Genomic DNA, 115,343 nt, shown 5'->3' with positions numbered 1-115,343 from the left:
GGATTAATGGTGCCAAATGACCAAGACGAAGCGGACCCCGGCGGGCGAAGCCCTGACCGGCCTCATCCTCGACCTGTTCCGCGCCAACAGCCTGCTTCTGACCGCTGGCGATCGGCTGGTGACGTCGCTCGGCCTCACCAGTGCGCGCTGGCAGATCCTGGGGGCGATCGCCGACGCCGAGCGCCCGGAGCCGGTCGCCTGGCTCGCCCGCAATCTCGGCGCCAATCGCCAGAACGTGCAGCGCATCGTCAACGACCTCGCGCGGGATGGTCTCGTCGTGTTCGAGACCAACCCGCATCACCGCCGGGCGCAGCTCGTGGTGCTCACCGACAAGGGCAGGCAGATCTACGATGCCGCCGGCCGGTTGCAGGTCCCCTGGGTCAACGGCCTTGCGGATGGATTGTCGGTCAGGGATATCGACGTGGCCCATCGCGTCGTGACCGCACTGCGAGCCGGTCTGAAAGACGCCGGTGAAGCGAACGAATAAGCAAGCGAGGCGCCGGGGGACACGAGGCGTACATCGTGTGAGCCCATTTCGGACTCAAATCCGCCGCCGACTCAATCGATGTATCCAAATGCGGTTGGAGGCATGTCCTGAGTTGGGGAATTTGCCATGAGTGATGAAGATTTAATGCGTCATAAGAGACAGAAGCTGATTTCCACTGCCGAAGATGTCGTGCGTGACGAGTCTTTCGAACTCTTGTCGCAGCAGCTCTGCGAAGGCGCTAGCTTTTCGGACGATGAATCCCCGTCGAACGACGTTTTTTTGCTTCTTGAGGAGAATGCGCGGCTTCGTGCGCTTGCCATCAGCCTTTCCAGCCTGGTCGGAGACCTCTCCGAACGGGAGTGGAGCAATGCGCTCGCATCGGCCGATCGTGCCACGCTCAATCGCCTGAGGTCGTGTCGGGCGTAACGATAGAGAGAGCGACGAGGTGAAGCGGAGCGTCACGCCACGCGCCTGACCGCGTTCAGTCGCTCGATCGTGTGGCCGACCTCGGCTGCCGGGCACGGCCTGCCGAAATAATAGCCCTGGACCGCGGTGCAGCCGCATTCGCGGACGAAGTCGAGCTGCTCGATCGTCTCGACGCCCTCCGCCGTGGTCTCGACGCCGAGCACGGAGCCGAGGCTCGCGATGGTGCGAACGATTGCGACGCTCTCCGGGCTTTCGCCGAGCGTGCCGACGAAGGAACGGTCGATCTTGATGCGGTCGAACGGAAATTTGCGCAAATAGCTCAGCGAGGAATAGCCGACGCCGAAATCGTCGAGGCTGACGCGCACGCCAAGAGCGCGGAGCTGGTGCAGGATCTCGATTGTCGCCTCGCTGTCGTCGAGCAGCGCGGTCTCGGTGACCTCGAGCTCGAGCCGCCGTGGCGGCAGGCCGGCTTCCGCAAGCGCGCTCGTGACCATCGCCACCAGTCCGCGCGAGCGGAACTGCACCGGCGACAAATTGACCGCGACGGTGACATCGGGCCAGGACGCCGCGGTCGCACAGGCCGTGCGCAGCACCCATTCGCCGATCGGGACGATCAGCCCGTTCTCCTCCGCGAGAGGAATGAATTCGGCCGGCGAGACCAAGCCGCGCGAGGGGTGTTTCCAGCGCAGCAGCGCCTCGAAACCGGTGAGCTCGGTGGTGTCGAGCCGCACCTGCGGCTGGAACACGAGGTGAAATTCGCGTGCCTCAAGCGCGCCACGCAGATCGTGCTCCAGCGCGTGCCGGCCGCGCGCCTGTTCCTCCATCTCGGGCTCGAACAGCTGGTAGGCGCCGCGCCCCTTGGCCTTGGCCTGGTACAGCGCAAGGTCGGCGCATTTCATCAGCTCGTCGGCATCGAGCCCGTGATCGGGCGCGATCGCGATGCCGACGGAAACGCCGACATGGATCGACTGGCTTTCCAGCGGCGGCGGGTGGCCGATGATCTCGACCAGGCGGCGGGCGAGCCGTTCCGCCGATTGCGGCTGCGGTCCGCGCTGGAGAACGGCGAACTCGTCGCCGCCGAGGCGGGCGACGGTGTCATGCTCGCCGACATTCTCCTTGAGCCGTGACGCGACCCAGCGCAGAAGCCGATCGCCGGCGGCGTGGCCGAGGCGGTCGTTGACCGTCTTGAAATTATCGAGGTCGAAGCACAGCACGGCCATCGCACCGCCGGCGATCGCGACCTGGTTCAGTCCCTCGCCCATTTTCTCGCGGAACAGCGTGCGGTTGGGCAGGTCGGTGAGTGAATCGTGCTGCGCCATGTGCGCCACGCGGGCCTGGGCCTTGTGGCGCTCGGTGACGTCCTCATAGGTGACGACCCAGCCGCCGTGCTCCATCCGCTTGTGATTGAGCTTGATGATGCGGCCGTCGTTCAGGTGGCGGTGCAGCGTGTGTTCGCCCTCGCGCAGCCTCTCGACATAGTCGGCATAGATCCTCGCGGCGGTCGTGTTCGGATGGATGCCGAGGTCGCAGCTATGTTCCATGATCTCGCGCATCGAGACGCCGGGTTTCACGACATCGGGCGACAGCCCATACATCTCGATGTAGCGGCGATTGCAGACGATGACGCGCAGGCTCGCATCGAGCATGCACAGGCCCTGGCTCATGTTGTTCAGCGCCGCGTCGAAGCGGCGGTATTGCTCGCTCAGCTCTTCGATCGCGCGCTCGCGGTCGGTGATGTCCTCGTAGGTGGCGACGAAGCCGCCCTCGGGCAGCGCGCAGTAGCGCACCGAGATCACGGTGTCGTTCGACATGCGCCGGCGCATCGGCGAGGAATCGTGGTTCGCGATCCTCGCGCTGGCGGCTTCCAGCAACTGTTGCGGACTGTATTCGGAAGTGAACGCCCCGTTCACCATCGACCGCTCGATCAGCTCGCCGAGATGCGTGCCAGGCCTGGTTTCCTCCGGCGACAGCCGATAGATCTTGCGGTAGGTGGTGTTGCAGACGCGCAGGCGCATGTCGCTGTCGTAGAAGGCGAGCCCGTGCGCCATGTTCTCCAGCGCCGCATCGAGGATGAAGTTCTGTTGCCGCAGCGCTTCTTCGTACTGCAGCCGCTCGGTGACGTCCTCATGCACCGTCACCCAGCCGCCGTCGGGCAGGAAGCGGGACACCGCCTGCACCATCCGGCCGTCATGGCGCATCACCAGCAGGGTCTTCGCCTTTCTGCTGCGCACATCCTCCAGCCTGGTGTCATGGAACTCGTCGGCCGACATGCCCGGCAGGTTGCCGCGCGACATCCAGTGTTCGATCACTGAGCAATGCGAGACGCCCGGCTTCACGATGTCGGGGTCGAGATTGTAGAGGTTCAGGAACCGCTCATTGCAGACGACGACACGGCTGTCGCCATCGTACATGATGAGGCCGTGCGACATGTTGGCGAGCGCGTGCTGGCTGCGCTCCGTCTGCACGCGTAATTCCGCCTCGAGCCGGGCGAGGCGGCTGACGTCATCGCAGATCGTCATCCAGCCGCCGCCGGGAAGCGGCTTCAGCTCGAGCGCCATGACGAGTCCGCTCGCGAGTGTCTGTTCGGTGCGGAACGGCTTCCCGCCTGCGATCTGCGCGATTCGCTTCGTATACAGCGCGTCGATCTCGTGTTGCGGAAAGTTGCCGCGCGCCGCGCTGTGTGCGAGCACCTCGCGGTAGCTCGTGCCGACATGCACGATGTCGGCCGACATGTCGAACAGCGACAGATAGCTCTGGTTGACCAGCACGATCCGGTTGTCGGCGTCGTAGACGCAGACGCCCTGCTCCATGTGATCGAGCGCAAGCTGGCTCAGCCCGACGAGGGCCTGCGGGCCCTCTGCGCGGCGTGCACCAAGCTCGTTATCGCGGATCGGCGTCATGGGATCGACGGGTCTCGGCCGGCAATAGATTTAACGCAACGTAATTCAGCCACTGAGCGTAACGAAGAGGCCGGAAAATTCCCTTAAGCGCAGTAGTTTACGGAGGGTGACTGGGGATGCGGAGCGGCGTGCGCCAAGCGCGCGAATGCGGAAGTGCCTGCAAGCCAGAGTTGGCCGAGAGCCTGCAACAAATCAGGTGTCGTCCCTGCGAACGCAGGGACCCATACCCCCAGGAAGAGGTTTGGCGAAGACTGGCAGTGAGCGGGTCTTCCCGCAGTACCAATACCCGCCCCTACCGACAGATCACGCGGTATGGGTCCCCTGCGTTCGCAGGGACGACAGCGGATGTTTGGGTCGAGTGTCCCCTACGGCCCGTACAGCACGAGTTCCGTATCCGTGAGGTCGCCAAGCTGCGGCCGGTGCGGACCCTTGAAATACTTGCGCCCGCGCCGCTCGGTGTAGATGCCGGCGAGGCCGGGAATCGGGCCATTGGAATCGATCGCCACCGAGATCTTGCCGAGGCGCAGCAGCAGCCGGCCGATGCGGCCTGCGCAGGCGGCGTATTCGGCGGCGCTGCGGCAATAGATCAGCTTCATCGCCGGCGGTGCGATGAAGCCGCGGCGGATGCGCACCGGCTGCAGGATGAAGGGGAACGTCCCCTTCGGCGTGCGGCAGACCAGGCTGAGGCAATTGTAGCGGGCATGCCGCGTGAGGAGCTGCGTCTCGTCGTCGGTCAGCCCCTCGATCGCCTTGGCGTGCTGCGAGATGACCTCGATCTTGCTCCAGCGCGGAGGGCGCGCGAGGGCAGGCACGGAGAAGAAGATGCCGTGGCAATAGGCACGGAAGCCCTGCGTCTCGATGATCGGCCAGGTCCACGGCGCCGGGCTGATGTTGAGATAGGTGACATCCTTGTGCCGCTGCGCGATCTTGGTCAGCAGCGGGGCGTAGTTGCGGTAGGCCGGATCGACATACCAGCTCGACAAATTGCACTGGATGGCGGTCTCTTCGCCGTGCTTTCGCGCCGTGTAGATCAGCAGCAGCACGCCGACGGGCGCGCCGTCATTGTCGAGCATGTAGCCGAAGCGCGGATAGCCCTCCGGCACGGGCCGGAAGGCCTGCCGGCGCAGACCCTGGATCCAGTAGTTGCGCGAGCGGCCGACGAAGCCGCGCGTCAGCAGGTCCGCGACCGCATCGACGTCGGCCTCGGTGATCTCGCGGCATCGGACCTTGGTGTGGATCACGCTCGTTTTACCCGTGGAAATGGGAGGCCTCGTTCGCTCTATCGTTTCGGCACGATCTTTTCGGAAAACCGCCCCGCACTTTTCCGGATCATGCTCTAGCGCCAGCCTTCACCATGGGCATCGGCCGTGGCTAACGGCTGCATGCCCATGATCTCCCGCACCTTGGCGGGCCAGGCGGCGAGATCGGTGCCGTGGGTGTGGAACATGGCGACGGCCAGGCGGTCCATGCCGAAGGCGACGCAGCCGGTATGGGCCGGTTCGCCATTGGCGTCCTGGATGCCCCAGGTCGTGCCAAAATGCTCGCGGTGATAGTTGAAGCTCATGCAGGCGGTCGGCTGATCCTCCGAGCGGAGCGGGATCAGGAGCTCGAATTTGAGCTGCTGCTGCTTCTGGCTCACCGCCTTGATCTGGCCGACGCGGCCGAAGAAGGGGTCGCTGGCATAGTCGACGCGGAAGGCCAGGCCGAGGTCGCGGGCAATCGCCTGCGCGCGCACCATCCAGCGCTCGCGGAAATCGGCGACGTCGTCGGGGCTGCCGATGCAGACATATTCGCGCATCCGGAACGATTGCAGCCGGTCGAGATGTTTCGACGGCTCGCGGCGGAAGCAGTCGGCGGCGACGTCGAAGCGCAGGCCGCCCTTCGGCAAAGGTCCGCGGCTCGCCGCGATCGGATAAACCGGGTAGCACGCGGCGGGCGACAGCACGAGGTCGGCCGGCGAGAGCGATGAAGTCCAGTCGCCGCCGGCATCGAAGCGGCTCACCGCCGCGTTGATCTCGCGTTCGGTGCCGTGCAGGCCGCAGACGCAGCCGAGCAGGTTCGGAAAGCTCTTGAGATAGCCGGATTTCTCGAGCTGGGCCCGGCTCATCACCGGCGGAAAGCGCATGACCTCGGTGCCGGCCTCGCGATGGCTCGTGATCAGGGCGGCGAGACGCTCGACGATACCCTCATAGAGCGCGGTGCGGGCGTAGACGCCGTCCGAGCCCATGGGGTGGAACAGCTTGTCGGCGAGATGATCGAGCGGATCTGCGATTTGCGGCGCGGTCTCGGGCGAGTTGGGGAGAACAGCAATGTTCATGTTCGACTTCCTGCTATCTGAAATTGTTCTTTTTGGCCGAAAGGCACGTCAGTCGCGAAGGCTTTCTAGTCCCGAAGGCTTGCCGGAATGCCGCTCATCAGCGTCGACGTGGCGGCGTTGGCGAGAATGCGGTCGTTGTTGATCATGATCGGTGAGGACAGCACGTCGCGCAGGTGGCGGCCCATGGTGAACTCGCCATCGTTGCGGTAGCCGGAAAGGCCCGCGGTGCGCATCGCATGCATCACGGTCTCGACCGCGAGCTCGGAGGCCTGCACCTTCAACAGCGTGATCGAAGACTGGAAATCGAGCGAGCTCAGCGCGCGCTCGTCATGCTCGGCGCGGGCAAAGGTGTCGACATTGGCTGCGATCAGCGCGCGCAGCTTGGCCAGCGACATCTTCGCGGCCGTGAAATGCGCCGCGGCCGGCGGCATCTGGCCGCCCGAGGTGCGGGCCGCCTTGCGAACGAAAGCCTGCGCGCGGGTCACGGCCGCGGCGGCGATGCCGGCCCAGGCCGAGGACCAGCACAGATGCGCGAACGGCGTCATGGTCTGGGCATGGATCTTGTCATAGGATTCCGGGAAGATGCGGTCGGCCGGGCAATCGACCTTCAGCTCGAAGCCGGTCGAGCAGGTGCCGCGCATGCCGAGCGTCTCCCAGCCCTGCGTCTGCTTCAGCGAATAATCGTCCTTGGCGAGCGCCAGCAGAACCTGGTCGGAGGCGGCGGCCTCAGTGGCGCGGCGGGCGATGGTGACGAGGCCGTCGGCCTCCGCACCGTAGGAGATCACGGTGGCGTCGCGCACCAGCGAGACTGCGTCGCCGGCGTGGTCGACTGCCGCAGCGCTGGCGCGAATGTTGCCGCCGTTCTGGCCTTCGGTGGTGGAGGAGGCGAGCAGCCACTGGTCGCGCGCGACCCGGCGCATCATCGTTTCCATCCAGGGGATGCCGTGGCCGTGCCTGATGACACAGGCGACCTTGGTCGTGTGCATCGCATAGATCATCGCGGTCGAGGCGCAGGCACGTCCGAGCGTGTAGCAGATATCGGTGACGTCGTAGATCGAGGCACCGAAGCCGCCGAATTCGACCGGGATCATGACGCCGAGCAGTTTCTGCTCACGCGCGACCTCGAAAGCCTTGTGGGGGAAGCGGGCGCCGCGATCGACCTCGTCCGCATCGGCAGCCGCCGCAGCGGCTGTCCGGGTAGCGCGTTCGATGAGGGAGGGGCCGTGTTCGAGAAAGCTCGTTTGCGTTTCGTCGACAGTGAGGACTGCTTCACGCACGTTCATACTCGTCCGCCTCCGGTTTGCCGTTCAGGATCGCCGGCACCATTCGCGATGCCGTGCAAGCGATCCTCCGACCATTTTGCTTGTGAGACGAGGCTACGGATTTAATTCAAATTCGTCGATGAAATAGAGGGTAAACAAAGCCAAATTCCGAACGAACAGTTAAGTTCGGGTTGTTTGCATCGCCGACAATTCCGCGATCGCGTTAGGGATCTGGAAGAACCCGGAATTCCAGACAATCTGAGTCATCGTTTACTAAGAAAGGCGAAGTAATGGTGGCGCCCATTGTGGGATCGGCCCGTCGCGCCCATCGTAGCCGGCAACCGGTCCGACCGTTGAATAGACAGATGGGAATTTACCGATGCAGGCCTTCGATACCGACGTGCGCGATCGCATCATCAAGCTGGTGAAGGGCATCCTCGAGCAGAACGCGCTCACCGCGGACATCACGCCCCAGGCGAAGCTCGTCGATGCGGGCCTGACCTCGATGGACATGGTCAATCTGATGCTCGGCGTCGAAGCCGAGTTCGACTTCACCATCCCGCAGTCCGAGATCACGCCCGAGAACTTCCAGTCGGTCGAGACGCTGGAGCGGATGGTCGCGACCCAGCTGCAGCTGGCCGCGGCGGCTTAATTAGACCTACCTATCTCTCCCCGGGTCGTCCCTGCGAACGCAGGGACCCATACCGCGGAATCTATCGATCGTTGAGGGTCGCAGTACAGAACGACGAATCCTCGCCAAACTGCGCCCTGTGGCTATGGGTCCCTGCTTTCGCGGGGACGACATCGAGTGTGAGGCGAGCACTCCACGCCCCTCACAGCACCGGCATCGCCCCACCACCCCCGTTTCAAAATCGCCGCAAAACTGGCATAGCTTAACCATGTCGCACATAGCTGACAGGGTGGAGCAGGCATGACGCAGGCGGTATTGGGCATCATTGGTGGCTCCGGCATCTACGATCTGCCGGGTCTCGAGGGTGCGCGCGAAGAAGTGATCAAGAGCCCCTGGGGCGAGCCGTCGGCCCCTCTGCGGCGCGGCTCGATTGCCGGCCTGCCGATCGTGTTCCTGCCGCGGCACGACAAGGGTCACCGGCTGTCGCCCTCCGACATCAACTATCGCGCCAACATCGATGTTCTGAAGCGGGCCGGCGTTACCGACCTGATCTCGCTCTCGGCCTGCGGCTCGTTCAGGGAGGAGCTGCCACCCGGCACCTTCGTTCTCGTCGACCAGTTCGTCGATCGCACCCACAAGCGCGAGAGCTCGTTCTTCGGTCGGGGCTGTGTCGCGCATGTGTCGATGGCGCATCCGGTCTCGCCGCGCCTGCGCATCCATCTTGCGGCGGCAGCTGAAGCCGAGGGCATCGCGTTTGCGCGCGGCGGCACCTATGTCTGCATGGAGGGGCCGCAATTCTCCACCTATGCGGAAAGCATGACCTATAAGACATCGGGCTATTCCGTGATCGGCATGACCAACATGCCCGAGGCGAAGCTCGCGCGTGAGGCGGAGATCTGCTACGCCACGGTCGCGATGGTGACGGATTTCGACTGCTGGCATCCCGACCACGACGCCGTCACCGTCCAGGACATCATCCGCGTGCTGACCTCGAACGCCGACAAGGCGAAGGCGCTGGTGGCGCGGCTCGCGACGGATTTTCCGCGCGAGCACGAGCCGTGCCCGATCGGTTCGGACCGCGCGCTCGACACCGCGTTGATCACGGCGCCCGAGGCGCGCGATCCCGAGCTCTTGAAGAAGCTCGATGCGGTGGCCGGGCGCATCCTGCGGGCGTGATACGAAAGGCAGAATGCCATGAAGGTTGACGGCAAGCATTTCCGCAGCATCTGGCGCGAGCGCGATGGCTGGTCGGTCGGCGCGATCGACCAGCGCCGGCTGCCGCATGAGTTCGTCGTCGCGAAGCTGACTTCATGCGAAGACGCTGCGGTCGCGATCCGCGACATGCTGGTGCGCGGCGCACCGCTGATCGGTGCAACCGCGGCCTACGGCATGGCGCTTGCCATGCGCGAGGATTCATCTGACGCCGGCCTCAAGCACGCCTATGACACGCTGGTCGTGGCGCGGCCGACCGCGATCAATCTGAAATGGGCGCTAGACGAGATGCGCACGGCGCTCGCGCCGGTCGATCCGGTCGGGCGGGCGGAGGCGGCCTACGCGCGCGCCGACGAGATCGTCGAGCAGGACGTCGAGATCAACCGCGGCATCGCCGGCAACGGGCTGAAGCTGATCGAGGCGATCGTCGCAAAGAAGAAGCCGGGCGAGACGGTCAATGTGCTGACCCATTGCAATGCGGGCTGGCTCGCCACCGTCGATTGGGGCACCGCAACGGCGCCGATCTATCTGGCGCATGAGCGCGGCATCAAGGTCCATGTCTGGGTCGACGAGACCCGTCCGCGCAACCAGGGCGCCTCGCTCACCGCCTGGGAGCTCGGCCATCACGGCGTGCCGCACACGGTCATCCCCGACAACACCGGCGGACATCTGATGCAGCACGGCATGGTCGACCTCGCCATCGTCGGCACCGATCGCGTCGCCGCCAATGGTGATGTCTGCAACAAGATCGGCACATATCTGAAGGCGCTTGCCGCGCACGACAACGGCGTGCCGTTCTATGTCGCGCTGCCGTCGCCGACGATCGATTTCGCCGTCGATGACGGCATCCGCGACATTCCGATCGAGCAGCGCAGCGGCACGGAGGTGACCGACATGACCGGCCGCACCGCGGACGGCCGGCTGGAGACGGTGCGCATCGTGCCGGAGGGCTCGCCGGTCGCGAATTACGCGTTCGACGTGACGCCGGCGCGGTTGGTCACTGGTCTCATCACGGAGCGCGGCGTGCTGAAGCCGGATAGAGCATCGCTGGCGGCCGCCTTTCCGGGGCGGATCGCCGCCGCGGCGGAGTAGTCAGTCTGCCAGGCGAGATGGCTCTACGGCGTCATTGCGAGCGCAGCGAAGCAATCCAGAATCCCTGCGCGGAAAGACTCTGGATTGCTTCGTCGCTTCGCTCCTCGCAATGACAGGCTAAACTAGCTCAGCTTCAGCCCCGTCGCCGCCTCGAGCTCGGCAATCGCCTGGGTCCCGCCGGTCACCTTGATCGTCGTCATGCCCATCTCACGCGCGGGTTTCAGATTGACGCCGAGATCGTCGAGATAAACGCAATTCTTCGGGTCGACCCTCAGCGTCTCGACCATCATCCTGTAGATGCGCGGGTCGGGCTTGCGCAGGCCGATCTTGGCGGATTCGATGACGTGGTCGAACAGAACCATCACCTCGGCGATGTAGAGTGAGCGCCCGGTCATGCTGCCGATCGCGTTGGCAGGCAGATTGTTGGTGATACAACCGGTTTTGAATTGCGCCTTGATGCGCTTGAGAGCCTCGACCATCTCGGGACGCAGATCGCCCTGAAGCAGCGGCAGCACGTCGCGGCCGCGCACCTCCGCGCCGAGCGCGCGCGATTCCTCGGCGAAAAGCTTGTCGAAGGTGTCGATATCGACCTCGGCTCGCTCGAACTTGGCCCAGGCGTTTTCCAGATGATTGGCGGCGTTGGTGCGCCGGATGATGTCGACGGGCAGGCCGCGCTCGGTCTCGTACCGTGCGAACGCCTCGAACGGCGAGCTCGTCAGCACGCCGCCAAAATCAAAGATCACAGCCTCGATCGTCAAGATCCCGCCCTCGTCAATTCCTTTCCAAGAGCGCTAGCATGCGCTATCGGCAAGGGCCAGTCCGAAGCAATCCCGCCGTCACCGATGCTGACGCCAAAGCGTGTTCCCATGAAGAAGCTTGCAACCCTCATCGCAGCCGCGCTGCTGCTCGCCACGCCCGCACACGCCATCGTCGGCGGCGGCACGCCGCAGGCCGATGGTGTCGCGCGCGCGGTCGTCACCATCGTCGGCTCGCGTGGCAATTTCTGCACCGGCAGCCTGATCGCTCCGAAGGTCGTGCTGACGGTTGCCCACTGCGTGCAGCCCGGCGCGGACTACAAGATCGTCGATCGCGGCGCTGACGGTGCGCCGCAATTGCTGAACGTGCGCACCGTCGCGATCCATCCGAACTTCAACATGCAGGCAATGCAGGCGCACCGCGCCACCGCGGACGTGGCATTGTTGCAACTGGAAATTCCACTCAAGGGAAAATCGACGGTGTCGGTCGGTGCGCCGACCATTCCAATCCAGGTCGGCAGCCGCTTCGTCATCGCCGGTATCGGCGTCACCGTGCGTGGCGACGGCAAGAGCGGCGGCGGGACGCGCGTTGCCGGGCTCGTGGCCACGGGCCAGCCCGGCACGTTCCAGATCCGGCTGGTCGATCCCGTAACCAACGGTGTTCGCGACGGAATTGGCGCCTGCACCGGCGATTCCGGCGGTCCGGTGTTCGAGGACAAGCCGAACGGCCCGGTGCTTGTCGGCGTCATCAGCTGGTCCACGGGGCCGAACGGCGCCGCCGGCTGCGGCGGATTGACCGGCGTCACGCCGCTCACGCTCTATCGCGACTGGATTTTGCAGACCGCGCGGAGCTGGGGTGCGGCGTTATAGTTTGACCGCGAATTGATCTGTGTCATTTTGAAGTGGAAGCGCGATGGGCGACCATGCCCGTCGCGGAGGAAACGCGCCGTCCGGTCAAGGGCGGCCACAAAAACAAGCAAGGCATAGAAGCAACAATGAATGTCGCTGTCCGCAGTCACGCCACAACCAAGCAGGCCTCTGAACATTTCGACGTGCTGATCGTCGGTGCCGGCATCTCCGGCATCGGCAGCGCCTATCACATCGAAAAGCAGCTTCCCGGCACGAGCTACGTCATCCTGGAAACGCAGGCGACGTTCGGCGGCACCTGGAGCACGCATCGCTATCCCGGCATTCGCTCGGACAGCGATCTCCATACCTTCGGTTATAGCTTCAAGCCCTGGGTCGGCCCGCCGATCGCGACCGCCGAGGAAATCCTCACCTACATGAACGAGGTGATCGAAGACAACGATATCGCCCCGCACATCCGCTACAAGCACCAGATCAATTCCGCGAGCTGGTCGAGCGAGCAAAATCTCTGGACCATCGAGGCGACGACGACCGACACCGGCGAGGCGAAAACGTTCACCGCCAACTTCCTCTGGATGTGCCAGGGCTATTATCGCCATTCCGAAGGCTACACGCCGGAATGGAAGGGCATGGACCGCTTCAAGGGCCGCATCGTCCATCCGCAGAGCTGGCCCGACGATATCGACCTCGCGAACAAGAAGGTCGTCGTGATCGGCTCGGGCGCGACCGCGGCGACGCTGGTGCCGAACATCGCCGACGCCTGCGCGCATGTCACCATGCTGCAGCGCTCGCCGACCTATTTCCGGCTCGGCCGCAACGCGATCGAGATCGCCGAGGAGCTGCGCCGGCTTCAGGTCGACGAGGAGTGGATCCACGAGATCGTCCGCCGCAAAATATTGTTCGAGCAGGATGCTTTCACAAAGCTCTGCATTGCCAAGCCAGAGCAGGTGAAAAAGGATCTGATCGACCAGATCCGCGCGGTTCTCGGTCCGGACTACGACGTCGAAACGCATTTCACGCCGACCTACCGGCCGTGGCGGCAGCGTATCGCCTTCGTGCCCGATGCCGATCTGTTCAAGGGCATCGCCAGCGGCAAGGCCTCCGTCGTCACCGACGAGATCGAATGTTTCGTCGAGAACGGCATCCAGCTCAAGTCCGGCAAGCGGCTGGAAGCCGACGTCGTCGTCACCGCAACCGGCTTCAATCTTGCGGCGCTCGGTGACATCGCCTTCGAGATCGACGGCAAGCCACTCGCCTTCGGCGACACCGTGACCTATCGCGGCATGATGTTCACGGGCGTGCCGAACATGGTCTGGGTGTTCGGCTATTTCCGTGCGAGCTGGACGCTGCGCGTCGACGTCGTCGCCGATTTCGTCTGCCGGCTGCTCGGCCACATGAAGGCCAAGGGCACGAAGAAGGTCGAAGTCAGGCTGCGGCCTGAGGACCACAACATGCCGATCCTGCCCTGGATCGATCCGGAAAACTTCAATCCCGGCTACATCATGCGCAACATGGACCTGCTCCCCAAGCGCGGCGACAAGCCGGAATGGCAGCACAGCCAGGATTACTGGACCGAGAAGGACGAGATCCCGAAGACGGATCTGGACGACGGGGCGTTTGTTTACGGGTAAGGGAGCTGTTTGTGTAAGGGGCGATAGCGACCGCCACGCACACGGCGGTCGTCCCGGGGCGCGAAGCGAGCCCGGGACCCATACTCCCAGGCAGTGGTTATAGGGCTGGCTGGTCACTCCGGGTCTTCGCCAAACCACTTCCTGTGGTTATGGGTCCCGGGCTCGCTGCGCGCCCCGGGACGACACTGTTGGTTGGGTGAACGGCGCACCAACTCATCTGCAGTGCTGCTACGAATTCCTTCTTGTCGCATTCGTTGCAATCGCCGCCGCCGCGGTCCGGTTCTCCACGCCGAGCTTGGCGTAGATCTGCTCTAGGTGCTTGTCCACGGTGCGCGGGCTCAAGCCCAGAATCTGCGCGATGTCGCGGTTGGTCTTGCCCTTGCTGAGCCAGGTCAGCACTTCGCCCTCGCGGGTGGTGAGGCCGAGCTCGCTGGTGAATTCGGGCGGCAGCGCCGTGCCGGACTCCTTGGATAGCCGCAGCAGGAACTCGTTCGGCGCGGTTTCACCCATGTAGTAGAGCCGCAGTTGCGGATTGTCGGGCAGGGGAGCCGCCTGCGACTTCGAGCTGCCCTTGTCCTTCGCCTGCTCCAGCCATTGCAGGAGCGATGGCGGCAGGACGAAGTCGTCGGCCTGCGCGCCATGATGATCGGCCAGCAGTTTTTGCGCCTGCGGGGTGGCCCAGAGCACGTGGCCCTGGCGGTTGACCGCGAACAGGAAGCGGCCGGAGACGTCGAGCGCGGCACGCGCGCTCTGGGTCAGGCGGGCATTGCCGAGATGGACGCGGATGCGCGCCAGCATCTCCTCGATCACAATCGGTTTTGTCACGTAGTCGACGCCGCCGGCCTCCAGCCCGCGCACGATGTGCTCGGTCTCTGCAAGGCCCGTCATGAAGATCACGGGCACGTTGGCAACGCCCGCGTCGCGCTTGAGCCGGCGGCAGGTCTCGAATCCGTCCATGCCGGGCATCACGGCGTCCAGCAGCACGATGTCGGGGGTGATCTGGTCGACGATGCGCATCGCGGCCGCGCCGTCGAGCGCCACCATCACCGTCATCCCGGCGCCGTCGAGCGCGTCGGTGAGCAGCCGCAGCGTCTCCGGGGAGTCATCGACAACGAGCGCGACATCGCGCTTCCTCGACTCAATGCTCATGCGCATGCAACGTCTTCAATGTGGCCATGTACCGGTCGAGATCGAAGCGGTCGACCAGCGACCGCATTTCCGCGACGAAGTCGGCATGCTCGGGGTGCTCGCTGCCGATCTCGTCCAGCTTCAACTGGATGCCCTTGACGTAGCCGATCTGGCCCAGCCCCATCAGCGCCTCGATGTGCCGCACCGGTGGCCTTGATCCGCTCTCGAGCCGCCAGAACGGCACCGCGATCTGGTCCGCGCCGTACTGCCATTCGATCTTCAGGAGCTGACGGATCGTCTCCAGCAGCCGCGGGATGTCGATCGGCTTCATCAAATAGCCGTCGTGGAAGGGCTGCGCCAGCGGCGTGCCGTGAGCCTCCAGCGCGCTCGCCGACACCATCAGGATGCGCGCCTGGTGATGGCCGCCCGTGCGCAAGGCCTCCGCGACGGCCCAACCGTCCATGGCGGGCATCGAGATGTCGAGCAGGAACAGGTCGGGCCGGCAATGCTGCGCCAGCGCGAGGCATCCTGGCCCATCGGGTGCGCTGAGCAGGATGAAGCCGAGCGGCGCCAGCACCTCGCGCAGGAGGTCGCGATGCACGGGGTCGTCGTCGGTGATGAGGATGGTCTTGCGTGCGCCGCGATAGCCGGAGACCGGCGCCTCCACCGGCGCGATGCGCAGCGGATTGGCGACTTCCGACAGCAGGAGCTTGACCTTGAAGGTGCTCCCGGCGCCAACCGTGCTCAAGACCTTGATGTCGCCGCCCATGACGCCGGCGAGCAGCCGGCTGATGGTCAGGCCCAGCCCGGTGCCGGTCTGCGGCTGCGAGACGCCGAGCGCGCCACGCTCGAAGGGCGCAAAGATGCGTTCGAGGTCGTCGCCCTGGATGCCGGGGCCGGTGTCGATCACTTCGAACTCGGCAACGGGGCTGCGATAGTGCACGACGAACTGCACGCTGCCGGTCTGGGTGAACTTGATCGCGTTGGAGAGCAGGTTGATCAGCACCTGGCGCAGCCGCTTTTCGTCGGCGTAGACCACGACCGGCAAATGCGCGGGCCGCCTGAACACGAAGTCGATGCCCTTGGCGGCCGCCTGGAGACGGAACATGCCGACGAGCTGGTCGAGGAATTCGCTCAGGCGCACTTCGTCGCGCGACAGATACAGCCGCCCCGCCTCGATCTTGGAGATATCCAGAATGCCGTCGATCAGGCCGGAGAGGTGATCGGCGCTGCGGCGAACCACGCGGACCTGGTCGCGCGGCTTGGTGTTGAGCGTCGCGTCCTGCTCCAGGAGCTGGGCATAGCCGCTGATCGCGTTCAGCGGCGAGCGCAGCTCGTGGCTCAGCCCGACCACGTAGCGGCTCTTGGCGAGGTTGGCGGATTCGGCGACCTCCTTGGCGCGCTGAAGCTCGGCGTCGGTGCGCTTGTGCGCGTCGATCTCCTGGATCAACAGCGTCGTCTGCCGCCGCGTCTCGGCCTCGGCGGCGCGGCGGCTCTGCTGCGCCAGCACGAACAGCCAGGCCACCACGCCGATGATGATGCTGAGCGAGAAGAACACCTTCCAGAGCACGTTCGAGACGAGCAAGTTCTCGCCGGGCACGCTCGCCGAGGTCTGAAGATAGATCAGTCCCAGCACCAGCGCGACGAGGCCGGCGGAGACCACGAAGACGCCGATATAGTGGCCGAACTGCGAGTTGATCCGCCGGTAGATCGGTTCGGGAAGAATCTTGCCGAGCGCGTCGGCGAACTGCACCTGCGCCCGCGCATGCGGCTTGCACAGGTCGTGGCAGCGTGCATCGAGCGAGCAGCACAGCGAGCAGATCGGGCCGGCGTAAGCGGGGCAGGACGTCATGTCCTCCGGCTCGAAACTGTGCTCGCAGATACAGCACTGGATCGACTCGATATTGGCCCAGCTCCGCTTCGGCTTGCGCGCGATGTAGTATTTTCCGTCGGTGAGCCAGGCGATGACCGGCGCGGTGACGAAGGCAACCGTCAGCGCGACGAAGGCGGCGAGCGCCTTCATGGTCGGGCCGAACAGGCCGTAGAACGCCGCGATCGAGACGATGGTCGCGATCGTCATGGCGCCGACACCGACCGGATTGATGTCGTAGAGATGGGCGCGCTTGAACTCCATCTGCGGCGGACGCAGGCCAAGCGGCTTGTTGACGACGAGATCGGCGACGAGCGCGCCGACCCAGGCGATCGCGACGTTGGAATAGAGCGCCAGCGTCTGCTCCAGCGCCTTGTAGACGCCGATCTCCATCAACAGCAGCGCCACCATCACGTTGAACACCAGCCAGACCACCCGGCCGGGGTGGCTGTGCGTCAGACGCGAGAAGAAGTTCGACCAGGCGATCGAGCCGGCATAGGCATTGGTGACGTTGATCTTGAGCTGCGACAGGATCACGAACATGCCGGTGAGCGCCAGCGCCAGATCCGGCTGCGACAGCACGTAGCGAAACGCTTCGAGATACATGTGCGCGGGTTCGGCGGCCAGCTCGCCCGAGAGGCCATGGCTCAGCGCAAAGAAGGCGAGAAAGGAGCCCAGCAACAATTTCAGTGCGCCGAAGATGATCCAGCCCGGGCCCGCGATCAGCAGGGCGATCCACCACGACGTTCGCGACGTGCGGCGGTCGCGCGGCAGAAACCGGAGGAAGTCGACCTGCTCGCCGATCTGCGCCACCAGCGAGAACACCACGGAGGATGCGACACCGAACAGCAGCAGATCGAAATGTCCGCTCGCGTCGCCATGCTCGCCGGCGAACTTGCGCCACTCCGTGAACGAGTAGGGGTTGGCCCAGGCGATCGCGGCAAAGGGCAGGATGTGCAGGATGATCCAGATCGGCTGCGTCCAGAGCTGGAAGCGGCTGATCAGCGTGATGCCGTAGGTCACGAGCGGAATGATCGCCACTGCGCTGATGAGGTAGCCGATCGGGCGCGGAATGCCGAAGCACATCTCCAGCGCCGTTGCCAGGATCACCGCCTCGATGGCGAAGAAGATGAAGGTGAAGGAGGCGTAGATCAGCGAGGTGACGGTCGAGCCGATATAGCCGAAGCCGGCGCCGCGGGTGAGCAGGTCAATGTCGATGCCGCATTTGGCTGCGTAATAGGCAATCGGCACGCCGCAGAAGAAGATGATGATGGAGACGACGAGGATCGCGGCGCTGGCGTTGGTGACGCCGTAGTTCAGCGTGATGGTGCCGCCGATCGCTTCCAGCGCCAGGAAGGAGATGGCGCCGAGTGCAGTGTTGGCGACACGGGCGGCAGACCAGCGGCGCGCGCTCTTGGCGGTGAAGCGCAGCGCGTAGTCTTCCAGCGTCTGGTTGGCGACCCACTGGTTGTACTGGCGCCTGACGCGGTCTATTCGCTGCCGCCCTGCCACTCGTTACCCCACTCCCGATACGTCCAGAGCCCTCGCAAATTCCGTACCAGAAGCCTACGTCGGTATTTTGCGGTGCAGTATACGCGATCTTGCGTATGCTTGCGCTGCACAAATTCGAGCCATCCTCACGGCACCAATCGCGTGTCCTCGAACAAAAGTGGGGTGCTCATGTCAGACGAAGCAAACAAGGGCCTGTTGTCGCCGCTCCGGCGCAAACTATTGATGGGAATGGCCGCCGTGCCGGCCATCACGATGCTGCCGCGGGCGTCTTTCGCGCAGGCTCCGGCGACCTCGGCGGTCAACACGACGGGCCTGGCAGTCACCGACACCGAGGTGACGGTCGGCATCCTGCACTCGGCGACCGGCACCATGGCCATCTCCGAGACCGGCTCGATCGAGGCCGAAAAGCTCGCCATCGAGCAGATCAATGCCATGGGCGGCGTGCTCGGGCGCAAGATCAAGTTCATCCAGGAAGACGGCGCCAGCGATTGGCCGACCTTTGCGGAGAAGGCCAAAAAGCTGCTCGTCAACGACAAGGTCGCGGCGATCATGGGTTGCTGGACCTCGGCATCCCGCAAGGCCGTGCTGCCGGTTATGGAGCAGTACAACGGCATGCTCTACTACCCGACCTTCTATGAAGGCCTCGAGCAGTCCAAGAACGTGATCTACACCGGCCAGGAAGCGACCCAGCAGATTCTCGCCGGCCTGAACTGGATCGCCAAGGAAAAGGGCGCCAAGTCGTTCTTCTTCATCGGCTCCGACTACATCTGGCCGCGCACCTCGAACAAGATCGCGCGCAAGCACGTCGAGAACGTACTGAAGGGCAAGGTCGTCGGCGAGGAGTATTATCCGCTCGGCAACACCCAGTTCAACTCGGTCATCAACAAGATCAAGCTGACCAAGCCCGACGTGATCTTCACCGACGTCGTCGGCGGCTCGAACGTCGCGTTCTACAAGCAGCTCAAGGCCGCCGGCATCGACCTTTCCAAGCAGGCGCTGCTCACCATCTCGGTGACCGAAGACGAGATCGACGGTATCGGCGGCGAGAACATCGCGGGCGCCTATGCCTGCATGAAGTACTTCCAGTCGCTCGATAATCCCAACAACAAGACGTTCGTGCCCGCGTTCAAGAAGATGTGGGGCGAGAAGACCGTGATCGGAGACGTCACCCAGGCTGCCTATCTCGGCCCGTGGCTGTGGAAGTTGACGGTGGAGAAGGCGGGCTCGTTCGACGTCGACAAGATCGCGGCGGCATCGCCCGGCGTCGAGTTCAAGGGTGCGCCGGAAGGCTATGTCCGCATCCACGAAAACCATCACCTCTGGTCGAAGACCCGGGTGGGACGCGCCAAGCTCGATGGCCAGTTCGAGCTGATCTACGAGACTGCCGATCTCGTCGAGCCGGATCCGTTCCCCAAGGGCTATCAGTAAGTCGCGGCATCAGTCGCGCTTTCTCCCAAGCCTCTCCCTGGCGTGGACCGCAAATCCACGCCCAAGACCCCCGCGTCGCGAACCTGCTCGCGACGCGGGACCTTATCCCTGACGGAGGACATCGATGTTCGGCGACTATTCGCTTGGTGATCTTGGCTCCATCTTCGTCATGCAGGGGTTTGCAGGACTGATCCTGTTCTCAGTCTACGTCCTGATGGCGCTTGGGCTTGCGATCATCTTCGGCCAGATGGGCGTCATCAACATGGCTCACGGCGAGTTCATGATCCTCGGGGCCTACGTCACCTGGATGACCTCGAATTTCTTCCAAGCCTATCTGCCAAGCCTGTTCAGCGGCTATTTCTTCCTGGCGATGATCCTGGCCTTCGTCGCATCCGGTGCGCTGGGAATGCTGGTGGAATGGGTGCTGATACGGCATCTCTACAAGCGCCCGCTCGACACGCTGCTGGCGACCTGGGGCCTCAGCCTGATGCTGCAGCAGGCCTATCGTTCCGTGTTCGGCGCGCGCGAGGTCGGCGTCGAGTTGCCGCAATGGATGCTCGGCTCGCTGCACGTTACCGACAGCATCGAGGTGCCGATCAACGGCGTCTTCGTGATGTGCCTCACTGTGCTGATCACCATCTGCGTCGCCTATGTCATGTACAAGTCGCGCTGGGGCCGCCAGGTCCGCGCCGTCGTGCAGAACCGCATCATGGCCGGAGCCGTCGGCATCAACACCGAAAAGGTCGATCGCTACACCTTCGGTCTCGGTTGCGGCATCGCCGGTGTCGCCGGCAGCGCCTTTACGATGATCGGCTCGACCGGGCCAACCTCCGGACAGCTCTACATCGTCGATACGTTCCTGGTGGTCGTGTTCGGCGGCGCCGCCAGTTTGATAGGCACCATCGCCTCGGCCTTCTCGATCTCGCAGACGCAATCAACCCTCGAGTTCTTCATGTCGGGCTCGATGGCGAAAGTGCTGACGCTGCTCGCCGTTGTCGGAATCCTGATGCTGCGGCCGCAAGGGCTGTTCGCCCTCAAGGTCCGCAAGTGAGAAACTGGGGCTGATGCAATGACCGACAATCGTTTCTTCAATCGATCGGAGTTCATCGGAATTCTGGTGCTCGCGGTCTTCCTGGTGGTGGTCCTGCCGCTCACGCTCGACGTCTTCAGGCTCAATCTGGTCGCGAAATACCTGACCTATGCCTTCGTCGCGCTGGGGCTGGTGATCTGCTGGGGCTATGGCGGCATTCTCAGCCTCGGTCAGGGCGTGTTCTTCGGGCTCGGCGGCTACTGCATGGCGATGTTCCTCAAGCTCGAGGCGTCGAGCGTGGAGAACACCAAGATCCAGTCGACGCCGGGTATCCCCGATTTCATGGATTGGAATCAGATCACCGCGCTGCCGCTGTTCTGGAAGCCATTCAGCAGCCTCACCTTCACGATCGCGGCCATCATTCTCGTGCCCGGCATCTTCGCTCTCATCATCGGCACCGCGATGTTCAAGCGCCGGGTCGGCGGCACCTACTTCGCCATCATCACCCAGGCGGTCGCGGCCATCCTCACGATCCTGATCGTGGGACAACAGGGCTACACCGGCGGCATCAACGGCATGACCGATCTGCGGACGTTGAAGGGCTGGGACATCCGGCCCGACCACGCCAAGATCGTGCTGTACTTCTTTGAAGTCGGACTGCTGTTCGCCTGCATCATGATCGCGCAGTTCGTCCGGCACTCCAAGCTCGGGCGTATCCTGGTCGCGATGCGCGAGAAGGAGGACCGGGTCCGCTTCTCCGGCTACAGCGTCGCGAATTTCAAGATCTTCGCGTTCTGCATTGCCGCCGTGTTCGCCGCGATCGGCGGCGCCATGTTCGCGCTCAATGTCGGCTTCATGTCGCCGTCCTTCGTCGGCATCGTGCCGTCGATCGAAATGGTGATCTACACGGCGGTCGGCGGCCGGCTCTCGATCCTCGGCGCGGTCTACGGCACGCTGCTGGTCAACTTCGCCAAGACCAGCCTGTCGGAAACCTTTCCCGAATTGTGGCTGTTTGGCCTCGGCGGACTGTTCATCGCCGTGGTCCTGGCCTTCCCGAACGGTCTCGCCGGGATCTGGGGCGACTACGTCCAGCCCCGCATCGATCGCCTGATCTCGTCGCGCAAACCGAAACCCGAAGGGTGGACCGACAGCTCGGTCGCCGACGGCGCCCCTGCGGAGTGAGGAGATCATCATGCTCGTCGGTCATCAGCCCAAGGAATTCCTGCTCGCCGTCGAAGCACTGACCGTGTCGTTCGACGGGTTCAAGGCGGTCAACGATCTCTCGTTCTACGTCGACGAGAACGAGATCCGCGTCATCATCGGTCCCAACGGCGCCGGCAAGACCACCGTGCTCGACCTGATCTGCGGCAAGACCAAAGCAACGTCGGGCTCGATCCAGTTCCGTGGCAAGGAGCTGACGCGGATGAAGGAAAACGAGATCGTCAAGACGGGCGTCGGCCGCAAATTCCAGAACCCGTCGATCTACGACGACCTCACGGTGTTCGAGAATCTGGAGATATCCTATCCGCGCGGCCGTTCGGTGTTCGGCGCATTGACCTTCACCCGCGACGCCGCCGTGCGCGACCGGGTGCACGAAGTCGCCGAAATGATCTTCCTGAAGGACCGGCTCAACGTGAACGCCGATCTGCTCAGCCACGGCCAGAAGCAATGGCTCGAAATCGGCATGCTGCTGATCCAGGATCCGGATTTGCTGATGCTCGACGAGCCCGTCGCGGGCATGAGCGTGTCCGAGCGCGCCAAGACCGCCGAGCTGCTCAACCGCATCATCAAGAACCGCTCGGTGCTGGTGATCGAGCACGACATGAAATTCGTCGAGGACATCGCGCACAAGGTCACCGTGCTTCACCAGGGGCAAATCCTCTCCGAGGGCACCATGGAGAAGGTGAAGAACGACCCCAAGGTCGTCGAAGTCTATCTGGGCCATTAAAGGAGACGCGACGATGCTGGCTATTTCCGATCTTCACGTCGCCTACGGCCAGAGCGAGGTGCTGCACGGGCTCAATGTCAAGGTCGCGCCGAACGAGATCGTTGCGATCATGGGCCGCAACGGCATGGGCAAGACCACGCTGATGAAGTCGCTGATGGGCATCCTGCCCGCCAAAAGCGGCTCGGTGACCATGGACGGTGCCGAGCTCGGCGGCCTGCCGAGCTACGAGCGCGTCGCCAAGGGCCTCGCCTATGTGCCGCAGGGCCGCATGATCTTCTCGACCATGACGGTGAAGGAGAATATCGAGACCGGCCTCGTCGTCTCCGGCGGAACCGAGGTGCCGGCCGACATCTACGAATTGTTCCCGGTGCTGCTGGAAATGAAGGGCCGCCGCGGCGGCAATCTCTCCGGCGGACAGCAGCAACAGCTCGCCATTGCCCGCGCGCTCGCGACCAAGCCGAAGGTGTTGCTGCTGGACGAACCGACCGAAGGCATCCAGCCGTCGATCATCAAGGACATGGCGCGCACCTTGAAGCGCATCCGCGACGAAAAGGGGCTCTCGATCGTGGTGTCGGAGCAGGTCCTGAGCTTCGCGCTCGACATCGCCGACCGCGTGCTGGTGATCGAGAACGGCGAGATCGTGCGCGACGATCCGCGCGACGCCGTCGATGCCGCGCAGGTCTCGAAATATCTGTCCGTCTAACCAACCGTGTAAAAAGGGGAGCATCTCGATGCCAGAGACACTGATCAAGGTCGATCTCACCAAGTCGGCCTACGATAATGACATGGTGCACAACCGCTGGCACCCCGACATCCCGATCGTGGCCTGGGTCAATCCCGGCGACGATTTCATCATCGAGACCTATGACTGGACCGGCGGCTTCATCAAGAACAACGATTCCGCCGACGACGTGCGCGACATTGATCTCTCGATCGTGCACTTCCTGTCCGGTCCGATCGGCGTCAAGGGCGCGGAGCCCGGCGATCTCCTCGTCGTCGATCTGCTCGACGTCGGTCCGATGAAGGAGAGCCTCTGGGGCTTCAACGGCTTCTTCTCCAAGCAGAACGGCGGCGGCTTCCTCACCGACCATTTCCCGCTGGCGCAGAAGTCGATCTGGGACATCAAGGGTCTCTACACCTCGTCGCGTCACGTGCCCGGCGTCAACTTCGCCGGCCTGATCCATCCCGGCCTGATCGGCTGTCTGCCCGATCCGAAGATGCTGGAGACCTGGAACAGGCGTGAGGCCGAGCTGATCTCGACCAACCCGACCCGCGTGCCCGGTCTCGCCAATCCGCCATTCGCGCCGACCGCCCATGGCGGCCGCGCCAAGGGGGACGTCAAGGACAAGATCGGCGCGGAAGGCGCGCGCACCGTTCCGCCGCGCGAGCATGGCGGCAATTGCGACATCAAGGATCTCTCGCGCGGCTCGAAGATCTACTTCCCGGTCTACGTGCCCGGCGCCGGTCTCTCGATGGGCGATCTGCATTTCAGCCAGGGCGACGGCGAGATCACCTTCTGCGGTGCGATCGAAATGGCTGGCTGGCTGCATCTGAAGGTCGAGGTGATCAAGGACGGCATGGCGAAATACGGCATCAAGAACCCGATCTTCAAGCCGTCGCCGATCACGCCGAACTACAAGGACTATCTGATCTTCGAGGGCATCTCGGTCGACGAGCAGGGCAAGCAGCACTATCTCGACGTCCACATCGCCTATCGCCAGGCCTGCCTCAACGCGATCGAGTATCTGAAGAAGTTCGGCTACTCCGGCGCCCAGGCCTATTCGATCCTCGGCACCGCGCCGTGCCAAGGCCACATCTCCGGCGTGGTCGACGTTCCCAATGCCTGCGCCACGCTATGGCTGCCGACCGAGATCTTCGACTTCGACGTGATGCCGTCGGCGGCAGGACCCATCAAGCACATCACCGGCGATATCCAGATGCCGATCTCGCCGGACAAATAGTCTCCCTGCGCGACGGGATGCGGGACGGCGCGGCTTTGCCGCCCCGCATCCGCCGCGGGAATTCTCTCACAGGCAACAGCGTAGGGATGATGCGATGCCGGTCTACGAATATCTCTGTGACGATTGCGGGCCGTTCAAGGACCTGCGCCCGATGGCGGAATGCGACGATCCGCAAAGCTGTCCGCACTGCGAGACCATGGCGCCGCGGGTGATCCTGACCGCGCCGAATTTCTTCTGCATGCCGGCGGAGAAGCGCAAGGCGCACGCCGTCAACGAGCGCAGCACGCATGCGCCGCAGACGCTCGCGCAGTACAAGGCCTCGCACGGTCCCGGCTGCGGTTGCTGTTCGTCGGGCAAGACCGTGAAGGACAAGAGCTCGTCGGACAGAAAGAAGCCAGCGCGGCTGACGACCAAGACCAGGAGCGGCGCCAAGGGCTTTCCGACCGCGCGCCCCTGGATGATCAGCCACTAACTCGGTCGCTCGATCGACGGCAACCTCAAACAAATAAAAGACAGGAGCGCTCAAAATGCTTCACGGTGACATTTCCAGCAGCAACGACACCGTCGGCGTCGCGGTGGTCAACTACAAGATGCCCCGCTTGCACACCAAGGCCGAGGTGCTCGACAACGCCCGCAAGATCGCCGACATGCTGGTGGGCATGAAGGCGGGCCTGCCCGGCATGGACCTCGTGATCTTCCCGGAATACTCGACCCAGGGCATCATGTACGACTCCAAGGAGATGTACGAGACGGCCTCGGCGGTGCCAGGTGAGGAGACCGCGATCTTCGCGGAGGCCTGCCGCAAGGCCAAAGTCTGGGGCGTGTTCTCGCTGACCGGTGAACGCCACGAGGAGCATCCGCACAAGGCGCCCTACAACACCCTGATCCTGATGAACGACAAGGGTGAGATCGTCCAGAAGTACCGCAAGATCATGCCATGGGTGCCGATCGAGGGCTGGTATCCCGGCAATTGCACCTATGTCTCCGACGGCCCGAAAGGGATGAAGGTCAGCCTGATCATCTGCGACGACGGCAACTTTCCGGAGATCTGGCGCGACTGCGCCATGAAGGGTGCCGAATTGATCGTGCGCTGCCAGGGCTACATGTATCCGGCCAAGGAGCAGCAGATTCTGATTTCCAAGGCGATGGCGTGGGCCAACAACGTCTATGTTGCCGTCGCCAACGCCGCCGGCTTCGACGGCGTCTATTCCTACTTCGGTCACTCCGCGATCATCGGCTTCGACGGCCGGACGCTCGGCGAGTGCGGCGAAGAAGACTACGGCATCCAATATGCCCAGCTGTCGAAACATCTGATCCGCGATGCGCGCCGCAACGGCCAGTCGCAGAACCATCTCTACAAGCTGGTCCACCGCGGCTACACCGGCATGATCAATTCCGGCGAGAGCCCGCGCGGCGTCGCGGCCTGCCCCTATGATTTCTACAAGAACTGGATCGCCGATCCGGAAGGGACGCGGGACATGGTCGAGGCGATGACCCGTTCGACGCCGGGGACGGAGGAATGTCCGATCGACGGCATCCCGAATGGGTCGGCCCCGAGCAACTATTGAGCTATTGGGGCGCGCTTTCTGCGCAAAATGAGAACTTGGACCTGCAAACCGTGGCGCGGTTGCAACATGACCTAGGGATTCTGCCTCGGTTGTGGGTCAAACGGACGCATTCGGGCGGCGCCTTGGTTCTACGGAGCCTCGTCATGGCCTAAGTTCCCCGCGGAACTGCTGGGAATGGGGGCGTGGCGTGAGGGGCAAGGGGCTATGGAGGCGGCAGGGTCGGCTGCGCCGATGCGGCGCTGTGTCGCTCGCCGGCGCGTCGCTGGTCTTCGTTGGCCTCGGCCTTGGCGCGACGCCGGCCAACGCGGATTGCACGCCAGATCCGGCCACGAGCGGCCAAACCGTCACCTGTAGCGGCACCGACACGGACGGCTTTCAAGCCGGGGCCGGCGTCGACAGCCTCAATGTCAACGTGCTCTCCGGCGCGATCGTGAACGACAATGGCGCGCTCTCGATCGGCGTCAACGATTCCAACACCGTCACCAACGACGGGACGGTGTCGGCAGGCACGGGCCTCACCGGCATTGCCGTTGGAAATTTCAACACCGTGATCAACAACAGCACCATCACGGTGCTCGACAACGGCCTCGGCATCCAGGCCATCGATCACAACGTCATCACCAATGCCGGAACGATCACGACGGGCGACAGCGGCGCCGCGATCTCGGTTGGCGACAACAACACCGTCACCAATAGCGGCGCTCTGTCGGTCGGTGCGTCGGGTGTCGGTGTCTTCGCCGGCCAGAACAACACGATCACCAATGCCGCGACAGGCACGATTACCGGCGGTGACGGTGCAAGCGGCATTTTTGCGGTCGGCAGCGCGACCATCACCAATGCAGGCGCGATCACGGTCGGCGATTCCGCCGGCTTCTCCGGCGGCATCATGGCGATCAGTGACAACAACACGGTCACCAACACCGCCACCGGCACGATCACCGTCGGGCAGAACGCCGCCGGCGTCTTCCTGCAAGGCGACTTTCAGACCGTCAGCAATTCTGGCGCAATCACGGCGGGCGATTTCGGCGTTGGCATCGCCGTGCTCGGTGACGATGCCAGGATCACCAATACCGGCACGATCACGGCGGGCGATAGTGGAACGGCGGGTATTTCGCTGCAGGGCGACCGGGCCACGATTAGCCAAAGTGGCACGATCAATGTCGGCGTGGGCGGCGCGGGTATCGCCTATACCGGCTCGTCGACCACGATCACCAACAGCGGGCGGATTACGGGCGGCGATTTTGCCGAGGGCATCCTGGCGTTCGGCGATTCCAACACCGTCACCAACAGCGGCACGATCACCGTGGGTGCGGCCGGCATCGGCATCGACGTGAGCTCGTTCAGCACGACGAACCAGGTCATCAATACCGGTACCATTACCGTCGGCGCAGGCGGCATCGGCATCAGCGTGAGTGGTGGCGGCAACGTCTTCAACTCGGGAACCATCAACGCCGCGACCGGCAACGCCGCGATCGAGTTCTGCAGCTGCGGCCCGAACACGCTCACGCTCGGGCCCGGCAGCGTCATCAACGGCTTCGTGCTTGGTGCCGGCACCGACACCTTCCAGCTCGGCGGCACCGGCAAGGATACGTTCGATCTCAGCCTGATCGGCACCGGTCTCCAGTACGACGGCTTCTCGACCTTCAACAAGGTCGACAGCTCGACCTGGACGGTGACCGGGACCGGCAATCAGGACTGGAACGTGCTCGGCGGCACGCTTCTCCTCGCCGGCACCATCAACGGCACTGTATCCGTCTCCGCGGGCGGCACCTTCGGCGGCGTCGGCACGGTCGGCAACACCGTCGTCAATGGTGGCACGCTGGCGCCGGGCAATCCGACCGGGACGCTCACCGTGTCCGGCGACCTCTCGTTCACATCGGCGTCGAGCTACATGGTGCAGGTCTCGGGCGCCAGCAATGGTTTTACGGTCGTGACCGGCACAGCGACACTTGGCGGCGCCACCGTCGTCGTCGTTCCGACCGGCTCGATCGCGAAGCACTACACGATCCTGAATGCGGCAACGCTTCCCGATACCTTCAATCCGGTCGTCGCGGGGCTCTCGTCGAACCTGAAGGCCGTCCTGAGTTACAACACGAACAACGTCTTCCTGGATCTGTCGCTCAGCTACGGCTCCGGCCTCAACGTCAACCAGCAGAACGTCGCCAACGCGCTGGCGCGTTATTTCGACAGCACCGGCAGCCTTCCGGTGGCGCTGGCGAACCTCCCGCCGGCCGGCCTCACCCAGGCCTCCGGCGAATCGGCAACGGGGGCGCAACAGACGACCTTCAATGCGATGAACCTGTTCCTCGGCCTCTTGACCGATGTGTTCGGCTCGGGACGCAGCGGCGCATCAGGCGCGACGCCCTATGCCGACGAGCCGAGCGCGAATGCCTATGCCGCGGCCGGCAAGGGCGGGCGTGACAAGAACGCGCGCGACGCCTTCGCCGCGATCTACCGCAAGGCACCGGCCGCAACCTTCGAGCAGCGCTGGGATGTGTGGGCGGCCGGCTACGGCGGCTCGCAGACCACCGACGGCAATGTCGCGCTCGGTTCGAACAACACCACCAGCAGCGTCTATGGCACCGCCGTCGGCCTCGACTATCGCTTCTCGCCGTCGACGATCGCCGGCTTTGCGCTTGCCGGCGGTGGGACCGGCTTCAACGTCAACGGGCTCGGCTGGGGCCGCTCCGACCTGTTCCAGGCCGGCGCCTTCGTTCGTCACACGGCCGGACCTGCCTATATCACGGCCGCACTGGCCTATGGCTGGCAGGACGTCACGACCAACCGCATCGTCACGGCCGCCGGCGTCGATCAGCTGCGGGCGCAGTTCAACGCCAACGCGCTCTCGGGCCGTGTCGAGGGCGGTTACCGGTACGCTACGCAGTGGATCGGCCTTACGCCCTATGCGGCGGCCCAGGCCACCATGTTCAGCCTCCCGAACTATTCGGAGTTCGCGGTGGTCGGCAACAGCACCTTCGCGCTCAACTATGCCGCCAAGGACGTGACCAGCACCCGCACCGAGCTCGGCCTGCGCGCCGACAAATCATTCGCCGCGGCCGGTGGCCTGATGACCCTGCGCGGCCGCGTCGCCTGGGCGCATGATTACAATCCGGACCGCACCGTCGGCGCGGTGTTCCAGACCCTGCCGGGATCGGCCTTCGTCGTGAACGGTGCAGCGCTAGCGCGCGATTCCGCGCTGACCACGGCGGCGGTGCAGATGAACTGGATGAACGGCTGGTCTGCGTCGGCGACCTTCGAGGGCGAGTTCTCGAACGTCACCCGCTCCTACGCCGGCAAGGGCGTCGTGCGCTACGCGTGGTAGGGCGCTGCCACCTCCCCTGGAGGGGGAGGGTCGATCGCGCGAAGCGCGAGCGGGGTGGGGTGATCTCTCCACTCGGACACTGCATGTTGGGAAGCACCTTCACCCCACCTCGGATCGCATCTCGCTTTGCTGCATGCGATCCGATCCTCCCCCTCCAGGGGAGGATAAGAAGGCATCACTGCTTCTTCTGCGGAGGCTTGCGCGGCGGGCGCGGGGCGGCGGCAGGCGGGGGTGTGCCAGCCATCTTGTTGGCGGCGTCGCTGACGTCGAGCAGCGAGCGGCGGATGTCCTCGACGTAAGCAGCCGACTTCTTCTTCATGGCGTCGGCGAGCTCGTGCAGTCCCCTGATCTTCTCGAACAGCTCGTCGGCCTTGCCGTCGGCGAAGCCGGGGACCACGCCTTCGATCTTGGTGACCGCCTTGTCGAAGCCTGCGAAGGCGCTGTCGACCTTGGCCATGACGGAGTCGATTTCGCCGCCCTTGCTTCTGAGATCGGCGGTGTAGTTCTCGAACGTGCGCAGGCCGTCCTTGATCGCAGGGGCATTGCTGACGATCGTGCGATCGACGCTGTGCAGGGTGTCGACGATGGATTCGGCGTCGCTGAGATCGGCGATCAGCATGGGGACGCCGTCCGTATCCAGCGGCACCGGCGGCGCGGAGGGCGCGCCGCCGATCAACGAAATCGCGGCGACGCCGGTGAGACCCTGGAACTCGATGCCCGCAACCGTGTCCTTGCGGATCGGCGCGGTGTTGTCGAGCATCACCAGCGCCACGATCTTGCGCGGATTATCCAGCTTGATCGACAGGATCTGACCCGCGGGAACGCCGTCGAAATTGACCGGCCCGCCGCGGCGCAGGCCGCTGGCGGAGCCGCCCTCGAACACCACGCGCAACTGGCTCCGGCTCTGGGCGGTGCGCCATTTCTGCACGCCGAGCACGCCGCCGAACGCCACGGCGATGACCGCCAGCGTCGCCGTTCCGATTACGAGGTTGCTCGCGCGTGCCATGCAGGGCGATTTTACGGCCAAAGCGGGATGGTTGGAAGGACGATGCTGCGGCCGCAATACTAGAGCGGGCGGGTTAACGACTTGTCCGCCGTAGCTCGAAGAGCGAAGGCGGAAGCGTAACCCGCCGATTCGCCTTACGCGACATCAATGCCCTGCCGCGCGCTTTGCCGCGGCATTGTTCAATACGATCAGGGCGTCGACGGCGACGCCCGTTTTGGTGTTGATCAGGAACGGGTTGACGTCGATCGAAGCGATCCGGTCGCCGGCATCTGCGATCAAATTAGACAGGCCGACCAGCGCTTTCACCGCCGAGGCCTCATGCAAGGCCGGCTTGCCGCGATAGCCGCGCATCTTGGTACCGGCCTTGGTGCGGCCGATCAGGAGCCGGGCCTCGGCCTCGTCGAGCGGTGCGCCGGCGAGTGCGACGTCCTTCATCAGCTCGATGTCGATGCCGCCGGTGCCGAACAGCACGACCGGACCCATCTCGGCATCGAGCGACGCGCCGACCACGAGCTCGAGATCGGCCTTGACCTGCTGCGCGATCAGGATGCCGTCGAGCTTCGGCTTGCCCTTCAACTTCGCCACCCGCGCGGTGATGTCGGCGAATGCCTTCTTCACCTCCGCCGCGCTGGCGAGGTTCAGCACCACGCCGCCGATGTCGGATTTGTGCAGGATCTCGGCGCTGACGACTTTTGCCACGACCGGGAAACCGATCTGCTTCGCGATCTTCGCGGCGTCCGCCGCCGTCTGCGCAATCGCCTCCTTCGAGATCGGGATGCCGTAGGCCTTCAGCAGCTTCTTCGAGGCAACCTCGTCGAGCGCGGCACCGCTCGCCGATTTCAGCGCCTTCTCCAGCACGGCGCGGGCGGCAGGCTTCGAGCTCGAGGCGATGTCGGGCACTGCCTTGCGCAGCTTCGCATAGTCGAGCAGCGATTTGATCGCGGTCACCGCGCGGTCCATGCCCTGCATGACCGCGAGATGCGGCAGCGATTTGCGCAAGCCTTTGGTGAATTCGGTGAAGCCGACCGACATCGCGCTGATGTAGATCACCGGCTTGCCGGCCCGGCTCGCCATCCCATCGACGATGCGCAGATTGCGCTCGCGCAACTCGTGCGGCGCCTTGGGCAGTTCGGCATCGATGATGACGATGTCGATATCGGGGTCGTCGATCATCAGCTCGATCGACTTCATGTAGACGGAGGGATCGACCACCGCGGCAAAGCCGGCATCGAGCGGATTGCCCACGATCGAGCCCGGCCCGAGCATCTTCGCTAGTTCGGAGCCGACGTGCGGGCTCAGCGGCGCAAAGTTCAGGCCTTCGGCATAGAAGGCGTCAAGCAGCATGCCGCGCTTGCCGCCTGATAGCGTGACCGCGGCGAGCCGGTCGCCCTTGGGCACGGCCGCGTGAACGAAGCATTCGGTGGTCTCGATCAGCTCGTCGAGCCCGCCGACCCGGATCACGCCTTCACGGGTCGCGATGGCGTCGAACGTCTCGATCGATCCTGCGAGCGCACCGGTATGCGCCATCGCCGCGGCGCGGCCACCCTCGGACGAACCGAGCTTGAGTGCGATGACCGGCTTGCTTGCGGCACGCGCGGCCTTGCAGGCGTCGCGAAACGCCTTGGTGTTGCGCACGCCTTCGAGGTAGACCACGATCACCTTGATGCTCGGATCCTCGGCGAAATAGCGCATCAGGTCCGGCGTCTCGAGCCCGGCCTCGTTGCCGGTCGTCACCATGTAGCCGACCCCGACGCCGCGATCGTCCAGCGCCTGCCGGATCGCCATCACGATGGCGCCGGATTGCCCGGCGATCGCCACCGCACCCTGTTCCATGGTGACGACGCGGTCGTCGATATTGGTGAAGAGCTTTTCGCCCGCGCTCAGATTGCCGAGGCAGTTCGGGCCGGTGACGGCGAGCCCCGTTTCGCGTATCGCGGCTTGCAATTCGGCAGCGAGCTTCTGGCTCTCCTCATCCTGCAACTCGCTGAAGCCCGAGGTGACGATGGTGGCCGAGCGCGCGCCGGCCGCGGCGGCGTCGCGGATCACCTGCACGGCAAAGCGCGCGGGCACCAGCACCAGCACGTGATCGGGCTTTTCCGGGAGGCTCGCGAAATCCTTGTAGCAGGGCACGCCCCAGACGGTGTCGCGCTTGGCGTTGACCGGATAGAGCCCGCCCTCGTAGCCGTACTTGACGAGGTTGTTCCAGATGCGCTCGGCATAATTGCCGGGCTTGTCGGTCGCGCCCACCAGCACAATGTTGTGCGGGTGCAGCATGGCGTGGATGCCCTTGACGATGTCGCTGGCATCGGGCGCTGGAGACCATGGACGCGGAAAAACGGACGCAGCAGGTACCTTGGCTTCCATGGCGCTTCCTCACCTCTTGTTCTTGTTGCAGCGCGCTGTCTTGCGCCGGCGTCTGGCGGGACTGATCGTGATGGCTCCATGCCGCGTGGCGGAATGGCGGGTGCTTCGCGACAAGGCTAGCATCACCAGACTTTTGGCGAAAGTGCGAACGATCGGACGACGTGCCACGACTGCGTGACGCGCATTCTTTCAAATGGTGATCACGCCTCTGCTATCGTTCAGTAACGCAGCAGGCGCAGCTTGTAGGCGTAGTGATAGGCCAATTGCTTCGCGAGATAGGAAGCGATGGCGCGCCGGATCTGCATCTGCGTCGGATCGAAGCCGAGAACGCGGCGCCGCAGGATGCCCATCTCCCTGACGCCGAGCGCGTAGGTCGAAGCCGTCTTCTGTGCATCGTGGATGCGGAAGCAGGCGAGAAATCGTGGCAGGCGCACGAATTTGAATTCCGCGGCTTGCGCCCGCAGGATGAAATCCCAATCCATCGCGTAGTGGAGGCTCTCGTCGATGGGCCCGATCCTGTCCCACACGCGCTTGCGCCAGAACATCGTCTCCTGCGGGATGTAGTCGGCATATTGCAAAGCCTTGCCGTCATGCGGCGGCAGCACGGCGCGTCCAACCTCGAGCCCCTCGCGGTCGACGAAGACGCGATGGCCGTAGACGACGTCGACATCGGGATGCGCCATGAAGTAGTCGGCGACATAGGCGAGCGCTCCGGGCAGCAGCATATCGTCGCTGTTGAGATAGGCCATGATCTCGCAATCGGCACCGGCGAAGCCGAGATTGATGGCGTTCGACTGCCCCTTGTCCGGCTCGCTCGTCCAGCTGATGCTCTCACCTCGGCTCTTCAGGAGATCGATCGTGCCGTCGATCGAGGCGCCGTCCTGCACGTGATAAGTCAGCTTCGGATAGTTCTGACTGACGATGCTCTCGATCGTGGCGTCGAGATATTGCGCATGATTGTAGCTTGGCGTGACCATCGTGATCCGCGGCGCATTCGCCGGGATCGCAGGCGCAGGCGGGAAGGCAGTCAGGTTGAGCAGGCGCGGCGGATATTGCTCGAAGGTCCACATCGGCGGGCGTCGCCAGAGGCTCCGCAGCGAGGATCGTCTTTGTCCGGCAGCAATGAGGTCCTGATTCCGTTCCAGGAGCGCGACACGATTTTCGAGTTGTTCCAACCGCTGTTCGAGGCGCTGCCTGAACTCGTCGTCCATTACAGGTTGTCCTGAAAATTACAGCGTCAAAAGATCAATCGGCTGTTCTTACAGGTCTATAGGAGACGACGCCAGTTCAGCGGCCCGATCAAGCGCGGTTCCCCGGCTCTTCGGCGCGGTCTCTATCGATCCCGGATGGCCGATTGCGAACCGCTATTCACCTGTTTCGATCAAGGTGGCATGCAGGGTGTAGCGCTCGGGTCCGGGCGTGACGGCGTCGAAGGGCCAGCAGGTTGTGAGCACCAGCTCGACATCCTGCGCCGCGGGATCAATGCCGGACTCATCGAAGCGAACCACAGCGGAGGAGTCCGCCCGATAGCGAAAGTGCTTTCCGTCACGGCGTGTGACATCGATTACGTCACCAATGGCGACATTCCGCAGGAAGCGGAAATGTGTATCGCGGTGCGCAGCATATACGGCAATGCCGCGCTCGCCGGCATCAGCCGTTTGGTGGATATGGCCGGGTCCGAACGCGAGGGCCTGGCCGCTGGTGCCTTCGAGCACGATCGCGCTGGCCCCGATCCGCTTCACCTCGATCCGCGCGACCGGCCAGGTGTCGGCCCATGACCATGGCTTGACCACGCCGCCGGTCGTAACGCTCCTGTCGAACGCGCGCTCCAGCAGCACCTGGGCGAGCCAGGCCTTGGCATGAATGTAGGCGCCGTCGCCGAACAGGATGAGGCCGACAAGTGCAACAGCGAGGGGGGAGATCAGGCGGAGCATTGTTTCCACACGCGTCATTGCGAGCGCAGCGAAGCAATCCAGAATCCTTCCACGGAGGCAGCCTGGATTGCTTCGCTGCGCTCGCAATGACGGCAAGAAGAAAAAGGCGCGCGCGGCCGTTGGTATGGGACGGGCAGCCGCGCGCGCTAACAGAGGAGTTCGGGGGGCTCCTCTCTCAAGCGGCGTCAGTGAGCAAGGGCTGACGCCGGTTGAACACGTACAGGATCAGGGCGAGCACGATCAGGATGAAACCTGCGATCATCTTGAGCTCGGCTGAGGTCGCGGTCTTCGGTAGGCGGATCGCATCCGGCGCGGCGGGCGTCGGCCGCCTCGTCGTCGGCTGGTTGCGCGCATCTGCATGGCGTTCGCGCAACTGTGTGGGCGTCAGGTGCGGTCGCTCGCCAAAAACCTTCTCGAAATCCCAACCGGCCGGCAGGTTGAGCGGCAGCTCGCTGAGCTTGAGCGGCGCGCCCTCGGGGCGGCTCGGCGTCTTGTCGACCGCGACGAGGCTGGTGAGCCGCGTGACGATCTGATGGTCGAGCGCCAGCGCGAGGATCGCCTTGTCGGAAGCTTCGGGCGTCATCTCGCGCATGGTACGCGCCACCTCGGCATCGCCGATCTTGCGCTTGGCCCAGAGTTTTGACAGGCCCTTGCCTTCGGCGGCGTTTTGCAGCGGCAGCGTCACCGACCACGGGCGGTCGCCGACGCGTCCCTTGATCTCGAGCGAGCCGGCGAGCTTGTCGAGCTTTGCCGCCAGCACCAGCGGTTCGTCGCGATAGACGTCGGGAATGATCGCCGGCGTGACGTCGGCCTTGGCTTCGGAGAATTTTGCACTGAGGCCGGTCACTGCCGGGTTCTCGAGCTTGGCGAACAGGCCGCGCATGCGCTCCTCGACCTGCTCGACGGAGCCGATATGGGTGAAGGCGCCGCGGCCGAGCTCGGCGGCGCGCGCCATCAGATAGGTGTTGGGCGCGGATCCGATGCCGACCATGAACACGCGCGAGCGGCCCCGCATCGCAGTGATCGTTTCGAACAATTGCTGCTCGTTGCCGATCGCACCATCGGTTAGGAACACCACCTGGCGGACCATGCTGGTGTCGCCAGCCTTGTCGGTCAGCGCGGCGCGCATCGCCGGCACCATCTCGGTGCCGCCGCGGGCCTGCAAGGCACTGACGAACGAAGTGGCTTCACCGACATGCGTGGCGTCGGCCGGCACGGAGGCCGGGAACAGCACGTCCATGGTGTCGTCGAAGCGGATGACGTTGAAGCGGTCGTTCGGTTGAAGGCGCGAGAGGGCGTAAGTCAGGCTGGCCTTGGCCTGAACGATCGACGTACCGCCCATCGAGCCGGAATTGTCGATCACGAATACGACCTCGCGCGGCAGCGACTTTTGCGTCGCCTGCTCGGCACCGGGCGGGGTGACGAAGGCGAGCAAATAATCGGCGTCGCCGATACGCTCGCGGAACAGCCCAACGGACGGTGCCTTCTCCACGGCCGGCTTCCAGGTCAGCTCGAAATCGCGGTCGGCGGCCACCGCGCCGTCAGCGAGCGTGACGATTCGCGTCGCATTGTCCGGGCTCTCGACCTTGACGTTATGGTGGTGACTCCTGACCTCGCCAAGCGCGAAACCTGCCTTCAGGCGCACCGTGATGCTGGTCGGATTGACCGGCGCATTCCTGGCGGGATCCAGCACCGGTGGCGAGATGCGGTCGCGGTCCGGCACAGGCTCCGAATTGGTCGCGCCCCAGCCCGAGCCGTCCTTGCGGAAGTCGACGCTCTGCACGATCGGCGCCGGATTGTAGCGCGGCCCGACCACCAGCGGCAGCCGCAGCGAATATTCATTGCCGGATTGATGCACCGGCTCCTGATATTCGATCTGCACCAGCACGGTTTCGCCGGGACCGATATTGGCGACCGAATTGGTGAAGATGTTCGGCCGCTCCTGCTCCGTGAGCGCGGCCTTCTGGCCGGCGCGGCGCGCCTGCTCGTAGATCACGCGTGCCTGCTGCCGCTCCTTGATGTCGCCGATGATGACGCGGTCGCCGACCACCATCTTCAGCGTGTCGACGGCGCCGCCGGTGGGAAGCGGATAGACGTAGGTCGCCTCGACCCAGTCCTTGGTCGGATTGCGGAAGACCTGGGTGACGCGGGCGCGCAGCGTTGGGCCTGATACCGTGATGTCGACGTCGATGCCGAGGCGGATCGCCTCCGTGGTGGCGCCGTCCTCCTTCAGGAGAAGGGTGCCGGATTTGGCATCGCCGGGCTGGAGCAGGCTGGCCTGCTCCGTCGTCGCCGACCATCCGGGCTCAAGACTCACGAGCAGGGCCACGAAGGCGACCAGCATCACCGCGATGCCCTGCACCAGAAGAAACAATCCGAGCCTGATCAGCCGCCCCAGCATGGGGTGCTCGTCGCTGTCGGCTGTGTCGTAGGTGTCCATTTCGCCTGCTCCCGAAGGGTGTTCGCTGGCTCGGAGCATCCGTCGGGAGCGCCTGAATGCGCGAGCAGAATGATCGGCAATGTTCCGCCGCGGCCGGCCCCGGCAGGCCAAGGCCGGGATCGCCATGTACGGTTTTGTGCTGGTTTGTCCGCCCTGCTAGACTGGCGTCCGTGGAGCAGGGTTGACGATGCAGACGCAGGATAAATTCACCGACAGGCAGCTGTCGGACGAGCAGAGCCGCGAGATCGCGGAGACCATTCGCGAGGAGCTCGCCAGGCGCCGGATTTCCCGGCAGGCGTTGGCCGAGCAGGCCAAGCTCAGCCTGTCGACGCTGGAGAAGGTGCTCGGTGGCCGGCGGCCGTTCACGCTGGCAACGACCGTGCGGCTGGAGCAGGCGCTGGGCGTCTCCTTGCGTAAAAGCGCCGCCGTGGTGACGCCTCCGGCCGCAAACGATGTCGCGCCCGACAGCCTCGGCTCCTATGCGCATCGCGCGGTGACCTGGCTCGAGGACGTCTACATCACGCTGCGGCCGTCCTTCGGCGACAAGGATGCGATCTTCGCTTATCGCACCGAGATCGTCTGGGAGCCGAAGGTGTCTTCGCTGGTGTTCCGCGAGGGCGAGCGGACCGATGCCGCCTATGAGCACACCGGCGAGGTTGCGGTGCCGCATCAGTCCGGCTTCATCTATCTCGTCATCATCAAGCACGGCCAGCACCGCGTGATCACGGTGTCGCGGCCGACGGTTGCCGGCGAGATGTACGGCATCATCTCGACGCTCCGCGCCGGACCCGGCTCGCAACTGACGCCGATCGCGGCGCCGATCGCCTATGTGCCGCTCCGCAACGTTGCGAAGCCGTCCCTGGGACGGGTCGGCCCCGACGATGCCAACCATGCATTGTATGGAAAGCATCTGCGCCGCACGGTGGAGGAATCATTCGCGTTGTTTCTGTCGGTATAGTCCGCGAGAAAGAGTCAGGAATGGCGTCGCGTGCGTCTATAAGGGAACATGCAGGACGTGCCCGCACCATACGGCGGTGAATCTCCGCTGTTCTCCATCATCATCCCGCTGGAACATCACCGCGGGCAGTGGGAGCTGTCCTGGCTCGGCTGGACGTCGCAGACCGCCGACAAATCGCTTTACGAAATCATTCTGGTGGTGCCGCCTGATTTCAAGGCACTCAACGAGCTGAAGGCGCTGGCCGGCGGCAAAGCGCGCCTCGAATTCACCAATTCGGACCATGACATCGGGCTCTGCGCCTTCGGCGCCACCAAGGCCCGCGGCAAATATCTGTTCTTCACGGAGTCGCATTGCCGGCCCGAGCCTGACGTGATGGAGGCCTGCATCCGCGCGATCGACGCGCGTCCCGACTGGGCGGGGTTCTCCTGTCAGTCGGTGCCGATCTGCCATAACCGGCTGTCCGTGGCGGAGGCCGCCATGTACCAGGCCGACATCGAGTTCGGCATGAAGCAGCATCCCTGGCGCAAGGTGCTGGACCAGTGCTTCGTGACGCGGCGCGACGTCTATTGGGAATGCGGCGGCCTGCGTGAGGAGCTCGGTCATTTCGCCGAATGGGTGCTCGCCGCCGCGTATCACGCGAGGGGCCATACGATCGGCTATCTCGAGGAGGCGCGCTTCCATCACTACTATATCGGCGAAATCGGCGAGCTGAAGACATTCACGCTCGATTTCGTGCAGGGCGAGATCCGCTATCTCAGCGAAGCACGCGATGATCCCGGCAGCGAGCTGCTTGAAACTCCGGTCGAGTGGAGCAGCCGCGGCGATTTCAACGTCGCGCTGGCGCGTAGCGCCCTTGATGCACGGATGCGCGCCGGCCGCGTGACCAGCGAAGGCCTGCAGGCGATCGGGCGTTGGGGCGCGATCGCACTGGCCGGCGACCGCCTTGCGCTTGGTCTTGCACGTTTGTCGGCAGGCTATGCGCGCTGCTGTCTGACCGTGCTCACCATGAGCGGCTCTCGCGGCAGCATCGCGCGCTGGCTGAAGCGTTATATCGCCGCGCTGATCCACTATCAGCGCCTCTATTGTATCCGTGGCATTCGGGGGAGCCTTGGCGGAGCTTCGCAGAGTCTCGGCGATCAGATGGTCGCACAGGCCGGCTTCCATGCCTGGGAGGTCTGGCAGGGCCGCAGCTTCCGCTGGAGCGAGCCGGAAGCCGCCTTGCGGATCGAGGCGCCGCCGGGGCGCGCCATCATTCGCATCGCGTCGCCGGAGATTCGCGGGCCGCTGGATCGGATCGGCGTGCAGTTCTATCTCGACGGCGTGCGCGTTGCGGATGCCGCGACCGCGATCGACGCGGGTGCCTTCGTTCTTCAGCTCGATCTGCCGCCATCGGGCGGGGCGATCCTGGCATGGGCATGTCCGCGCTTTGCGGCCATCGATGACCCGCGCCGGCTCGGCCTGCCGGTCGCGGGGATCGACGTCAGTGCAGGCGAAGACGTCAGCTGCACGTCTCCGCCCGTCGCTGCGATGCGTGGCTAGCCGCCCGTTTCGGCGCTGATGATGTCGCCGAACAGCTCCCACTGGCCCTTCTTGAACCGCCACATCTTGAGCTGCTCGATTGGCGCGAAGTCGGTGGCCGAGGTGTTGATCTTGATCCCCGGGATCAGCGTGTCAGGGACGAAGTCCTTGAGGCTCGCGGCCTGCTTCATCACGTTCTCACGGGTCAGATTGTCGCCCGACTGCTTCAGCACCTGCACCATCGTCTGGGCTGCGGCATAGGCGTAAACCAGATTGGCGTCCGAGATGTTCGCGCCGGGCATGTACTTGTCGATGAAGGTCATGAACTTCTTCATGCCCTCGTCGTCCTTCCACTGCGGATCCGACGCATCCTTCAGATAGCCGGCCGACAGCACGCCTTCGGATGCCTCGAGGCCGGCCGGCTTCATCACCGCGCCGATCGACACCGAGACGTCGGTCATCAGGTGCATCGGCTTCCACTCGAGCTCTGCGATCTTCTTGATCGCCTGGGCCGCGAATTTCGGGGTCGCGATGTTCACGAAGACATCGGCGCCGGTGCCCTTGAGCTTGACGATATGGGCATCGATCGACGGCTCCGACGTCTCGTAGCTCTCCTCCGCCACGATCAGCTTCGACGCCTTTTCGCCGAACACGTCCTTGATGCCGGCGAGGTAGTCTTTGCCGAAATCGTCGTTGGCATAGAAGATCGCGACCTTCGCGTCCGGCTTCTCCTTCAGAATGTATTTTGCGAAGATCTGTGCCTCGACCCGGTAGCTGGGCTGGAAGCCCATGGTCCAGGGAAAGTTCTTCGGGTCGTTCCACTTGCTGGCGCCGGTGGCGAGGAAGAGCTGCGGCACCTTCTTTGAATTGTGATATTTCTGCACGGCGGTCTGGGTCGGCGTGCCCAGCGCGTTGAAGACCAGGAAGACCTCGTCGCTCTCGATCAGCTTGCGGATCTGCTCCACGGTCTTCGGCGGCGAGTAGCCGTCATCATAGGAAATCCAGTTGATCTTGCGGCCGTTGATGCCGCCCTGGTCGTTGATCATCTTGAAATAGGCTTCCTCGGTCTTGCCGATGATGCCGTAGGCGGACGCGGGACCGGAATAGGCCTCGACATTGCCGATCCTGATCTCGGTGTCGGTGACGCCGGTGTCGTACGCCTTCTGCGCATACGCGGACGGGGTCGCAAGCAGCGTCAACGCCGTTGCCGCGGCAAGCAGGGAGAGTTTCTTGTTCATGAAAATTCCTTGGGGTTTTCTTTGCGGTTTCTTCTGGGTTGGAGCAGGCACGTCAGAAACGAAGAAGCGCCCCCAAGGGGCGCTTTGATCAGGCGTTGGCGACTTTCTTGTCGACTTCGGACGCCACCGAGAATTCTTTCCGCAACGTCGGCTTGTGGATCTTGCCGGTGGCGTTGCGCGGCAGCGCATCGACGAAGCGCACCTGTCGTGGGCATTTGAAGCGCGCGAGATTGGCCGCGCAGTGCGCAAAGACATCCGCCTCGGTCAGCCGCTGACCGGGCTTGGCCGCGACGATGGCGAGGCCTACCTCGCCCCATTGCGGATCGGGAATGCCGATCACGGCGGCTTCCGCGATCGCGGTGAGCTGATGCAGGACGTTCTCGACCTCGGCCGGATAGACGTTCTCGCCGCCCGAGATGTACATGTCCTTCCAGCGGTCGACGATATAGTAGAAGCCTTCCTCGTCGACGCGCGTCGCATCGCCCGTGTGCAGCCAGCCGTCGGTGAAGGACGTCTTGTTCGCCTCCGGCCGGTTCCAGTAGCCCGGCGTGATGTTCGGGCCCTTGACCCAGAGCTCGCCGAGTTCGCCGACCTCGGCGTCGCTGCCGTCGGGGCGCACGATCCGCACCTCGGTGTGCAGCACCGGCTTGCCGGCCGAGCCCGCCTTGCGCGCCGCATCCTCGCGATCCAGTACCAGTACGGCCGGCGAGGTCTCGGTCATGCCGTAGCCCTGCTGCAGTGCGACGCCGCGTGCCTCCCAGACTTTCAGCAGGGGCACCGGCATCGGCGCGCCGCCGACACCGCAGACGATCAACCGGGTCAGGTCAGTCGTCGCGAAGGCCGGATGCTGCGCCATGAACTGATAGATCGCGGGCACGCCGAAGAAGACGTTGATGCCCTGTGCGGCATCGTTGATCAGACCGAGCGCCGTGCCGGGATCGAAGGCGCGCATGATCATCACGGTGCCGCCGGCATGCAGCACCGGGTTGGTGTAGCAATTGAGCCCGCCGGTGTGGAACAGCGGCAGCACGGTCAGCAGCACCGAGGCCGGTCCGATGCAGGCGGGGCCGCCAAGATTGACGCAATTCCAGAACGTCATGCCATGGGTGATGGTCGCGCCCTTGGGATGGCCCGTGGTGCCCGACGTGTACATGATGGTCGAGACGTCATCGAGCGTGACCTCCTCGGCGCGGGCGAGCGGCTTGGCGGACGCGATGCCGGTCTCGTAAGCGCCGCCGGGGCCGAGCAGCAGGCTGCTCGCGACGTTGCAGAGCTTTGCGACGGCGAGCGCGGTCTCGGCGAGATCAGTGTCGTGGATCATCACCTTCGGCGCGCAATCGCCGGTGATGAACTGGAGCTCGGGAACGGTGAGGCGGGTGTTCAGCGGCACGAAGACGGCGCCGAGCCGTCCGCAGGCGAACTGCACCTCCAGCGTATCGGTCGTGTTCAGCGCCAGCACCGCGACGCGGTCGCCGCACGACACCTTGAGCGCGTCACGGAGAAATCCGGCCAGGCGCGAGACGCGGGCATCGAGCTGCGAATAGGTGAAGCGGCGCTCGCTCGCGAGGTCGATGACCGCGACCTTGTCAGGCGTGCGGCGGCCGTGATGGACGATCCAGTCGTAATAACGAACGGCCAAAAATCCCTCCCTCGGCGGTCTTGTGCCGCCTGCGTCCCTATTTGCCGGGCACCATGCCCGGCGTGGCCCTGGGGCCAGCCGGAGTTTGTGTGCACGTCTTTTTTGACCCGGAGTTGGCCTGCGGGGGGTGAAAATCGTCTTGCGTTGAGTTGCTAGGCATGGGCTGCGCGTGGAGTGGTTCCCCCGGTCAGCCACTCTGCGCAAGTGAACGGCAGATGTTCCGGCCATGGTGGCCAACACGAATCCGCCAGCAGGGCGAGACGACGATGAAGAGCCCGTTCTATACCGCTGAGCATGACGCCTTCCGCGAGGTAATGCGCCGCTTTGTCGAGAAGGAGATCACGCCCTTCGCCCATGAATGGGACGAGGCCGGCGAATTTCCCCGCGTGCTCTATCGCAAGGCGGCCGAGATTGGCCTGTTGGGGCTCGGATTCCCCGAGGAATATGGCGGGATCGCCGCCGACCAGTTCATGAAGATCGTGGCGAGCCAGGAATTGGCGCGCGCCGGCGCCGGCGGGGTTAGCGCCAGCCTGATGAGCCATACCATCGGCTCGCCGCCGATCGCGCGGGCGGCACGTCCGGAAGTAAAGGCGCGCGTGCTGCCGCAAGTGCTGTCGGGCGAGAAGATCTCCGCGTTGGCGATCACCGAGCCGGGCGGCGGCTCGGACGTCGCGAACCTCCGCACCAGGGCGCGGCGCGATGGCGATCACTACGTCGTGACCGGCGAGAAGACCTTCATCACCTCGGGCGTGCGCGCCGATTATCTGACCGTTGCGGTGCGTACAGGCGGCGAGGGCGCCGGTGGCGTCAGCCTGCTCCTGATCGAGGGCGACACGCCCGGCCTGTCGCGGACAAAACTGAAGAAGATGGGCTGGTGGGCCTCCGACACCGCGACGCTGCATTTCGACGACTGCCGCGTGCCGGCCGAAAATCTGATCGGCGAGGAAGGCCAGGGCTTCAAGATCATCATGCGGAATTTCAACAGCGAGCGCATGGGCATGGCGGCCGGCTGCACCGCCTTCGCGCGGGTCTGCCTCGACGAGGCGATCGCCTATGCCAAGGAGCGCAAGACTTTTGGCAAGCCGCTCGCCCAGCACCAGGTCATCCGTCACAAGATCGTCGACATGGCGCAGAAGGTCGCGGCATCCCAGTCGATGCTGGAAATGCTGGCCTGGCGGCTGGAGCAGGGCGAGAGCCCGGTCGCCGAGATCTGCATGATGAAGAACCAGGCCACGCAAACCATGGCGTTCTGCGCCTCGGAAGCCGTGCAGATCTTCGGCGGCGCCGGCTTCATGCGCGGCATCAAGGCCGAGCGCATCTACCGCGAGGTCAAGGTCAACGCCATCGGCGGCGGCACCGAGGAGATCATGAAGGATCTGGCGTCAAGGCAGATGGGTCTATGAACGTTCTCTCCTCGCGTCATTCCGGGGCGCGAGCGAAGCGGAGCGAGCTATGGTGCGCCCTTGCGCACCCGAGAATCCTTACTCACGATCGTGGTTATGGATCCCGGGCCCGCGCCAAGGGGCGCGTCCCGGAATGACGAGGCTGAGAGACAATGCTATTCACCGCCGACCACGACGACATCCGCCGCTCCTTGCAAAAATTCATCGCCAACGAGATCAATCCTCATGTCGATGAATGGGAAAAGGCCGACATCTTCCCGGCGCATGAGCTGTTCAAGAAGATGGGCAGCCTCGGTTTCCTCGGCTTGAACAAGCCGGTCGAGTTCGGCGGCTCCGGCCTCGACTATTCCTACGCCCTGATGATGGCGGAGGAGCTTGGCGCCATCACCTGCGGCGGCGTGCCGATGGCGATCGGGGTGCAGACCGACATGGCGACGCCGGCGCTGGCGCGGTTTGGCTCGGACGAGGTACGGCGCGAGTTTCTGGCGCCCTCGATTGCCGGCGACTTTGTCGCCTGCATCGGCGTCTCCGAGCCCGGCGCTGGCTCCGACGTCGCCTCGATCAAGACAAATGCGCGCTCCGACGGCGACGATTACGTCATCAATGGCGGCAAGATGTGGATCACCAACGGCACGCAGGCCGACTGGATCTGCCTGCTCGCCAACACCGGCGATGGGCCGGTTCACCGCAACAAGTCGCTGATTTGCGTGCCCATGACGAGCAAGGGCGTCACGGTGGCGCGAAAGCTCGACAAGATGGGCATGCGCTCGTCAGACACCGCGCAGATCTTCTTCGACAATGTCCGCGTGCCCAAGCGCAACCGGATCGGCGAGGAGGGCAAGGGGTTTACCTACCAGATGATCCAGTTCCAGGAGGAGCGGCTCTGGGGCGCGGCGGCCTGCCTGAAGGCGCACGAATACATCATCAACGAGACCATCGAGTACACCCGCAACCGCAAGGCCTTTGGGAAGTCGATCCTCGACAACCAGGTCGTGCACTTCAAGCTCGCGGAGATGCAGACCGAAGTCGAGCTGTTGCGCGCGCTGATCTATCGCGCCGCCGAGCAGCTCGTGGCCGGCGAGGACGTGACCAAGCTTGCGACCATGGCCAAGCTGAAGGCCGGGCGGCTCGGCCGCGAGCTCACCGACGCCTGCTTGCAATATTGGGGCGGAATGGGCTTTACCAACGAGACGCCGGTCAGCCGGGCCTATCGCGACAGCCGCCTGACCTCGATCGGCGGCGGTGCCGACGAGGTCATGCTGATGGTCCTGTGCAAGATGATGGGCACGCTGCCCGGCAGTAAAGGTATTTCCTGATGATCACGCTCTATCATTGCGACGCCGCGCGCTCGTTCCGTCCGCTCTGGATGCTGGAGGAGATGGGGCTTCCATATGAATTGAAGATGCTGCCGTTCCCGCCGCGGGTCTTCGCCAAGGAGTACCTTGCGCTCAATCCGCTCGGCACCATTCCCTTCATGGTCGACGGCGAGACGAAGATGACCGAGTCCTCCGGCATCTGCCACTATCTCGGCATCAAGCACGGACCGACGCCGTTGATGGTCGGCCCCGAAGATCCCGCCTATGGCGCGTTCCTGAACTGGATGTATTTCAGCGATGCCACGTTAACCTTCCCGCAGACGCTGGTGCTCCGATACACCCAGCTCGAGCCGGAGGAGCGCCGCAATCCGCAGGTCGCCGGGGATTATGCGAAATGGTTCTTGGGGCGCCTGCGCGCGGTCGAGGCGGCGACGGCCAATGCCGAAACATTGTGCGCAGGCCGCTTCACTGCCGCTGACATTGTCATCGGCTACGCGCTCCGGCTCGCCAACAACGTCGGGCTCGCCAAGGATTTCGGGCCAAATGTCGCAGCCTATTGGGCGCGGCTGCAGCAGCGCGACGGATTCAAGCGTGCGGTTGCTGCGGAGCAGAAGGCCGGCGTCGAGCAGAATGTTGCGCCGCGCGTGAGGGCGTAAGCATTCCGTAGGATGGGACTGCGGTCTCATCGCGGTTCCGGGACGACTGATCATCGTCCCGGAATGGTAATCTTTTGCGCGCCATGACAGCGCTATCGCGCCGTGACAGCGCCCAAATTTCCGCTAAGGTGACCTCCGTCCGCAGCGGCCAAAGAGCCGCGCGAGGAGGATCCCAATGGAAGATAACGGTCGCGAATCCGACCATCTGATGCTGATCACGCCGGAGCGGGTATTCTATGCCGGCCTGCTCGGCCGCCCCCGCAAGCGCACCCCCGGCTGCTGCCACGTCTATGTCGCGGTGAAGGGCAGCCTGCATCTGACGGTCGACGACGTTCTCGCCACCGGCGAGCTGTTCGTGACCCTGCCGAACCAGCGGCATTCCATCGCCAGCGACTACCGCACTGCAATCAGCGTGACGCTCGAGCCGGAAAGCATGCCGGACGGCGTGATCGAGGCCCTGGCCGCGCGGCTGACCGGACCTGACCGGGCCGTCTATGCCCGCAAGATCCTCGCCGCTTACGCTCTGCTGCGCCAGCGCCGCTACGGCGACATCACCACCGCGGAATTCGACGAGATGTGCTTTGGCGAGGCGCTGCCGCGTCGCGTGCTCGATCCGCGAGTGATGCGCGCCGTCGCCCGCATCGGCCGCTTCTCCGGCGAGCCGGTGACGGCGGATACGTGCGCCGCCGAAGCGGGCCTCTCGGCCTCGCGCTTCCTGCATCTGTTCAAGGAAGAGACCGGCATCTCGTTCCGCTCCTTCCGCGCCTGGAAGCGTGCGCGGCATTTGCTGCACTTCGCCAACCAGGACCTCAATCTCGCCCACCTCGCGCAGGACATCGGCTATCCCGACTCCACCCATTTCAGCCATTCGATCCGCCGCTTCTATGGATTGAAACCGCGCGCGATCTTCGTCGGCTCGCGCGACCTCGCGATCTACCGCAGCACCGAGACGGTGAGGCTCGCGGAGGCGAGCTAGGCGCGCTCTCGTAGGGTGGGCAAAGCGAAAGCGTGCCCACCATCTTCGTTCAGCGCCAAGACATGGTGGGCACGGCGCAAGAGCGCCTTTGCCCACCCTACGGCATCTCGCCTTCCAGCTTCTCCGCGCAAGAAGCCGCATGCCCGCGCGTCCCATGATCGCAAGCGTTGAATTCTCAACGTGCGAGACATTTTTGGCATGAGCGACAAGGCCGTCATCACCTGCGCGCTGAACGGCGTGCTCACCGACCCGAAGCAGCACAACGTGCCCGTGACGCCCGAGCAGATGGCGCGCGAAGCCAAGGCTGCGTTCGACGCCGGCGCCAGCATCATGCACATCCATCTGCGCCAGCAGGCGCCGGACAAGGGACATCTGCCGTCCTGGGACGTGAGCGTCAGCAAGGAGATTCAGCAGGCCATCCGCGAGGCCTGCCCGGGCGTCATCATCAACCACACCTCGGGCGTGTCAGGGCCGAACTACAGCGGCGCGCTCGACTGCATCCGCGAGACCAGGCCCGAGATCGCGGCCTGCAACGCCGGCTCGCTGAACTATCTGAAGGTGAAAGCCGACAACACCTGGGCCTGGCCGCCGATGATGTTCGACAACGCGGTCGAGAAGGTGAAGGACTATCTCGACGTCATGAACGCGGTCGGGACCATCCCCGAGTTCGAATGTTTCGACGTCGGCATCGTTCGCTGCGTCGGCATGTACCATCAGGTCGGCATGTACAAAGGCCCACTCGAATATAACTTCGTGATGGGCGTTGCCTCCGGCATGCCGTCCGATCCCGATCTGCTGCCGATCCTGATCAAGCTGAAGCGCCCCGAGGCGCATTTTCAGGTCACGGCGATCGGCCGCGAGGAGATCTGGCCGCTGCACCAGCGCTGCGCCGAGCTCGGCGGTCATCTCCGCACCGGCCTGGAGGACGCCTTCTATCTCGCCGACGGCAAGAAGGTGACCTCGAACGGCCAGCTCATCGAAGTCATCGCCGCCTGCGCCCGCCGTGCGGGCCGCGAGATCGCAAGCCCCGCCGAGGCGCGGAAGATCTTTGGGACGAATAGGTAAGGTATCGCCTCAACCGTCATTGCGAGCGAAGCGAAGCAATCCAGGGTCTTTCCGCGGTGACGGTCTGGATTGCTTCGTCGCTTCGCTCCTCGCAATGACGAGCAGGATAGAGTTATGTCCATTCTCGACAACACCATTTCCCCCGGCAGCGCCGCCTATCACGCCAACCGCGACGGCATGCTCGGTCTGATCGACCGCATGCGCGCGCTGGAAGAGCGCACGCGTGCGGCGTCGGCGGCGGCAAAGGATCGCTTCCACAAACGCGGCCAGCTGCTGCCGCGTGAACGCGTCGCGCTGGTGCTCGATCCCGGCGCGCCCTTCATCGAGCTGTCGACGCTCGCCGGCTACATGTTCGACGTGCCCGATGGGGCCAAAAGCGTGCCGGGCGGCGGTGTCATCGCCGGCATCGGCTTCGTCTCGGGCATCCGCTGCATGGTCAGCGCCAATGACGCCGGCATCGACGCCGGTGCGCTCCAGCCCTATGGCCTCGACAAGACGCTCCGGGTGCAGGAGCTCGCGCTGGAGAACAAGCTGCCTTACGTCCAGCTCGTCGAAAGCGCCGGGGCCAATCTGCTGCGCTACCGCGTCGAGGACTTTGTCCGTGGCGGCAACATCTTTCGCAATCTCGCGCGGCTTTCCGCTGCGGGGCTGCCGGTCGTCACCGTCACGCACGGTTCGTCGACCGCGGGCGGCGCCTACCAGACCGGCCTGTCCGATTACATCGTCATGGTGCGCGGCCGCACCCGCGCCTTCCTTGCCGGGCCGCCGCTGCTGAAGGCCGCGACAGGCGAGATCGCGACCGAGGAAGAGCTCGGCGGTGCCGAGATGCACACCCAGGTCTCCGGCCTCGGCGATTATCTCGCTGAGGACGACCGCGATGCGCTGCGCATCGCGCGCGAGATCATGGCGGCGCTTGAATGGGAGCGGCCGGGCCGAGCGGTTTCACAGTTCAAACCACCGCGCTACGACCAGGACGAGCTGCTCGGCATCATGCCGATGGACCACAAGCGCACCGTCGACATGAAGCAGGTGATCGCGCGCATCGTCGACGATTCCGACTTCACCGAGATGGCGCCCAATTACGGCCCCGCTACTGTCTGCGGCCATGCCCGCATCGAAGGCCAGGCGATCGGCATCATCACCAACAACGGCCCGCTCGATCCCGCCGGCGCCAACAAGGCGACGCACTTCATCCAGGCCTGCTGTCAGACCCGCACGCCGCTGCTCTATCTCAACAACACCACCGGCTACATGGTCGGCAAAGCCTATGAAGAAGCCGGCATGATCAAGCACGGCTCGAAGATGATCCAGGCGGTGACGTCGGCGACGGTGCCGCAGATCACCATCTATTGCGGCGCCTCGTTCGGTGCCGGCAATTACGGCATGTGCGGCCGCGGTTTCCATCCGCGCTTCTGCTTCTCCTGGCCCAACGCCAAGACCGCCGTGATGGGTGGCGAGCAGGCCGCCGAAACCATGGCGATCGTGACCGAGGCCGCCGCCGCGCGCCGCGGCAAGCCGGTCGAGAAAGAAAAGCTCGACGCGATGAAGGCGCAGATCATCGGCGTGTTCGACGGCCAGATGGACGTGTTCTCGACCAGCGCGCGCGTGCTCGACGACGGCGTGATCGACCCGCGCGACACCCGTGCGGTGCTGTCCGAGGTGCTCGCGATCTGCCGCGAGGGCGATGCGCGCACGCCCCAGCGCATGCAATTCTCGGTGGCCCGCCCATGAGGAACGGATCAGTGCAGCACCGGCCGTTCTTCAGGGTTTTGGTTGCCAATCGCGGCGAGATCGCGCTGCGGGTGATGCGGAGTGCGCGGCAGCTCGGCCTCGGCGTCGTTGCGGTCTATTCGGATGCCGACCGCGATGCGCTCCATGTGCGGCAGGCCGACCAGGCGGTGCGCATCGGCGAAGCCCTGCCGGTGCAATCCTATCTCAACATCCCCGCGATCATCGCCGCGGCCAAGGTGAGCGGCGCGGATGCCGTGCATCCCGGCTACGGCTTTCTCGCCGAGAACGAGGACTTTGCCCAGGCCTGCAAGGAGGCCGGCCTCGTCTTCATCGGCCCCTCGCCGCAGGCGATCGAAGCCATGGGTAACAAGGCCGGCGCCAAGGAGATCATGAGGAAGGCCGGCGTGCCCTGCGTGCCCGGCTATCAGGGCGCCGACCAGGGCGACGAGGTCATGCTCGCGGAAGCCAAAAAGATTGGCTTCCCCGTGATGATCAAGGCGGTTGCGGGCGGCGGCGGTCGCGGCATGCGGCTCGTCACCGATGCCACATCCTTCCCCGATGCGTTGCGCAGTGCGCGGTCGGAGGCAAACGCCGCCTTTGGCGATCCGACCGTCATCCTCGAGCGAGCGATCCAGAATCCCCGACACATCGAGATCCAGGTGTTCGGCGATAGCCACGGCAACGCCATCCATCTCGGCGAGCGCGACTGCTCGGTGCAGCGGCGACATCAGAAGCTGATCGAGGAGGCGCCATCGCCGGCGGTCACGCCGGAGCTGCGCGCGAAAATGGGTGAGGTCGCTGTCGCGGCAGTCAAGGCGCTGCGCTATGAGGGCGCCGGCACGCTGGAATTCCTGCTCGACGCGAGCGGGGAATTCTACTTCATGGAGATGAACACGCGTCTCCAGGTCGAGCATCCCGTCACCGAGGCGATCACCGGGCTCGATCTCGTCGAGCTGCAGTTGCGTGTCGCGCGCGGCGAGCCTCTGCCGGTGAAGCAGCAGGACATCAAGTTCTCAGGCCACGCCATCGAGGTGCGGCTGTGCTCGGAAGATGCCGCACAGGATTTCATGCCGCAGTCCGGCCGCATGGCGCGCTGGCAGGTGCCTGACAGCATCCGCGTCGAGCACGCGCTGCAATCGGGCGCGGAGATCCCGCCGTTCTACGATTCCATGATCGCCAAGGTGATCAGCCATGGCGCGACACGCGAGGAGGCGAGGGGGCGGCTGATCGTCGGCCTGGAGCAACTCACTGCGTTTGGCGTGACCACCAATCAGGCGTTCCTGATGTTCTGCCTGCGCCATCCCGGATTTGCCAGGGGCGAAGCGACGACAGCCTTCATCGGCGCACATCGCGACGAACTGTTGGCGCCGCCGGCGAATGCTGCATTCGATACGGCGCTGGCGGGCCTGCTGCTCTATGTCACCAATCCGCGCGCGCCGTCATGGCAAGGTGGCCGGAGCTTGACGGCAACATTCCCGCTGCCGGCAAAGATCGAGATCGCCGGTCAGACGCGCGAGCTTGAAGTCACGCGAGAACGTGATGGCGGCTACATCGTCGCCGCCGACGGCCGTCAGGACAAGTTCGAGATCGACCAGCTCGATCCCGACGCCATCCGCTTCCGCCACGATGGCGTGATGGACAGCGCAAAATTCCTGCGCGACGGCGACCGGCTCTACCTCCAGCATCGCGGCATCCCACTTGCGGTCACCGATCTCACCCTCGCCGCGCCGAAGGCGGCTGCGAGCAATGGCGGCGATAGCAAAGTCCGCGCCGCCATGAACGGCCGCGTCGTCGCCGTGCTGGTCAAGCCCGGCGACCGCGTCACCGCCGGTCAACCGGTGATGACCTTGGAAGCAATGAAGATGGAGCACGTCCACAAGGCCGGCATCGACGGCGTGGTCGCCGCGATCGACGTCGCCGAAGGCGAGCAGGTCACGACGGGCAGGATCGTGGCGGAGATCGGGGCAGGCTAGCCTCTCTCCGTCATTGCGAGCGCAGCGAAGCAATCCAGTCTGCATCCGCAGAAGCACTCTGGATTGCTTCGCTGCGCTCGCAATGACGATGGGGAGAGATGCCGTCTCAAACGCGACTCGCCGCCGTGGCTGCACGCGGGCGTCCCAATAAATCCAAATAATTCCAATGTGATATTGCCTGTTTGATTTCGCTCACGATTATTATTGAACATTGTTCAATTCTGGGCTACTAATATTGAGCGATGTCAAATCATGTGGAGGCCTGCATGTTGCGCGCAAATCACCACGCCCGAGAGACCGATGCCCTGCTGCCGTCAGTGTCCCGCCGGTTCTCGTTCGCCCCGCCGCAAGTTCGCGAAAAATATCTGATCGGCGCACTCTTCGTCCTGACGCTCGTGGCGCTCCTCGCGCCGGCGTTGCCCGCCTCCGCCTGGCACATCCCGCATTTCGTCGACACTCGCACCTGGCTGGGCATGCCCAACGCCGGCGACGTGCTGAGCAATCTTGCCTTCCTGGCGATGGGCGCTTGGGGCTTGCTGCGCCTGCGTGCCCACCCTGATGCGCCCGCGGGTGCAGGTTGCCTCTTCGTGGGTCTGATCCTCACTTGCATAGGATCGTGCATCTATCATCTGGATCCCGACGCGCCGCAGCGGCTGGTGGCCGATCGTCTCGGTATGGCGGTGGCGTTCGCGGGCTTTCTGGGCATCGCGGCCAGCGAGCGCATCAGCGTGCGTGCCGGTCAGGCGGTGGTGGTGCTGGTGACGGTTGCGGGCCTGCTCGCGGCCTGGGTGGCACGCGAGAATCTCACGCCATGGGTGGTCGTGCAGTTCGGCGGCATGGCGTTGGCCGTGGGACTGGCGTTGACACGGCCCCGTCCCGGTGCGCTTGGCGTGTCTCTGGGCGGCGTGATCTTCTTTTACGCGCTGGCCAAGCTTTTCGAGCTGGGTGACGTGACCATATTTGAAGCGACGGGCCACATTGTCTCGGGCCACACGCTCAAGCATCTGGCCGCCGCGCTGGCGGCGTGGCCGGTGATCCGGGCGCTACGCCATCGTACGGTGGGCTAGCCCTGCGGGTGCTTCGCGCAGTCCGCAGGGCTAACCCACGCTTAGGGGGCGCTTGCGTCCATCAATCCCACCAGAACACCCAATGCCTGCTCGTCATCAGCGAAGCCACGTGCGACTGGATCCCCTCGCGGGAAAACCCATAGTCCTCAAGCGTCTCCTGGCAAAACAACAACTGCTCGCGCAGAAGATGCAACGCGTCCTGGAAGCTGGCAGGCGGACGGCTCACCCTGAATTCGAGCGTTCCGTTGCCGATGGCGCAGATGTCGGCTCCAAACCGCGTGTGCCAATGCTCTGCGACGGCCATCATGTCTTCGGGTGAGGGGGCGTCATTCCAGCCGCCGTAATGCAGAAATACTGGAATTCTCCAGCTCTTGGCGGTCGGAATGCGCAAGGCCGCCACTTCCCTGAACGGCTCGATCGGTCGCTTCGAGAGGTCGAAGACCGTCCACATCGTTCCGATCTGCTCCTCGACTGGCTGCGGCAATTCAAGATCGGGATCGGGAGCGAGGGACGATAGCTCGTCCAAGGTCCTCCTCGTTTCGCCGTCCAGATTGCGATACGCTTCCTCGAAGAAATCCTCGGCCGGACGTCGCATCTTCAATGTCTGGCGAGCGGCTCCGATCCACTCCCGATGAGCCATCTGGGGTAGCAACCAGGCGTCCGGCGAAAGAATCAGAGGTGAAAATCCCGCGACGTAGCCTTCGCGCTGGAGTGCCTCGAAACGCTTTTCAATCCCCTCGCCTGGAATAATTGTGAACTCCAGCTTGAGCCGCTCGATCTGCGTTTGCCATTGCCTCGCCTGCCTTGCCTCTCGTTCGGCCGCAAGCCTGGCCAAGGCATCGGGCGATTGCGCCGCGGCCCGAAGCCGCCCCTCCTCAATGCTCGACTCGATGAACACTCCGGCGAACAGGGCGATAAGACCGATCGGCGAGAAAAAGGGGATGATCACGGCAAGCCATGGCGCAACGCCGGCCAAGGCCAAACCTCCAGAGAAGACAAAAACGCTCATGAGAACGCTCGCCATGGTCGAAGTGCGCAGCCTTGCGCGCTCGATGCCGCCAGGAAAGGACGAGAACCGGGATGCCGCGTATCGTGGCGCGAGCCAGACGGCGGAGGCCAACGCGCCTCCGACGAGAAGGATCGCTACAGCTGAAATGAAGCGAATCATGAATGGAGCACCGACGAGCGATGAGGCAAGTATCTCAGGTCGCGTCTATTTGTCGACTCTCGTTCTGATTGCCGTAGTCCTGAAAGGATCTACTGTCCGCGTCCCGTCCCCTCGTTGAGCAGACACGCCACCTGATGTCCGTCGCCTGCGTCCACCAGCGCCGGCCGCTCCGTCTTGCACCGCTCGATCGCAAACCGGCAGCGGGTGTGAAATGCGCAGCCCGGTGGCGGATTGACGGGGCTCGGCACGTCGCCGTCGACCAGCGGCGCGAGCTTCTTGGCAAACGGGTTCGCAACCGGCACGGACGCGAGCAGGGCCTGCGTGTAGGGATGGCGCGGATTGCGGAACAGCTCGTCCTTGTCGGCGATCTCGACGATGCGGCCGAGATACATCACGGCGACGCGGTGGCTGATATGGGCGACCACGGCGAGGTCATGCGCGATGAAGAGATAGGAGAAGCCGTGCTGCTTCTGCAGGTCGATCAGGAGATTGATCACCTGCGCCTGGATCGAGACGTCGAGCGCGGAGACCGGTTCGTCGCAGACGATCAGGCGCGGCCCGAGCGCCAGCGCGCGTGCGATGCAGATGCGCTGGCGCTGGCCGCCGGAAAATTGATGCGGGAAGTTGCGCATCTGATCGGGCCGCAGGCCCACCTGCTCGAACAGTCTTGCGGTACGCGCTTCCAGCTCCTTGCCGCTTGCGAGCCCGTGCACGGCGAGGGGTTCACCGACGATGTCGCCGGCGGTCATGCGCGGATTGAGCGAAGCGAACGGGTCCTGGAACACGATCTGCATCGAGCGGCGATGCGGCCGCAGCGCGGTCTTGGAGAGACGGGTGATGTCCTCTCCGTCAAGGCGGATCTGACCCGAAGTCGGCTCGACCAGCCGCAGCACGCTGCGTGCCACCGTCGACTTGCCGCAGCCGGATTCGCCGACAAGACCGAGCGTCTCGCCGGTATGAACCGAGAACGAGACGCCATCGACCGCATGCACGGTGCCGACCTGCCGCCGCAACACGCCGGCGCGCACCGGATAGTGCTTCTTGAGATCGGTGACTTCGAGCAGCGCTTCGGTCATGCCACCCCCGCCACTTCGGCCGCGCGCCAGCACGCCGCGAGATGGCCGCCGCCCCAGTCCGCCAGCGGCGGATATTCGACCTCGCAACGCTTGATCGCGAGCTTGCAGCGTGGCGCGAAGGCGCAGCCTTTCGGCAGCCGCACCAGCGACGGCACGGTGCCGGGAATTTCGTTGAGCCGCGCCTGCACCGGAACACCTGACGCCGGCACGGCCGGGATCGAGGCCATCAGCCCGCGCGTGTAGGGGTGCTTGGGATCGGCGAACAGCGCTTCCACCGTTGCCTCCTCCACCTTCCTCCCCGCATACATCACGATCACCCGCTGCGCGGTCTGCGCGACGACGCCGAGATCATGGGTGATCAGCACGAGGCCGGTGCCGAGCTCCTTCTGGAGGTCGAGGATCAGAGCCAAAATCTGTGCCTGGATGGTGACGTCGAGCGCGGTGGTCGGCTCGTCCGCGATCAGCAGTGCCGGCCGGCAGGCGAGCGCCATCGCGATCATCGCGCGCTGGCGCATGCCGCCGGAAAGCTGATGCGGATATTCCCGCGCGCGCCGTGCCGGTTCGGGGATGCGGACCAACCGCAGCATCTCGACCGCGATGTCGCGCGCTTCTCTGGCCGGCATCGCCCGGTGCAGCCGCACCGCCTCGACGATCTGGTCACCGATCCGCATCACCGGATTGAGCGAGGTCATCGGCTCCTGGAAGATCATGGAGATGCGATTGCCCCTGACGGCCCGCATCTCGGCTTCATCCAGCGCCAGCAGCTCGGTGCCTTCGAGCGTGACCGACCCGCCGACGATGCGGCCGGGCGGATCGGGCACCAGCCGCATCAGGGACAACGCGGTGACGCTCTTGCCGCAGCCGGATTCGCCGACGATCGCCAGCGTCTCGCCGCGCCTCACGGTGAAGGAGACGTCGTCCACGGCTTTGAACAGGCCGGAATTGGTGAAGAACACCGTCTTCAGGTTCTTCACATCGAGCACGAGATCGGATTTGTCTGCCATCAGCCGCGCTGCCGGGGATCGAGGATGTCGCGCAGGGCGTCGCCGAACAGATTGGCGCCGAACACGGCGAGGCTGATCGCGATGCCGGGGAAGATCACCAGCCACGGTGCGGTGCGGACATATTCGGCGGCGGATTCCGAGAGCATGCGGCCCCAGGACGGATAGGGCTCGGGAATGCCGAGGCCGAGGAAGGACAGGGAAGCCTCGGTCAGGATGGTCGAGCCGAGCTGCGCGGTCGCGAGCACGATCAGCGGCGCCAGTGTGTTCGGCAGCACGTGGCGCAGCGCGATGCGCACCTCGCTCATGCCGATCGACTTGGCGGCTTCGATAAAGGGCAGCTCGCGCAGCGCCAGCGTGTTGGCGCGAATGACGCGCGACACGGTCGGGATCAGCGGAATGGCGATGGCGATGATGACGTTCGGCAGGGACGGACCGAGTGCGGCGGTCATGATCAACGCCAAGACCAGCAGCGGAAGCGCTTGAAGAATGTCGGAGACACGCTGGAACACCAGATCGACCCAGCCGGACAGATAACCGGACGTCAGTCCGACGATGACCCCGATGGTGCCGCCGAGCGCCGTCGAGCCGATACCGACGGCCAGCGAGATCCGCGCGCCGTGGATGATGCGACTGAACACGTCACGGCCGAAGGAATCCGTGCCCATCCAGTGCGCCAGGCTCGGGCGCGCCAGCGCACGGGCGGCGTCGATGGTCAGGGGATCGTAGCGCGCGATGAAATCGGCAAAGATCGCCGTGAGCACGAACAGCGTCATGATGATCAGCCCGGCCGCGCCCAGCACGTGCCGCTGCGCCAAATACAGCACGCGCCGCCAGCCGCCAGTTGCATGCGCTCCGGCCCGCCTCAGTTCGAGATCATAGTCAATCGCGGCCAAGCTGATCTCCTAATCCGTATACCGGATGCGCGGATCGAATACCGCGTAGAGCATGTCGACGATGAAGTTCGCGCTCACCACCACGACCGCGATCAGCATCACGAGGTTCTGCACGATCGGATAGTCGCGCCAGCGGATCGCTTCGACCAGGAAGCGTGCGACGCCGGGGATGTTGAACACGGTCTCGGTCACGATCAGGCCGCCGATCAGGAACGCGGCCTCGATGCCGATCACGGTGATGACGGGCAGGATCGCGTTCTTCAGCGCATGCTTATAGTTGACGGCGGCGTCGGAGGCGCCCTTGGCGCGCGCGGTGCGGATATAGTCCTGCCGCAGCACCTCGAGCATCGAGGATCGCGTGATGCGCATGGTCAGCGCCGCGCTGCGGAAGCCGACGGCGGCCGCAGGCACGGCGTAGGTCGCGAACGCCTCGAGCCAGGTCTGCGGATTGGGATTGAAGATCGGCATCTGGTTGAACATCGCCACCGACGCCGTGAGGATCAGCAGGCCGAGCCAGAACGAGGGCAGCGACAAGCCGCTGAGGCTGACGACGCGCAACGCGTAATCGAGCCGTGTCCCCTGCTTCACCGCGCTGATGACGCCGAGCGGAATGCCGATCGACGCCGAGAACAGCAGCGCCAGCCCGGCGAGCCGCGCGGTGATCGGGATCCGCGGCAGGATCTCCTGAAGCGCGGGCTTCTCGGAAACATAGGAGTAGCCGAAATCGCCGCGCAGAAAGCCGCTGATCCAGTGCCAGTACTGCACCACCAGCGGCTGGTCGATGCCGAGCTCCTTCTCCAGATTGGCCTTGTCGGCGGGATCGACGTAGCCCGCCGCGGCAAACAGGATGTCGACGATGTTGCCGGGCACGATGCGCAGCAGGAAGAAGATGACGACCGAGATCCCGAACAGGGTCACGAGCATCAGGAACAGGCGCCGCACCAGATAGGCAAACATGCATCGCCTCCTGTCGAAACCGCCAGCCGCCTGCGCTACTTGTCCATCCAGACGTCCTCGTAGCGATACCCATTATAGGAGCTGTTCGACATCACCGTTACGCCCCTGACATAGGGCTGCCAGCAGGAGCCGGTGCGCGCGTGGAAGATGATCGGGCGGGCGACGTCCTCCTGCAGCTTCTTGTCGATGTCCCACACCAGCTTCTTGCGCTTGTTGACGTCGGTCTCCTGCGACTGCACGTCGAACAGCTTTTCGATCTCCTTGTTGCAGTAATTGGTGTAGTTGCGCTCAGACCCGCAGGAATAGTTCTCGTAGAACGACTGGTCGGGATCGTCGACGGCGTTGCCGGTCAAATTGAGCCCGAGCATGTAGTCCTTGCGTGCGATCTTCGGAAACCAGTTCGCGGTCTCGACCACGTCGAGCTCGCCGTCGATATAGATGCTCTTGAGCTGGTCGATCAGGATCACGGCGGGATCGCGGTAGACCGGGATGTTGCGGGTCGAGACCTTGACGGCGAGATGCTTATCCGGACCGTAGCCAGCCTTCTGCATCAGCTTCCTGGCTTCCTCGCGGTTGGCGTTCACATCGGGGCCATAGCCGGGAATGGTCTCGAGCATCTCCTTCGGCATGCCCCACAGCCCGTTCGGCGGCGGCAGCATGGTGCCGCCGACATCGCCCTGGCCCTCGAACATGATCGAGATGAACGCCTTGCGGTCGAGCGACAGCGCCATGGCGCGGCGGATGTCGATATTGTCGAACGGTGGCGCGGAGGAATTGACGATGATGTTGGTGGCGACATTGTTGGGCTCGACCACGCAGACCGCTTTCGGCGCCTGCGACTTGACGTCCTTCAGCAGCGGAATGCTCACTTCGGTCGGGAACGCCATGTCGAACTTGCCGGCGACGAAGGCGAGGATCGCGGTCGAACGGTTCGGGATGATGGTGAACTCGATGCCGTCGAGATAGGGCCGCCCCTCGCGCCAATAGTCGGGATTACGGGTCAGCTTGATCGATTCATTGGCCTTGAACTCGACGAATTTGAACGGGCCGGTGCCGATCGGGTGCGTGCGCATGTCGCCGGGCGAGACATGACAGGGATAAACCGGCGTGTATCCCGAGGCGAGCAGGGCCAGCAGCGACGGCTGCGGCCGCTTCAAGTTGAAGGAAACCTCGAGGTCGCCGTTGGTGGAGACGTCGTTGACCTGTTCGTACCAGGTCTTGCGCGGATTTTGCCGGAACTTCTGCTGCGACTTGCCCATCAGCATGTCGAAGGTGCATTTGACGTCCGCGGAGGTGAACGGCTTGCCGTCATGCCATTTCACGCCCGGGCGCAGCTTGAAGGTCAGCGTCTTGTTGTCGTTGACCCAGGCCCAGCTCTCGGCGAGTTCCGGAATGATGTTGTCCATCCTGTTCTGCGCCTCGTCCTGCTTGTAGATGACGAGGTTGTTGAACACAGGCATGAAGGGAACATTGAGCGAATAGGTCGCGCCTTCATGGATCGAGGCATTGCCGGGGCTGTCGCGGTGGTACATCCGCAGGATTCCGCCCTGCTTGGGCCCGCCGGCGAGCGCGGTGGTCGAGGCCGTCAGCACAGATAGCGCCGCCACTGCGGCGAGCGCCCACACGCTCCGCATGCTCATCCTCCCTGGACATTAGTCTTTTGGGCCTTTGCGGCCTGTTTGTCAGACGATAGCGACGCACGTGCAGCGAGGCAACCGGCAAGGCCGCTCGCCGCCTCGACAATTCGGATGACGGAAGGCCGCAGGCGTTCACACTCTCTTCATGTGAGAGTGCAGGTGCGAAGGGATGGTTCCTGTGCAGATGTTGCGGGCAGCTGCCTCAACAAACTCCGCCGTCGTCCCGGACAAGCGAAGCGCAGATCCGGGATCCATAACCACAGGAAGTCGTTTGATGAAGACTCGGAGTTACCTGCTCGCGTGACGACTCCTGCCGGTGGCTATGGGGCCCGGGTTCGCGACTTCGTCGCGCCCCGGGACGACAGTGGGGCTCACACGATCCGTGACGTCTTGTTCCCCCAATAGCGGTCCCGCAGCAGCCGCTTGTACAGCTTGCCCGTTGGCAGCCGCGGCAGTTCCTTCTCGAAATCGACCGAGCGCGGCACCTTCTGCCGCGACAGCGATTGGCCGCAGAAGGCGATCAGTTCTTCGGCGAGCGTCTCGCCCGGCACGATGCCGGGCATCGGCTGCACCACCGCCTTCACCTCTTCGCCGAGATCGGGATTGGGCACGCCGAACACCGCTGCATCGGCGACCTTCGGATGGGTAATGAGCAGGTTTTCGCATTCCTGCGGATAGATGTTCACCCCGCCGGAGATGATCATGAAGGTCGCTCGGTCGGTCAAATAGAGGAAACGATCCTCGTCGACATAGCCGACGTCGCCGACCGTGCTCATGCTGCCGTCGGCCGAGCGCGCCTCCCTGGTCTTCTCGGGGTCGTTGAAATATTCGAACGACGATGCCGTCTTGAACCAGACCTGGCCCGGCGTGCCGGTCGGGCACGCCCTCATGTTCTCGTCGAGAATGTGGAGGTCGCCGAGCAGCACCTTGCCGACGGTGCCGCGGTGGCTAAGCCATTCCTCGCTGTTGCAGGCGGTGAAGCCGAGGCCTTCGGTCGCGCCGTAATATTCGTGGATGATCGGCCCCCACCATTTGATGATGTCGTCCTTGACCAATGCCGGGCAGGGCGCTGCGGCGTGGATCGCAATCTCCAGCGACGACAGGTCGTAGCGGTCGCGCACCTCCTCCGGCAGCTTCAGCATGCGCGAGAACATCGTCGGCACCAGCTGGGTGTGGGTGATACCCCATTGCTGGATGAGCTGGAGATAACGTTCGGGATCGAACGTCTCCTTGATGATCACGGTGCCGCCCATGCGGATCGTGAGGTTCACCGCGGCTTGCGGCGCGGAGTGATAGAGGGGGGCAGGCGAGAGATAGACCATGCCCTCGCGATAGCGCCAAAGCTTTGTCAGGAAATCGAACAGCGGCAGATTGTGCTTCGGCGGTTCCTCCGGCAGCGGGCGCAGGATGCCTTTCGGCCGTCCGGTCGTGCCGGATGAATAGAGCATGGCGGTGCCGAGCCATTCATCGGCGATCGGAGCCTCGGGCAGGTCGGCGGTCACCTCGGCGAGGCCGACGATACGGTCGCTCTCGCCGGGGCCGTCGGCGACGATGCAGAGCTTGATGTCCGGACAGGCCTTGATCGCCTCGCGGGCGATGTCGAGTTTCGCAACGGACGTGATCAGGATTTTCGACTGGCTGTTGACGAGGAGATAGGCGAGTTCGCCCGGCGTCAGGAACGAGTTGATGCAGGTGTAGTACAGCCCGGAGCGCTCGCCCGCGCCGCAGGCTTCGAGGTAGCGCGAATTGTTCTCCATGAAGATCGAATAATGGTCGAGCCGCTTCAAGCCGTGCTCGCGGAACAGATGCGCCAGGCGGTTGCTGCGCGCATCGAGCTCGCGATAGGTGACGGCCTCACCGGTTGCAGCCATGATGAAGGCGGGCTGGAGCGGGCGTAGACGAGCATGCTGACCTGGATACATCAGTCCTCCGGCTTGAAATTATGCGGCGAGAAGCAGGATTTCGCGAATGTCGGCGGGGCCGTCGATCTTGCGTGGGTTGCGCGGGATCCAGTTCGTGCGCATCGCCTGTTCGGCGATGGCGTCGAAATGCTCAGGCGAGACGCGGACGTCGGCGAGGCTGCGCGGCATGCCGAGTGAGCGGATGAAGGCATCGAGCACGTCGCCGGCGTTGTGGCCGGGAAAACCCATCGCGGCGGCGACGATCATCTGGCGCTCGGCGTTGTCGCGCGCATTCCAGCGCATCACCGCCGGCAGCATGATGCAGGAGGTGTAGCCGTGCGGCACGTCGAAGGCCGCACCCAGCACATAGCCAATGCCGTGGCTCGCGCCCATCGGCACGCCGGCGGCGAGCGCGCCCATCGACAGCCAGGTGCCGATCTGCGCATCCATGCGGGCGTCGAGGTCGGCAGGGTCGGCCTTCACCCGCGGCAGCGCGTCGGCGAGCATGGCCAGCCCCTTCACCGACTGCGCGTCGGCATAAGGATGCGTCTCGCGCGAGCAGATCGCCTCGACGCAATGGTCGACGGCGCGGATGCCGGTGGAGAGAAACAGCCATTCCGGCGTGTGCACGGTGATGGCGGGATCGAGGATGGTCGCGCGCGGCACCGTGAGCGGATGCCGCAGCATCTGCTTCACATGCGTGACACGGTCGGTGACGCCGGCGATCGCGCTGAATTCGCCGCCGGCGATCGTGGTCGGCACGCTGATCTGGCGCACGCTCGGCGCCGTCATTTCCGGCGCGACGCCCTTGTGCACGCGGATGCGCTCGATGCCCTCGACATCGTCGATGCCGTTGGCAAGGCAAAGCTGCACCGCCTTGGCACCGTCGGTGATCGAGCCGCCGCCCACGGTGACGATCAGGTCGGCGTTCACTTCGCGTGCGGCATTGGTCGCCGCGATCACTGCCTCGCGCGGTGTGTGCGCCGGCATGGCGTCGAACAGGCCGGCGCAGCGCGCGCCGAGCGCGTTTTTGATCTTCGCGATTTCGTCGGTCTGCCGGTTCAGCGTGCCCGAGACCATCAGGAAGGCGCGGTGCGTCCCCAGCCGGTCCATCTGCGCAACAACGGCCTCGGCCGCGGGATGGCCGAATACGACCTCCTCGATCGCGCCGTAAACGACACGTCCCTGGTGCACGCCTGTCCTCCCAGGACAATTCGTCTTGTTTTTGTGGGGGTAATCTAGCCGAGCGGGCGGCATTCGTCATGCGCGAAGACGCTGCCCGTCCTATCGCCGACCCCACAAGCGTGACGAGGTCAGGCGTTAGCAAGCGCGCGGTTCAGCGGGCGCAAGCCTAATTCATGAATAAAATGCATAAGTTCATGCGCATTCTGTCGGCTAATCGCTCGCATCTCAAAGGGCTACCCTTCGATTGAAATCAGAGAAAAAGCGGCGTCGCTTTGAGCCGTCGGGCAATTGCCGGGCAGCGTGTCGACTTGTTTGAGCAGGACATCCAGCAATGAAAACGCGCAAGCTTGGCCCGAGCGGTCTTGAGGTTTCGGCAATCGGTCTGGGCTGCATGGGGCTGAGCTTCGGTCTCGGCCCTGCAGCCGATCATAAGGAGGCGATCGCGGTGATCCGCGCAGCGGTCGAGCGCGGCGTGACGCTGTTCGACACCGCAGAAGCCTATGGGCCGTTCACCAATGAGACATTGGTTGGCGAAGCGTTGGAGCCGGTGCGGGATCAGGTTCTGATCTGCACGAAGTTCGGCTTCAAGATCAACGAGAAGGGCGAGATGCTCGGGCTGGACAGCCGGCCAAGGCACATCCGCGAGGTCGTCGAGGCCTCGCTGAAGCGGCTGCGGACGGACCGGATCGACCTCCTGTACCAGCACCGCGTCGATCCGGCGGTACCGATGGAGGACGTGGCCGGCGCGGTGAAGGAACTCGTTGCGGAGGGCAAGGTAAAGCACTTCGGCTTGTCGGAGGCGAGCCCACAGAACATCCGCAAGGCGCATGCGGTGCTGCCGGTCGCCGCAATCCAGGATCACTATTCGTTGTGGATGCGCGAACCCGAGAGCACGAAGTTTCCGGTCTGCGAAGAACTCGGTATCGGTCTTGTGGCATGGGGACCGCTCGGTCAGGGCTTCCTGACCGGCAAGATCACCAAGGATATGAAGTTCGACGATCCGAACGACCTGCGCAAGGATTTTCCCCGCTTCAAACCCGAGGCGCTCGAGGCCAATTTCAAAGTGGTCGATTTCCTGAAAAGTCTGGCGGCAGACAGGGGCATTACGCCGGCCCAAATCGCACTCGCGTGGCTGCTTGCGCAGAGGCCGTGGATCGTACCGATTCCGGGCGGGACGAAGTTCGATCATCTCGATGACAATCTGCCGGCGGCTGACGTCGAGCTGACGGCCAAGGATTGGCGCGAGATCGATCAGGCCTTCGCCGCCATCGAAATTACGGGCGGAGCCCTGTCGGAAGCTCTGGATGCGGCAATCGACCGCTAGGGCTTTGACCGCGAGGGGATGTCCTTCCTCAAGGATGAAAACGAGATCGACGGCGGCACGACTCGACAGGGCGAGCGCCTGCAGCCGTGTCGTGCAAGAGCGCCGCCGACCGCGACGTCCGGGGCCAGCGGTCTCGCTGTCAACCCGTCATCCGGCTAGGGCATCCTCCCAAGCGTTGCGCGCGCTTTCGTCTTGAAGATTTCATCATTGAAACCCATCTTGTGTCGCCCGCGGGTAGGCGAGTACGCTGCTTTTGCTGCGGCAAATGTGCGAGGGACTTGGGATGAGCGGACCGGACCGAAACGAGCATTTTGTCAAAACGCACGATTTCGTCCTACCTCGACTTTGCGCAATTGCCGGGCTCCTCGCCGCGACGTTCGCTCTCACTGGTTGCGGACAACCGGCCTCGCAGGCCGCCGCCCCACCGCCGCCGCCGGTGACCGTCGCCCAGCCGGTCAAGCGCACCGTCACCGATTGGGACGAGTTCACCGGCCGCTTCGAGGCGGTCGAGGAGGTGCAGGTGCGCCCCCGTGTCGGCGGCTTCGTCAACTCCGTCGAGTTCCAGGACGGCGCGATCGTGCATCAGGGCGACCTGCTCTACGTCATCGACCCGCGCCCGTTCGAGGCGGTGGCCGAGCAGGCGGACGGCCAGTTGTCCGACGCGCGTGCCAAGGTGGAGCTTGCCAAGCGCGAGCTCGACCGTGGCCTGAACCTGGTCCAGACCAGCGCGGTCTCCGAGCAGGCCGTCGACCAGCGTCGCCAGGCCTTGCAGGCGGCGCATGCCGCGGAGACGCAGGCCGCAGGCGCGCTGAAGGCCGCCCGGCTCAATATCGAGTTCACCCATGTGACCGCGCCGCTCACCGGCCGCGTCAGCCGCCATCTCGTCAGCCCCGGCAATCTCGTGCAGGGCAGCGATACCGGCACCTCGACGCTGCTCACCTCGATCGTCGCGCTCGATCCGATCTACGTCTATTTCGACATGGATGAGGCGACCTTCATCAAATACAGCAAGCTGTGGTTCGAAGGCCGCCGCCCGAGCTCGCGCGACACCGCGAACCCGGTGCAGGTGACGCTCGCCGGCGAGACCAAGCCGTCGCATGAGGGCACCATCAACTTCCTCGACAACCGCCTCGATGTATCCACCGGCACACTGCGCAGCCGCGCCGTGATCAAGAACACCGATCTCTCGATCCTGCCGGGCCAGTTCGGCCGCGTCCGGCTGATCGGCAGCGCGCCCTATGAGGCGCTGCTGATTCCCGACGTCGCGGTCGCGACCGACCAGTCCCGCAAGATCGTGTTCGTCGTGAAGCCGGACGACACCGTCGAGGCGCGCCCCGTGGTGCTCGGTCCGCTCGATGAGGGCCTGCGCGTGATCCGCGAGGGGCTGAAGGCGGAGGACCGCGTCATCGTCAACGGCATCCAGCGCGCCCGCGTCGGCGCCAAGGTCGCTCCGTCTCCCGCGCCAGCGCCGGCCAAGCCCGGTGACAAGTCATGAACCTTGGCCGTCTCTCCATCAACCAGCCCATCCTGGCGATGGTGCTGTCGATCGTGCTGCTGATCGTCGGCGCGCTCGCCTATACGACGCTGCCGGTCTCCGAATATCCGCAAGTGGTGCCGCCGACCGTCGTTGTCACCACGCAATATCCGGGCGCCTCGGCGCAGACCGTGTCCGACACCGTCGCAGCGCCCATCGAGCAGCAGATCAACGGCGTCGAGGACATGCTGTATCTCTACAGCCAGGCGACCTCGAACGGGCAATTGACGATCACCGTCACCTTCAAGCTCGGCACCGACCTCGACAAGGCGCAGGTGCTGGTGCAGAACCGCGTCGCGATCGCACAGCCGCAATTGCCGGACGAAGTACAGCGCAACGGCGTCGTCACGCGCAAGAACTCGCCCGACATCCTGATGGTCGTGTTCATGCTGTCGCCGGACGATACGTTCGACCAGCTCTACATCTCCAATTACGCGCTGCTCCAGGTCCGTGACCAGCTGCTGCGCATCGACGGCGTCGGCGATATCCAGATATTCGGCGCACGCGACTATTCGATGCGGCTCTGGCTCGATCCTGACCGTATCGCCAATCTCGGCCTTACATCGACCGAGGTGCTGGCTGCGATCCGTGCGCAGAACGTCCAGATCGCGGGCGGCCAGATCGCCGAACCGCCGATCGCCGACAGGGCCTTCCAGCCAAACCTCGTTTTCACCGGGCGCCTGAAGGACCAGAAGCAGTTCGAGGACATCCTGATCAAGGCCGGGTCCGACGGCCGCACGGTGCGGCTGCGCGACGTCGCCCGCATCGAGCTCGGTGCTCTCGCCTACTCCACCAACAGCTTCCTGCTGCGCAAATCGGCGGTTGCCATGCTGGTGACGCAACGGCCGGGATCGAACGCGCTTGCGACGGCAAAGAATATCTCCGACACCATGGTGAAGCTCAAGGAGAGCTTTCCGAAAGGGCTCGACTACAATATCGGCTACAATCCGACCGAGTTTATCGCGCAGTCCGTCCACGAGCTGATCAAGACCATCTACGAGGCCATGCTGCTCGTGGTCATCGTGGTGCTGGTGTTCCTGCAAGGCTGGCGGCCCGCGATCATTCCGATCATCGCGATCCCTGTCTCGCTGGTCGGCACCTTCGCGGTGATGGCGGCGCTCGGCTTCTCCATCAACAACCTCACTTTGTTCGGCCTCGTGCTTGCGGTTGGCATCGTGGTCGACGACGCCATCGTGGTGGTGGAGAATGTGGAGCGCCATCTCGAGCACGGCTTAAGCCGGCGCGATGCGGCGCTGAAGACCATGGAGGAGGTCGGCGGCGCGCTGGTCTCGATCGCACTGGTGCTCTGCGCCGTGTTCGTGCCGACCGCATTCATTGGCGGCATCTCCGGGCAGTTCTTCCAGCAATTCGCCGTCACCATTGCGGTGGCGACCGCGATCTCCTGCTTCTGCTCGCTGACGCTGTCGCCGGCGCTGGCTTCGATGATCCTCACGCCGCACGCAGAGAAGCGACCGCCTGCCGCCTGGAATCTCCTCGCGCGTGGCTGGAATGCGTTCACCGGCGTCTTCAACCGCGTGTTCGACCGGCTCTCGCATGGTTATGCCGGCCTCGCCAATTTCGTGATCCGCCATTCGGTGGTGATGATCCTGATCTATGTCGTGCTGATCGGCAGCGCCGGCTGGCTGATCGCGACAACGCCGCAGGGCTTCATTCCCGCGCAGGATCGCGGCTACGTCATCATCTCCGTGCAATTGCCGGGCGCGGCGTCGCTGGCGCGCACCACCGAAGTCGTGCGCGAGATCGAGCGGATCTCGCTGGACACGCCCGGCATCGTCCGCGTCGCCGCTTTCGCCGGCTTCTCGGGCGCCACCCGCACGCAGGCGGGCAATGCTGCGGCGCTGTTCCCGGTTTTCGACGAGCCCGAGGCGCGGATGAAGAAGGGATTGTCTGCGAACGCCATCACGGTCGAACTGCGCAAGCGCCTGGCCGCAATCCAGGGCGCCTTCATCATCGTGATTCCGCCGCCGGCCGTGCCCGGCATCGGCACCGGCGGCGGCTTCACCATCCGCGTCCAGGACCGCCAGGGCCGAGGACCTGAGCTGCTCGCCGCGGCCACCGATGAGCTTGTCGCCGCGGCGCGCAAATCGCCGTTGCTGCTCGGCCCCACGGTGTTCTCCCCGTTCTCGGCCAACACGCCGCAGCTCTTCGTCGACATCGACCGCACCAAGGCGCAGAAGCTCGGCGTGCCCATCGCCAGCATCAACGACACGATCCAGACCTACTTCGGATCGACCTACGTCAACGACTTCAACCTGTTCGGCCGCACCTATCACGTCACCGCGCAGGCTGACTTCCCGTTCCGAAAAGAGCCCAGCGACCTCTCGCGCCTGCGCACGCGCAACGCCTCCGGCGACATGGTGATGCTCGGCAGCGTGGTCGAGTTCAAGGACGTCTCCGGCCCCGACCGCGTCGCGCGCTACAATCTCTATGCTGCGTCCGAGCTCCAAGGCGAGCCGGCGCCGGGCACCAGCTCGACCACCGCGCTCAACACCATCAAGAAGCTCGCGGACGACATCTTGCCGAGCGGCTTCACCTTCGAATGGACCGATCTGTCCTATCAGCAGGTCACCGGCGGCAATGCCGGCCTGCTCGTGTTCCCGATCTGCGTGCTGTTCGTCTATCTCGTGCTCGCCGCGCAATATGGCAGCTGGACGCTTCCATTCGCGGTGATCCTGATCGTGCCGATGTGCCTGTTGGCCGCCACCATCGGCGTGCGCATCATGGGGCAGGACGTCAACATCCTCACCCAGATCGGATTCGTCGTTCTGGTGGGGTTAGCTGCAAAGAACGCGATCCTGATCGTCGAGTTCGCACGCGACATCGAGAAGGAAGGCAAGCCGCGGCTGGAGGCCGTCATCGACGCCTGCCGCCTGCGCCTGCGGCCGATCCTGATGACCTCCTTCGCCTTCATCCTCGGCGTGCTGCCGCTGGTGATATCGTCCGGCTCCGGCTCGGAGATGCGGCAGGCGGTCGGCGTTGCCGTGTTCTTCGGCATGATCGGCGTCACCCTGTTCGGCCTGCTGTTCACCCCGATCTTCTATGTGGTGGTGCGGAACCTGGCGGAAGGGCGGAACGAGGGGAAGAAGCCGGAGGTGGTGGCCCCCTAGTTGTCGGTGGCGGCCACTGGCGTACCCACACCCCCCCGCTGTCGTCCCCGCGTAGGCGGGGACCCATAACCACAGGGAGGAGTTTGGCGAAGGCTGGCAACCACTAGCTCGCGCCAAACTGCTCCCTGTGGTTATGGGCCCCGGATCTGCGCTGCGCTTGTCCGGGGCGACACAAATTTTGTAGCTGGCGCCCATACTAACGACCAACATGAAATGGATGGGCAGGCGCGGGGTTCTTCACTAGTATCCGCGCGATTTCAAAACAGAAAACTGCTGGGAGCCAACATATGAAATCAGCACTTTTGGCCGCTGTCGCAACGTCTGCTCTGTTGCTCGCTGCGCCGGCCTCCGCCCAAGGCGTCAAGATCGGCATTCTCAACGATCAGTCCGGCGTCTATGCCGACTACGGCGGCAAATACTCGGTCGAAGCCGCCAAGATGGCGATCGAGGATTTCGGCGGCGAGGTGCTTGGCCAGAAGATCGAGATGGTCACCGCCGATCACCAGAACAAGCCGGATCTCGCCACGTCGATCGCGCGGCGCTGGTACGACGTCGAGAATGTGGACATGATCACGGAGCTGACGACCTCCTCGGTCGCGCTCGCGATCCACGAGCTCTCCAAGGAAAAGAAGAAGATCGACATCGTCGTCGGCGCCGCGACCTCGCGCCTCACCGGCGATGCCTGCCAGCCCTACGGCTTCCACTGGGCCTATGACACCCGTGCGCTCGGCGTCGGCACCGGCGGCGCGCTGACCAAAGCGGGCGGCGACACCTGGTTCTTCCTCACGGCCGACTATGCCTTCGGCTATGCGCTGGAAAAGGACACCAGCGAGATCGTCACCGCCAATGGCGGCAAGGTGGCCGGCTCGGTCCGCGTGCCGCTCAACTCGTCGGACTTCTCCTCCTTCCTGCTCCAGGCGCAGAGCTCGAAGGCGAAGATCGTCGGCCTCGCCAATGCCGGCCTCGACACCACCAACTCGATCAAGCAGGCGGCCGAGTTCGGCATCGTCTCCGGCGGCCAGAAGCTCGCCGGCCTCCTGATGACGCTCGCCGAGGTGAACGGTCTCGGCCTGCAGGCCGCGCAAGGCCTGGTGCTGACCGAGGGCTATTATTGGGACCTCAACGATCGCACCCGCCATTTCGGCGAACGCTTCTTCAAGCGCACCAGCCGGATGCCGAACATGATCCAGGCCGGCACCTATTCGGCGACGCTGAGCTATCTCAAGGCGGTCAAGGCCGCCGGCACCAAGGACCCCGACGCGGTCGCCAAGAAGCTGAAGGAGCTGCCGGTCGACGACGACTTTGCGCAGGGCGGCAAGGTGCTCGAGAACGGCCGCATGGTCCACGACATGTATCTGTTCGAGGTCAAGAAGCCGTCGGAATCGAAGAAGCCGTGGGACTATTACAAGCTGCTCGCAACCGTCCCCGGCGACAAGGCGTTCTTCGCCGCCAAGGACAGCGGCTGCCCGCTGACGAGGTAGCGAGGGGCAAGGGGGCAACGCTGGCGCCACACCCTGGCTGTCGTCCCCGCGAACGCGGGGACCCATAACCCCAGGGAGAAGTGTGGCGCGAGATGCCCACTCCGGGCCTTCGCCAAACTATCCCTGTGGGTATGGGGTCCCGGATCGGCGCTCCGCTTCGCTGCGCTTGTCCGGGACGACGGCGGAGTTTGTGGCCGCCGCGGCCTCACACCATCCGCAACACCACCGCCCCCAATGCCCCCGCCCACAGCGCAATCGCTGCGATGCCCTGGATCGCAAAGCCGGGGCCGCGCTTTGCCGCCGCCTGCGAATAGCCAATGAAGTAGACGATGCGGCCGATGATCCAGACCGCGCCGATTCCCGCTGCAATGGCGTCGCCGATATAGATCGCGAACAGCCAGAGCGCCGGCAGGAAGACCGGCATCCATTCCAGCGTGTTCGCCTGGATGCGGAAGGCGCGCTCGAAATCCGGATGGCCCGACATCGCCGGCACCTTGACACCGGTCCTGGTGCGCGAGCGCGAGACGTTGATGCAGGTGAACATGTAAAATGCGATCGCCAGCAGCGTGACGAGGGCGGTGAGATGATACATCACTGTTTTCCTTGAAGAGGTCGCGCCTCAATAGCCGGTCAGCTCGAGATAGCCAACGCCGTCATGCGTGCCGGCAAAGCTGATCGGCCCTTCCCAATAGGAGAAGCCGGTCCCCATCCAGGCTTTTGGGTTAAGCGGCTTGCAGGCAATCGAGAATGATCGTGAGGGAATCGCGATCTGCCACTCCACCGGCAGCTTGCGCCCCGCGATCTCGGCGGTCGCTTTCGGACTCATCTGGATATCGCCACCCGCGATCATCTGCGTGTCGCCCGCGGCGCTGATCCAGTTGCCGAACGGATAGTCCTGGCCGTCCTTCTGGCGCAGCCGGTACAGCATCAGCTTGTCGCCGGATGCGAGATGTAGCGACAGCCAGTCCCAGCCGGTCTGGTCGGCATCGAGCGGCTGGCTGCTCCACTCGCGGTCCATCCAGGCCTGGCCCGAGACATCGACGGATTTGTCGTCGATCGTGAGGCTGCCGCGGGCGCGGTAGAACGGCTGGCTGTAATAGTAGGACGCCTGCCCGCGCTCGGACTTGCGGCTGTAGCCGTGATCGCCCTGCAACACCACCGGGCGGTCTGCGTCAAACGTCAGCGCATAGCTGAAATCGGTGCCCGACGCCTTCAGCGTCAGCGGCGCCAACGTGCGATCGTCGGTGCGCTCGGACCCTTTCATCTCCCAATCGTCGATCCACGCCGCAAATGGCTTTGCGGTGACGCCGGCCTGTCCAATGCCGCCGCGAGAAAACACCTCGTTGAAGCGGTGGGTGTCGGCGCGCGTCACCGCCGCATGCGCCATCCAGATCTGCTGATTGGCCCAGCCCTCTCCTTGCGGCCCCGACTGCGCCGCCTGGCGGAACAGCGTCCATTGCAGGCCGCACGCCGCGCCGCTGCCATCGACAAGGTTCGCGGTGAGATACCACCATTCGATGCGGAACTCCGGATGCGGCCCGTGATCGGCAGGGAAGCTGAACGTCTTTCCCGGCGTCACCTTCGCAAAGCCGTCGGCGGTCTCGCCGAGCCCGGCATAACCTTGCGCGCCAGCGCGGCGGCCAGCCGCGAGTGCGGCGATGCCGCCGGCAAACGCGCGCCGCGTGATTTTATCAGCGCTCATTGGCAAACACCTTGACGAGGCTCGCCGGCTGCATCCGCGCCAGTCGTATCATCGGCAGCAGCGCGGCAAGCAGCGACGCGATCAGCGCGACCGCGACCAGCTCCACCAGCTGCAGCGGAAACACGTGGAACGGCAGCCGCCAGCCGAACGCCTTCACATTGACGATTGCGATCAGGCACCACGCCACCAGCAATCCGAGCGGCACGGCCAGTAGCGCCGTGAACAGCGCAACCGACAATGTCTTGGTCAGTTCGATCGCGGCAAGGCGCGGCCGCGTGATGCCGATCGCCCAGAGTGGCGCAAGCTGCGGCAGGCGGGAATTTGCGAGCGTCAACAGGCTGGTCAAGAGCGCAATGCCGGCTACGCCTAGCGTGAAGGCATTCAGCGCCGATGTTACCGCAAAGGTGCGGTTGAAGATGCGGATCGATTCCGCCTTCACTGTTGCCTGATCCGCGACGCTGCGGTCGTCGAGCGCGAATTGCTTCTGCAACGCCGCGATCAGGCCGGGGATATTTTCCTTCGCGACGATCAGGCCGACCCGCGTCTGCGGCGTCTGCGGGAAGTGCCGGATCAACGCCGCGACGTTGACGGCGAGCTGCCCCTTGGGGTTGCCGTAATCGGCATAGATGCCGGCGATGTCGAGCTCCCAGGTGCCGCCCGGCGCCGGCACCTCGATGACATCGCCGACGCGGACGTTGAGACGGCGGCTCAGCTGCTCGCTGATGAAGGCGGCATTGCCCGGCACGAGCTGGGTCCAGGCGCGCGGCGCGGTCTCCAGCAGCGGCCAGCGCTCGCGATAGAGTGCGTGATCGGGCAGGCCGAGCAGCTCGACCGGCTGCCCCTGAACCTGCGTATCGGCGCGTCCGCCCGACAGGATCGCCTGCACGTCGCTGCGCTCCTTCAGCCAGCTCCGGATCGCGACGCCTTGCGCATTGTCGGAGGCGCTGATGTAGACGTCGGCGGCAAGCCGCCCGTTGAGCCAGCCGACGAAGGTGCGGCTGAAGGTCTCCACCATGGTGGACACCCCGACATTGACGGCCAGCGCGAGCAGCAGCGCCATCAGGGCCAGCGACAAGCCGGAGAGCTGTTGCCGGCTGTCCGCCCAGAACCACAGCGCCAGCGGCCCCTTCGCCCAGCGCTGGCCCACGAGCAGGATGATCTCGAGGAATGCCGGCAGGATCAGCGCCGCGCCGAACATCAATGCGGCCAGCACGCCGAATCCCGCAATCAGCGATTGCCCGTAGTGCAGCAGCAACAGCGCGACCGCAAACACGGCGCAGGCCGCGCCGCTCTGCAGGATCAGCCAGCGGCGCTGCCGCTGCTGCCAGGCGTAGGGATGCGCGGTCGCCAGCACCGGCATCCTGATCGCCTTGATCAGGCTGGTCGCGGCGGCCACGAGTGCGCCCGCAATGCTGATGCCGATACCGGCAAGCCACCATTCGGAGCGCAGTGTGAGCTGTCCCGGGATCTGCGCGCCATACAGCCCGCGCAGCGACGCCGCGACGTCGGGCAAGAGCGCAGCCGCGATGAAATAGCCGCAGACGAGCCCGATCAATCCTGCGACCAGCGCCAGCGCCACCAGCTCGACCACCAGCACCGTGTTGACCAGCCGCGCCGAGGCACCGCAGGCCCGCAACGTGCGCAGCATCGGCAGCCGCTGCTCGAAGGCGAGGCCGACGGCGGAGTTGACGATGAAGAGACCGACGAAGAACGACAGCAGGCCGAAGGCGGTCAGGTTGAGATGAAAGCTGTCGGTGAGGCGCTCCAGCTCCGTCTCCGCATTCGGCTCGACCCGCTGCAACTTCTCGCCGACGATACTGGCCAGCGGCGCCGGCTTGCCCCTCGGCTTGCCGATCAAAAGCCGCGACACCTGGCCCGGCTTGTTCAGGAGCCGCTGCGCGACGCCGATGTCGACGACGAGTACGCCGGACACGAGCTGCGGCAGCAGGCGCAGCGGCGGCAGTTTTGCGCCGTTGCTGATCGGCGGTGCCGCGCCTTCCTGTTCCTGCAAATCGGTCAGCGTCTCCCGCGCCACCAATGTCTGGCCGGGCGGCGCAACGAAACTGCTCAAATCCGAGGCGCCGAGGCGCGGCGCATTGCCGACGTCGGCCGGCATCGTGACCGGCTCGATGCCGAGCAGCCGCACCGAACGCCCGTTAACCTGGACGCGGCCTTCCAGCACCGGCGAGACCGGCCAGCCCGCGCGGCGGAGTTTTATGAACAGCTCCTGCGAAAAGGTCGCGGCATCAGGCGCCACCAGCATCGCCGTGCGCACGCCGCCGAACGTCGCCGCCGCGCGGTCATAGGCATTGCGGGCCTGCTGGTTGATCGCCTGCACGCCGCTCCACAGCGCGGTCGCCGCGATCAGCCCGATCAGGAGCGTCGCGAACTGCATCTTGTGCCGTCGCCAATGGCTCAGGAGCACCGCGAGGACCCACAGCGCGCGCCTCATGCGATCCGCCCCGCATGCAAGGTCACGTGGCGGTCGAGCGTGCCGGCCAGATGCAGGCTGTGCGTCACCATCAGGAAGCCGCAGCCGGTGCGCGTGACGAGGTCGCGCGTCAGCGCCAGCACGTCGTCGGCGGTATCCTCGTCGAGATTGCCGGTCGGCTCGTCCGCGAGCAGCAGTGATGGCTTTGTCGCCAGCGCCCGGCCGATCGCGACCCGCTGCTGCTGGCCGCCCGATAATTGCTCTGGATAACGCTTGAGCAGATTGCCGAGCCCGAGCCGCTCGATCAGCTCCTTTGACCATGCCGCATCGTGACGGCCGGCGATCCGCGCCTGGAAGACCAGATTGTCGGCGACCGACAGGCTCGGGATCAGATTGAACTGCTGAAAAACCAGGCCGATCCGGTCGCGCCGCAGCTCGGCCCGGCCCGCGTCCGAGAGCTTGGTGACCTCGGTGTCCTCCAGGCGAATTGTGCCGCTGTCGGCGGCATCGAGACCCGCGATCAGGTGCAACAGCGTGCTCTTGCCGCTGCCGGACTCGCCGGTCAGCGCGACGCGCTCGCCGGCCTTGAGGTCGAGGTCGACACCACGCAGCACATGGACCGGCTCGCCGGCCGAGGAGAAGGTCTTTGAGAGGTTTCGGATGCTCAGCAAGGTCAATGCGCCGGACGGAATTAACTCAATGCTGCGTAGCACACTTGCCGTGGAAATGCCGGGGTTGCGTTGGCCTTGAAGCCGTTGTTAGCTCCCAAAACGGCCAAATCAAAAACGTGCCGACAAAAAGACATACGGGGAGATTGATGAGCGCTCAGGGAACGCCCGACGTTGCGGGCAGGACGGCAGGGGAAACCAAGGCAACGCCGAAGGGCGCCTGGACCGTCACTTTTCTCCTCTTTCTCTTCATGGTGGTGAACTTCGCGGACAAGATCGTCGTCGGTCTCGCCGGCGTGCCGATCATGACCGACCTGAAGCTCGATGCCGAGCAATTCGGCCTGCTCGGCTCCTCGTTCTTCTTCCTGTTCTCGATCTCGGCCATCGTGGTCGGCTTCATCGTCAACAAGGTGCCGACGCGCTGGGTGCTGCTGACGCTGGCGGTGATCTGGGCGCTGGCGCAGTTCCCGATGGTGGGCACCGTCTCGTTCACCACGCTCCTGATCTGCCGCATCGTGCTGGGCGCTGGCGAAGGACCTGCCTTCTCGGTCGCAGCCCACGCCATCTACAAATGGTTCCCCGACGAGAAGCGCACGCTGCCGACCGCGATCCTGTCGCAAGGCTCGGCCTTCGGCGTCATCCTCGCCGTGCCGGCGTTGAACTGGGTCATCGTCAATCACTCCTGGCACTACGCCTTCGGCGCGCTTGGCGTCGTCGGCCTGCTCTGGGTCTGCGCCTGGCTGACGTTCGGCAAGGAAGGCCCGCTCGAGGACACGCAGGTTCTCGCCGTCACCGAGCCGAAAATCCCCTATGTGCAGCTGCTGACCTCGCGCACCTTCCTCGGTTGCGTGATCGCGACCTTCGGCGCCTATTGGGCGCTGTCGCTCGGCCTCACCTGGTTCACGCCCTTCATCGTCAAGGGCCTGGGCTTCTCGCAGAGCCAGGCCGGCTACGTCTCGATCCTGCCCTGGGTGTTCGGCGCGACCGTCGTCATCTTCACGGGGTGGGTCTCGCAGGTGATGATGGCGCGCGGCTACACCACGCGCATCTCGCGCGGCGTGCTCGGCTCGGTGCCGCTGATCATCGGCGGCCTGATCCTGGCGATGATGGCGCATGTGCAGGGTGCTGGCCTGCAGATCGCGCTGCTCGTCGTCGGCTCCGGCCTGTGCGGGGCGATCTACGTCGTCTGCCCGCCGATGCTCGGCGAGTTCACCCCGGCGTCGCAGCGCGGCGCGGTCATCGCGATCTACGGCGCGCTCTACACGCTGTCGGGCATCATCGCGCCGAGCGTGATGGGCGCCGTGATCCAGCGCGCCGGCAACATGGTCGACGGCTACCTGACCGGCTTCACCATCAACGCGGTGGTGATGGTCGGCTCCGGCGTCATCGGCCTGCTGCTGCTGTGGCCGAACACGGAAAAGGCCAGGCTGACCCGCGGTGCGGCTCCGCAGGCCGCGGCGCTGAAGGGCGCGGTGTCGCCGACGTAAGGGGCGCGATTGCTCCAGGCACACTGTCGTCCCGGGGCGCGCGAAGCGCGAGCCCGGGACCCATAACCACAGGGAGTGGTTTGGCGATGACTCGGAGTGACCAGCGTGGCGCCGCAACGAATCCCTGTGGATATGGATCCCCGCGTTCGCGGGGATGACAGCGAGAGTGAGGCGCGGCTTTCGCGCCTCAGACTCGGTCTTCGCTAGCTCGCCATCCCCTGCGCACCCCGGATCAACTTCCCCGGTCGCCTTCCCGTGGCCTCACCGTGCCGCCGCGTCACCACGCCCGACACAATTGTCGCCTCATAGCCGTCGACATCCTGCAACAGCCGCCGCCCGCCGACCGGCAGATCGTAATGCACCTTCGGCGGATGCAGATGCAGCCGGTCGTAGTCGATCACATTGACATCGGCTTTATAGCCGGGGGCAACCAGCCCGCGATCGGTGAGGCCGACCGAGAGCGCGGTCTTGCGCGACTGCGCGGCGACCACGAACGGAATCGTGAGCTTCTCGCCGCGCGTGCGGTCACGCGTCCAGTGCGTCAGCAGATAGGTCGGGAAGCTGGCATCGCAGATGATGCCGCAATGCGCGCCGCCGTCGGAGAGGCCGGGCACCGATTGCGGATCGATCAGCATCTCGCGCGTCGCGTCGAGATTGCCGTCGGCATAGTTGAGGAAGGGCACGTAGAGCATGCCGCGGCCCTCGTCGGAGAGCATCGCATCGTAGGCGAGCTCTTCCGGCTGGCGGCCCTGCTTGCGCGCCTGCGGCCCCAGCGCGTTCTCCGGCGGCTGCTCGTAATCGGGGGGATCGCCGAGCAAAAACATCTTGTCGTAGTTGGGCCGGAAGAACAGCGGATCGTCGGTCGCGGTCGCCGTCTCGCTCAGGATCGCCTTGCGCACCTCCGGCCGATGCAGCCGCGCCAGGCGCTCCCTGAGCGGCAGATGCGCGATCGCCTTGTAGCTCGGATGGGTCTGGAACGGATTGCGCGACAGCTCGAGCCCAAGCAGCAGGCCGACCGGGCGCGCCGCGATCTGCGCGGTGATGGAGAGGCCGCGTTGTGCGGCCGCATTGATCTCGTCCAGCGTCTGGCGCCAGCGGTTTGGCGCCTTGTCGTTCTGCGTGATCGAGAACGAGATCGGGCACTTTGTGCTGTCGGCGACCCGCAGCATCATCGGCAGATCTTCGTGGAGGGTGGAGAGGTCGAGCACGAATTGCAGCACGCTGCGGCCCTGGCTGTGCATCGCGCCGGCAATGGCGGTGAGCTCGTCCTCGCCGGCCTTCAGCGTCGGCGTGAAATCGCCGGTCGAGGTGCGGTGGTTGAGCGTGCGCGAGGTCGAGAAGCCCAGCGCGCCCGAGCGCACCGCCTCGCCCGCGAGCTTCGCCATCGCCGCGTTGTCCTCGGCGGTCGAGGGATCGCGGCGCGCGCCGCGTTCGCCCATGACATAGACGCGCAGCGCCGCATGCGGCAGCTGCGCGCCGACGTCGATGTCGAAATCGCGCTTCGACAGCCAGTTCATGTAATCCGGAAAGCTTTCCCACGCCCAGGGAATGCCGGCGCTCAGCACGGGCTCGGGAATGTCCTCGACGCCTTCCATCAGCTGGATCAGGCGGGTGTGGTCGGCAGGCTTGCACGGCGCGAAGCCGACGCCGCAATTGCCCATGATCGCCGTGGTGACGCCGTTCTGCGACGACGGCGTGATGTCCTGACTCCAGGTGACCTGGCCGTCATAATGGGTGTGCACGTCGACGAAGCCTGGCGTGACGAGCTTGCCGCGCGCGTCGATCTCTTCCTGTCCCTTCGCGGAGATCTTCCCGACCTCGGTGATCTTGCCGGCGGTGATGGCGACATCCGCCTCGAACAATTCGCCGCCGCTTCCATCCGCGACGGTGCCGCCGCGGATCACGAGATCAGGGGTGCTCATGGTGTCTCTTCCCAGTTTGTTGTTTTGCTTGAACGCATTTTCGGGCGCGCAAGCGAAGTGTCAACCGCGGGGAAGTGCGCTCAGGGTTGCGTGGCAGCCTTGGCTTGCGGCTTCCGCTCCGTAAACGGCGACAGCACCACGGTCGCGACCATGAAGATCACGGACGCCCCGAACACCCAGTGCGGCGCGCTCTGGTCCATGATCCAGCCGAACAGCAGCGGGCTGACGATGCCGCCGAGATTGAAGCCGGTGGAGACGATGCCGAAGGCGCGGCCCGCCGCACCCGGAGGCGCGGCGTTGCGCACCAGCATGTCCCGCGAGGGCGCGATCACGCCGGAGAGGAAGCCCGCCATCATCATCGCGGCGGTCAGCATCCCGCCGGGCAGCGTGACCAGCGCGATCAGCAGCACGATCGCTGCATTCGCGGCAAAGCAGGCGGCTGCGACATAGCCGTGGCGCGCGGTGCGGTCGGCGAGGAAGCCGCCGGCGAGCACGCCTGCGGCGCTGGAGCCGAGAAACGCCGTCAGCGCCACGTTGGCGGCGGAGTAGGACGCGCCGTAGCCGCTCATCAGCGCCACCACGCCGAAATTGTTGATGCCGGCGACCGACAGGCTGAGCAGCATGAACAGCACGGTGAGCGTGATCAGCGCCGGCGTGATGACGGCCTGCTTGGGCGCGTTTTCGTTGCCCGGCTTGGTCTTGTGCGCGCCGGCATCGGGAATGTTCATGACGACCAGCAGCAGGGCCACCAGCACGGCGATCGCGCCCGACGCGATCAGCGCACCCGTGCCGCCGGAGACGGTGACGAGCGCCGCGACGATCGCCGGCGCCACGGCGCCGCCGAGATAGCCGGCAAAGGTGTGGACCGAGAAGGCGCGGCCCATCCGCGCCTCATCCATATGCTCGGCCAGGATGGCGTAGTCAGCGGGGTGGTAGACGCTGTTGGCAAGACCCAGCAGCACCGCGCACGCAATCAGCGAGGCATAGCTGAGGTGCAGGCCGAGCAGGATCAGCGCGAAGCCGCCGAGCGCGAGCCCGCCCAGCAGGATCTTGCGCGCGCCAAAATGGTCGACGAGATAGCCGGTCGGCGCCTGCGTCAGGCCGGATACGACCGCAGAGACGGTGAGCGCGAAGCCGAGCTCGATATAGCCGACGCCGAGCTGGCTCTTCAGGAACGGAAACAGCATCGGCAGGACCAGCAGATGGAAATGGCTGACCCAATGCGCGATCGAAATCCCGGTCAGCGTGCGCAGCGCGCTGTCCGCCTTGCCTTGTTGCGGTGCGGCGAGAACGTCGACCATTGCAGTTCCGTTTCACGTCCTTAAGCGGACGCGCAAACTATCGGGGAGAGCCGTTATTTGTCCATGAACGCGGGCGCATGGCAGGTAGCGCGGGTGGGGCTTCCATCCCTGCGTTCGCAGGGACGACATGGGAGGGTGTCGCGTCAGTGCGCGTCAAAGCCGAGCTTCACCCCTCACAACGGCTCGTCATCCGAACCGTAGCGGTCGCGTTTCGGCGTCGCGATGTCGCCGTCGTCGTAATCGTCGTCGTCGAGCGGAGGCGAGGGCTTCTTCGCCTTGTCGTCCGCTTGCTTGTTATCAGCGACTTTGGGCGGCTTGCGCGGCTTGGCGGTCTTGGCCATGGGTGATCCCGGATGGTGATGCGTCATCCGCTTCTACCCCAAAAATATGTGCGGTTCCTGACTTACCGCAAGAAGGGGGCGTCAGTGCACCACAGGCCCGCCGGCCTTCTTCCAGGCATCGATGCCGCCGGCGATGTGGGCAGTGTTGGAAAGGCCGGCTTCCTTGGCGGCGGCGACAGCCATCGCCGAGCGTTCGCCGAAGGCGCAGAAGAACACGACGCGGCGGCCGGTGGCGGCCGCGACCTCGCGCAGCATGCCGCCGGGCTTCAGACTGTCTTCAACGGACGGGTAGGGCGTATGCAGCGCGCCTTCGAGCATGCCGTGCTTCATCCGCTCATTGGTCTCGCGCAGATCGACCAAGAGGATATCGGGACGGCCGAGCGAGCGGATCGCCTCGACGGCGCTGACTGCACGGCCCTCTTTCTCCAGCTCCTCCTGATGCAGGCCGACATGCATGTTGGCGGGCACCGCGACGTCCATCATTTTCGGATTGGGCAGCTTCAGGTTCGCCATCAGCTCGATATATTCGTCGACCGAACGCACCTGGAGCCGCGGATTGTAGCGCTTCTCCTCGCCGATGGTGGAGACGGTGTCGCCCTTGTAGTCATGCGCCGGGAACACCATCGTCTCGTCCGGCAGCTTGAGCAGGCGATTGAAGATCGACTCGTATTGCGCGCGCGACGAGCCGTTCTGGAAGTCGGTGCGGCCGGTACCGCGGATCAGAAGCGTATCCCCGGTGAAGACGCGGTCGCCCATCAGATAGGAATAGGAATCGTCGGTGTGGCCGGGCGTGTACATCACGTCGAGCGACAGGCCCTCGATCGTCACCTTGTCGCCGTCGGCGACCCGCATCGCCACAACGTCGGCCTTGGTCTGGTCGCCCATCACGGTCATGCAATGGGTGCGGTCGCGGAGCTCACCGAGGCCGGTGACGTGATCGGCATGCAGATGGGTGTCGACGGCTTTCACCAGCTTGAGGTCGAGTTCGCGCAGCAGCTGGCAATAGCGGTCGACCTTCTCCAGCACGGGATCGAGGATCAGCGCCTCGCCGCCGGGGCGGCTGGCGAGGACATAGCTGTAGGTGCCCGAAACGCTGTCGAAGAGCTGGCGAAAGATCATGGCAAGACCCGGCGTGGAACTAGTTCCGAGGATTCTACTACGCCAGAGGCTGGAAAGAGAAGCAATTCACTGTGTAGAGAGTGAAATTTAGAAAATTATTATTCTGCGTGATGGGGTGGGGGGCGGTTTTGCCGTAGGTCCTTGCCCCACCACCGCTGTCATCGCCCGCGAAGGCGGGCGATCCAGTATTCCAGAGGCCGTGGTGGGATACGGAGGGGCCGCGGCGTACTGGATTCCCCGCTTTCGCGGGAAATGACACCGAGGGTGGCGCGGCGCCGTGCCCCGACAAAAAGGTCAGGGCCGCACCACCGTGTACCCATTCTCCGCCAGGAACAGGATCTGCCCGACGCCCACCTGCACCGGCGTCGCAGCGGGGATGAACTCCGGCCGGTTTCCGGTCTCCCGCTCGATCGTGTCGATCGTGTTGAGGCAGATATCGAAGCGCACGCCCTGCACGATCAGGCTTTCGACCTGCTTGCGGCGCTCGCTGCCGGTGAACAGGAGATCAATGCCGGGGCCGAACACAACCACCTCGATCGCGACCTTGTCGGGATCGTAGGCCTTCAGGAGATTGTTGGCGACGCTCAGCACCAGCGCGTGCTTCTTCGCATCGCCGTCGGAGAGCTGAAGCACGATCTTGTGCTCGGCGAACGGCTTGTCCTGGAGCGGCACTTGCTGTGCCGAGGCCCATGGCGTGGCGAAGGCGAGCGCCGCCAGCAGCATCGCGCAGCAGATTTGCGATCGCATCATCCCTGTCCTGCAATGCCTGGATTGCCCTCGACGCCCTTCAGCGTCACGCCGGAGCCGAGCCGCTCCTGAAACATCCGGCCCGAGCGCAGATATTTGGCGACGACATCCCACACCGGTGCGCCCTGCTGGCCGTTGACCGAGGCCCAGCCCGCGACCTTGTAGCGGTTGCTCGCGCTGAGCGCCTTGCCGCCATTGAGCTTCAGTTCGGAGATGCGGCTGCCGACCGCATCGGTCGGCGTGCAGGTGTAGCTGAGCCCGCCGGCGCGCACCATGTCGCCGCCCTGCTGGTAATAGGGATCGGGGTTGAAGAGGTTGTCGCAGATGTCTTCCAGCACCTCCTTGATCTGGGCGCCGGTCATCTCCTGCACATAGGTCTCGGGATAGGTGATCGCGGTTTCCGCGAGCACATCCTCCATGGTCAGCGGCTGGCCGGACAGTGCGGTGACGCCCCAGCGGAAGCCCGGCGACAGCGCGATCTCGGCATCGAGTTCGCTGCGCAGCGCGGTGCAGATCAGCTCGTCGACGGGGCCGGCGAAATTGTCGCGGCGGTACAGCAGGCGGTCGGGCGTTGCGATCTTTTCCGACCAGTCGGTCACATGCGGCGCGCGCACCCGGCCGATCAGCTCGGCCATGCCAGGGTCGGGCTTCAGCAGCTCGGAATAGACCGGCAGCAGATGGTACCTGACATCGCCGACCTTGCCCTTGTCGAGCGCGAGATCGAGGACGCCCAGAAATTTTCCGTTGGAGCCGGCATTGGTGACGAGCGTCGTGCCGCTCGCGTTCTTCACTGCGATTGGCTGCGGGATCGCATCATGGGTATGGCCGCCGAGGATGACGTCGATGCCGGTGACGCGGCTCGCGAGCTTGAGATCGACGTCCATGCCGTTGTGCGACAGCAGGATGACCGCATCGACCTTCTCAGTGCCGCGCAAGGCATCGACATGCTTCTGCAACTCCTCCTCGCGGATGCCAAAAGTCCAGTCCGGCGTGAACCGCTTGGGATGCGCGATCGGCACATAGGGGAAGGCCTGGCCGATGATCGCAACACGATGGCCGCCGAGCTCCTTGATCATCGAAGGCTTGAACACGCGCCCGCTCGCCTTGTCGAAGGCGGGGGCGTCGTTGAACGCGGCCTCCTCGGTCAGGAAGACGTTCTGCGCCAGAAACTCGCCCTTGAAGCGCTCGAGATTGTCGCGCAGCGCCTGCTCGCCATAGGTGAATTCCCAATGCCCGGTCATCGCCTCGATGCCGAGCAGATTGGCGACCTCGACCATGTCGCGGCCCTGCATGATGTTGGCAAGACCCGTGCCCTGCCAGAGGTCGCCGCCGTCGACGAGCACGGAGTGCTTTTCGCCGGCATCGCCGCGCAAGCGATCGATCAGTGTCTTCAGATGGGCGAAGCCGCCGAGCTTGCCGAAGCGGCCCGCGGACTTCTCGAACTCGAAGCAGCTGAAGGCATAGGCATCGGCGCTGTCGGAGCGGATCCCGAACCGTTCGAGGAAAGCGCGGCCAACCAGATGCGGCGGCCGTCCTGCCATCTCCCCGATGCCGATATTGACGCTGGGCTCGCGGACATAGACCGGGTTGAGCTGCGCATGCGTGTCGGTGGTGTGCAGGATGCGCGCATTGCCGAACCGTTCGAGGTCGTAAATGCTCGCAGTCTCGGCGCCGCGCGCGAGCCGCGGCAGGCTGAGCGATGTGGCGACAGCAGCGGTGCTCTTCAGGAAATCGCGGCGGCGGATGGCCATTCAGAAATTCTCCGCGCCTCTCAACGGCAATTCGACGGTTCCACGAGATTTTTAGTCTAGCGGATTTCCATCGCCTTCCACGCCTCTTTTTCTGACGTCGCCTGGAAGATCGAGGCCTTCGCCAGCGCCTCGGCCTCCTTCGAAGCGGCAACCGCGCGGTCGAAATCGCCGCCGTCGGCCGCCTTCTTGGCTGCCGCCAGCGCAGATACGGTCACGGTCCACTGGTTGCGCATGCCGGCTGCCTCCTTGGAGGCGGCCTCCGCAGCGGCATAGGCCGCCTTGTAGTCCGCCTCGTTTGCCGCGCGCGCTGCCGGCGCGAGGCTCAATGCGAGCAACATGGCGAGAGGAAGTGACAGCTTCATGGCCGCGCTCCCGGCCCTGAAATCGGCAGGCCGTTGGCGACGTAGGACAGGAAATATTCGACGTCGCGATATTCATCGGCCTGCGGCTCCAGCGGAACCGCGCGGGTCTGGCTGTTGCAGGTGACGAAGCGGCGGCTGGTCGTGCCCATGCCGCTCCATTCGGAGCGGTAGATCGGCATCGCGTTCAGAATGCCGAGTGCCGGCGCCAGGATCTCGGCGCGGATGCGCTCGCCCGGGCTCTGCACATGGCAGCTCGCGCAGGAGAAATTCATCTGGCCGCGGCGCGTGTAGAAATAGCGCTTGCCGTTCTCGTACGCGGCGAGCGCGCGGGGATCATCGGGTATCTTGATGTCCATCGGCTTGCCGCGCGAGGTGAACGCCATGTAGGCGGTGAGCGAAGCCATCTCGTCCTTGACGTAGGAATAGGGCGCCTCGCCATTGGCCTCGCGGCAGCGGTTGAGCGCGAGCTCCAGCGTGACGACCTTGCCTTCCTTCTCGTCGAAGTAAGGATAGTTCTGGCGGATGCCGATGCCGCCGTTCGGGAAGCAGTCGGCATAGGTCTTGCCGTTCTTGAACGGGGTCGCGAACATCTCCTTGCCGGCGTCGAGCGCGAACTCGTAGGGCGGGAATTCTTCCTTCTCCTGCCACTGCCGCTTCATGTCCTCGTTCATCGAATAAGGACCGTTGACGAAATCCTCGTGCTTCACGGTCGGAAACTTCTGGAAGAAGAAGTTCTGGAACGCTTTCGCATCGGCAACGGGATCGACCTTGTCGGCCGCGATCACGCGCGGAGAGGTGAGGGCGAACGCGACCAGCGCGGCGCTCAACGAACCAAGGAGAAAGAAGCGGGCATTCATCACGAAATCTTCGCGGTGGTCGTGTCCGACCCGCCCTTGTTGTCGGTCCAGGAGACTTTGAGGTCGTCGCCCTTCTTGGCGCCTTTGAAGCTGAACTTGACGTAGGGGTCCTTGGAGACCGCGGTGCCCCAATCGGCGACGAAGACGTCCTTGCCGTTACATTCGAACTTCAATCGCTGGATGAAGTGCGCCGGAATCAACTCGCCCTTGGCGTCCTTGACCAGGCCGGTGTCCATGGGGTGCTGGATCAGCACCTGCACCTCGGTGATGTCGCCGTTGGCCGTGGCGCGGACGCGAATGCTGGATGCCATCTAACTTCTCCTAACCGCCGCAGCCGCCGACTGTGACTTTGACTTCCTTGGTCGCGCTGTAGAGCTTGCCGTCGGCTTCCACGATCGCGGTCACGTTGGTGGTCTTGGCCATCTTCAGGCGGTTGGCGACAGCAGGGATCGTGCCATCGGGAATCTTGTAGCTCGCCGCGAGCGCGCTCGGATTCTCGGCCACGAAGAACGAGATCGAGGTGACCTTGTCGAGCGTCGTCGTCACCGAGATCGGCACCACGCCGCCGTTCTCGGCGATCTCGGGCGCATCGAGCTTGACCTTGTCGGACGGCTCGGCGGTCTTGCCGTAGAGCGCCTTGATCGCGTCCGCCTCGCTCTTCTGCTTGAATGCTTCTTCCGGATATTTGTCGTTGGCCGCTGCATGCGCGGGCGCGAACGGCAGGTTGCCGAGGCCGAGCAGCGCGACGCCGGCTGCGCCCTGAAGAATCAGGCGCCGCGTCGCATGAGGGCCGGTGGTGATGGTCATCTCAAATCTCCTGGACATTCTCTTGGCGTGCCGGCGGTCACAGGGTCTGGAGGAAATCAACGATCGCGCTGATCTCCTGCTCGGTCAAAATCCGGTTCCGGCCGAACGGCGGCATCATGGTCTGCGGATTGCGCTTGGTCTCGTCGAAGATGATCGCGACCAGCTCGTTGCGATCAGGGTATTTTGACTTGAGGTCCTTGAGCTCCGGTCCGATCGTGCCCGGCAGGTCGCCGCCCTTGATGACGTGGCAGGTCAGGCAATTGCCCTTGCCGCGGTCGAAGGCGAGCTTCTGGCCGTCAGCCACGGCGGATTGCGCCCGCGCGGGGCCTGCGGCAAGGCCGGCGGCGATCGCCAGCAGGACGTAAAGGACAGGCGTCCGTGGGAAGGCGGTCAAGGCGTCATTCCGAGGCGTTATGTCGATGATCTCGTTCGCGGAAATATAGTGTTCCAAAGCACAAAGGGCATCGGCTGACAATCAAGACTATGCGCGCGGCAAAATGGAGTTAATATCTTCCGCATTGCAACTAAAGAGCTTATTTGTCCGGCGGATTCGGGCCAGGAGCGCTGGCCGGCTGTTTTCGGGGCGTTTGGGCGCCCATCGTGTTTTTTCCCGTTCTCGTTTTTTCAAGGGGACCTCAATTGGCTGAATATGTCGTCGAATTTGGCAGGGACGGCGGACGGGTCGAGTCGGATGGGCGGCTCGATGCACCGGCATTTCATCGCAATCACGAGCCGCTCTGGGCGGCGCTGGAAAAGCATCTCGCAGGCCTGACCGGCAACGTCGTCGAGCTCGGCAGCGGAACCGGCCAGCACGTGGTCCATTTCGCCCAGCACACGCCCGGCCTGATCTGGTGGCCGAGCGACCTCAACCAGCGCCACCTCAAGAGCATCGAGGCCTGGCGCGTTCATTCGGGCCTGCAAAACATCCGCTCGCCCCTGCGGATCGATCTCACCGACCCCGACTGGTGTCCGGAGATGCGAAGCGGCCAGGGTCCGACGAGTCTGGCCGCATTGTTCTGCGCCAACGTCATCCACATCGCACCATGGAGCGTGGCCGAGGGCCTGTTCGCCGGTGCCGGCCGTTACTTGCGGGCCGACGGCAAGCTGTTCCTCTACGGTCCGTTCAAGCGCGACGGCAAGCACACCGCGCTCAGCAACGCCGTGTTCGACACTTCGTTGCGCGAAGGCAATCCCGAATGGGGCGTGCGTGATATCAGCGACGTCGAGACGCTCGCCCGCGGAGCCAGCCTTCGCCTCGTCGACACGATCGAGATGCCGGCGAACAATCTGACGCTGGTGTTCGCGCGCTAAGCCACGAAGGCGGTGCGCTCCCTCCCCCCTTGCGGGGGAGGGCGGGGGAGAGGGATAGCCCAGGAAACGGTCTATCCATCGACGACCTGCCGCACGCGCGAATCGAGAGAGTCCCCGCGTGGCCACCCCTCTCCCTGCCCCTCCCCCGCAAGGGGGGAGGGAATGAGAGAGCGGTGCCCGCCTCACGTCGCAAAGCTACACACGCGCAGACGACGCATCGACTACGCCTCCCCGTCCTTCCACCCGATCCTGTCCTTCAAGAACCGGAAGCCGATCACCTCGAACCCCGCGCGCTCCTTGTTGTCCTTGCCGTAGCCATGGCCGCCGGCTTCCGGCTCGTAGAACCAGGCCTCGTAGCCCATCGCCTGCAGCTTTGCGGCCATCTTGCGCGCGTGGCCGGGATGAACGCGGTCGTCACGCCGTGTCGTGGCGATCAGGATCGGCGGATAGGACTGGCCGGCCTTCACGTTGTGATAGGCCGAGTAGGTCTTCAGCCACTCCCACTCTTCGGGCTTATCAGGGTCGCCATATTCCGCGATCCAGCTCGCGCCCGCGAGCAGCTTTGTGTATCGGCGCATGTCGATCAGCGGGATCGTGCAGAACAGCGCGCCGAAGCGCTCGGGGTAGCGCACCAGCATGTTGGTGATGAGGATGCCGCCGTTCGACCCGCCTTGCGCCGCGATCCGCTTTGGCTTCGTCACGCCGCGTCGCACGAGATCGGCGGCAACGGCCGCGAAATCATCGTGCGAGAGTTTCTTGCCGGCGAGGCGCCCGGCATCGTGCCAGCGGGTGCCGAACTCGCCGCCGCCGCGCAAATTCGCCTGCACGATGGTGCCGCCGCGCTCGAGCCACAGCTTGCCGAGCGAGGGGTTGTAGTACGGCTTCACCGCATGGGCGAAGCCGCCATAGGCGCTCATATAGACCGGCGCATCGCCGGTCTCGCCGGCCGGACCCGTCTGCACATAGGGAATGCGCTCGCCGTCGATCGAGATCGCCTCGTGCTGTGTGACCACGAGGCCGTCGGCGGTGAACGTCTTCGGCGCCTGCTTCAGCACGGTCGGGCTTGCGACGCCGCGCTCCAGCAACAGCAGCGACGGCGGCCTGAGCGGATCCTGCACATTGGCGAGCAGGTCGCCATTGCTCTCGGACGGATGGCGATCGAGCGGCCAGATGTCGACGACGCCGATTTGCGGGAGGCCGGGAAGCGTCTCGCGGCTCCAGTCGCCGGCGGATGGTGTGAAGATCTCGAAGCGCGGCTGCAGCTCGTCGAGGATCGACAGCACCAACTTTCCCGCCGCCCAGAACAGACCTTGCAGGGCCTGCCGCGGCCCGGGTTCGAACAGGACGATGAAATCGCGGCTGCCGGCGAGGAATGCCGAGAGCGAGATGCCGAGCACGGTGTCGGTGGCGTAGGTCCGCCCCTCGACCTGCCAGTCCTTGCGCAGCTTCATCGCGAACCAGTCGCCATGCGCCTGCATCCAGATGCCGGTCGGCAGATCGAGCTTCGTCGTCGTGCCGGCCGCATCGCGCAGCCAGATCGCGTGATTGAAGAAGTCGATCTGGTCGACGATCCACACCCGCGGCGCCGGTCCCGTGTCGTCGGCCATGCCTGACATCGCCATGTGATCGGCCGTGGTCTCGAGGATTACCTGCGCCCGATCGACGGGCTCGCCGCGCCGCCACACGCGAACGGTCCGCGAATATCCGGAAGTCGTCGCCATGCCCTCGCCATGGGCGCTCGACAGCAGCAGCGTATCGGCATCGATCCAGTCCACGCCGCCCTTGGCCTCCGGCAGCGTAAATCCGTCCGCAACGAAGCTTTTGGTGTCGAGGTCGAATTCCCGCAAGGTGACGGCGTCGCTGCCGCCGCGCGACAGGCTCAGAATCGCCCGCGAGCGTCCGGGCATCGTGGCGATCCCGCTCAGCAGCCAGTCCTCGCCTTCGCTCGCCGCGAGTTGGTCGATGTCCAGCATGATCTCCCACGCCGGATGCGGTTTGCGAAACTCCGTTAGCGTGGTTCGCCGCCACAGGCCGCGCGGGTTGGTGGCATCCTTCCAGAGATTGTGTAGGTCGCTGCCGCGCCGGCTGACATAGGGGATGTTGTCGGGACGATCGTAGATCGCCGCGAGGACATCGCGGTCGCGCTCGAAGGCCGCGCCCCCGAACGCGGCGAGCGTCAGTTGATTCTGCCGCGCGACGAAATCGAGCGCCTGCTTGCCTTCGATCTCCTCCAGCCAGAGCCAGGGATCGTCGTCGGGAGCGCTGAGCGTGGGCCGGTCGTCGACAGACATGAACGATACTCCCAGAGGTCGCGGCGGATAGGATTTGATCGAGCGCAAGCCGTCAATAGCGCGGTCCGGTATCATCCGCCCGATTGCGTCAGAGGCATGGCCTGCGCCCGTTTGCGCCGGTTGCCCGCCCTCCCGCGCCCCTCCATAGTGCCGGGAATCAACAAGTCCTCTTTAAAGATCCTTGGGCGGAAATGCCGATGTTAGACGTGACTACAGCCCACGAAATCGCTGCCGACGCCCGCGTGCGTGCCAATGTGGTGCGCCTTGCCGCGGGGCAGGCGCTGACCGGCGCCAACTCGGCGGTGATCTTCGCCACCGGCTCGATCGTCGGCGCGACGCTCGCACCCGACATGTCGCTCGCGACGGTGCCGCTGTCGATGTACGTCGTCGGGCTTGCCGCCGGCACGCTGCCGACCGGTGCGATCTCGCGCCGCTTCGGCCGCCGCTGGGCCTTCGTCATCGGCACCGGCTGCGGCGTCCTCACCGGCGTGCTCGGCTCGTTCGCGATCCTGCATGCCTCGTTCGCGCTGTTCTGCGTCGCGACCTTCCTCGGCGGCCTCTACGGCGCGGTGGCGCAATCCTATCGCTTCGCCGCCGCCGACGGCGCGAGCGCGGCCTACCGGCCGAAAGCTGTGTCCTGGGTGATGGCCGGCGGCGTGTTCGCCGGCGTGCTCGGTCCGCAACTCGTGCAATGGACCATGGACGTCTGGTCGCCCTATCTGTTCGCCTTCAGCTTCCTGGTGCAGGCTGCGGTTGCGCTGGTCGCGATGGGCATCGTCGCCGGCGTCGATATGCCGAAGCCGGCACCTGCAGATATGCACGGCGGCCGGCCGCTGCTCGACATCGTGACCCAGCCGCGCTTCATCGCGGCCGCGCTGTGCGGCGTCATCTCCTATCCCATGATGAACCTGGTGATGACCTCGGCGCCGCTCGCCATGAAGATGTGCGGCCTCAGTGTCAGCGATTCCAATTTCGGCATTCAATGGCACATCGTCGCCATGTACGGGCCGAGCTTCTTCACCGGCGCGCTCATCGCGCGCTTCGGCGCGCCCAAGATCGTCGCCGCCGGCCTGCTGCTGGAGGCCGTGGCCGCGGGTATCGGTCTCTCCGGCCTCACCGCGATGCATTTCTGGGCCACGCTGATCGTGCTCGGTGTCGGCTGGAATTTCTCTTTCATCGGCGCCTCCGCGCTGGTGCTGGAGACGCACCGTCCGCAGGAGCGCAACAAGGTGCAGGCCTTCAACGATTTCCTGGTGTTCGGCATGATGGCGATCGGCTCGTTCTCCTCCGGCCAGCTGCTGGCGAATTACGGCTGGTCCGCGGTGAACATGGTGGTATTCCCGCCGGTGGTGCTCGGCCTCGCCGTGCTCTCGCTGGCGTCCTGGGCCCGCCGCCGCAAGGCGCGGCTGGACGCGGCGATGGGCGAGTTCCCGGATGCGATCTGAGTTGGCGGGAGGCTGTCAGCAGCGCTGATAGTTCGATCGCTGTCGAAGTGATTTTCGGGTGAGGGCTATTTAGATGTCGTCATGGCCGGGCTTGTCCCGGCCATCCACGTCTTGGGCGCGGATCGAAGAACGTGGATGCCCGGGACACGCCCGGGCATGACGGAGTAGGCGGCAAATGCTCGACAATCCTCAACAGCCCCGAATCGACGAATCCGCGCTCCGCTACGAAGGCTGGCGCATCGTCGCGGTCTGCTTCCTGCTCGCGACCTTCGGCTGGGGGCTCGGCTTCTACGGCCAGAGCGTCTATGTCGCCGAGCTCCAGCGCGCGCGGGGCTGGCCGGCCTCGCTGATCTCCTCGGGCACGACGTTCTTCTATCTGTTCGGTGCGCTGCTCGTCGTCTTCGTCGGCGAGGCCGTCAGAAAATATGGCCCGCGGCTCTGCCTGATCGCCGGCACGCTGGCGATGGCGGCGGCTGCGGTCGCGATCGGCGCGGTGCGCGAGCCCTGGCAGCTCTATCTCGCCGACGCCGTGCTCGCCTTCGGCTGGGCCGGCACCAGTCTCGCCATGATCACCAACACGATCAGCCTGTGGTTCGACCAGAAGCGCGGCATGGCGATCAGCCTTGCGCTCAACGGCGCCAGCTTCGGCGGCATCGTCGGCGTGCCGCTGCTGGTGACCCTGATCGGCCATGTCGGCTTCGCCAGCGCGATGTACGCCGCCGCCGGCGCCATGCTGGTGTTGCTGCTGCCGGTGATCCTGCTTCTCGTCGGCCGGCCGCCCGATCTTCACGGCTGGCACGCGACGGCGAAGGCCAGGCCGCAATCGTCGACGGAGATCCGCGCATGGGCGTTGCGCGACGTCGGCTTTCTCACGGTGACGATTGCCTTTGCGCTGGTGCTGTTCGCGCAGGTCGGCTTCATCGTGCACCTGATTTCGTTCCTCGATCCCGTGATCGGCCGCGAGCGCGCGGCGGTGGCGGTCGCGGTGCTGACCGCGATGGCGGTGATCGGCCGGGTGCTGTTCTCGATGGTGATCGACCGCCTCAACCAGCGGCTTGCCTCGGCACTGTCGTTCCTCAGCCAGGCCGCGGCGCTTTGCGTCATCATCAACCTGCACAACGACTATGTGCTGATCGCGGCCTGCGCCGTGTTCGGCTTCTCGGTCGGCAATCTCATCACGCTGCCCTCGCTGATCGTGCAGCAGGAATTCGACTCCGCCTCATTCGGCGTGCTGATCAGCCTGAATACGGCGATCAACCAGGTGACCTATGCGTTCGGCCCGGGCGTCGTCGGCTTCCTGCGAGATTTCTCGGGCGGTTACTCGCTGCCGTTCTATCTGTGTATCGCGCTGGAGGTGGCGGCCGCGGCGCTGATCATGGTGCGGGGGAAGCCGCGGTCAAAGGTCGCCTAGAGTCGCGACGGCGCCTCCACACACTCCGTCATTGCGAGCGCAGCGAAGCAATCCAGAATCTTTCCGCGGAGACAGTCTGGATTGCTTCGTCGCTTCGCTCCTCGCAATGACGAGGAGAGAGCGGTATTTAAGCCTCGCGCTGCTTCAAGAGCGCCTCGACATCCAGCCGCTTCGTGAACATCGCAAGCTTGCCGTCCGGCCCGAGCGGCCATTGCTCTTTCGGCTTGTCCCAATACAGCTCCACGCCGTTCTCGTCGGGATCGCGCAGATACAGCGCCTCGCTGACGCCGTGATCGCTGGCGCCGTCGAGCGCAATGCCGGCCGACAGCACGCGATGCAGCGCATCCGCCAGCGCGGGCCGCGTCGGATAGAGGATCGCGGTGTGGAAGAGACCGGTCGTGCCCGGCGGCGGCGGCGAGCCGCCCTTGCTCTCCCAGGTGTTGAGCCCGATGTGGTGATGATAGCCGCCGGCCGAGATGAACGCCGCGCCCGAGCCCATGCGCTGCATCAGCTCGAAGCCGAGCACGCCGCAATAGAAGCCGAGCGCGCGATCGAGATCGGCGACCTTGAGGTGAACGTGGCCGATCCTTGTGCCGGCATTGACGGCTGGGCTTTGCGACATGGTGCTGCTCCGTTGACCAACTCCAGATAAGGCCGGCTCCGGGACAGTGCTACCTGCCTATCCCGAAACCCATCGTTTCCAGATACGAAACTATGAGAGCTCCGGCACCTCGCCCTCCGGCAGCTCGAACTCGAACGTGTTCAGCGTCATCGACACCATTGTGTAATAGCCGCACAGCCCGATCACCTCGACCACGCCGCGCTCGCTGAGGACCTTCACCGCTGCATCGTAGAGGCCCTTCTCGACGCCATGGCCTTCATGCAGCGACTTCGCGACGTCGTAGATCATCTTGCCCTTGGGATCGTCGAAGACAGGCGTGCGGCGATCGCGGATCGCGTCGATGATCTCAGGATCCATGCCGCCCTGGAGCGCCAGGCGCTTATGCGCATACCATTCGTAATGCGCAGTCCAGTGCCGCGCCGTCACCAGGATCGCGATCTCCGAAAGCTTGGCGGGGAATATCGTGTCGTAGCGCAGCACTTCGCCGAGCCGCGTGGCGTGACGGGCCATGTCGGGGCTGTTGAGCCAGGCCATCATCGGCGCCGGCGGCTTGCCGCGCTTGCCGGCAATCGACTCGTCATAGGTCTGCCGCTGGCTCTCGTTCATTTCGCCAGGCGAAAGTAGTTTCAGGCGCATTGTTATTTCCTCTTTGTTTTCAAGCTCGCCGTGGCGGCGACTATAGCCGAATGCAGCGCCACGGAAGTGGTTGAATTCCACGGTGCGATGGCTCAGAGTCGCGCCCAACAAGTCTTTTTGATTGATGGAAACGACCATGAGTGAATCTGAACCCGCCGATCTTGAGAAATTCCGCAGCGAGACGCGCGCCTGGCTGGAAGCCAACTGCCCGCCGGAGATGCGCAAGCCCGTGACCTCGGACGGCGACGTGTTCTGGGGCGGGCGCAATACAAAATTCGCCTCCGAGCCGCAGCGCGTCTGGTTCGAGCGCATGCGCGACAAGGGCTGGACCGTGCCTGACTGGCCGAGGGAATATGGCGGCGGTGGCCTGAGCGCTGCCGAGCACAAGGTGCTGCGCGCCGAGATGGCCAGGATGGGCGCGCGTCCGCCGCTGTCGAGCTTCGGCATCTGGATGCTCGGGCCGGCGCTGCTCAAATACGGCAACGAGGCGCAGAAGAAGGAGCACCTGCCTGACATCGCGGCGGGCCTGATCCGCTGGTGCCAGGGCTATTCCGAGCCGAACGCCGGCTCCGATCTCGCCTCGCTCCAGACCCGCGCCGAGAGCGACGGCGACGATTTCGTCATCACCGGCTCGAAGATCTGGACGTCTTACGCCAACTACGCCGACTGGATCTTCTGCCTCGTCCGCACCGATCCCGCCGCGAAGAAGCACGACGGCATCAGCTTCATCCTGTTCGACATGGCCTCGAAGGGCGTGACGACCAAGCCGATCCTGCTGATCTCGGGCTATTCGCCGTTCTGCGAAACCTTCTTCGACGGTGTTCGCGTGCCGAAGTCGCACGTGGTCGGCACGGTCAACCGCGGTTGGGACGTCGCAAAATATCTGCTCCAGCATGAGCGCGCGATGATATCAGGCATGGGCGAGCGCGGCGTCGGCCGGCCGCTCGGCCAGATCGCGGCGGATTCCGTCGGCACCGATGCACAAGGCAAGCTCGACGATTCCATGCTGCGCGGCCGGATCGCGAGCTTCGACGTCGACGAGGCCGCGCTCGCCGCTTGCGCCGAACGCGCGGTCGATCTCGCCAAGGCCGGCCAGGCGCATCCGGCGTTCTCGTCCGCGATGAAATACTACGGCACCGAGCTCAACAAGCGCCGCCACGAGATCCTGATGTCGGCCGGCGGCGTCAACGCGCTGGAATGGGAGAGCGAGCGCTCCAGGCAGGGCGCCCGCCCGCGCGCCTGGCTGCGCACCAAGGCCAACTCGATCGAGGGCGGCACGACGGAGGTGATGCTCGGCATCGTCGCCAAGCGCATCCTGGATTTGCCGGGAGCGTGAGGCACGCTCTCACCACCCGCCCGTCATTCCGGGGCGCGCGACTTGTCCGCCGAAGCTCGAAGAGCGAAGGCGGAAGCGCGAGCCCGGAATCCATACTCCCGATCGTGGTTATGGATTCCGGGCCTGGCCCTACGGGCCATCCCGGAATGACGAACAAAAAGTAGATTTTCGAATCGGAAACACGCACATGGCCCTCGTCCTCACCGAAGAACAATCGATGCTCCGCGACTCAGCGCGCGGGCTGATCAGCGACAAGGCGCCGGTGTCGCACCTGCGATCCCTACGCGACAACAAGGACCCGACCGGCTTCTCCAAGGAGCTGTGGCATTCCTTCGCCGAGATGGGCTTTGCCGGCCTCCTGGTGCCGGAAGAGTTCGGCGGCAGCGGTCTCGGCTTCATGGAGGCCGGTGTGGTGATGGAAGAGATCGGCCGCACCTTGATGCCGTCGCCGTTCCTCGCCACCAGCGTGGTCGCGGCCTCGGCCCTGAATCGCGGCGGCAATGCCGCGCAGAAGTCGGAATTCTTGCCGAAAATTTCCAACGGCTCGCTGCTCGCGACGCTCGCGATCGACGAAGGTGCCAAGCATCGTCCGCTTCAGACCAGCCTCCAGGCGGTGCGCGCCGGTAACGGCTTCAAGCTCTCCGGCGCCAAGGCGCTGGTCGTCGACGGCCACGTCGCGGACCTCTTCATCGTCGCGGCGCGTACCGCTGGCGCCGCCGGCGAGCGTGAAGGGCTGACGCTGTTCCTGGTCAATCCCAAGGCCAAGGGCGTTGCGATCGAGCGTACCATCATGGTCGACGCGCACAACGCGGCACGGATCGAGCTTGCCAATGTCGAGGTCAACGCCGATAGCGTGCTCGGCGAGGTCGATCAGGGTGCAGCGCTGCTCGACGGCGTGCTCGACATCGGCCGCGGCGCGGTCGCCGCCGAGATGGTGGGCCTGAGCGAAGAAGTCTTCAACCGCACCGTCGAGTACCTCAAGAACAGAAAGCAGTTCGGCAAGCTGATCGGCGAATTCCAGGCGCTTCAGCACCGCGCCGCCGAGCTCTATGTCGACATCGAGATCACCCACGCCGCCACGATGAAGGCGCTGCAGGCACTGGATGCCGACGTCGCCAAGGCCGCATCAAGCGTCGCCGTGGCCAAGGCCCGCGCCGGCACCACCGCCACGCGCGCGGTGCAGGAGGGCGTGCAGATGCATGGCGGCATGGGCATGACCGACCAGTTCGACATCGGCTTCTTCATGAAGCGTGCACGCGTGTGCGAGGAGCTGTTCGGCGATGCGAACTACCACACCGAGCAGCTGGCAAGGGCGCGCGGGTATTGAGCTGAGTTGAGGAGAGGCGCGAAGGGCGCGCCTCACACGCGGTGTCGTCGCCCGGCTTGACCGGGCGACCCAGTACGCCGCGGCCTGTCCGCATACGATCGGCGTCTCGGAATACTGGATCGCCCGGTCAAGCCGGGCGATGACAGTTGAGAGGGTGGAGAGTGCCTGCCCCAAGCTCCGTCATGGCCGGGCTTGTCCCGGCCATCCACGTTCTTACGGTGCCTCAAAAACGTAGATGCCCGGGACAAGCCCGGGCATGACGATTGAGAACGTGGTGCGAGCTTTGACCCAAGCTCGCAATGACGGCGGTTAGGCCGTCCTCACCGCATCGGCGGCGCGTACTGCACGCCGCCGGCATTCCACAGCTGGTTCATGCCGCGCGGGATCTTCAGCTTGGACTTCTCGCCGATGTTGCGCTCGTACATCTCGCCGTAATTGCCGACGTTGCGGATGATGCGGACAACCCAGTCCTTGGTGAGGCCGAGCTGCTCGCCGTAATTGCCCTCGGTGCCGACCAGGCGCATCACTTCCGGCTTCTTCGACTTCAGCGCCTCGTCGATGTTCTCCGAGCTCACGCCGAGCTCTTCGGCGTTGATCATCGCGTAGAGCGTCCACTTCACGATCATCATCCAGTCGTCGTCGCGCTGGCGCACCACGGGTGCGAGCGGCTCCTTGGAGATCATGTCCGGCAGGATCATATGGTCGCCGGGCTTGGAGAGATTGAGCCGCAGCGCGTAGAGCTGCGAGACGTCGGCGGAGAGCGTGTCGCACTTGCCGGTGTCGTAGGCCTTCACCACGTCATCCAGCTTGTCGAACTTCACCTCTTCATACTTCATGTTGTTGGCACGGAAGTAGTCGGCGACGTTAAGCAGCGTTGTCGTGCCAGCCTGCACGCAGACCTTGCTGCCGGTCAGGTCCAGCGAAGTCTCCTTGTTGCGTGAACGCGGCAGCATGAAGCCGGCGCCGTCGTAATAGGCCACCGCCGGGAAATAGAGGTCGTAGTCGAGCTCGCGCGCCATGCTCCAGGTCGAGTTGCGCGAGAGGATGTCCACCTTGCGGCTCTGCAATTCCTTGAAGCGCTCGCTGGCGTCGAGTGGAACGAACTTGGCCTTGCCGGGATCGTTGAAGATGGCGGCTGCCACCGCGCGACAGAAATCGACGTCGAATCCGGTCCAGTTGCCCTTGTCATCGGGGATCGAGAAGCCCGGCAGGCCCTTGTTGACGCCGCACAGCACCTCGCCGCGGCGAACGGTGCGCTTCAGGGTGCGGGTATCGTAGAACTCATAGATCACCGCCAGGGCGCCGACCAGTACGGCAACGGCGAGCCCGATCAGCAGGCCGCCTCGAAAAGTGCGCATCATGTTGCTCTCTCGAAATAATCGGGAAAAGGACTATTCGCTAAGGCGAGGAAGATCAGAGTTCGGGCTTCTGTCGGATGACCACCTTGGTGCCAACCGGGACGCGATCGTAGAGATCGGCGACGTCATGGTTGACGAGACGGAAGCAGCCCGAGGATACCTTGGTGCCGATCGTATCAGGACGGTTGGTGCCGTGGATGCGGTAGACGGTGGTGCCGAGATACATGGCGCGGGCACCGAGCGGATTGCCGGGGCCGCCGGCCATGAAGCGCGGCAGATAGGGCTGTCGCTGGATCATCTCCGGCGGCGGCGTCCAGTCCGGCCACTCCTTCTTGTTGGTGATGTTCACCAGCCCCTGCCACTGGAAGCCGTCGCGGCCGACGCCGATGCCGTAGCGGATCGCGCGCCCGCCCGGCTGCACCAGGTAGAGGTGGCGCTCGGCGGTCGAGATGATGATGGTGCCCGGCGTCTCGGTGGTGCGGAAGTACACGACCTGCTTCTGCCATTCCGGCTCGAGCTGGAAGGCGTCGTCGGCGACCAGCCCCGGCTCGTCGCCGCGGTCGGGCTGTTGGGCGGAGGCGTATGAGGTGGTCAGGACCAGGCCCAGCGCCGCGATGAACGCCCCGGTCAGGCGACGATAATCCGTCATTTCAAGCTCTCCCCGCTGCCACAGCGTAAATCATTTGGACCATCTGAACTCAGGGGCAGCTTCGTGGCAAGTTCATGGCGCGCCCGGCTGGTATGTCACGAGAATGCTTTGGTTTTTTGACGAGGCCAGGCAATGCCACAAACAGGGGATGGCGCGAAAAGCCTAGATTGTCGCGGCAATGGTGGTGCGCTCCCTCCCCCGCTTGCGGGGGAGGACGATCGCACAGGAGTTCCTAGCGGCGGTTTGAGCGCGCGCCTCGTCCTTCGAGACGACCGCTTCGCGGTCTCCTCAGGATGAGGCTAAGACGCATCGGAGCCCGTCGAAATTGTCGCCGCGCACTCCGTCCTCATCCTGAGGGCCCGCCGTAGGCGGGCGTCTCGAAGGATGGCCGCAGGCGACTCTGTCAGATCGCCTTCAAATGCGATCGCGACGCCGCAAGCGGGGGAGAGCTAAATCTTGTTGTTCTCCGGCGCGATCTCGAGACGCCGGACGATTTCGGTCCCCACCGCGCGGGCCTCGATCCGGGACCCGATTCGTGGGCTGCGAAAGCGTCGCCCCGAGCGCAACCGGATCGTGACGATGCAGTGCTCGTCCTCGGATCGGCCGCGGCGGTCGACGTTGATCGTCTTCACGTCGTGCCCCTCGATATGGTCGGCGCGCGGCGTGCCGTCGCCCCACAGGCGTTCGACGCGGATATCGCTCTCGCGGATGATCCAGAACGCGCCGGTCACGAGGTTGGCGTATCTGTAAACCGCGAATGCGGCGATCGCGCCGAGCGGCAGCAGCAGGATGTCGACATGGCTGGGCGGCCATCCACGCCAGAGCTTGTAGGCGTAGGGAACGGCGGACAAGGCGACGGCGATCAGCGCGACAATCCTTATGTCCCGCGCGGAAAACGCCTCGAGCGGCTCGCCGAGACGCATCTCGGGATTGCTGGCATCGAGCGGATTGACGGGTGACTCGACGTCGGGGACATCGAACTGCGCGGCGATCCGCGCTACGGTGTCGCGTACATGCGTGACGTCGGAGATCGGCGGGGACGTCAGCCGCTCCCCCGAGGCCAACGTGAAGGCCAGCTGGAAACGGGCTTTCGCCCGCTTGCTGCCGGGAACCTGTAATCCCCTGATGTCGTCCTTCGCGACGATCCTGGTCCGGAGCTTTCCGAACGGTCGCTGTTGCCCGATCAGGATCTCGTTCGGCGTGATGATCCACACCACCGCCGGCGCCAGCATGATGCCGACCACGAACGCAGCTCCCACGAGGAGCGCGGCCACCGAGACGATCACCTCCAACGTGTCGTGCGTGAACAGGCCCGGCGTGAAGCACAGCGCCACGGCGGCCGCAAAGCCGGACATGACCAGCCGCTGCGCGATCGAGGCGCCTTCGCGAAGGCGAATGTCGGTGCTGGTGGTCGCGTCGTCCATTGCGGGCGCTGATTCCGTCGCTCGGGAAACTCCACGGACGGGTCCGTGGAGTCAAGCAACAACGGCGGCAGCGGCGATCCGGCCTCAGCTGTTGGCGTTCAGCAGCTTTGCCACGGTGCGGTCGATCTCGTCGTAGCGGCCCTCGCCCTCGTGCTGGAACACGATCTTGCCGTTCTGGTCGATGATGTATTGCGCCGGCCAATACTGGTTCTGGTAGGCGTTCCAGGTCTTGGAATCATTATCCTGCGCCACCGGATAGGTGATGCCGTGGCGCTTGAGCGCGGCCTGCACATTGGCGGCGGAGCGCTCGAACGGGAATTCCGGCGTATGCACGCCGACCACGACGAGGCCCTTGTCCTTGTACTTGGCATAGAGGTCGGTGACGTGCGGCAGCGTGTTGACGCAGTTGACGCAGCCATAGGTCCAGAAGTCGACCAGCACGACCTTGCCGCGGAGGTCGGCGATGCTGAGCGGTTTCGAGTTGAACCAGGTGTTGATGCCGGTGAAATCGGGCGCGGTCTGCTGGCTTGCGGCAGCGGTGACGACAGGGGTGGCGCGCGCGGCCTCGTCGCAGATGCCGGGGATGACGGCGCCTGTCACGGCCATGCCGATCAGTGCGGCGGAGACGGCGAGCAGTTTGAAAGTCATGGAAGCGTCCTCCGGTGAAGATGAGGGATGATCACAGGCCGATCTGGCCGGTGGGATAGAATCCGGTGAGCCACGCCACGATCAGCGTGTCGTATTGGAAATAGGCCGCGACCGCGAAGGCGATCACGACGACACCAAAGCCCTGCTGCAGCCGCGGCGAGATCCGCGCGAGGCTGCGCACGCGCGTGGTCGCAGCCTGTCCACCATAGGCGATCGCGAGCATCGGGATCGCTGCGCCGATGGCATAGGCAATCAACAGCACGCCGGCCCAGCTGGCGTTCTTCGACGTCGCGACCAGCGTCAGGATCGAGCCGAGCACGGGACCGGCGCAGGGCGTCCAGACCAGGCCGAGCGTGGTGCCGAGCACGAGGCCGCCAAGCGCACCCTCGCGCTGCACGGCGCCGGCATTGCCGAGATCGAGCCAGCCATTGAGCCGGATCGACAGCCATTCGAACGGCGCCGGCCACAGCATCAACAGGCCGAAGCCGAGCAGCAGGATCGACGCGGCCTCGCGCAGCACGTTCGGATCGAAATCGAACAGCCGCGTGATCGCACCCAACAGCAGCGCGGTCGCCGAGAACGAGACGACGAAGCCGAGCGCGATCATCGCGGGCCGCAAGTGCCCCGCCCGCCCGATCGAGGCGCCGAGCAGGATCGGCAGCATCGGCAGCGTGCAGGGCGCGGCGATGGTGAGGATGCCGGCAAGGACGGCGAAGACAAGTTCGAGCATCGGGCACTCGCGCAGGAGGTCACGAGGGCAGTTCGGGATGGATGCGCGCGTTGTTACGTGGCGTCACACGTTCGTGAGGGGGCGGCTGCTTGGTGTGGGGCGTGCCGGGCGGCATTGCGAGGCAGCCCTGTTGGCCACGGCGCCGGCGCGCTCCCTCCCCCGCAAGGGGGGAGGGAATGATGGAGCGGTGCCCGCCTCACTTGGGTGGCGAGAATGGGCCTCAGCCCGCCAAACACAAAACGACCCGGAGGGGGGCATCCCGTCCGGGTCGCTGGAAGTCTTGGGAGGTTTAACGAAACCGTATGTGAGCTTTATAGGAGGGAAGTTTTTCCGCCTGATGTTGTGCTTTGTTTCAATTATTTCGTCGGCGGTAACACTTCCGTGTCCGGGGACAGGGGCGAAAGTTCGGTCCTATCCCATTGAAATCCTTGGTCTTAGGCGGCGAAACGGTCGACGCCGGCGCCCTTAAGCAAATCGGCCAGTTGCTTGCGGGCATAGAACATCCGGGTCTTCACCGTGCTCTGCGGGATGCCGATGATCTGGCCGACCTCCTCCACCGACTTCTCATGGTAGTAGACGAGGTTGATGATCTCGCGATGCGCGGGCGACAGCTTTTGCACGCAGGCGCGCAGGATGGCGCTGGTGTCGTTGCGGTCGAGCGAGGTCTCCGGCGTCTCGGCATCGTCAGGAATCTGGCGCACGTCGTCCTGGTCGATGTCCTCGAAGCGGCGCTGGCGCATCGCGGTCAGCGCCTTGAAGCGTGCGATCGAGAGCAGCCAGGTCGAAACCTGCGAGCGGCCCTGGAACTGGCCCGCGGTGCGCCACACGTCGAGGAACACCTGGCTGACGAGGTCTTCGGCCGTGGTCGCGTCACGCACGATGCGCAGGATGAAGCGATAAACCCGCACATTGTGCCGGCAATAGAGGATGTGCATGGACGTCCGGTTGCCGTCCGCAATGCTCTCCAGGAGCATGTCGTCCGAGGTCGCCTGAGCGGCAATGATGCTCTGGCTGGCTTGGGCGTTGATGGCGATGACGTTCGGCATTGACTTAGCTCCCCGTAGCGCCGCAACCGAGCGGCGTTTCCTTGGACCAAAGTGTTAATCAGCGAACGTTTCGGGACGTCTGCACGAAAAGCGAAAAATGGTTTCGTGCGCCGCCAAATTGTTTCGTCGGACAGGCCGCGACGAAACATTCGGGGCGAAAAGCCGTGGAATTTCAATGTACGGAAAATACGGAGGTCGGGATTGGGGAGCGTCCGGGGCAGCCGGGAACGAAATTCCGGGCTTTGCGTTCGGTCGCGCCGCCCATGCCGTCATTCCGGGGTGTGAAGCGAGCCCGGGACGACAGCGGTAGGTACCGCGCGCTTACGCCTTCTCGCCCGCGGGCGAGAACAGATAGCCGCCGCCGCGGATGGTGCGGATCACGGCTGGCTTGGTCGGGTCGGGCTCGATCTTGCGGCGGATGCGCATGATGCGCAGATCCACGGCGCGGTCGAAGGCTTCGGCGTCGCGCGCATTGGCCAGTTCGAGCAGGCGTTCGCGCGACAGCACGCGCTTCGGATTGGCCGCGAACACCTTGAGCAGCCCGAACTCGGACGCGGTGAGCGGATGCTCGTTGCCTTCGTCGTCGCGCAAGGCCTGCGCTTCGAGGTCGAGCCATTTGGTGCCGAAGCGCACCAATTGATCCTTGTCCGATTTGGCGGGCGTGGTCTCGGCCGCCTTCACCGGCGTGCTTCGCCGCAACACCGAGCGGATGCGCGCCATCAGCTCGCGCAGCTCGCAGGGCTTTGCCACGTAATCGTCGGCGCCGAGCTCGAGGCCGACGACGCGGTCGATCGGGCTCGCGGTCGCCGTCAGCATGATCACGGGCACGTTGATGCGGCTCTTGAGGTCGCGGATGATCGAGAGGCCGTCTTCCTCGGGCATGTTGAGGTCGAGCACAACGAGGTCGGGCATGCTGCCGTCGATCGCGGTGCGCAAACTCTTGCCGCCGTCGCACAGCGTCACGGTGAAGCCGTGCATCTTGAGGTAATCGCCGACCATCTCCCGGGCCGGGGCCTCGTCGTCGACGATCATGATGTGCTGGCTTTGGGTCATATCACTCAGATCTCGGTACTCGAATCACGGCAACTCGGTCGCGGGCAGGGTGATGGTGAAGGTCGATCCCTTGCCGGGACCGTCGCTCTCGGCCGTCACCTCGCCGCCATGCATGTCGATAATACGCTTGACGATGGAAAGCCCAAGCCCCGTCGAGCTCTCGCCCGCGGTCGGTTTGGCCGACAGCCGCTGGAACCGGCCGAACAGGCGGCCGAGATCCTCCGGCGACAGGCCGGCGCCCTCGTCGCTGACGCGGACGACGGTATCGCTGGCCTCATGGGTGACGGCGACGATGATCTTGCCGCCGATCGGGCTGTATTTGATGGCGTTGCTGATCAGATTGTCGATCGCCTCGCGGATGCGGTCGGTGTCGCACATGGTGACGATGTTGGGTGGCGCCGTGACGCTGATCGCCTGCTGCTTGTTGACCGCGAGCGGGTGGTTGGCATCGGCGACCTCTTTCACCAGCGCCGCGACGTCGACCGGCTCGCGGCGGATGGTGATGTCGAAGGCATCGGCCATCGCGTCGGAGATCAGATGATCGACCATCGTGGTCAGGCGCTTCGTCGCATCGCGGATGTGATCGACCTGGGCGACCACGCCGTCGGACGAGGCGCCGGTCGAGATCAGCTCCTTCAGCATCTCGGTGCGGCCGAGGATCACGCCCAGCGGGTTCTTGAGGTCGTGGGCGACGGTGCCGAGAATCTCGTTCTTGAAGCCGTTGGCGCGCTGCAGCCGCAGCCATTGCGCCGAGAGGCGGCGGTTGGCCTGCATCAGCGCGCGGGTGCGCTGGGCGACGCGGTCCTCGAGCTGCGTGTTGGCGTCCTGGAGCTGCTGGTAGAGGATGACGTTGTCGAAGGCGATCGAGAGCCGGCTGGAGAAGATCTCGACCAGCGAGCGGTCGGTCTCGGACAGCTCGCGTTCGGCCTGCAGCAGCACCACCACCTCACGGCCGGAGCCGGTCCGCAGATAGATCACGCTGCGGTGGTCGGCGAATTCGTTCTTGCGGCCCTGGAACGCGGCTTCCACCATCGTCCGCAGATCGGGGTCGAGCGCCTTCGACGAGGTCGTGCCGATGAAGCGGCTGTAGCAGCCGCTGCCGGCGAGCACGGAGAGCTCGGGGTCCACGCCGCCATTGTCGCGCAGCACCAGTATGCCAGCGCAATCGACATTGAGCAGCGAGGCGAGCTGGGTCAGCACGCCCTCGGCGAGACGCTGCATCGACTTGAAGTCGTACAGCGTCGAGGCGGCGTCGATGATGATCTCGAGCCCGCGCCGCGTCTGCACCATGCGCTCGAGCTGCTGATAGGAGCGCAGCGCCGCGGTCAGCGAGGTGAACAGCTTGTCGGCGGTGAGCTCGGTCTTGGCCTTGTAGTCGTTGATGTCGTACTGGACGATCACGCGCCGCTCCGGCGCCTGGCCGGGCTGTCCCGTGCGCAGGATGATACGCACGGTCTCGTTCTTGAGCTCGTTGCGGATGAACTCGACCAGCTCGAGGCCGGCGACATCGGTCTCCATGATGACGTCGAGCAGCACGGCGGCGATATCGCCATGCGCGGCCATCAGCTTGCGACCTTCCGCCGCGGAATGGGCGGAGAGGATCTCCAGCCCCTGGCCGTTGAGGCTGTAGTCGGACAGCGCGAAGCGGGTGCCGTCATGCACGGCCGGATCGTCGTCGATGACGGCGATCTTCCACTTCCGTGCGTTCTGGTCCTCCGGTGCGGTACCGGTATCGTCGATCAGGTGGAGGACATCGTCCTGTTCGGCCATTGAGAAGTCCCGTCAGTCTCTGTGCTTTGCGCGCCGCCCTTGGCGACCCGGGGCATGATAATGCGAAAAGTAGTGCCTTGTCCCAGCTTGGATTCCAGCATCATGCGCCCGCCGAGCTGCTGGGTGACAAGGTTATAGACGATATGCAAGCCGAGTCCCGTACCACCTTCATTGCGCCGGGTGGTAAAGAATGGGTCAAAGGCCTGGCGCTGCACGTCAGGGGTCATGCCGGCCCCGTCATCGGCGAAGATGATCTCGATGTCGTCGGTCCCGCGCGGCCGCGCCGAGATCGTGATCGTGCCGGCGCGGCCGTCGGCAAAGGCGTGGTTGGCGGCGTTGAGGAAGAGGTTGGTCAGGATCTGGCCGTAGGAGCCGGGATAGCCGTCGAGCAGGAGCCCCTCGGGCACGTCGGCCTGGAGCGTGATCGGCGAGCGCTTCAGGACCGGACGCAGGCTGGCGATGATCTGGTCGGTGGCTTCGCTGAGTGAGAACTGCCGCCGCTCGGCATGCGAGCGGTCGACCGCGACCTGCTTGAACGACTGGATCAGCTCGCCGGCGCGGGTGAGGTTGGCGACGAGCTGCTGCGAGGCGTCGCGCGAGGACTGCACGAATTCCTCCAGCTGCGAGCGGCGCAGGCCGCCGTCGCCCTTGAGCTGGGCCTCGAAGATCTCGGTGCGCCGGGCGAAGCTGGAAGCGACGGTCAGGCTGATGCCGATCGGGTTGTTGACCTCGTGCGCGACGCCGGCGACGAGGCCGCCGAGCGCCGCCAGCCGTTCGGCGTCGATCAAATTCTGCTGCGCGGTGTTGAGCTCGAGCAGCGCGCTTTCGGCCTTCTCCTTGGACGCGCGCAGCTCGTCCTCGGTCTCGCGCTTCGCGATCGCGTTCTCGCGGAACACCTCGACGGCGCGCGCCATGGCGCCGACCTCGTCGCGTGCCTTGGTGCCCTGCACCTCGCGGTCGAGGTCGCCGAGCGTGATCGCGCGCATCGCGGTCATGATCTGCTGCAGCGGCAGGCGGATCGACAGCGCGATCAGCACGCCGGCGGTGAGGATGATGCCGAGAAAGATCACCGCGATCGACAGCACCCGCCGCGAGATATCGGCGAGGGTGCGATCAAACGTCTCCTGCGCCTTCTGCTCGCGCTGGCGCATCTTGGTGGAGAGGTCGTCGATGGCGCCGATCGCCTCGGCCTGGCTGGCGTCGATGGTGTTGCGCAGCAATTCGGTGCGGCTCGTCAGCTGCTCGGAGAGTTTTGCAAAACCCTCGCGCAGCGCCATGGTGCGGGTCCCGAGCCGCTGCAGCGCCATGCGCTGCAGGTCGTTGTCGGCGAGATCGATCATGACCGGAATGGTCTTCTCGATCGTCTCGGTGTTGCGGCGCGCGTCGTCGGCGGCACCCGGCGAGAGCGAGAGATAATAGGAATTCGCCGCGACCAGCATCGCGGTGAAGGCCTCGCGCGACTTGCCGAGCGAGGGCCAGATTAAGGCGTCGCGATGGCCGGTGGCGCCTTCGATGATGGAATAGAGACCGGCCATGTCCCTGGCCGGGCCCTGCACCTGCTCCTCATAGGTCTTGGCGATGGTCGCCTGCACGCTGCGCAGCTCGCCGAAGCCGTTGAGGAAGCGGTCGGTGGTGCGCTCCAGCTCCTCGACCGAGCCCGACAGCATCGGGTCCTTGGCGGCACGGTCGGTCAGCGTGCCCAGCACCGCCTCGCGCAGCAGCAGGATCTCGGCAAACAGGTCCGGGCTCGGCTGGTTGATGTAGCGGTGGATCAGATTGTGCAGGCGCCCGGTCTCGCTCTCGAGCAGCGCCAGGATACGATCGGACTCGCGCACCTGGCGGACGTCGCCCCAGGCCGAGCCCAGCACCTGCGTGCCGTTCCAGATCAGCCCCACCAGCACCACGACCACGGCCGAGTTCAGCGCCGCGATCGACAGGATGCGCCAGCGGATCGGCACCGCGCGGAGCATCCCGACCAGGCGTGCGCGCAGCCGCCCGAGCGGGCCGGGCGGCCTGTCTGCGTGCTCGCTGTGTCCAAGTGCAGCCAAGCGGCTCACTCCACCTTGCGAATGCGTTCGATCAGCGCGGCCGCGGCGGGATCGCGCCCCGCCTTAGCATAGATCGCAGCCATCGCGTCCTCGAACGGCTTGCGGTCGATATCCCTAGCGACGATGATGCCGGCGGCTTCAGCCTCGTGCTGCGACTGCTCCTCGAGGTCGCGCCACTTCTCGCGCATGAACCGGCTGGAGCGAGCCGCGGCCTCGCGGAAGATCTGCTGGTCGTCCGCCGACAGGCTCTTCCAGGCCTTCAGCGAGATCACCAGCACTTCCGGGCTCATCGTGTGCTCGGTGAGCGCGAGGTGGCCGGCATGTTTGTAATGGTCTGTCGTCACGAAAGATGGCCAGTTGTTTTCGGCGCCGTCGATCAGATGGTTGGCAAGCCCGGTGAGCACCTGCCCATAGGGCATCTCGACCGGTTCGGCGCCGAGCGAGCGAATCATCTCGCTCATCAACTCCGACTGCTGCACCCGGATCCGCAATCCCCTGAGGTCGGCGACACTCCGTATCGGACGGACGCCGTTGTAGATCGACCGCGCGCCGGAATCGTAGAAGGCGAGCCCGACGAAGCCGTAGGGCTCGAAACTGCCGAGGATCTCGCTGCCGATCGGCCCGTCCAGCACCTTCTGCATGTGCTCGATGGACCGGAACAGGAACGGCATGGCGAGCACGTTCATCGCCGGGACGAAGTTGCCGATCAGCGCCACATTGGTCCGGTTGAGGTCGATCGCGCCGACCCTGGTCTGCTCGATGGTCTCCTTCTCTTCGCCGAGCTGACGGGAGTGGAACACCTTGATCTCGTGCCGGCCGCCGGTGCGCTCAACGATCAGCGCGCCCATGTAGCGCAGCGCCTGGACGGTCGGGTAATCCTCGGCCTGGGTGTCGGCGGCGCGGAATTCGCGCGCAGCTGCGCCCGTCGCGCAGACCGCGAGCAGAAGCGCGACGAAGATCAACCCGGTCCGCGAGAGTTCGGCACGGTTCAGCACTGGCACACTCAACCCCTCAGTGGTGGAGTCTATGGCGAAGCAAAAAGGTTCAATGCAATCTAGCAGATGGTTGAGGGAAGGCCATCCCGCCGCACCCGGCGGGGGAATTGTGCGGCGCAGCCACCGCTCATTCCCGGTTGAAACAGGAAATGCCGCGCCTTAAGCAGGTACGGTCGCCTTTGCCGCGCGACACGGGAAGAGCCATCGTGATTTCAGCATCGAGTCTTTTGCGGATCCTCGCCGCTTTCATCGTCCTCGCAATGCCTGTTCAGGCGCGCGCCGCAACCGACATCGCGCTGTGGCACGCCATGTCCGGCGAGCTCGGCCGGCAGCTCGAGAAGCTCGCCGCCGATTTCAACGCCTCGCAATCCGATTACCGCATCGTGCCTGCTTACAAGGGCAACTACACCGAGACCGTGACGGCGGCGATCTTCGCCTTCCGCTCGCGCAGCCAGCCGGCGATCGTCCAGGTCAACGAGGTCGCGACCGCCACCATGACCGCGGCCAAGGGCGCGATCTATCCCGTGTTCACCATGATGCGGGACATGAACGAGCCGTTCTCGCTCGGCGATTACCTTCCCGCAGTCTCCGGCTATTACACCGACGCGGCCGGCAATCTGTTGTCCTTCCCGTTCAATTCCTCGACGCCGATCCTCTATTACAACAAGACCATGTTCCGCGACGCGGGCCTCGATCCGGAGACGCCGCCGAAGACATGGCCCGAGCTTGGGCTTGCCGCAAAACGCCTGCGCGAGCGCGGCGCTGTGTGCGGCTTCACCACCTCCTGGCCGTCCTGGATCCACATCGAGAATTTCTCCGCCTTCCACAATCTGCCGCTCGCGACGCGGACCAATGGCTTTGCGGGGCTGGATGCCGAGCTGACCATCAACAACCCGGTCGTCGTGCAACACATCGCCCAGCTCGCCGAGTGGCAGAAGGACAAGGTGTTCGATTACGGCGGCCGCGGGCAGTCGGCCGAGCCGCGCTTCCAGAAGGGCGAATGCGGCATCTTCATCGGCTCCTCGGCGACGCGGGCCGACATCAAGGCGAATTCGAAGTTCGATATCGGCTACGGCATGATGCCGTACTGGCCCGATGTGAAGAACGCGCCGCAGAATTCGATCATCGGCGGCGCCACGCTGTGGGTGCTGCGCGACCGCCCGCGCGCGGAATACAAGGGCGTGGCGCGGTTCTTCGCCTATCTGTCGCAGCCCGGCGTGCAGGCCGCCTGGCACCAGAACACCGGCTATCTGCCGATCACCCGCGCCGCCTTCGAGCTGACGCGCGCGCAGGGTTTTTACGAGCGCAATCCGGGCTCCGCGATCTCGTTCGAGGAGATCACGCTGCATCAGCCGACGGAGAACTCGAAGGGCATCCGGCTCGGCTCCTTCGTGCTGATCCGCGGCGCAATCGAGGACGAGCTGGAGCAGGCCTTTACCGGCCAGAAGGGCGCGCAGGCAGCGCTCGATGCCGCGGTCGAGCGCGGCAACAAGCTGCTGCGCCAGTTCGAGCGCGCCAGCCCGGACCGGTAGCGTATGCCTGAGCGCGCGCCTCGTCCTTCGAGACGACCGCTTCGCGGTCTCCTCAGGATGAGGCTAAGCGGCATCGGTGCCTGCCAAAATCGCTGCCACGCACTCCGCCCTCATCCTGAGGAGCCCGCCAAAGCGGGCGTCTCGAAGGATGGGCCGAGAGGGGAACTGCTTTTGAAATGCATAAGGTTGCGATGTCGATGAAACTACCTCACTTCACCGACGCGGACAGCTTTCTCGCCTTTCGCTCTGATCCACGGCAATGGCTGGGAATTGCGATCGACATCGCGCGCAGCCATGGTCTCGATACCAGTTCGCCGCACGTGTTTGCGACCGGCACCAATCTCGTCGTCGGCCTCAGTGAGAAGCTGATCCTGAAAATCTTCCCGCCGCTGTTGCGCGCGCAATTCGTCTCCGAACGCGGGTCCCTGGCGCAGCTTGCCGGCCGCCTTCATCTGCCGATCCCGGAGATCGTCGCGGAGGGTGAGCGCGACGGCTGGCCTTACCTCGTCATCACGCGCCTTGCCGGCACGCTCGGCTCGGAGGTGTGGCCGCAATTGGCCGAAGCGCAGAAGGAGCGCCTGCTGCGCCAGATCGGCGAGACCATCGCCGCCGTGCAGCGCGCGCCGCTTGGATCGCTGGTGGAGATCGAGCCGCGCTGGGATGCGTTCATGCGCGCCCAGATGCAAGGCTGCAGGGCGCGGCACATGCGCCTCGGCCTTGCACCGAAATTCCTCGAAGGCCTCGACGATCTCCTGCGTGACGCTGCAAAACTGATCCCGATGGATGCGCCGCCGGTGATCCTGGTCGGCGAATATATCCCTCAGAACTTCCTGCTCGCCTGTCATGACGATCAATGGTCGCTCGCGGGCCTGTTCGACTTCGGCGACGTGCTGACGGGATGGCGCGACTACGATCTGCTCGGCCCCGGCGCCTTCATGGCGGCGGGCCGGCCGGGGAGGGTGCGCAGCCTGCTCGAGGGCTTTGGCTATGCGAAGCTGGATTTCGCACTGAAGCGCCGGCTGATGGCGCTGATGCTGCTGCACCGCGCCAGCGACCTCAACAGCCACGTCTGTATCGATGGTTGGCAGGACAGGGCGAACGATCTCGTCGAACTCCAGGATCTGATCTGGTCGGGCTGAACCGCCCAGGCCATCTGCGACGTCCTGCTCAATCCGGCAGCGCTCAATCTTTCAGCTTATTTTTGGAGCAGAATCGCATCTTTGTATGCAATTGACCGGCTTGCCCAAAAGGCGATCAGCCGCCGAAATCACAAAAATATCGATTGGAATCAACGCTTTATCTGGAAAATAAGATCCCATTAAGCGCTGGCACGAACCTTGCGAATCCTTGTTCCAACCAGAAACTTTTGCGTTGGAGCATTTTCCATGAAGCGCCGCGATTTCCTCAAGTCCGTGTCCGGATTGGCCGCAGGCGCGGCGCTTCCGGCGATGCCACAGGTCATCTCCACCGCCTATGCCGATGCGCGTTCGGAGACGCTGCTGATCGTCTCGGAAGGCGGCCCGAACAATCTCGACATCCACGGCGTCGGCACCAACGTGCCCGGCTACGAAGTGTCGTGGAATTGCTACGACCGCCTGATCAGCCACGAGATGAAGGCCGGCCCTGGCGGCGTGCCCTATTACGACCGCGACAAGTTCAAGGGCGAACTCGCCGAGGAGATGAAGATCGACGACATGTCGGTCACCTTCAAGCTGCGCAAGAACGCCAAATTCCACGACGGCACGCCTGTCACCGCCAAGGACGTGAAGTGGTCGCTTGACCGCGCCGTCAGCGTCGGCGGCTTCCCAACCTTCCAGATGAGCGCGGGCTCGCTGACCAAGCCGGAGCAGTTCGTCGTGATCGACGACACCACCGTGCGCGTCGACTTCCTGAAGAAGGACAAGCTGACGATCCCCGATCTCGCGGTCATCGTGCCCTGCATCGTCAACTCCGAGCTGGTGAAGAAGAACGCCAGTGAGAAGGACCCCTGGGGTCTCGAATTCACCAAGCAGCAGACCGCGGGCTCCGGCGCCTACAAGGTGACGAAGTGGACCGCCGGCACCGAAGTCATCATGGAGCGCAACGAGGATTGGGTCTGCGGTCCATTGCCGAAGATCAAGCGCGTGATCTGGCGCATGGTGCCGCAGGCCGGCAACCGCCGCGCGCTGCTGGAGCGGGGCGACGCCGACATCTCCTACGAGCTGCCCAACAAGGATTTTCAGGAGATGAAGGCGAACGGCAAGCTCAACGTCGTGTCGCTGCCGTTCTCCAACGGCATCCAGTATATCGGCATGAACGTCACCAAGCCGCCGTTCGATAATCCAAAAGTTCGCCAGGCGGTTGCCTATGCGCTGCCCTATCAGAAGATCATGGACGCGGTGATGTTCGGCCTCGCCAACCCGATGTTCGGCGCGCCCAAGGACAAGCCGACCGAAGTCGCCTGGCCGCAGCCGCACAAATACAACACCGACATCGAGAAGGCGAAAGCGCTGATGGCGGAGGCAGGCCTCGCCAACGGCTTCGAGACCACGATCTCGTTCGATCTCAACTTCGCGGGCGTCAACGAGCCGCTCTGCGTGCTGGTGCAGGAGAGCCTCGCGCAGATCGGCATCAAGACCACCATCAACAAGGTGCCCGGCGCCAACTGGCGCACCGAGTTGAACAAGAAGGAGATGCCGCTCTTCACCAACGTGTTCTCGGGCTGGCTCGATTACCCCGAGTACTTCTTCTACTGGTGCTATCACGGCAACAATTCCGTCTTCAACACCATGAGCTACAAGTCGGCGGAGATGGACAAGCTGATCGACGGCGCCCGCACGGCGGCGGCGACCGGCGACACCGCGACCTACGATGCCGACGTGAAGGGCTTCGTCGATCTCGCTTTCACCGACATCCCGCGCATCCCGCTCTACCAGCCCTTCGTCAACGTCGCGATGCAGAAGAACATCAGCGGCTACCAATACTGGTTCCACCGGAGGCTGGATTACCGCGCGCTGGTGAAGGGGTGAGCCGTCATGCTGATCGTCGGCGACGCATCGGCATGTGGTGGTCTTCCGGACTCGAGTGAGGTGGCCACCGCCCTCTCATTCCCTCCCCCCTTGCGGGGGAGGGGCAGGGAGAGGGGTAGCCACGAATTCCGACCTCTCCCGGAGCCACCCCTCTCCCTAACCCTCCCCCGCAAGGGGGGAGGGAACGCAGCGGTGCAAGCGGCGCGATCTCATTTCCAACCTGAGCGCACGAGGAGGTCACCATGCTGACCATGATCGGCAAGCGTCTGATGTTCGCGATTCCCTCGCTGATCGGGGTCGTCATCGTCACCTTCCTGCTGACGCGCGCGTTGCCCGGTGATCCCGCCGCCTACTTCGCCGGTCCCGCAGCGACCAAGGAAGCCGTCGAGCAGATCCGCAAGAAGCTCGGCCTCGACAGGCCGCTGATCGAGCAGTTCTTCCGCTACACCAACGACCTCGCCCATGGCGATTTCGGCAACTCGCTCACCACGGGACAGCCGGTCGCGGCCGAGATCCGCAACCGCCTGCCGGCTTCCGCCGAGCTGACGCTGCTCGGCCTCATCGTTTCGGTCGTGATCGCCATTCCGCTCGGCGTGCTGGCGGCGACGCGACCGGGATCATGGGTCGACCATCTCTGCCGGGTCACGACGACGGCGGGCGTGTCGTTGCCGGTGTTCTTCACCGGCCTCGTGCTGGTCTATGTCTTCTATTTCCGGCTCGGCTGGTCGCCGGCGCCGCTCGGCCGTCTCGACGTGTTCTACAGCGCGCCGCCGACCATCACCGGCTTCTATCTGATCGACACGCTGATCGCGCGCGACTTCGAGGCGTTCCGCTCGGCGCTGAGCCAGCTCATCCTGCCGGCGACGACGCTCGCGATCTTCTCGCTGGCGCCGATCGCGCGCATGACGCGCGCCTCGATGCTGGCGGTGTTGTCGTCGGAGTTCGTGCGTACGGCGCGCGCCAGCGGCCTGTCGCCGTCGACCGTCATCATCACCTACGCGTTCCGCAATGCGATGCTCCCCGTGATCACCACGCTCAGCATGGTGTTCTCGTTTCTGTTAGGGGCCAACGTGCTGGTGGAAAAAGTGTTCGCCTGGCCCGGCATCGGCTCTTACGCGGTGGAGGCGCTGATCTCGTCCGACTTCGCGCCGGTGCAAGGTTTTGTGCTGACCATGGCGGTCATGTACGTGCTGCTCAATCTCGTGATCGACATTCTCTACGGCGTGATCGATCCGCGTGTCAGGTTGGAGGGCTAAATCATGAGCTCCGTTGCGCCTGCTGTTGAACCCGTCGGCCCTGCGCGGACCTCGGGGCTGGTCGCGATTCTCGAACAGACCCGCTACGTTCTCGGCGAAAACAAGGTCACGGGTTTCGCCTTCGCGTTGCTGATCGTGATCCTCGTCGCGGCGATCTTCGGCCCCTACGTGGTGCCGTATGATCCGCTCGCTTCCGATACCGCCGCGGCGCTGAAGCCGCCGTCGATGGCGCATTGGTTCGGCACCGACCAGCTCGGCCGCGACATTTTTAGCCGCGTCATCGTGGCGACGCGGCTCGATACGTTCATCGCGGTCGCATCCGTCGTGCTGGTGTTCCTGATGGGCGGGCTTGCCGGCATCGCGGCCGGCTATTTCGGTGGCTGGACCGATCGCATCGTCGGCCGCATCGCCGATACCATCATGGCCTTCCCGCTGTTCGTGCTGGCGATGGGTATCGTCGCCGCGCTCGGCAACACCGTGCAGAACATCATCCTGGCCACCGCCATCGTGAACTTCCCGCTCTATGCCCGCGTCGCGCGCGCCGAGGCCAATGTCCGCCGCAATGCCGGCTTCGTGCAGGCCGCGCGGCTCTCCGGCAACGGCGAATTCCGCATCCTGCTCGTGCATATTCTCCCGAACATCATGCCGATCATGATCGTGCAGATGTCGCTGACCATGGGCTACGCCATCCTCAATGCCGCAGGCCTCTCCTTCATCGGCCTCGGCGTCCGCCCGCCGACCGCCGAATGGGGCATCATGGTCGCGGAAGGCGCGGGCTTCATGGTGTCGGGCGAATGGTGGATCGCGCTATTCCCCGGCCTTGCTCTGATGATCGCCGTGTTCTGCTTCAACCTCCTCGGCGACGGCCTCCGCGACATCGTCGACCCGCAGCGGAGGACGTGATGGCAAATTTCCGTCAAAAATTCTCCAATAATTACAATGCCATTCTACTGTGCATGGGGTTGTTTTCGCACTTTTTGAGTGACGGGAGGCCTTCATGACCGCCCAGCCGCTGCTCGACGTCCAGGACCTCACGGTCGAATTCACCACCCGCCGCGGCATCGTCAAAGCCGTGCAGCACGTCAACATCTCCGTTGCCAAGGGCGAGACGCTCGCCATCGTCGGCGAGTCCGGCTCGGGCAAGTCGGTGACGTCCTATGCAGTGATGCGCATCCTCGATCGGGCGGGGCGGATCGCCGAAGGCTCGGTGATGTTCTCCGGCATCGACGTGAAGGCCGCGACCGAAGACCAGATGCGCGACCTGCGCGGTCGCGAAGTCTCGATGATCTTCCAGAACCCGCGCGCCGCGCTGAACCCGATCCGGAAAGTCGGCGATCAGATCGAGGACGTCTTGCGCACCCATGTGCAGCAGGCGATGGTTTCGGATCACGGCGAGAAGGCGATCGAGGCGCTGGAGCAGGTCAAGATCGCCCGCCCGCGCGAGCGGTACCACGCCTATCCGTTCGAACTGTCAGGCGGCATGTGCCAGCGCGTCGTCATCGCGCTTGCGCTCGCATGCAATCCGCAGCTCCTGATCGCGGACGAGCCGACCACCGGCCTCGACGTTACCACCCAGAAGGCGGTGATGGACCTGATCGTCGAGCTGACCAAGCGCAAGGCGATGTCGACGATTCTCATCACCCACGATCTCGGTCTCGCCGCCGCCTATTGCGACCGCGTCGTGGTGATGGAAAAGGGCCGCGTCGTCGAGACCGCAAAGGCTGCCGACATTTTTGCGAACCCGCAGCACCCCTACACCAAGAAGCTGATGCGCGCGACGCCGCGGCTCGGTGTGAGCCTGCGGGATCTGTTGCCGGAGGAAGAGGGGGCTTCCTTCGCCTCTCCCCGCGTGCGGGGAGAGGCCGACGCACGAAGTGCGGCGGGTGAGGGGGGCTCTCCCAGCACCGTGCTCGCGGAGAGGGGGGGGGGGGGGGGGGGCCCCCCCCCCCCCCCCCCCGGGGGGGGGGGGGGGCCCCCCCCCCCCCCCCCACACCGCCGCGCCGCGCAACCCCCCCCCCCGCCCCCCCCCCCCC

At 64.6% G+C, this 115,343-nt stretch carries 92 protein-coding genes; 42 read left to right on the top strand and 50 right to left on the bottom strand.

What is annotated here, in order from left to right:
• The first annotated feature begins 16 nt into the window (after window positions 1-16).
• On the top strand, window positions 17-487 hold the full coding sequence (locus tag ABIA90_RS29825; RefSeq protein ID WP_354119024.1) for a MarR family winged helix-turn-helix transcriptional regulator: 471 nt from the start codon (window positions 17-19) through the stop codon (window positions 485-487).
• Window positions 488-613: 126 nt separating this feature from the next.
• Complete coding sequence (locus tag ABIA90_RS29820; protein WP_354119023.1) at window positions 614-913, top strand: hypothetical protein; 300 nt, start codon at window positions 614-616, stop codon at window positions 911-913.
• A gap of 32 nt (window positions 914-945) precedes the next feature.
• Here ABIA90_RS29820 and ABIA90_RS29815 read toward each other — a convergent pair whose 3' ends face one another.
• The 4 genes from ABIA90_RS29815 to ABIA90_RS29800 form a co-directional block, all read right to left on the bottom strand.
• Window positions 946-3,813, bottom strand: coding sequence for a PAS-domain containing protein (locus ABIA90_RS29815; RefSeq protein WP_354119022.1), 2,868 nt, complete (start codon window positions 3,811-3,813; stop codon window positions 946-948).
• Between the two features lie 365 nt (window positions 3,814-4,178).
• On the bottom strand, window positions 4,179-5,054 hold the full coding sequence (locus tag ABIA90_RS29810) for a GNAT family N-acetyltransferase (protein WP_354119021.1): 876 nt from the start codon (window positions 5,052-5,054) through the stop codon (window positions 4,179-4,181).
• 95 nt (window positions 5,055-5,149) lie between these two features.
• Window positions 5,150-6,130 (bottom strand): amino acid--[acyl-carrier-protein] ligase, encoded by a 981-nt coding sequence (locus tag ABIA90_RS29805; protein ID WP_354119020.1) that lies wholly within the window; start codon window positions 6,128-6,130, stop codon window positions 5,150-5,152.
• Window positions 6,131-6,195: 65 nt separating this feature from the next.
• The gene (locus tag ABIA90_RS29800; protein WP_085404031.1) at window positions 6,196-7,413 is read right to left on the bottom strand and encodes an acyl-CoA dehydrogenase family protein; all 1,218 of its coding nucleotides are present in this window, start codon (window positions 7,411-7,413) and stop codon (window positions 6,196-6,198) included.
• 358 nt (window positions 7,414-7,771) lie between these two features.
• Here ABIA90_RS29800 and ABIA90_RS29795 point away from each other — a divergent pair, with 358 nt between their 5' ends.
• The 3 genes from ABIA90_RS29795 to mtnA all read left to right on the top strand — a co-directional run bounded on the left by ABIA90_RS29795 (window position 7,772) and on the right by mtnA (window position 10,327).
• Window positions 7,772-8,044, top strand: coding sequence for a phosphopantetheine-binding protein (locus tag ABIA90_RS29795; RefSeq protein WP_354119019.1), 273 nt, complete (start codon window positions 7,772-7,774; stop codon window positions 8,042-8,044).
• A gap of 279 nt (window positions 8,045-8,323) precedes the next feature.
• Entirely contained in the window at window positions 8,324-9,199 is an 876-nt protein-coding gene (locus ABIA90_RS29790) for an S-methyl-5'-thioadenosine phosphorylase (RefSeq protein ID WP_247312978.1), read from the top strand.
• Window positions 9,200-9,217: 18 nt separating this feature from the next.
• Window positions 9,218-10,327 carry an S-methyl-5-thioribose-1-phosphate isomerase gene (gene mtnA / locus ABIA90_RS29785; RefSeq protein ID WP_354119018.1) on the top strand — a complete coding sequence of 370 codons (1,110 nt, stop codon included), beginning with the start codon at window positions 9,218-9,220 and terminating at the stop codon, window positions 10,325-10,327.
• A gap of 122 nt (window positions 10,328-10,449) precedes the next feature.
• Here mtnA and ABIA90_RS29780 read toward each other — a convergent pair whose 3' ends face one another.
• Window positions 10,450-11,085 carry an HAD-IA family hydrolase gene (locus tag ABIA90_RS29780; RefSeq protein ID WP_354119017.1) on the bottom strand — a complete coding sequence of 212 codons (636 nt, stop codon included), beginning with the start codon at window positions 11,083-11,085 and terminating at the stop codon, window positions 10,450-10,452.
• Window positions 11,086-11,193: 108 nt separating this feature from the next.
• Between ABIA90_RS29780 and ABIA90_RS29775 the strand changes: the two genes are divergently transcribed.
• Both ABIA90_RS29775 and ABIA90_RS29770 read left to right on the top strand, forming a co-directional pair.
• Window positions 11,194-11,952: a S1 family peptidase gene (locus tag ABIA90_RS29775; protein WP_354119016.1), complete on the top strand. Its 759-nt coding sequence runs from the start codon at window positions 11,194-11,196 to the stop codon at window positions 11,950-11,952.
• Window positions 11,953-12,077: 125 nt separating this feature from the next.
• On the top strand, window positions 12,078-13,580 hold the full coding sequence (locus ABIA90_RS29770; RefSeq protein WP_354119015.1) for a flavin-containing monooxygenase: 1,503 nt from the start codon (window positions 12,078-12,080) through the stop codon (window positions 13,578-13,580).
• Between the two features lie 228 nt (window positions 13,581-13,808).
• Here ABIA90_RS29770 and ABIA90_RS29765 read toward each other — a convergent pair whose 3' ends face one another.
• Both ABIA90_RS29765 and ABIA90_RS29760 read right to left on the bottom strand, forming a co-directional pair.
• On the bottom strand, window positions 13,809-14,735 hold the full coding sequence (locus tag ABIA90_RS29765; protein WP_354119014.1) for a response regulator: 927 nt from the start codon (window positions 14,733-14,735) through the stop codon (window positions 13,809-13,811).
• Window positions 14,719-18,090: a hybrid sensor histidine kinase/response regulator gene (locus ABIA90_RS29760; RefSeq protein ID WP_354119013.1), complete on the bottom strand. Its 3,372-nt coding sequence runs from the start codon at window positions 18,088-18,090 to the stop codon at window positions 14,719-14,721. Before ABIA90_RS29760 ends, ABIA90_RS29765 begins: the two co-directional genes overlap by 17 nt.
• A 168-nt stretch (window positions 18,091-18,258) precedes the next feature.
• Between ABIA90_RS29760 and urtA the strand changes: the two genes are divergently transcribed.
• The 9 genes from urtA to ABIA90_RS29715 all read left to right on the top strand — a co-directional run bounded on the left by urtA (window position 18,259) and on the right by ABIA90_RS29715 (window position 29,347).
• The gene (gene urtA / locus ABIA90_RS29755) at window positions 18,259-19,518 is read left to right on the top strand and encodes an urea ABC transporter substrate-binding protein (RefSeq protein WP_028149118.1); all 1,260 of its coding nucleotides are present in this window, start codon (window positions 18,259-18,261) and stop codon (window positions 19,516-19,518) included.
• Between the two features lie 124 nt (window positions 19,519-19,642).
• Window positions 19,643-20,569 carry an urea ABC transporter permease subunit UrtB gene (urtB, locus tag ABIA90_RS29750; protein ID WP_354119012.1) on the top strand — a complete coding sequence of 309 codons (927 nt, stop codon included), beginning with the start codon at window positions 19,643-19,645 and terminating at the stop codon, window positions 20,567-20,569.
• Between the two features lie 18 nt (window positions 20,570-20,587).
• Complete coding sequence (gene urtC / locus ABIA90_RS29745) at window positions 20,588-21,730, top strand: urea ABC transporter permease subunit UrtC (protein ID WP_014491163.1); 1,143 nt, start codon at window positions 20,588-20,590, stop codon at window positions 21,728-21,730.
• 10 nt (window positions 21,731-21,740) lie between these two features.
• Window positions 21,741-22,496, top strand: a complete 756-nt coding sequence (urtD, locus tag ABIA90_RS29740) for an urea ABC transporter ATP-binding protein UrtD (RefSeq protein ID WP_011083791.1) — start codon at window positions 21,741-21,743, stop codon at window positions 22,494-22,496.
• Window positions 22,497-22,509: 13 nt separating this feature from the next.
• On the top strand, window positions 22,510-23,199 hold the full coding sequence (gene urtE, locus ABIA90_RS29735; protein WP_071909047.1) for an urea ABC transporter ATP-binding subunit UrtE: 690 nt from the start codon (window positions 22,510-22,512) through the stop codon (window positions 23,197-23,199).
• A 28-nt stretch (window positions 23,200-23,227) separates the two neighbouring features.
• Window positions 23,228-24,457, top strand: coding sequence for a formamidase (gene fmdA / locus ABIA90_RS29730; RefSeq protein WP_354119011.1), 1,230 nt, complete (start codon window positions 23,228-23,230; stop codon window positions 24,455-24,457).
• Window positions 24,458-24,551: 94 nt separating this feature from the next.
• A complete protein-coding gene (locus ABIA90_RS29725; RefSeq protein ID WP_354119010.1) occupies window positions 24,552-24,929 on the top strand; it encodes an FmdB family zinc ribbon protein in 378 nt (125 codons plus the stop codon).
• Between the two features lie 55 nt (window positions 24,930-24,984).
• Complete coding sequence (locus ABIA90_RS29720) at window positions 24,985-26,025, top strand: aliphatic amidase (RefSeq protein WP_354119009.1); 1,041 nt, start codon at window positions 24,985-24,987, stop codon at window positions 26,023-26,025.
• A 241-nt stretch (window positions 26,026-26,266) separates the two neighbouring features.
• The gene (locus ABIA90_RS29715; protein WP_354119008.1) at window positions 26,267-29,347 is read left to right on the top strand and encodes an autotransporter outer membrane beta-barrel domain-containing protein; all 3,081 of its coding nucleotides are present in this window, start codon (window positions 26,267-26,269) and stop codon (window positions 29,345-29,347) included.
• 175 nt (window positions 29,348-29,522) lie between these two features.
• On the opposite strand, the gene ABIA90_RS29710 is transcribed toward ABIA90_RS29715, so the two are convergent.
• From ABIA90_RS29710 to ABIA90_RS29690, 5 genes are all read right to left on the bottom strand, one after another.
• The gene (locus ABIA90_RS29710) at window positions 29,523-30,353 is read right to left on the bottom strand and encodes an MlaD family protein (protein ID WP_354119007.1); all 831 of its coding nucleotides are present in this window, start codon (window positions 30,351-30,353) and stop codon (window positions 29,523-29,525) included.
• A gap of 144 nt (window positions 30,354-30,497) precedes the next feature.
• Window positions 30,498-32,717: an acetate--CoA ligase family protein gene (locus ABIA90_RS29705; protein WP_354119006.1), complete on the bottom strand. Its 2,220-nt coding sequence runs from the start codon at window positions 32,715-32,717 to the stop codon at window positions 30,498-30,500.
• A 218-nt stretch (window positions 32,718-32,935) separates the two neighbouring features.
• Entirely contained in the window at window positions 32,936-33,787 is an 852-nt protein-coding gene (locus ABIA90_RS29700) for a glycosyltransferase family 2 protein (RefSeq protein WP_354119005.1), read from the bottom strand.
• A gap of 294 nt (window positions 33,788-34,081) precedes the next feature.
• Window positions 34,082-34,651: a class GN sortase gene (locus ABIA90_RS29695; RefSeq protein WP_354119004.1), complete on the bottom strand. Its 570-nt coding sequence runs from the start codon at window positions 34,649-34,651 to the stop codon at window positions 34,082-34,084.
• Between the two features lie 175 nt (window positions 34,652-34,826).
• Complete coding sequence (locus ABIA90_RS29690; RefSeq protein ID WP_354119003.1) at window positions 34,827-37,091, bottom strand: marine proteobacterial sortase target protein; 2,265 nt, start codon at window positions 37,089-37,091, stop codon at window positions 34,827-34,829.
• Window positions 37,092-37,278: 187 nt separating this feature from the next.
• Between ABIA90_RS29690 and ABIA90_RS29685 the strand changes: the two genes are divergently transcribed.
• Together ABIA90_RS29685 and ABIA90_RS29680 are read left to right on the top strand one after the other, a co-directional pair.
• Window positions 37,279-38,049 (top strand): helix-turn-helix transcriptional regulator, encoded by a 771-nt coding sequence (locus ABIA90_RS29685; RefSeq protein ID WP_071909056.1) that lies wholly within the window; start codon window positions 37,279-37,281, stop codon window positions 38,047-38,049.
• Window positions 38,050-38,097: 48 nt separating this feature from the next.
• Window positions 38,098-39,588 (top strand): glycosyltransferase family 2 protein, encoded by a 1,491-nt coding sequence (locus ABIA90_RS29680; RefSeq protein WP_354119002.1) that lies wholly within the window; start codon window positions 38,098-38,100, stop codon window positions 39,586-39,588.
• On the opposite strand, the gene ABIA90_RS29675 is transcribed toward ABIA90_RS29680, so the two are convergent.
• Window positions 39,585-40,805 carry an ABC transporter substrate-binding protein gene (locus ABIA90_RS29675; RefSeq protein ID WP_354119001.1) on the bottom strand — a complete coding sequence of 407 codons (1,221 nt, stop codon included), beginning with the start codon at window positions 40,803-40,805 and terminating at the stop codon, window positions 39,585-39,587. The two genes, ABIA90_RS29680 and ABIA90_RS29675, sit on opposite strands and share 4 nt — an antisense overlap.
• A gap of 88 nt (window positions 40,806-40,893) precedes the next feature.
• Window positions 40,894-42,444 carry an acyl-CoA synthetase gene (locus ABIA90_RS29670; RefSeq protein WP_354119000.1) on the bottom strand — a complete coding sequence of 517 codons (1,551 nt, stop codon included), beginning with the start codon at window positions 42,442-42,444 and terminating at the stop codon, window positions 40,894-40,896.
• 266 nt (window positions 42,445-42,710) lie between these two features.
• Between ABIA90_RS29670 and ABIA90_RS29665 the strand changes: the two genes are divergently transcribed.
• The 8 genes from ABIA90_RS29665 to ABIA90_RS29630 all read left to right on the top strand — a co-directional run bounded on the left by ABIA90_RS29665 (window position 42,711) and on the right by ABIA90_RS29630 (window position 52,631).
• The gene (locus tag ABIA90_RS29665; protein ID WP_354118999.1) at window positions 42,711-43,847 is read left to right on the top strand and encodes an acyl-CoA dehydrogenase family protein; all 1,137 of its coding nucleotides are present in this window, start codon (window positions 42,711-42,713) and stop codon (window positions 43,845-43,847) included.
• A gap of 152 nt (window positions 43,848-43,999) precedes the next feature.
• The gene (locus ABIA90_RS29660) at window positions 44,000-45,163 is read left to right on the top strand and encodes an acyl-CoA dehydrogenase family protein (RefSeq protein ID WP_354118998.1); all 1,164 of its coding nucleotides are present in this window, start codon (window positions 44,000-44,002) and stop codon (window positions 45,161-45,163) included.
• Window positions 45,163-45,819, top strand: coding sequence for a glutathione S-transferase family protein (locus tag ABIA90_RS29655; RefSeq protein ID WP_071909062.1), 657 nt, complete (start codon window positions 45,163-45,165; stop codon window positions 45,817-45,819). The genes ABIA90_RS29660 and ABIA90_RS29655 overlap by 1 nt, the downstream gene beginning before the upstream one ends.
• Window positions 45,820-45,994: 175 nt before the next feature.
• Window positions 45,995-46,795 (top strand): helix-turn-helix domain-containing protein, encoded by an 801-nt coding sequence (locus ABIA90_RS29650; protein WP_354118997.1) that lies wholly within the window; start codon window positions 45,995-45,997, stop codon window positions 46,793-46,795.
• A 198-nt stretch (window positions 46,796-46,993) separates the two neighbouring features.
• Window positions 46,994-47,860 (top strand): beta-keto acid cleavage family enzyme, encoded by an 867-nt coding sequence (locus ABIA90_RS29645; RefSeq protein WP_354118996.1) that lies wholly within the window; start codon window positions 46,994-46,996, stop codon window positions 47,858-47,860.
• 114 nt (window positions 47,861-47,974) lie between these two features.
• Entirely contained in the window at window positions 47,975-49,591 is a 1,617-nt protein-coding gene (locus ABIA90_RS29640) for an acyl-CoA carboxylase subunit beta (RefSeq protein ID WP_354118995.1), read from the top strand.
• Window positions 49,588-51,564: an acetyl/propionyl/methylcrotonyl-CoA carboxylase subunit alpha gene (locus ABIA90_RS29635; RefSeq protein ID WP_354118994.1), complete on the top strand. Its 1,977-nt coding sequence runs from the start codon at window positions 49,588-49,590 to the stop codon at window positions 51,562-51,564. Before ABIA90_RS29640 ends, ABIA90_RS29635 begins: the two co-directional genes overlap by 4 nt.
• 266 nt (window positions 51,565-51,830) lie before the next feature.
• Complete coding sequence (locus ABIA90_RS29630; RefSeq protein ID WP_354118993.1) at window positions 51,831-52,631, top strand: hypothetical protein; 801 nt, start codon at window positions 51,831-51,833, stop codon at window positions 52,629-52,631.
• 61 nt (window positions 52,632-52,692) lie between these two features.
• On the opposite strand, the gene ABIA90_RS29625 is transcribed toward ABIA90_RS29630, so the two are convergent.
• The 8 genes from ABIA90_RS29625 to ABIA90_RS29590 all read right to left on the bottom strand — a co-directional run bounded on the left by ABIA90_RS29625 (window position 52,693) and on the right by ABIA90_RS29590 (window position 62,461).
• Window positions 52,693-53,799, bottom strand: a complete 1,107-nt coding sequence (locus ABIA90_RS29625) for a DUF4253 domain-containing protein (RefSeq protein ID WP_354118992.1) — start codon at window positions 53,797-53,799, stop codon at window positions 52,693-52,695.
• An 89-nt stretch (window positions 53,800-53,888) separates the two neighbouring features.
• Window positions 53,889-54,875 carry an ABC transporter ATP-binding protein gene (locus ABIA90_RS29620; RefSeq protein ID WP_354118991.1) on the bottom strand — a complete coding sequence of 329 codons (987 nt, stop codon included), beginning with the start codon at window positions 54,873-54,875 and terminating at the stop codon, window positions 53,889-53,891.
• The gene (locus ABIA90_RS29615; RefSeq protein ID WP_354118990.1) at window positions 54,872-55,879 is read right to left on the bottom strand and encodes an ABC transporter ATP-binding protein; all 1,008 of its coding nucleotides are present in this window, start codon (window positions 55,877-55,879) and stop codon (window positions 54,872-54,874) included. Before ABIA90_RS29615 ends, ABIA90_RS29620 begins: the two co-directional genes overlap by 4 nt.
• The gene (locus tag ABIA90_RS29610; protein ID WP_063979980.1) at window positions 55,879-56,772 is read right to left on the bottom strand and encodes an ABC transporter permease; all 894 of its coding nucleotides are present in this window, start codon (window positions 56,770-56,772) and stop codon (window positions 55,879-55,881) included. The genes ABIA90_RS29615 and ABIA90_RS29610 overlap by 1 nt, the downstream gene beginning before the upstream one ends.
• 9 nt (window positions 56,773-56,781) lie before the next feature.
• Window positions 56,782-57,729, bottom strand: a complete 948-nt coding sequence (locus ABIA90_RS29605; RefSeq protein WP_208083589.1) for an ABC transporter permease — start codon at window positions 57,727-57,729, stop codon at window positions 56,782-56,784.
• A 35-nt stretch (window positions 57,730-57,764) separates the two neighbouring features.
• Window positions 57,765-59,363 (bottom strand): ABC transporter substrate-binding protein, encoded by a 1,599-nt coding sequence (locus ABIA90_RS29600; RefSeq protein ID WP_354118989.1) that lies wholly within the window; start codon window positions 59,361-59,363, stop codon window positions 57,765-57,767.
• A 374-nt stretch (window positions 59,364-59,737) separates the two neighbouring features.
• Window positions 59,738-61,288, bottom strand: a complete 1,551-nt coding sequence (locus tag ABIA90_RS29595) for an AMP-binding protein (RefSeq protein ID WP_354118988.1) — start codon at window positions 61,286-61,288, stop codon at window positions 59,738-59,740.
• 18 nt (window positions 61,289-61,306) lie between these two features.
• A complete protein-coding gene (locus ABIA90_RS29590) occupies window positions 61,307-62,461 on the bottom strand; it encodes an iron-containing alcohol dehydrogenase (RefSeq protein WP_354118987.1) in 1,155 nt (384 codons plus the stop codon).
• A 322-nt stretch (window positions 62,462-62,783) separates the two neighbouring features.
• Between ABIA90_RS29590 and ABIA90_RS29585 the strand changes: the two genes are divergently transcribed.
• The 4 genes from ABIA90_RS29585 to ABIA90_RS29570 all read left to right on the top strand — a co-directional run bounded on the left by ABIA90_RS29585 (window position 62,784) and on the right by ABIA90_RS29570 (window position 69,919).
• On the top strand, window positions 62,784-63,776 hold the full coding sequence (locus tag ABIA90_RS29585; protein WP_247312926.1) for an aldo/keto reductase: 993 nt from the start codon (window positions 62,784-62,786) through the stop codon (window positions 63,774-63,776).
• A gap of 283 nt (window positions 63,777-64,059) precedes the next feature.
• A complete protein-coding gene (locus ABIA90_RS29580) occupies window positions 64,060-65,271 on the top strand; it encodes an efflux RND transporter periplasmic adaptor subunit (RefSeq protein ID WP_354118986.1) in 1,212 nt (403 codons plus the stop codon).
• On the top strand, window positions 65,268-68,438 hold the full coding sequence (locus tag ABIA90_RS29575) for an efflux RND transporter permease subunit (RefSeq protein ID WP_166347937.1): 3,171 nt from the start codon (window positions 65,268-65,270) through the stop codon (window positions 68,436-68,438). Before ABIA90_RS29580 ends, ABIA90_RS29575 begins: the two co-directional genes overlap by 4 nt.
• Window positions 68,439-68,725: 287 nt before the next feature.
• Window positions 68,726-69,919, top strand: coding sequence for an ABC transporter substrate-binding protein (locus ABIA90_RS29570; protein WP_354118985.1), 1,194 nt, complete (start codon window positions 68,726-68,728; stop codon window positions 69,917-69,919).
• Between the two features lie 205 nt (window positions 69,920-70,124).
• Here the strand turns inward: ABIA90_RS29570 and ABIA90_RS29565 are convergent, their stop codons facing one another.
• Genes ABIA90_RS29565 through ABIA90_RS29550 form a run of 4 tightly spaced genes read right to left on the bottom strand, consistent with a single transcriptional unit; the run spans window position 70,125 to window position 74,723 of the window.
• Window positions 70,125-70,511, bottom strand: coding sequence for an MAPEG family protein (locus ABIA90_RS29565; protein ID WP_354118984.1), 387 nt, complete (start codon window positions 70,509-70,511; stop codon window positions 70,125-70,127).
• Between the two features lie 27 nt (window positions 70,512-70,538).
• Window positions 70,539-71,621: a lipocalin-like domain-containing protein gene (locus tag ABIA90_RS29560; protein ID WP_354118983.1), complete on the bottom strand. Its 1,083-nt coding sequence runs from the start codon at window positions 71,619-71,621 to the stop codon at window positions 70,539-70,541.
• Complete coding sequence (locus ABIA90_RS29555) at window positions 71,611-74,073, bottom strand: FtsX-like permease family protein (RefSeq protein WP_354118982.1); 2,463 nt, start codon at window positions 74,071-74,073, stop codon at window positions 71,611-71,613. The genes ABIA90_RS29560 and ABIA90_RS29555 overlap by 11 nt, the downstream gene beginning before the upstream one ends.
• Complete coding sequence (locus tag ABIA90_RS29550) at window positions 74,070-74,723, bottom strand: ABC transporter ATP-binding protein (protein ID WP_354118981.1); 654 nt, start codon at window positions 74,721-74,723, stop codon at window positions 74,070-74,072. The genes ABIA90_RS29555 and ABIA90_RS29550 overlap by 4 nt, the downstream gene beginning before the upstream one ends.
• Before the next feature lie 146 nt (window positions 74,724-74,869).
• Here ABIA90_RS29550 and ABIA90_RS29545 point away from each other — a divergent pair, with 146 nt between their 5' ends.
• A complete protein-coding gene (locus ABIA90_RS29545; protein ID WP_354118980.1) occupies window positions 74,870-76,207 on the top strand; it encodes an MFS transporter in 1,338 nt (445 codons plus the stop codon).
• Window positions 76,208-76,410: 203 nt separating this feature from the next.
• Here the strand turns inward: ABIA90_RS29545 and ABIA90_RS29540 are convergent, their stop codons facing one another.
• From ABIA90_RS29540 to soxX, 11 genes are all read right to left on the bottom strand, one after another.
• Window positions 76,411-78,129, bottom strand: coding sequence for an N-acyl-D-amino-acid deacylase family protein (locus tag ABIA90_RS29540; protein WP_354118979.1), 1,719 nt, complete (start codon window positions 78,127-78,129; stop codon window positions 76,411-76,413).
• An 80-nt stretch (window positions 78,130-78,209) separates the two neighbouring features.
• Window positions 78,210-79,430 carry an MFS transporter gene (locus tag ABIA90_RS29535; protein WP_071909080.1) on the bottom strand — a complete coding sequence of 407 codons (1,221 nt, stop codon included), beginning with the start codon at window positions 79,428-79,430 and terminating at the stop codon, window positions 78,210-78,212.
• A 173-nt stretch (window positions 79,431-79,603) separates the two neighbouring features.
• The gene (locus ABIA90_RS29530) at window positions 79,604-79,771 is read right to left on the bottom strand and encodes a hypothetical protein (protein WP_166071036.1); all 168 of its coding nucleotides are present in this window, start codon (window positions 79,769-79,771) and stop codon (window positions 79,604-79,606) included.
• 81 nt (window positions 79,772-79,852) lie between these two features.
• Window positions 79,853-80,890, bottom strand: a complete 1,038-nt coding sequence (locus tag ABIA90_RS29525) for an MBL fold metallo-hydrolase (RefSeq protein ID WP_085403993.1) — start codon at window positions 80,888-80,890, stop codon at window positions 79,853-79,855.
• A 294-nt stretch (window positions 80,891-81,184) separates the two neighbouring features.
• A complete protein-coding gene (locus ABIA90_RS29520; protein WP_354118978.1) occupies window positions 81,185-81,640 on the bottom strand; it encodes a DsrE family protein in 456 nt (151 codons plus the stop codon).
• Window positions 81,637-83,388 (bottom strand): thiosulfohydrolase SoxB, encoded by a 1,752-nt coding sequence (gene soxB / locus ABIA90_RS29515; protein WP_354118977.1) that lies wholly within the window; start codon window positions 83,386-83,388, stop codon window positions 81,637-81,639. The genes ABIA90_RS29520 and soxB overlap by 4 nt, the downstream gene beginning before the upstream one ends.
• A gap of 56 nt (window positions 83,389-83,444) precedes the next feature.
• Window positions 83,445-83,750: a hypothetical protein gene (locus ABIA90_RS29510; RefSeq protein WP_028151965.1), complete on the bottom strand. Its 306-nt coding sequence runs from the start codon at window positions 83,748-83,750 to the stop codon at window positions 83,445-83,447.
• Window positions 83,747-84,607, bottom strand: coding sequence for a sulfur oxidation c-type cytochrome SoxA (gene soxA, locus ABIA90_RS29505; RefSeq protein ID WP_354118976.1), 861 nt, complete (start codon window positions 84,605-84,607; stop codon window positions 83,747-83,749). The genes ABIA90_RS29510 and soxA overlap by 4 nt, the downstream gene beginning before the upstream one ends.
• Window positions 84,607-84,918 carry a thiosulfate oxidation carrier complex protein SoxZ gene (gene soxZ, locus ABIA90_RS29500; protein WP_354118975.1) on the bottom strand — a complete coding sequence of 104 codons (312 nt, stop codon included), beginning with the start codon at window positions 84,916-84,918 and terminating at the stop codon, window positions 84,607-84,609. Before soxZ ends, soxA begins: the two co-directional genes overlap by 1 nt.
• 10 nt (window positions 84,919-84,928) lie before the next feature.
• Complete coding sequence (soxY, locus tag ABIA90_RS29495) at window positions 84,929-85,414, bottom strand: thiosulfate oxidation carrier protein SoxY (RefSeq protein WP_354118974.1); 486 nt, start codon at window positions 85,412-85,414, stop codon at window positions 84,929-84,931.
• 37 nt (window positions 85,415-85,451) lie between these two features.
• A complete protein-coding gene (gene soxX, locus ABIA90_RS29490; RefSeq protein ID WP_354118973.1) occupies window positions 85,452-85,808 on the bottom strand; it encodes a sulfur oxidation c-type cytochrome SoxX in 357 nt (118 codons plus the stop codon).
• 245 nt (window positions 85,809-86,053) lie between these two features.
• On the opposite strand from soxX, the gene ABIA90_RS29485 reads away from it, so the two are divergent.
• On the top strand, window positions 86,054-86,725 hold the full coding sequence (locus tag ABIA90_RS29485) for a DUF938 domain-containing protein (RefSeq protein ID WP_354118972.1): 672 nt from the start codon (window positions 86,054-86,056) through the stop codon (window positions 86,723-86,725).
• 221 nt (window positions 86,726-86,946) lie between these two features.
• Here the strand turns inward: ABIA90_RS29485 and ABIA90_RS29480 are convergent, their stop codons facing one another.
• Window positions 86,947-89,016 (bottom strand): prolyl oligopeptidase family serine peptidase, encoded by a 2,070-nt coding sequence (locus ABIA90_RS29480; protein ID WP_354118971.1) that lies wholly within the window; start codon window positions 89,014-89,016, stop codon window positions 86,947-86,949.
• Between the two features lie 197 nt (window positions 89,017-89,213).
• On the opposite strand from ABIA90_RS29480, the gene ABIA90_RS29475 reads away from it, so the two are divergent.
• Window positions 89,214-90,461, top strand: coding sequence for an MFS transporter (locus ABIA90_RS29475; protein WP_354118970.1), 1,248 nt, complete (start codon window positions 89,214-89,216; stop codon window positions 90,459-90,461).
• A gap of 175 nt (window positions 90,462-90,636) precedes the next feature.
• The gene (locus tag ABIA90_RS29470) at window positions 90,637-91,872 is read left to right on the top strand and encodes an MFS transporter (protein ID WP_354118969.1); all 1,236 of its coding nucleotides are present in this window, start codon (window positions 90,637-90,639) and stop codon (window positions 91,870-91,872) included.
• Window positions 91,873-91,999: 127 nt separating this feature from the next.
• Here the strand turns inward: ABIA90_RS29470 and ABIA90_RS29465 are convergent, their stop codons facing one another.
• Window positions 92,000-92,494, bottom strand: coding sequence for a VOC family protein (locus ABIA90_RS29465; protein WP_354118968.1), 495 nt, complete (start codon window positions 92,492-92,494; stop codon window positions 92,000-92,002).
• A 90-nt stretch (window positions 92,495-92,584) separates the two neighbouring features.
• On the bottom strand, window positions 92,585-93,130 hold the full coding sequence (locus tag ABIA90_RS29460; protein WP_063985937.1) for a carboxymuconolactone decarboxylase family protein: 546 nt from the start codon (window positions 93,128-93,130) through the stop codon (window positions 92,585-92,587).
• 136 nt (window positions 93,131-93,266) lie between these two features.
• Here ABIA90_RS29460 and ABIA90_RS29455 point away from each other — a divergent pair, with 136 nt between their 5' ends.
• On the top strand, window positions 93,267-94,466 hold the full coding sequence (locus tag ABIA90_RS29455) for an acyl-CoA dehydrogenase family protein (protein WP_354118967.1): 1,200 nt from the start codon (window positions 93,267-93,269) through the stop codon (window positions 94,464-94,466).
• A gap of 187 nt (window positions 94,467-94,653) precedes the next feature.
• A complete protein-coding gene (locus ABIA90_RS29450; RefSeq protein WP_354118966.1) occupies window positions 94,654-95,793 on the top strand; it encodes an acyl-CoA dehydrogenase family protein in 1,140 nt (379 codons plus the stop codon).
• 320 nt (window positions 95,794-96,113) lie between these two features.
• On the opposite strand, the gene ABIA90_RS29445 is transcribed toward ABIA90_RS29450, so the two are convergent.
• The 10 genes from ABIA90_RS29445 to ABIA90_RS29400 form a co-directional block, all read right to left on the bottom strand.
• The gene (locus ABIA90_RS29445; protein ID WP_354119231.1) at window positions 96,114-97,151 is read right to left on the bottom strand and encodes an amino acid ABC transporter substrate-binding protein; all 1,038 of its coding nucleotides are present in this window, start codon (window positions 97,149-97,151) and stop codon (window positions 96,114-96,116) included.
• 55 nt (window positions 97,152-97,206) lie between these two features.
• Window positions 97,207-97,800, bottom strand: a complete 594-nt coding sequence (locus tag ABIA90_RS29440; protein WP_354118965.1) for a L,D-transpeptidase — start codon at window positions 97,798-97,800, stop codon at window positions 97,207-97,209.
• Window positions 97,801-98,249: 449 nt separating this feature from the next.
• On the bottom strand, window positions 98,250-99,224 hold the full coding sequence (locus ABIA90_RS29435; RefSeq protein ID WP_354118964.1) for a hypothetical protein: 975 nt from the start codon (window positions 99,222-99,224) through the stop codon (window positions 98,250-98,252).
• A gap of 84 nt (window positions 99,225-99,308) precedes the next feature.
• Window positions 99,309-99,872, bottom strand: a complete 564-nt coding sequence (locus ABIA90_RS29430) for a thioredoxin family protein (RefSeq protein ID WP_354118963.1) — start codon at window positions 99,870-99,872, stop codon at window positions 99,309-99,311.
• Between the two features lie 31 nt (window positions 99,873-99,903).
• On the bottom strand, window positions 99,904-100,602 hold the full coding sequence (locus ABIA90_RS29425) for a cytochrome c biogenesis CcdA family protein (RefSeq protein WP_063979953.1): 699 nt from the start codon (window positions 100,600-100,602) through the stop codon (window positions 99,904-99,906).
• Window positions 100,603-101,036: 434 nt separating this feature from the next.
• Window positions 101,037-101,648 carry a sigma-70 family RNA polymerase sigma factor gene (locus ABIA90_RS29420; RefSeq protein ID WP_028151983.1) on the bottom strand — a complete coding sequence of 204 codons (612 nt, stop codon included), beginning with the start codon at window positions 101,646-101,648 and terminating at the stop codon, window positions 101,037-101,039.
• Between the two features lie 321 nt (window positions 101,649-101,969).
• Complete coding sequence (locus ABIA90_RS29415; protein WP_166348014.1) at window positions 101,970-102,701, bottom strand: response regulator; 732 nt, start codon at window positions 102,699-102,701, stop codon at window positions 101,970-101,972.
• Window positions 102,702-102,725: 24 nt separating this feature from the next.
• Window positions 102,726-104,471: an ATP-binding response regulator gene (locus ABIA90_RS29410; protein WP_063979952.1), complete on the bottom strand. Its 1,746-nt coding sequence runs from the start codon at window positions 104,469-104,471 to the stop codon at window positions 102,726-102,728.
• On the bottom strand, window positions 104,441-106,441 hold the full coding sequence (locus ABIA90_RS29405) for a sensor histidine kinase (RefSeq protein ID WP_223154137.1): 2,001 nt from the start codon (window positions 106,439-106,441) through the stop codon (window positions 104,441-104,443). The genes ABIA90_RS29410 and ABIA90_RS29405 overlap by 31 nt, the downstream gene beginning before the upstream one ends.
• An 83-nt stretch (window positions 106,442-106,524) precedes the next feature.
• The gene (locus tag ABIA90_RS29400) at window positions 106,525-107,520 is read right to left on the bottom strand and encodes a TRAP transporter substrate-binding protein (protein WP_354118962.1); all 996 of its coding nucleotides are present in this window, start codon (window positions 107,518-107,520) and stop codon (window positions 106,525-106,527) included.
• 143 nt (window positions 107,521-107,663) lie between these two features.
• Between ABIA90_RS29400 and ugpB the strand changes: the two genes are divergently transcribed.
• The 6 genes from ugpB to ABIA90_RS29370 form a co-directional block, all read left to right on the top strand.
• The gene (ugpB, locus tag ABIA90_RS29395) at window positions 107,664-109,046 is read left to right on the top strand and encodes a sn-glycerol-3-phosphate ABC transporter substrate-binding protein UgpB (RefSeq protein WP_354113879.1); all 1,383 of its coding nucleotides are present in this window, start codon (window positions 107,664-107,666) and stop codon (window positions 109,044-109,046) included.
• Window positions 109,047-109,237: 191 nt separating this feature from the next.
• Window positions 109,238-110,185, top strand: a complete 948-nt coding sequence (locus ABIA90_RS29390) for an aminoglycoside phosphotransferase family protein (protein WP_354118961.1) — start codon at window positions 109,238-109,240, stop codon at window positions 110,183-110,185.
• 246 nt (window positions 110,186-110,431) lie between these two features.
• On the top strand, window positions 110,432-112,054 hold the full coding sequence (locus ABIA90_RS29385; RefSeq protein ID WP_354118960.1) for an ABC transporter substrate-binding protein: 1,623 nt from the start codon (window positions 110,432-110,434) through the stop codon (window positions 112,052-112,054).
• A 242-nt stretch (window positions 112,055-112,296) separates the two neighbouring features.
• Window positions 112,297-113,310, top strand: coding sequence for an ABC transporter permease (locus ABIA90_RS29380; RefSeq protein WP_354118959.1), 1,014 nt, complete (start codon window positions 112,297-112,299; stop codon window positions 113,308-113,310).
• A gap of 3 nt (window positions 113,311-113,313) precedes the next feature.
• The gene (locus tag ABIA90_RS29375) at window positions 113,314-114,213 is read left to right on the top strand and encodes an ABC transporter permease (protein WP_028155196.1); all 900 of its coding nucleotides are present in this window, start codon (window positions 113,314-113,316) and stop codon (window positions 114,211-114,213) included.
• A gap of 94 nt (window positions 114,214-114,307) precedes the next feature.
• On the top strand, window positions 114,308-115,343 hold a 1,036-nt coding region (locus ABIA90_RS29370), incomplete at its 3' end, for an ABC transporter ATP-binding protein (protein WP_354122489.1).

The organism is Bradyrhizobium sp. LA6.8 (assembly GCF_040547935.1).
Taxonomy (GTDB): Bacteria; Pseudomonadota; Alphaproteobacteria; order Rhizobiales; family Xanthobacteraceae; genus Bradyrhizobium; species Bradyrhizobium barranii.
This window is presented reverse-complemented; position numbering and strand designations above follow the sequence as displayed.

Bases quoted from the DNA above. Each gene is read 5' to 3' on its own strand.
- ABIA90_RS29825 (WP_354119024.1), top strand. From the start codon at position 17: ATGACCAAGACGAAGCGGACCCCGGCGGGCGAAGCCCTGACCGGCCTC.
- ABIA90_RS29820 (WP_354119023.1), top strand. From the start codon at position 614: ATGAGTGATGAAGATTTAATGCGTCATAAGAGACAGAAGCTGATTTCC.
- ABIA90_RS29815 (WP_354119022.1), bottom strand. From the start codon at position 3,813: ATGACGCCGATCCGCGATAACGAGCTTGGTGCACGCCGCGCAGAGGGC.
- ABIA90_RS29805 (WP_354119020.1), bottom strand. From the start codon at position 6,130: ATGAACATTGCTGTTCTCCCCAACTCGCCCGAGACCGCGCCGCAAATC.
- ABIA90_RS29800 (WP_085404031.1), bottom strand. From the start codon at position 7,413: ATGAACGTGCGTGAAGCAGTCCTCACTGTCGACGAAACGCAAACGAGC.
- ABIA90_RS29795 (WP_354119019.1), top strand. From the start codon at position 7,772: ATGCAGGCCTTCGATACCGACGTGCGCGATCGCATCATCAAGCTGGTG.
- ABIA90_RS29790 (WP_247312978.1), top strand. From the start codon at position 8,324: ATGACGCAGGCGGTATTGGGCATCATTGGTGGCTCCGGCATCTACGAT.
- mtnA (WP_354119018.1), top strand. From the start codon at position 9,218: ATGAAGGTTGACGGCAAGCATTTCCGCAGCATCTGGCGCGAGCGCGAT.
- ABIA90_RS29775 (WP_354119016.1), top strand. From the start codon at position 11,194: ATGAAGAAGCTTGCAACCCTCATCGCAGCCGCGCTGCTGCTCGCCACG.
- ABIA90_RS29770 (WP_354119015.1), top strand. From the start codon at position 12,078: ATGAATGTCGCTGTCCGCAGTCACGCCACAACCAAGCAGGCCTCTGAA.
- ABIA90_RS29765 (WP_354119014.1), bottom strand. From the start codon at position 14,735: ATGCGCATGAGCATTGAGTCGAGGAAGCGCGATGTCGCGCTCGTTGTC.
- urtA (WP_028149118.1), top strand. From the start codon at position 18,259: ATGTCAGACGAAGCAAACAAGGGCCTGTTGTCGCCGCTCCGGCGCAAA.
- urtB (WP_354119012.1), top strand. From the start codon at position 19,643: ATGTTCGGCGACTATTCGCTTGGTGATCTTGGCTCCATCTTCGTCATG.
- urtC (WP_014491163.1), top strand. From the start codon at position 20,588: ATGACCGACAATCGTTTCTTCAATCGATCGGAGTTCATCGGAATTCTG.
- urtD (WP_011083791.1), top strand. From the start codon at position 21,741: ATGCTCGTCGGTCATCAGCCCAAGGAATTCCTGCTCGCCGTCGAAGCA.
- urtE (WP_071909047.1), top strand. From the start codon at position 22,510: ATGCTGGCTATTTCCGATCTTCACGTCGCCTACGGCCAGAGCGAGGTG.
- fmdA (WP_354119011.1), top strand. From the start codon at position 23,228: ATGCCAGAGACACTGATCAAGGTCGATCTCACCAAGTCGGCCTACGAT.
- ABIA90_RS29725 (WP_354119010.1), top strand. From the start codon at position 24,552: ATGCCGGTCTACGAATATCTCTGTGACGATTGCGGGCCGTTCAAGGAC.
- ABIA90_RS29720 (WP_354119009.1), top strand. From the start codon at position 24,985: ATGCTTCACGGTGACATTTCCAGCAGCAACGACACCGTCGGCGTCGCG.
- ABIA90_RS29710 (WP_354119007.1), bottom strand. From the start codon at position 30,353: ATGGCACGCGCGAGCAACCTCGTAATCGGAACGGCGACGCTGGCGGTC.
- ABIA90_RS29705 (WP_354119006.1), bottom strand. From the start codon at position 32,717: ATGGAAGCCAAGGTACCTGCTGCGTCCGTTTTTCCGCGTCCATGGTCT.
- ABIA90_RS29700 (WP_354119005.1), bottom strand. From the start codon at position 33,787: ATGTGGACCTTCGAGCAATATCCGCCGCGCCTGCTCAACCTGACTGCC.
- ABIA90_RS29695 (WP_354119004.1), bottom strand. From the start codon at position 34,651: ATGCTCCGCCTGATCTCCCCCCTCGCTGTTGCACTTGTCGGCCTCATC.
- ABIA90_RS29690 (WP_354119003.1), bottom strand. From the start codon at position 37,091: ATGGACACCTACGACACAGCCGACAGCGACGAGCACCCCATGCTGGGG.
- ABIA90_RS29685 (WP_071909056.1), top strand. From the start codon at position 37,279: ATGCAGACGCAGGATAAATTCACCGACAGGCAGCTGTCGGACGAGCAG.
- ABIA90_RS29680 (WP_354119002.1), top strand. From the start codon at position 38,098: ATGCAGGACGTGCCCGCACCATACGGCGGTGAATCTCCGCTGTTCTCC.
- ABIA90_RS29675 (WP_354119001.1), bottom strand. From the start codon at position 40,805: ATGAACAAGAAACTCTCCCTGCTTGCCGCGGCAACGGCGTTGACGCTG.
- ABIA90_RS29665 (WP_354118999.1), top strand. From the start codon at position 42,711: ATGAAGAGCCCGTTCTATACCGCTGAGCATGACGCCTTCCGCGAGGTA.
- ABIA90_RS29660 (WP_354118998.1), top strand. From the start codon at position 44,000: ATGCTATTCACCGCCGACCACGACGACATCCGCCGCTCCTTGCAAAAA.
- ABIA90_RS29655 (WP_071909062.1), top strand. From the start codon at position 45,163: ATGATCACGCTCTATCATTGCGACGCCGCGCGCTCGTTCCGTCCGCTC.
- ABIA90_RS29650 (WP_354118997.1), top strand. From the start codon at position 45,995: ATGGAAGATAACGGTCGCGAATCCGACCATCTGATGCTGATCACGCCG.
- ABIA90_RS29645 (WP_354118996.1), top strand. From the start codon at position 46,994: ATGAGCGACAAGGCCGTCATCACCTGCGCGCTGAACGGCGTGCTCACC.
- ABIA90_RS29640 (WP_354118995.1), top strand. From the start codon at position 47,975: ATGTCCATTCTCGACAACACCATTTCCCCCGGCAGCGCCGCCTATCAC.
- ABIA90_RS29635 (WP_354118994.1), top strand. From the start codon at position 49,588: ATGAGGAACGGATCAGTGCAGCACCGGCCGTTCTTCAGGGTTTTGGTT.
- ABIA90_RS29630 (WP_354118993.1), top strand. From the start codon at position 51,831: ATGTTGCGCGCAAATCACCACGCCCGAGAGACCGATGCCCTGCTGCCG.
- ABIA90_RS29625 (WP_354118992.1), bottom strand. From the start codon at position 53,799: ATGATTCGCTTCATTTCAGCTGTAGCGATCCTTCTCGTCGGAGGCGCG.
- ABIA90_RS29620 (WP_354118991.1), bottom strand. From the start codon at position 54,875: ATGACCGAAGCGCTGCTCGAAGTCACCGATCTCAAGAAGCACTATCCG.
- ABIA90_RS29615 (WP_354118990.1), bottom strand. From the start codon at position 55,879: ATGGCAGACAAATCCGATCTCGTGCTCGATGTGAAGAACCTGAAGACG.
- ABIA90_RS29605 (WP_208083589.1), bottom strand. From the start codon at position 57,729: ATGTTTGCCTATCTGGTGCGGCGCCTGTTCCTGATGCTCGTGACCCTG.
- ABIA90_RS29600 (WP_354118989.1), bottom strand. From the start codon at position 59,363: ATGCGGAGCGTGTGGGCGCTCGCCGCAGTGGCGGCGCTATCTGTGCTG.
- ABIA90_RS29595 (WP_354118988.1), bottom strand. From the start codon at position 61,288: ATGTATCCAGGTCAGCATGCTCGTCTACGCCCGCTCCAGCCCGCCTTC.
- ABIA90_RS29585 (WP_247312926.1), top strand. From the start codon at position 62,784: ATGAAAACGCGCAAGCTTGGCCCGAGCGGTCTTGAGGTTTCGGCAATC.
- ABIA90_RS29580 (WP_354118986.1), top strand. From the start codon at position 64,060: ATGAGCGGACCGGACCGAAACGAGCATTTTGTCAAAACGCACGATTTC.
- ABIA90_RS29575 (WP_166347937.1), top strand. From the start codon at position 65,268: ATGAACCTTGGCCGTCTCTCCATCAACCAGCCCATCCTGGCGATGGTG.
- ABIA90_RS29570 (WP_354118985.1), top strand. From the start codon at position 68,726: ATGAAATCAGCACTTTTGGCCGCTGTCGCAACGTCTGCTCTGTTGCTC.
- ABIA90_RS29565 (WP_354118984.1), bottom strand. From the start codon at position 70,511: ATGTATCATCTCACCGCCCTCGTCACGCTGCTGGCGATCGCATTTTAC.
- ABIA90_RS29560 (WP_354118983.1), bottom strand. From the start codon at position 71,621: ATGAGCGCTGATAAAATCACGCGGCGCGCGTTTGCCGGCGGCATCGCC.
- ABIA90_RS29555 (WP_354118982.1), bottom strand. From the start codon at position 74,073: ATGAGGCGCGCGCTGTGGGTCCTCGCGGTGCTCCTGAGCCATTGGCGA.
- ABIA90_RS29545 (WP_354118980.1), top strand. From the start codon at position 74,870: ATGAGCGCTCAGGGAACGCCCGACGTTGCGGGCAGGACGGCAGGGGAA.
- ABIA90_RS29540 (WP_354118979.1), bottom strand. From the start codon at position 78,129: ATGAGCACCCCTGATCTCGTGATCCGCGGCGGCACCGTCGCGGATGGA.
- ABIA90_RS29535 (WP_071909080.1), bottom strand. From the start codon at position 79,430: ATGGTCGACGTTCTCGCCGCACCGCAACAAGGCAAGGCGGACAGCGCG.
- ABIA90_RS29530 (WP_166071036.1), bottom strand. From the start codon at position 79,771: ATGGCCAAGACCGCCAAGCCGCGCAAGCCGCCCAAAGTCGCTGATAAC.
- ABIA90_RS29525 (WP_085403993.1), bottom strand. From the start codon at position 80,890: ATGATCTTTCGCCAGCTCTTCGACAGCGTTTCGGGCACCTACAGCTAT.
- ABIA90_RS29520 (WP_354118978.1), bottom strand. From the start codon at position 81,640: ATGATGCGATCGCAAATCTGCTGCGCGATGCTGCTGGCGGCGCTCGCC.
- soxB (WP_354118977.1), bottom strand. From the start codon at position 83,388: ATGGCCATCCGCCGCCGCGATTTCCTGAAGAGCACCGCTGCTGTCGCC.
- ABIA90_RS29510 (WP_028151965.1), bottom strand. From the start codon at position 83,750: ATGAAGCTGTCACTTCCTCTCGCCATGTTGCTCGCATTGAGCCTCGCG.
- soxA (WP_354118976.1), bottom strand. From the start codon at position 84,607: ATGAATGCCCGCTTCTTTCTCCTTGGTTCGTTGAGCGCCGCGCTGGTC.
- soxZ (WP_354118975.1), bottom strand. From the start codon at position 84,918: ATGGCATCCAGCATTCGCGTCCGCGCCACGGCCAACGGCGACATCACC.
- soxY (WP_354118974.1), bottom strand. From the start codon at position 85,414: ATGACCATCACCACCGGCCCTCATGCGACGCGGCGCCTGATTCTTCAG.
- ABIA90_RS29480 (WP_354118971.1), bottom strand. From the start codon at position 89,016: ATGTCTGTCGACGACCGGCCCACGCTCAGCGCTCCCGACGACGATCCC.
- ABIA90_RS29475 (WP_354118970.1), top strand. From the start codon at position 89,214: ATGTTAGACGTGACTACAGCCCACGAAATCGCTGCCGACGCCCGCGTG.
- ABIA90_RS29470 (WP_354118969.1), top strand. From the start codon at position 90,637: ATGCTCGACAATCCTCAACAGCCCCGAATCGACGAATCCGCGCTCCGC.
- ABIA90_RS29465 (WP_354118968.1), bottom strand. From the start codon at position 92,494: ATGTCGCAAAGCCCAGCCGTCAATGCCGGCACAAGGATCGGCCACGTT.
- ABIA90_RS29460 (WP_063985937.1), bottom strand. From the start codon at position 93,130: ATGCGCCTGAAACTACTTTCGCCTGGCGAAATGAACGAGAGCCAGCGG.
- ABIA90_RS29455 (WP_354118967.1), top strand. From the start codon at position 93,267: ATGAGTGAATCTGAACCCGCCGATCTTGAGAAATTCCGCAGCGAGACG.
- ABIA90_RS29450 (WP_354118966.1), top strand. From the start codon at position 94,654: ATGGCCCTCGTCCTCACCGAAGAACAATCGATGCTCCGCGACTCAGCG.
- ABIA90_RS29445 (WP_354119231.1), bottom strand. From the start codon at position 97,151: ATGCGCACTTTTCGAGGCGGCCTGCTGATCGGGCTCGCCGTTGCCGTA.
- ABIA90_RS29440 (WP_354118965.1), bottom strand. From the start codon at position 97,800: ATGACGGATTATCGTCGCCTGACCGGGGCGTTCATCGCGGCGCTGGGC.
- ABIA90_RS29435 (WP_354118964.1), bottom strand. From the start codon at position 99,224: ATGGACGACGCGACCACCAGCACCGACATTCGCCTTCGCGAAGGCGCC.
- ABIA90_RS29430 (WP_354118963.1), bottom strand. From the start codon at position 99,872: ATGACTTTCAAACTGCTCGCCGTCTCCGCCGCACTGATCGGCATGGCC.
- ABIA90_RS29425 (WP_063979953.1), bottom strand. From the start codon at position 100,602: ATGCTCGAACTTGTCTTCGCCGTCCTTGCCGGCATCCTCACCATCGCC.
- ABIA90_RS29420 (WP_028151983.1), bottom strand. From the start codon at position 101,648: ATGCCGAACGTCATCGCCATCAACGCCCAAGCCAGCCAGAGCATCATT.
- ABIA90_RS29415 (WP_166348014.1), bottom strand. From the start codon at position 102,701: ATGACCCAAAGCCAGCACATCATGATCGTCGACGACGAGGCCCCGGCC.
- ABIA90_RS29410 (WP_063979952.1), bottom strand. From the start codon at position 104,471: ATGGCCGAACAGGACGATGTCCTCCACCTGATCGACGATACCGGTACC.
- ABIA90_RS29405 (WP_223154137.1), bottom strand. From the start codon at position 106,441: ATGCTCCGCGCGGTGCCGATCCGCTGGCGCATCCTGTCGATCGCGGCG.
- ugpB (WP_354113879.1), top strand. From the start codon at position 107,664: ATGCCGCGCCTTAAGCAGGTACGGTCGCCTTTGCCGCGCGACACGGGA.
- ABIA90_RS29390 (WP_354118961.1), top strand. From the start codon at position 109,238: ATGTCGATGAAACTACCTCACTTCACCGACGCGGACAGCTTTCTCGCC.
- ABIA90_RS29385 (WP_354118960.1), top strand. From the start codon at position 110,432: ATGAAGCGCCGCGATTTCCTCAAGTCCGTGTCCGGATTGGCCGCAGGC.
- ABIA90_RS29380 (WP_354118959.1), top strand. From the start codon at position 112,297: ATGCTGACCATGATCGGCAAGCGTCTGATGTTCGCGATTCCCTCGCTG.
- ABIA90_RS29375 (WP_028155196.1), top strand. From the start codon at position 113,314: ATGAGCTCCGTTGCGCCTGCTGTTGAACCCGTCGGCCCTGCGCGGACC.